This window comes from Streptomyces sp. PsTaAH-124 (genome assembly GCF_000373685.1).
Lineage (GTDB): Bacteria > Actinomycetota > Actinomycetes > Streptomycetales > Streptomycetaceae > Streptomyces > Streptomyces andamanensis.
Genome location: NZ_KB892166.1, coordinates 1 through 112,972, shown reverse-complemented (window position 1 = coordinate 112,972; position 112,972 = coordinate 1). Strand labels below are relative to the sequence as shown.

The following is a 112,972-nucleotide window of genomic DNA, read 5'->3' as shown; positions in this document are numbered from 1 at the left end:
CCCCCGTCGACGCCGCCCTGCGCGCCGCGGGCTGGCAGCCCGGACGCTGGGACATAAAGCAGGCGGAGTTCTGGGCCGACGCCCTGCGCGAGCACTCCTCCCCGGCGGGCCACCGGCACAGCGTCTTCCCGGCCGCCGTCGAGGCCTGGGCGGAGTTCGGCGGACTGCGCGTCGCCCCCGCCGGGCCCGGCCGCCAGATCGCCCCGGCCGCGCTCGACCTCGACCCGCTGCACGGCCTCCACCTGGCCCGCACCCTCGGCGACCTCGGCCGCGCCCTGGGCACCGACGTGTGCCCGCTCGGCACGGAGAGCGACACACAGGCGCTGCTCGCCATCGACGCCGAGGGCCGCGTCTACGCCCTGGACCACACCGGCGACTGGTACCTCGGCCCCGGCATCGACCAGGCCCTGACGGCACTGGTCTCCGGCCTGGCACCGGTACGCCTCACCACGGCCGCGGTCTGACCCGACCGGGCGCGGCCGCTCCCGCCGCGGGACCAGGGTCTCGGCACGCGTCCCGGGGCCGACGGCCCGCGGCACGGCTTCCGGGACGGCTCGCCCCGGCCCGCCGTGCCGGGGGCCGCCGCTGACTTCCCGGGCCTCAAATCCCCAGGCCCGTGCGCCCGAGACCGATGGCCGCCTCCGAGCCACCGACGGCAGCCCCGAGCCACGTACAGCCGTCCCCCGATCCCGGTCTCCCTGAACCGGCCCCGGCCCAGGCCCCAGCCCCGCCTACGCCGGGATGACCGCCGACACCCGGAATCCCCCCGCGTCCGTCGGCCCCGACACGAACACGCCGCCCAGGGCCACGACCCGCTCCTTCATACCGAGCAGGCCGTTCCCGCCGGACGGCAGCCCCGCCGCCGACGCGGTCGCGGGCTCGGGCGGCGGGCCGTTCTCCACCTGCATCGCGATCTCCGCGCCCCGGTGCGCCAGCCGCACCCGCGTCTTGGCGCCCGCCGCGTGCTTGTGGACGTTCGTCAGGGCCTCCTGCACCACCCGGTACGCGGTCTGCTCGACCTCCGCCCCGTACGGGCGCGCCTCGCCCTCGACCGACAGGTCCACCACCATGCCCGCGGCGGCCGACTGCCCGACCAGTTCCTCCAGCTCCGCGAGGCACGGCCCGTCGCCGCCCGGCTCACCGGCGGCGCGGGACGCCGCAGCGGCCGCCGCGACCCCCACCGCGACCAGCGGCAGGGCGGCCGGATCGCGCAGCGGAGCGGGGCGCTCGGGCACCTCGCCGCTGCGCAGCACACCCAGCATCTCGCGCAGCTCGGTCAGCGCCTGCCGGCCCATGTCGCCGACCAGCGCCGCGTTCCTGACGGCCTTCTCGGGATCCTTGCGGGCCACCGCCTGCAACGCGGCCGCGTGCACCACCATGAGGCTCACCCGGTGCGCGACGACGTCGTGCATCTCCCGGGCGATCCGGGTGCGCTCCTCGCCGCGCGCCCACTCCGCGCGTTCCTCCGCCCGCTCCGCGAGCAGCTGCAACTCCCGCTCCAGGCTGTCCGCGCGCTCGCGCAGCGACTCCATCAGCCGCCGCCGGGCGCCGACGTACAGGCCCAGCAGCAGCGGGGGCGCGGTGAGTCCGAGCGAGGTGGTGACCGCGGCGAAGGGGACGAACCAGTCGCCGATGGTGAAGTCGCCGCGTGCCATGTCCTGCCGCACCCGCACGAACGTCACGATCATCGTGCCGAGCAGCGACATCCCGGCCAGCGCCCCGATGATCCGCCGCGGCAGCTCGCACGTGGCGAGCGTGTAGAGGCCGACGATCCCCATGAGGAAGCCCATCTGGGCGGGCGTGACGGCGATCGCGACCAGCACGACGGCGATCGGCCACCGCCGCCTGACCAGCAGCACCGACCCGCACAACAGCCCGAAGAGCACCCCCGCGGCGAGCGGCACCCCGGCGTCCCGGGCGAACGGCACCCCCTCCGCCGCGCACTCCGCCGCCGAGGCCAGCGCCAGGCTGCCGTCGAACAGCGCACCGCGCCACCGCGCCCACCACCACGGCCCACTCACCGCCGCGGCGCGCTCTTCCCCCGTCGTGGTCATGTCTCCAGCCTACGGGCGCGCGACGGCGCTTTTCCGGCGAGTTTCGCGTACCCGGATCCGATCACGGCCCGTCATCGGCGCATCGCCGAATCAGTCGATTTCCCTCGAACTGGTGAACATCCCCTGTTCGAGCCCGGAGGCTCCCATTCCGGCCGGACGGTATGCCCATGGCACACGCACAGCACAAGTACGCCGACTTCGAGGGCCTGCGGGAGCGGGCGGTGGCGCTGCGGCGGGCAGGGCTCAGCCGACGGCAGATCCGCGACCGTCTGCACATCGACAACAACGACATCCTCAACCGGCTCCTGGACGGCGAACCGGCCCCCGACTGGACGAAACGCCCGAACGCCAAGGACGACCTGCGGGACAGGGCCCGAGAACTGCGCCTCCAGGGCTGGACGTACGACCGGATCCAGGTGGAGCTGGGGTGCTCCAAGAGCTCGATCTCGCTGTGGGTGCGGGATCTGCCGAGACCGGAGCGCAAGCGCAGCGGCGAGGAGGCGGCGGCCATCGCCCGGAGAGGCTGGGAGGCAACTCTGCGAAGCCGCGAAGAGGAACGCCGCCGCACGAAAGCGGCGGCCGGGGAGACAGTCGGCGACCTGTCCGACCGGGAAGTCTTCCTGGCAGGCGTCGTCCTTTACTGGGCCGAAGGCGCAAAGGACAAGTCATACAGCCGTCGCGAGAGGCTACAGTTCATCAACAGCGACCCGAACGTGATCCGGCTATTCCTCCGCTGGCTCGACCTGCTGGAGGTGGAGCGCGAACGCCTGACCCTACGCGTGAGCATCCACGAGAGTGCGAATGTCGAAGCGGCTGAGAAGTTCTGGGCTGATGTCACTGGCGTGGACGCCACATCGTTCAGCAGGGCAACGCTCAAGAAGCACCACCCCCGTACCGCACGCAAGAACACCGGCGAGGCCTACCGCGGCTGCCTGATGATCTACGTTCGGCAGAGCGCCGAGCTGTACCGTCGCATGGAGGGCGCCTGGTACGGCATAGTAGGAGGCGTCACTCGGCGACCTGACTAAGTGTCCGGTTTGGCCGACATGGTCCCCCGTGGTGTAATTGGCAGCACTGTGGCTTTTGGTGCCATCTGTCCGGGTTCGAGTCCTGGCGGGGGAGCATCCTCGGTTCGGGTCCTGGCTGCACAGCCAGGACCCGCTCTCGTCTCCCCCCTCAACCGCCCCGGTATCCTGCGGATGTCCACCCCACCCAAAAGCCGAAGGGCATCCCGTGAGCGCCATTCGCCCGGCAGCCGTCGTCGTTCTCGCAGCGGGTGAGGGCACCCGTATGAAGTCGGCCACACCGAAGGTCCTGCATGAGATCTGCGGCCGTTCCCTGGTCGGTCATGTGCTGGCCGCCGCACGGGAGTTGAAGCCCGAGAACCTGGTCGTCGTGGTCGGGCACGCGCGGGAGAAGGTGAGCGCGCACCTCGCCGAGGTGGACGCCGCGGCGCGGACCGCCGTGCAGGAGAAGCAGAAGGGCACCGGGCACGCGGTGCGGATGGGTCTCGACGAGCTGGGCGGTGCCGTCGAGGGCACCGTCATCGTGGTCTGCGGGGACACGCCGCTGCTGACCGGGGGGACCCTCGCCGCCCTGGCCGCCGCGCACACCGCCGACGGGAACGCGGTGACCGTGCTGACCGCCGAGGTCCCGGACGCCACCGGGTACGGCCGGATCGTGCGCGACGCCGACGGCGCGGTGACCGCGATCGTGGAGCACAAGGACGCCGACGCGGAGCAGCTCGCGATCCGGGAGATCAACTCCGGGGTGTTCGCGTTCGACGGGCAGCTGCTCGCCGAGGCGCTGGGCCAGGTGCGCACGGACAACAGCCAGGGCGAGGAGTACCTGACGGACGTGCTCGGGATCCTGCGCGGGGCCGGGCACCGGGTCGGTGCTTCGGTGGCCGGTGACCACCGGGAGATCGCGGGAATCAACAACCGGGTGCAGCTCGCCGAGGCGCGGCGGACCCTGAACGACCGGCTGCTGACGGCGGCCATGCTCGCCGGGGTGACCGTGGTGGACCCGGCGACGACGTGGGTCGATGTGACGGTGACGTTCGAGCAGGACGTGATCGTGCACCCGGGCACGCAGCTGCACGGCGCGACGCATCTGGCCGAGGGCGCGGAGGTCGGGCCCGGCACCCGGCTGACCGACACCCGGGTGGGCGCGGGGGCGCGGGTCGACAACACGGTGTCCGTGGGCGCGGTGGTGGGCCCGCAGGCGTCGGTGGGTCCGTACGCGTATCTGCGTCCGGGCACGCGCCTCGGGGTGAAGTCCAAGGTGGGCACGTACGTCGAGACGAAGAACGCGCGCATCGGCGAGGGCACGAAGGTGCCGCATCTGTCGTACGTGGGCGACGCGACGATCGGCGAGTACTCGAACATCGGCGCCGCGAGCGTGTTCGTGAACTACGACGGCCAGGACAAGCACCACACCACGATCGGGTCGCACTGCCGCACCGGTTCGGACAACATGTTTGTGGCGCCTGTCACGGTCGGGGACGGCGCCTACACCGCCGCCGGGTCGGTGATCACGCGTGATGTGCCGCCCGGTTCGCTGGCCGTGGCCCGCGGCCAGCAGCGGAATATCGAGGGCTGGGTGGCGCGCAAGCGCCCCGGGAGCACGGCCGCGAAGGCGGCCGAGGCGGCGTCACCGACGCCGGAGAGCGAAGACTGACCGGAAACAGGCGCGTCGAACACGGCGTACCGTGATAAGTGCACACCCGCACCCCACCAGCTGAGACGGCCTCTCGCGCACGGTTGACACGGTTGACGAGGTCTTCTCGACATCCAGCTGCGTACACCCTCTGAGGAGACAGTGCTGTGACCGGGATCAAGACGACCGGCGAGAAGAAGATGATGTTCTTCTCCGGCCGCGCCCACCCCGAGCTTGCCGAGGAAATCGCCCACGAGCTGGGTGTCGGGGTCGTCCCGACGAAGGCGTTCGATTTCGCCAACGGTGAGATCTACGTCCGCTACCAGGAGTCGGCCCGTGGCGCGGACTGCTTCCTGATCCAGAGCCACACCGCTCCGATCAACAAGTGGATCATGGAGCAGCTGATCATGATCGACGCGCTGAAGCGTGCGTCGGCCCGTTCGATCACGGTCATCGTGCCGTTCTACGGTTACGCGCGGCAGGACAAGAAGCACCGCGGCCGTGAACCGATCTCGGCGCGTCTGGTGGCGGACCTGATGAAGACGGCCGGTGCGGACCGGATCCTCACGGTCGACCTGCACACGGACCAGATCCAGGGCTTCTTCGACGGCCCGGTGGACCACCTGTTCGCGCTGCCGCTGCTGGCGGACTACGTGGGCGCCAAGGTGGACCGCGCCAAGCTGACCGTGGTCTCGCCGGACGCCGGCCGGGTGCGGGTGGCGGACCGCTGGTGCGACCGCCTCGGCGCGCCGCTGGCGATCGTGCACAAGCGCCGGGACAAGGACGTGGCGAACCAGGTCACGGTGCACGAGGTCGTCGGTGATGTGGAGGGCCGCATCTGCGTGCTGGTCGACGACATGATCGACACCGGCGGCACCATCTGCGCGGCGGCGGACGCGCTGTTCGCGCACGGCGCCGAGGATGTCATCGTGACGGCGACGCACGGTGTGCTGTCGGGTCCGGCGGCCGACCGGCTGAAGAACTCGAAGGTGAGCGAGTTCGTGTTCACGAACACGCTGCCGACGGCGAGCGAGCTGGAGCTGGACAAGATCACGGTGCTGTCGATCGCGCCGACCATCGCGAGCGCGGTGCGCGAGGTGTTCCAGGACGGTTCGGTGACGAGCCTCTTCGACGAGCAGTAACGATCATTCCGGCGCCCGGGCGGATCAGCGCGGACCGCCGGAGATCATCAGAGATCACCGGAGATCACCGGAGATCGTTTTGGGTTCGGCCTCCCTCGCCGAGTAGACTGCACCAGTTGCTCGGCGAGGGAGGCCGTAGCCGTTCTCGGACGGATACGGCGGTCCGTTATCGACGCGCTCTTCGTAGCAGGCCGTTCGTGTGGCCGGGTGACCACCATCCCCTAGTTCTACGAGGAGTGAAGAGCATGTCCGAGGTGAAGATCTCCGCCGAGACCCGCAGCGAGTTCGGCAAGGGTGCCGCCCGCCGCGTCCGCCGCGAGAACAAGGTCCCCGGCGTCCTGTACGGCCACGGCACCGACCCGCTGCACCTGACGCTCCCGGGCCACGAGCTGCTGCTCGCCCTGCGTACGCCGAACGTCCTGATCTCGCTGGACATCGACGGCAAGACCAACGAGCTGGCGATCCCGAAGGCCGTGCAGCGCGACCCGCTGAAGGGCTTCCTGGAGCACGTCGACCTGCTGCTGGTCAAGCGCGGCGAGAAGGTCAACGTCGAGATCCCCGTGCACACCGAGGGTGAGCTGGCCGCCGGCGGCAACCTGCTGGAGCACGTCCTGGCCGCGCTGCCGGTCGAGGCCGAGGCCACGCACATCCCCGAGCAGGTCACCGTGTCCGTCGAGGGCCTGGAGGCCGGTGCCTCCGTGCTCGCCAAGGACATCACCCTGCCCAGCGGTGTGACCCTGGCCGTCGAGGACGACGCGGTCGTCCTCCAGGTCCTGGCCGCGCAGGCCGAGGAGGCCGCCGAGGGCGGCGAGGGCGAGGGCGAAGAGGCCGCCGAGGCCTGATCCTCACCCCCCGCGCAGTTCGCCGGCCGCCGCTTCCCCCGTGGGGCGGCGGCCGACGCATACCAAGGAGAGATGGACGTGACCACCCCGGCGACTTCCGCGAGCGCGCCCTGGCTGATCGTGGGCCTCGGCAATCCCGGACCGGAGTACGCCATGAACCGGCACAACGTCGGCTTCATGACGGTGGATCTGCTGGCCGGCCGCATCGGGGGCCGGTTCAAGCGGGCGAGCAAGGCGCAGGCGCAGGTGGTCGAGGGCCGGATCGGCGCGCCCGGACCGGACAGTCGCCGTGTCGTGCTGGTGAAGCCGATGTCGTACATGAACCTGTCGGGCGGTCCGGTGAACGCCCTGCGGGACTTCTACAAGGTGCCGCTCGGCAACGTCGTGGCGGTCCACGACGAGCTGGACATCGACTACGGCACGCTGCGGCTGAAGCTGGGCGGCGGCGACAACGGGCACAACGGCCTGAAGTCGATGACGAAGGCGATGGGCGCCGACTACCACCGGGTGCGGTTCGGGATCGGGCGTCCGCCGGGCCGGATGCAGGTGGCCGACTATGTGCTGAAGGACTTCTCGTCCGCGGAGCGCAAGGAGCTGGACTACTTCGTGGACCGTACGGCGGACGCGGTGGAGTGCCTGCTGGCCGAGGGCCTGGAGCGGGCGCAAAGCGCGTACAACTCCTGACTTGTCCGGCCGCCGCACGCCCAGGAGTTGACCGGTCGTAGGGGCATGGCCAATGATCCCGGCCATGCCTGCCGCCGCCAGCGCCCCGAGTTCCCGTCAGGCCCGTGCCGCCCGCCAGGCCCGCCGGGCCTCCCACGCCGCGCTGCGGTTCGGGCGGGTGGCCGCGATGGGGACGGTCGCGGTGCTGATCCTGGTCGCCGGGGTGTGGGCGTCGTGGAGCACCGCGCCGTACGTGATGCTCACCAAGGGCCGCGAGCACGGGTCGGTCGAGGTGACGCGGTGCGGCGGCGACACGTGCAGTGGCCCGTACACGCCGGTCTCGGCGGGGTCGGCGGCGCGCGGCCGGGTGGAGATCGCGCACACGGTGGCGGTGCGCAAGGGGCGGACGTACAGCGTCGTGGTGAAGCCGGGCACGGACGAGGTGCTGCGGTCGGGCCCGGCCGGGATCCTGTACGCGTGGGCGCCGCTGGGCGGCGCGCTGCTGCTGGCCTCGGTGGTGGTGGCCGGCGGGCTGCGCCGGGTGCGGGCGGCCTGGGTGCTGGCGGGAGCGGGGATCGCGCTGCTGACGGCGGCGTTCGTCGCGTTGTGAGGCGTACGGCGGCGCCCCCGGTCCGTGGGAACCGGGGGCGCCGTCGTGTGTGTGCCGGTCAGCCGGTGTTGCGCAGGCCGGCCGCGACTCCGTTGACGGTCAGCAGCAGCGCCCGCGAGAGCAGCGGGTCGGCCTGCTGCTCCGCCGCCACCGCGTCGCGCTGCCGCTTGAGCAGGGCGACCTGGAGGTAGGAGATCGGGTCCAGATAGGCGTCGCGGATGGCGAAGGTCTGCTTCAGGACGGGTGCGGCGTCCAGGAGTTCGCTCTCGCCGGTGATGCGCAGCACCTCGGCGACGGTCAGCTCGTGCTCCGCCTGGATGGCCTCGAAGACGTGCTTGAGGTGGTCGGGGACGAGCGTGTCGACGTAGTGCCCGGCGATGCGCAGATCGGTCTTGGCGAGCGTCATCTCGACGTTGGAGATGAAGTTGCGGAAGAAGTGCCAGCGCTCGTGCATCTCCTCCAGCACGGTCTCGCCCTCCTGCCGTACGCCCGCCTCGCGCAGCGCCCTGAGGCCGGAGCCGACCCCGAACCAGCCGGGGACGATCTGCCGCGACTGGGTCCAGCCGAACACCCACGGGATGGCGCGCAGCCCGTCGAGTCCGGCGCCGGAGTCGGGGCGGCGCGAGGGCCGGGAGCCGATGTGCAGGTCGGCGAGCTGGTCGACCGGGGTGGAGGCGAAGAAGTACGCGGGCAGGTCGGGGTCCTCCACCAGCCTGCGGTAGGCGGCGTGGGCGGCGTCGGAGACGACGTCCATGGCCGCGTCCCAGCGGGCCAGCGCCTCGCCGGACTGGCGGGGCGCGGTGTGCAGGGCGGACGCCTGGAGGCTGGCGGCGACCGTCAGTTCCAGGTTCTCCCGGGCCAGGGAGGGGATGAGGTACTTGTCGGAGATGACCTCGCCCTGCTCGGTCACCTTGATCTCGCCCTCCAGGGTGCCCCAGGGCTGGGCGAGGATGGCGTCGTGGGTGGGGCCGCCGCCGCGGCCGACGGTGCCGCCGCGGCCGTGGAAGAGGCGCAGCCGCACGCCGTAGCGGTGGGCGACGTCGCGCAGCCGGCGCTGGGCGCGGTGGATCTCCCACTGGGAGGTGGTGATGCCGCCGAACTTGGAGGAGTCGGAGTAGCCGAGCATGACCTCCTGGACGTCCCCGCGCAGCGCGACCAGGCGCCGGTAGGACGGGTCGGAGAGCATGTCCTCCAGGATGGTGTCGGCGGCCTTCAGCTCGTCGGTGGTCTCCAGCAGCGGCACGATGCCGATCTTGGCCCAGCCGGCGTGCAGGTCGAGCAGTCCCGCCTCGCGGGCGAGGACGGCGGCGGCGAAGACGTCGTCGGCGCCCTGGCACATGGAGATGATGTACGACTCGACGACCTCGGGCCCGAAGACGTCCAGGGCCCGCTTGACCGTCTCGAACACGCCGAGCGTCTTCGCGCCCGCCTCGTCGACGGGGGCGGGCGTCGGGGCGAGCGGCCGGCGCGAGCGGAGTTCCTTGGCGAGCAGCTTGGTGCGGTACTCGCGGGGCATGTCGGCGTAGCGCCAGGACTCCTCGCCGAGCCGGTCGAAGAGCTGGCCGAGCGCGTGGTGGTGGGCGTCGGCGTGCTCGCGCACGTCCATGGTGGCGAGCTGGAGGCCGAAGGCGGCCAGGGTGCGGATGGTGCGGGCCAGGCGGCCGTCGGCGAACAGGCCGCCGCGGTGCTCGCGCAGCGAGTCCTGGATCAGCCGCAGGTCGGCGAGGAGCTGGGCGGTGCCCAGGTAGTCGTGGCCGGGCTGGTGCGGGGTGCCCTTGGCCAGGCGCTGCTTGGTGTTGACGAGCTTCTGCCGGATGCAGGTGGCCTTGAGCCGGTAGGGCTCCTCGGCGTTGAGCCGCTTGTAGCGGGGGCTGATCTCGGGCAGGTTCTCCAGGTCCGTTTCGAGGGAGCGCAGGAGTTCCTCGGTGGCGCCGCTGTAGCGGATGGAGTTGGACAGGAAGGCGCGCAGCTCGTCGATGGTGTCGAGGGCGTCGTTGATGCCGTGCTCGTGCTGGAGGATCAGCACGTCCCAGGTGACGGCCGGGGTGACGTTGGGGTTGCCGTCGCGGTCGCCGCCGATCCAGGTGCCGAAGCTCAGGGGCCGGGTCTCGTCGGGGAGTCTGACGCCGACGCGCTCCAGTTCGGCGGTCAGGTCCTCCAGGACGTCGCCGACGGCACCGGCGTGCAGCTCGTCCAGGTAGTAGATGGCGTTGCGGGCCTCGTCGGTGGGTTCGGGGCGGACGACGCGCAGTTCGTCGGTCTGCCAGACGAGGTCGATGTTCTCGGCGAGGCGGGTGTCCAGGCGGCGGCGGTCGGACTCGGCGACCGGGGTCTCCAGGAGGGCGCCGATGCGGCGGAGCTTGTTCAGGACGGAGCGGCGGGCCGCCTCGGTGGGGTGCGCGGTGAACACCGGGCGGACGTTGAGGTGCCGGACCGTCTGGCGCAGGTGCTCGGGGTCGGCGTCCTTGAGCTGGTCGGCGGTGCGGGCCAGCAGGCCGCCCTCGGCGGCGCGGCGGGCGCGCAGCTCGCGGCCGCGGTGGACCTGTTCGGTGACGTTGGCGAGGTGGAAGTAGGTGGAGAAGGCGCGGACCAGCTTGGCCGCGGTCTCCAGTTCGGTGCCGCGCAGCAGTTCGGCCGCTGCTTCGCCGTCCTCCCGGGTGAGGCGGCGCACCTTCTCCACCAGGTCCAGGAGTTCGGGACCTTCCTGCCTCACCAGGGTCTCCCCCAGGAGGTCACCCAGTCGGCGGATGTCGGCGCGCAGCTCGCTGCTGGTCGTCGTCTGGTCGTCGGCACTGCTCACAGGTGCGGCTCCTTGCAGTAATCCGGAGTACGTCGCGCCAGCGACTCGCTGGAAGGGCGGTGGTGGGCGACGGGTGGGCTCTTCTGAGAGGGGACCCGGACGGGTGCCGCGCGGCGGGTGCCGCATACGGGCCGGGCATCCGGGAAGGAATCTTCTTCAGCGGACCGCGCTGTCCGACCGGGCTTCAGTCTAGGTGCCGGGTGGGACGCGCAGGCCAGGGGCTCTTGCCGCGCGGCGACGCACTGCCATACTTACGTCGCCGTAGGTTACGGAACCGTAGGGAGCTGCAAGGTTCCGGGGCCCGCCGCACCTGTCTGAACCCTCGACCCCACAGGGGACGCCCATGACCTCGAGCTCCTCCGACGTGATCGACGACGCCCCGGAGGCGGCCGTCGGCGCGCTGCCCTCCGCCACCCTGGGAGGCGAGCAGAAGCGTTCGATCGAGCAGATCACGCTGCTGCTCTTCATCACCGTCCCGTTCCTGGCGCTGCTCGCGGCGGTGCCGCTGGCCTGGGGGTGGGGGGTGAGCTGGCTGGACCTCGGTCTGCTGGTCTTCTTCTACTTCCTCGGCTGCCACGGCATCACGATCGGCTTCCACCGGCACTTCACGCACGGCTCCTTCAAGGCGAAGCGCCCGCTGAAGATCGCGCTGGCCGTCGCCGGGTCGATGGCGGTGGAGGGGCCGCTGGTGCGCTGGGTGGCCGACCACCGCAGGCACCACAAGTTCTCCGACCACGAGGGCGACCCGCACTCGCCGTGGCGGTACGGGGAGACGGTCCCGGCGCTGATGAAGGGCCTGTGGTGGGCTCATGTCGGCTGGATGTTCGACGAGGAGCAGACCCCGCAGGAGAAGTACGCGCCGGATCTGGTCAAGGACCCGGCGCTGCGGGCGGTCTCGCGCCAGTTCGTGCTGTGGACGCTCACCTCGCTGCTGCTGCCGCCGCTGATCGGCGGTCTGGTGACGATGTCCTGGTGGGGCGCGTTCACCGCGTTCTTCTGGGGTTCACTCGTGCGGGTGGCGCTGCTGCACCACGTGACCTGGTCGATCAACTCCATCTGCCACGCGGTCGGCAAGCGCCCGTTCAAGTCGCGCGACCGCTCGGGCAACGTGTGGTGGCTGGCGATCCTGTCCTGCGGCGAGTCCTGGCACAACCTGCACCACGCCGACCCGACCTCCGCCCGGCACGGCGTGGAGCGCGGGCAGCTCGACTCCTCGGCGCGGATCATCCGCTGGTTCGAGAAGCTGGGCTGGGCGTACGACGTGCGCTGGCCGTCACGCTCGCGTATCGATTCGCGGCGCAACCCGGAGGAAGGCGGCTCCCGGCGCCGGAAGGAAACCGCCGAGGCTGCATGATTGACGCCGTGGCGACCGACTCCAGCACCCCCAGCAACGACAAGCCGCGACGTGCGCGTCGCACCCGGATGACCGGTGCCGAGCGCCGCCAGCAGTTGCTGGAGATCGGTCGCACCCTGTTCGCGGCGAAGGGCTTCGAGGGCACGTCGGTGGAGGAGATCGCGGCGAAGGCCGGGGTGTCCAAGCCGGTGGTGTACGAGCACTTCGGCGGCAAGGAGGGGCTGTACGCGGTGGTCGTGGACCGCGAGATGCGGCGGCTGCTGGACATGGTGACCGGCTCGCTGACGGCCGGCCACCCGCGGGAGCTGTGCGAGCAGGCGGCCTTCGCCCTCCTGGACTACATCGAGGAGTACACGGACGGCTTCCGCATCCTCGTCCGCGACTCGCCCATCCCCCAGTCCACGGGCACCTTCGCCTCCCTGATCTCCGACATCGCCACCCAGGTGGAGGACATCCTGGGCCGCGAGTTCAAGTCCCGCGGCTTCGACTCGAAGCTGGCCCCGCTGTACGCCCAGGCGCTGGTCGGCATGGTCGCCCTGACCGGCCAGTGGTGGCTGGACGTGCGCCGCCCCAAGAAGGCGGAGGTCGCCGCCCACCTGGTGAACCTGGCCTGGCACGGCCTGGACGGCCTGGAGCCCAAGCCGCGGCTGATAGGGCACCGCAAGAGCTGAGATCACTCCGCCGAGTGACATCAATGGCTCACAAGACTAATCTTGTGGCACGATTCGCCCATGACTCAGATTGCGATCAGCGCAGCCCGCTCCCAGCTCGGCGATCTGGTGCGCCGGGCCGCCCACAGCCGCGAGACCATCGCCCTGACGGACCACGGGCATGTGGCGGCGCTCCTGGTGTCCCCGCAGGTGATAGAGGATTTCGAGGACGCCCTGGCTGTCGCGGACTACCAGTTGCGCAAGGCCTCGGGCACGCTGGAGCAGGGCATCCCCCACGAAGAGGTCGGACGCATCCTCGGGCTGCGCCCGTGACCTACCGCATCATCTGGGAACCCGCCGCCACCGACCAGGCAGTCCGTTTCCTGAAGGACGATCCCGTCGGCCTCGCCGCCGTGTACGAGGCTGTCGATGCGCTCGCCGAGTCTCCACGACCAGCCGGTTCCACGGCCTACGGCGTCAACATCCGACGCCTGCGCGTGGGCGACTACCGCGTCCTCTACATCATCGAGGACGAGACGATCCACCTTCTGGTCACGAACCTCGGGCGGACGGCCTGACCGGCTCCAGGAACTCCAGCCGGTTGCCCACCGGGTCCTCGGAGTAGAGGCGGCGGTGGCCCGGGAGGGTGTCGTCCCAGGTGACCGGGGCGCCGTGGGCGGTCAGGCGGGCGGCGCAGGCGTCGAGGTCCGTGACCCGCAGGCCGGGGTGGGCCTTGCGCGCGGGCCGGAAGTCCGCCTCGACGCCCAGATGGAGCTGGACGGCCCCCGCCCGGAACCAGCAGCCGCCGCGCGCGGCCAGGACCGGCGGCTTGGGGATCTCGGTCATGCCGAGGACACCGCCGTAGTACGCCCGCAGCGCGGGCTCGGACCCCGGTGGGGCGGCGAGCTGGACGTGGTCGATCTCGGCGAGCACCGCTCAGCCCTCCTTGACGGCCACGGCGAAGACGCGCCGGAAGGGGAACGGGGTGCCGTGCGGCCCGGCCGGGTACGCCTCGCGCAGCGCGGCCCGGTACTCGGCGAGGAACGCCTCGCGGGCCTCCGGGTCGTCGGCGAGCGCGGTGAGCACGGGCCGCAGCCCGGTGCCCTTCACCCAGTCCAGCACCGGGTCCTCGCCGGGCAGCAGATGCAGGTACGTCGTCTCCCACACGTCCGCCGCGCAGCCGAGGCCGCTCAGCCGCTCCAGATACGCGCCGGGCGTGTCCACGGCGTCGTCGTGGCGCAGGGCGTCGCCGAGCCGGCCGCGCCAGCGGGCGGAGTGGGCGAGGGCGCGCATCAGCCGGTGGCTGGGGGCGGAGAAGTTGCCGGGGACCTGGAAGGCGAAGGTGCCGCCGGGCCGGAGCGCCGCGATCCAGTCGGCGAACCGGGCGGTGTGCCCCGGCACCCACTGGAGGGTGGCGTTGCTGACGATCAGGTCGCAGGGCTCGCCGGGCGTCCAGGTGCGGGCGTCGGCGGGGACGAAGTCGAGCAGGCCGCCGCCTGGGGTGGGGCCCGCGTGCTCCACGGTGGCCCGGTCCAGCATCTCGGGCGAGTTGTCGTACCCCGTGATGCGGGCGGTGGGCCAGCGGCCGGCGAGCAGCACGGTGACGTTGCCGGGGCCGCAGCCGAGGTCGGCGATGCGGGGCGGGTCCGACGGCAGTTCGGGGATCCGGGCGAGCAGGTCGGTGAAGGGGCGGGCGCGGTGCCCGGCGTGGCGCAGGTACTGGGCGGGGTCCCAGGTGGGGCTGTGGCTGTCCTGGGTGCGGTCGGGCGCGGGCATGGCGGCCTCCTTGAGGCTCTCGTCCTGGTCCTCGGTCCTGGCGTTCCCCGGTGTTCCCGGGCGGCACCACATTTTCTCTTGATGCCAAGATAGTTGATATCAAGAGACTTCACATCGACACAACCACTACACTGATCGCATGGAGGACGAGGTCGATCGGCTGGTCGCAGCGTGGCGCCGGGAGCGCCCGGACCTCGACGTGGAACCGCTCGAGGTGCTCAGCCGGGTGAGCCGGCTGGCCCGGCATCTGGACCGGGCCCGGCGGCTGGCCTTCTCCGAGCACAGCCTGGAGCCCTGGGAGTTCGACGTGCTGACCGCGCTGCGCCGCGCGGGCGCGCCGTACCAGCTCTCGCCCGGACAGCTGCTGACACAGACCCTGGTCACCTCGGGCACCATGACGAACCGTATCGACCGGCTGGCCAAGAAGGGCCTGGTCGAGCGGCTGCCCGACCCCAGCGACCGGCGGGGCGTGCTGGTCCGGCTCACGGAGGACGGCCGGGACCGCGCCGACCAGTCGCTGTCCGGCCTGCTGGACCAGGAGCGGGCCATCCTCGGTGAGCTGTCCGCCGCGCAGCGCGGCGAACTGGCCGCTCTGCTACGCCAGTTGACCGCCCCGTTCGACAACATCCCCGGCTAGCTCCCGGCGGGCGGGGCTCAGCTCCGCCGGCCCCACGCCGGCCCTGCGGGCGAGGGCGACCGCGGCCAGGGTGGAGTGCACACCGAGCTTGCCCAGGACGTTCTGCATATGCGTGCGCACGGTGTGCGGGGAGAGGAACAGCCGCTCGGCGACCGCCTTGCGCCCGAGCCCGGCGACCATGCAGCGCAGCACCTCCCGCTCGCGCGGGGTCAGCGACTCCACCAGCCGTTCGCTCTCGGTGCGGTGCTTGCGGGCGGCGGTCAGCTCGCGCAGGACGCCGGTCAGCAGCGCTGGCGGCAGATGCGTCTCGTCGCGCAGCACCCCGCGGATGACGGTGAGCAGCCGGGACAGCGAGCAGTCCTTGGCGACCCAGCCGCAGGCGCCCGCCTGGAGGGCCAGCGCGGCCCGGCGCGGATCGTCCTTCTCGGCGAGGACCACGGTCCGTACGCCGGACTGGGCGGCGCGCACCCCGGCCACCAGGGAGATGCCGTCCACCAGGCCGTCCGCGTTGGCCTCCTGGACGGGGACGGCGGCCCGGCCGCCGGGCACCTTGCCGCCCAGGTCCGCGTCGACGAGCAGCACGTCGTAGCGGCGGCCCTCGGCGGCGGCCCGCTCCAGACAGCGCAGGGCCGCCGGTCCGGACCCGGCCGCCGACACGTCGACGTCCGGCTCGGCGGCCAGGGCCGCGGCCAGGGACTCGGCGAAGATACGGTGGTCGTCGACGACCAGGACGCGTACACGAACCACTGGAACCCCCTTCCCCACGCTCCTGGAGAGCAGGGGATCTCCGTCATCGAGGACGACGGCCGGCCGTGTCCGGGGGCGGCCGCGCGGGCACGACGCCCGGGGCCGCGGGATCCGCACGGCCGCCGCCATGCGGAAGTGCTACCCCCACGCCGGGCGTCGTACCCGGCTGTCTCGCCCCCTGATCGGCGCCGGCCCCCACCGGTACCGCTTCTCAGCGTACGGACGGAGGCCGGGAGGGGAAGCCAATTCGCAGAACTGACCGGCGGGCGCGTCTAGGGTGTGCCGCATGTTTCGTATTGAGGCAGAAGTAGACAAAGAGCGCCGCGATCTGCTCCGCTCCCGCCTCCGCGACGCGAACACGGCCGCCTCGTCCATGCTGGCCGCCCTGCGCACCTCCCCCGGCGCCCACGAACTCCCGCTGCACCTGTGGGCCATGGACGAGTCCGGCGCCCTGGCCGGCGGTCTGGTCGGGCACACCTGGGCGACCTGGCTGCACATCACCTATCTGTGGGTCGACGACCGCCACCGCGGCGCGGGCCTCGGTTCCCACCTGCTGCGCCGCGCCGAACGCATCGCCCGCGACCAGCGCGACTGCTGCGCCGCCCGCCTGGAGACCTGGGACTTCCAGGCCCCCGGCTTCTACCGCCGCCACGGCTACAAGGTGATCTGCGCCCTGCCCGACTATCCGCCGGGCATCACGGAGTACACGCTGGTGAAACCGCTGAGCTGAGCGGGCGGCCCCGTGGTGCGGGCGTCACGCGTGCGCCACCGCCTCCCCCACCGCCCGGTGCACCGCTCGGGCCAGGCGGGCGCCCCAGAGCGAGCGGGGCCCGGCGAAGGGGTGCGGGGAATCGGCGGGGGCGGGCAGACGGGCGGCCACGCAGACGGCGTCGGTGGGGGTGCCGGTGCAGGCGTGACCGGCCTCCAGGAGGGCCTGGACCTTGGCCTCGGTGGCGGTGGTGGCCGCGTTGACCAGGGCGGCGTCGGTCAGCGCGGCGGGGACGGCGACGACGATGTTGATCGTGCCCGGCTGGGCGGGGACGGCGGCGGCCTGTGCCGGGGCAGCGGCCCAGCCGCGGACGCTGATGCCCGCGGTGACGACCGCCTGCGCCCCGCCGTCCTCGGCGCGGGCGTGCCGGGTGACGTCGGCCGCCGTCATCAGGCCGACGCCCGCCCCCCTCAGCCCGGCCCCGGCCGCCAGCTCGGCCAGGTGGCGTTCCGGGTCGGTGCGCCGGTAGCCGTGGGCCACCTGGGCGTTGAGGACCCAGTCGCGCTCGCCGATGCCGCCGCCGAGCACCGCGCTGCTGATCATCCGCCACCCCGGGCCCGCCCGCCACACCAGCGCGTGCAGCCGCTCGCCGTCCTCGGTGCGGGCCAGCAGGCGCGCCGAGCGCAGCGCGGTGGGCGGGGCGGGCACGGGCGGGGCGGTGGACACCGGCGGGACTCCTCGGGACGGGGACCGGCCGATCTTAGGGCCTCTCGTCCGGATCGTGCCGGGCGCGCGTGCCCGCCCCGGACGAAAGTCCCTGGTGCCCTCCGAGTCAGAGCAGCCGTCGCGCCCCCGCCGACGGCACCGCCTCGAAGACGCGCGGCGCGGTGAATCCGGCCTCGGCGAAGGCCGCCTCGACGGCCTCGGTGAGCGCGGCCACGCCGCCCTCCTCGGCGAGGACGATCGCGGAGCCGCCGAAGCCGCCGCCGGTCATCCGGGCACCCAGCGCGCCCGCGGCGAGGGCCGTGTCGACGACCAGGTCCAGCTCCGGGCAGGAGATGCGGAAGTCGTCGCGCAGGGAGGCGTGGCCCTCGGTCAGGACCGGACCGATCGCGCGCGCCCCGGCGGACGACGACAGGAGCGAGATGACGCGCTCCACCCGGGCGTCCTCGGTCACCACATGGCGGACCAGGCGGCGGATCTCCTCCTCGTCGCCGAGCTGTGCGAGCGCCGCGTCCAGGCCCTCGTGGGGCACGTCCCGCAGCGCGTCGACGCCGAGCAGGGCCGCGCCCTTCTCGCAGCCGGCCCGGCGCTTGCCGTACTCGCCGTCGCTGTGGGCGTGCTGGACGCGGGTGTCGACGACCAGCAGGCGCAGCCCCTCGCGGGCCAGGTCGAAGGGGATCTGGCGCTGGGACAGGTCGCGGGTGTCGAGGAAGAGGGCGTGGCCCTCCTCGCAGCAGGCCGACGCCGTCTGGTCCATGATGCCGGTGGGCGCGCCGACGTAGACGTTCTCCGCGCGCTGGCAAAGGCGGGCCAGCTGCCAGCCCTTCAGGCCCAGCGCGTACAGGTCGTTCAGGGCGAGGGCGACGACCACCTCCAGGGCGGCCGAGGAGGACAGGCCCGCGCCGGAGGGCACCGTCGACGTCAGGTGCACATCGGCGCCGGACACCGGGTGACCGGCCTCGCGCAGCGCCCAGACGACGCCCGCCGGGTATGCCGTCCAGCCGTCGTCGGTGCCGGGCGCCAGATCGGCGACGCGCAGTTCGACGGGGCCGCCGGGCACGTCCGCCGAGTGCAGCCGCAGCACGCCGTCGTCGCGGCGGGCGACGGCGGCGAGCGTGACGTGCGGCAGGGCGAACGGCATCACGAAGCCGTCGTTGTAGTCGGTGTGCTCACCGATGAGGTTGACGCGGCCGGGGGCCGCCCACACTCCCTCGGGCGCGGTGCCGTACAGCTCGGCGAACCCGTCCCGGACCTGCTGTGCCCCCACTACTGCTCCCTTGCGATGTGCTGCGCGAAGCGCCAGGCGTCCGCGACGATGCCCGCGAGGTCCGCGCGGGACGGGTTCCAGCCGAGCCGGTCGCGGGCGGCGTCGGCCGAGGCGACGAGCACCGCCGGGTCACCGGCCCGGCGCGGGGCCACGGCCTCGGGGATCGGGTGGCCGGTGACCCGGCGGACGGTCTCGACGACCTCGCGGACGGAGAAGCCGTTGCCGTTGCCCAGGTTGCAGATCAGGTGCTCGCCCGCGGTGGCGGCGTCCAGCGCGAGCAGATGGGCCTCGGCCAGGTCGGCGACGTGGATGTAGTCGCGTACGCAGGTGCCGTCCGGGGTCGGGTAGTCGTCGCCGAAGACGCTGATCGCCTCGCGGCGGCCCTGGGCGACCTGGAGGACCAGCGGGATGAGGTGCGACTCGGGCGCGTGGCGCTCGCCGTAGGCGCCGTAGGCACCGGCCACGTTGAAGTAGCGCAGGGAGACCGCGCCCAGGCCGTGCGCCGCCGCCTCGCCGGTGATCATGTGGTCGACGGCGAGCTTGGAGGCGCCGTAGGGGTTGGTGGGCTTCGTCGGGGCGGTCTCGACGATCGGGGTGCGCTCCGGCTCGCCGTAGGTCGCGGCGGTCGAGGAGAAGACCAGCTTCCGCACCCCGGCCTCGCGCATCGCGGCGAGCAGCGCCATGGTGCCGCCGACGTTGTTGTCCCAGTACTTCTCCGGCTTCACCACCGACTCGCCGACCTGCGAGAACGCCGCGAAGTGCAGCACCGCGTCGAAGGAGGGGTCGAGCCACTTGGCGGCGTCGCGGATGTCGCCCTCGACGAAGGCGGCTCCGGCGGGCACGCCCGCGCGAAAGCCCGTCGAGAGGTTGTCGAGGACGACGACCTCGTGGCCGGCCTCCAGCAGATGCTGGGCGACCACGCTTCCGACGTAACCCGCACCACCCGTGACCAGGTACTTCCCGCTCATCAACTCGCTACCTCTCGCAATCGCTGGGCCGCGCGCTCCGGGGGCACGTCGTTGATGAAGACGTTCATGCCGGACTCGGAGCCCGCGAGGAACTTCAGCTTGCCGGAAGTACGGCGGATAGTGAAAAGCTCCAGGTGCAGGGCGAAGTCCTCGCGGACCACGCCGTCGAACTCCTCCAGCGCGCCGAACGGCGCCTGGTGCCAGGCCGCGATGTACGGCGTCGGCTGTCCGCCTCCGGTGCCTTCCCCGCTGTCCCCACCGTCGAAGATCCGGTCGAAGCGCCGCAGGAGTTCCAGATAGACCTGGGGAAACTCGGTGCGCGCGGCCTCGTCCAGGCCGAGCAGGTCGGGGACGCGGCGCTTGGGGTAGAGGTGCACCTCGTAGGGCCAGTGCGCGGCGTACGGCACGAAGGCCGCCCAGTGCGCGGTCTCCAGGACGACGCGCTCACCGGCCAGTTCGCGGGCGAGGACCGCGTCGAAGAGGTTCTCCCCGCCGGTGGCGTCCTTGTGGGCGGCCAGCGAGCGCAGCATCAGCGCGGTGCGCGGGGTGGTGAACGGGTAGGCGTAGATCTGGCCGTGGGGGTGACCGAGCGTCACACCGATCTCGGCGCCGCGGTTCTCGAAGCAGAAGACCTGCTCGACGGAGGGCAGATGGGACAGCTCCGAGGTGCGGTCGGTCCAGGCGTCCAGGACCAGCCGGGCCTGCTCCTCGTTCAGCGCGGCGAAGGAGGCGTCGTGGTCGGAGGTGAAGCAGACGACCTCGCAGCGGCCCGAGTCGCCCGCCAGCGACGGGAAGCGGTTCTCGAAGACGGCCACGTCGTAGGAGGAGTCGGGGATCTCGGTGAGCCGCTCGCCCCGCGTCGGGCACAGCGGGCACTCGTCGGCCGGCGGATGGTAGGTGCGGCCCTGGCGGTGGGAGGCCACGGCGACCGCGTCGCCGAGCAGCGGGTCCCGGCGGATCTCCGAGGTGGTGACGGTCGGCTCCAGCGGGCGCCGGTCGACGGCGTCGCGCACGGTGTCGTCCCGCAGGTCGTAGTAGATCAGCTCACGACCGTCGGCCAGCCGGGTCGAGGTCTTCTTCACTGGCGGACTCCCTGTTCGTCCGAGCCCCGGGCCGCACCCGGCACTCGGTCACCCACCCAACATAATCAAACATAACACATCACAACCAACCATTGGAGGCTACCGGCGGCACCCCGGGATGCGCCATGGAACGCACATCACAATCAAACAAAGACAACCAACAAAAGTGTTCAATTCCTGAACGCGAAGGCGTAGGTTCCCCGCTGGATCCGTTCGCGCAACGAAGCGAGTTCACATGCAGACCCCCACATCCCCCACCGGCGCGTCCGTGTACCTGGCGGCCGAGCTGCGGCTGCCGACCAACGCGCTCGACTACACGATCCTCGGCATCTACTTCGTCGTCGTCCTCGGCATCGGCCTGGCCGCCCGCCGCTCGGTGAGGACCAGCCTCGACTTCTTCCTCTCCGGACGCTCACTGCCCGCCTGGATCACCGGCCTCGCGTTCATCTCCGCCAACCTGGCCGCCACCGAGATCCTCGGCATGGCCGCCAACAGCGCCCAGTACGGCGCCTACACCGTGCACTGGTACTGGATCGGCGCCATCCCGGCCATGGTCTTCCTCGGCCTGGTGATGATGCCCTTCTACTACGGCTCCAAGGTGCGCTCGGTCCCCGAGTTCCTGCTGCTGCGCTTCGACCGCGGCGCGCACCTGCTGAGTTCGATCCTGTTCGCCTTCGCGGCCATCCTGATCGCCGGGGTGAACCTCTACGCCCTCGCGATCGTCGTCGAGGCGCTGCTCGGCTGGCCGCAGTGGGTGGCGATCGTGGTCGCCGGCTTCTTCGTGCTGGCGTACATCACCCTCGGCGGACTGTCCTCCGCGATCTACAACGAGGTGCTCCAGTTCTTCGTGATCCTGGCGGCCCTCATCCCGCTGGTGGTGCTCAGCCTGAAGAAGGTCGGCGGCTGGGACGGCCTGACCCACAAGCTGCACGCCACCCACGGGGAGAACTTCACCACCGCCTGGGGCGGCACCGGCATCGGCCACGCCAACCCGCTCGGCGCCAACTGGCTGACCATCGTGCTCGGCCTCGGCTTCGTCCTCTCCTTCGGCTACTGGACGACCAACTTCGCCGAGGTGCAGCGCGCCCTGTCCGCGAAGAACCTCTCCGCGGCCCAGCGCACCCCGCTGATCGCCGCGTTCCCGAAGATCTTCATCGTCTTCCTGGTGATGATCCCGGGCCTGGTCGCCGCCGCGCTGGTCCCGAACATCGGCAGCTCCGCCTCCGGGCTCCAGTACAACGACGCGATCCCCTATCTGATGCAGGAACTGCTGCCCAACGGCGTCCTCGGCATCGCGGTCACCGGCCTGCTCGCCGCCTTCATGGCGGGCATGGCGGCCAACGTGTCGTCCTTCAACACCGTGTTCACCACCGACATCTGGGCCAAGTACGTCGTCAAGGACCGCGAGGACTCCTACTACGTGCGGTTCGGGCGGCTCATCACCGCCGTCGGTGTGCTCGCCTCGGTCGGCACCGCGTTCCTCGCCTCGTCGTTCTCGAACATCATGAGCTACCTCCAGACGCTGTTCTCCTTCTTCAACGTGCCGATGTTCGTCGTCTTCATCGTCGGCATGTTCTGGAAGCGCGCGTCGATGAAGTCCGGCTTCTGGGGTCTGCTCGCCGGTACCACGGCCGCGATGGTCAACTACTTCGTCGTCTACAAGAAGGGGATCATCGACATCCCCTCCGACCAGGGCGCCAACTTCGTCTCGGCCATCGCCGGGTTCGTCGCCGGCGCGGTGGTCATGGTCGCCGTCACGCTGTTCACGAAGCCCAAGCCGGAGGCGGCGCTCCAGGGGCTCGTCTACGGCACCAGGTCGCCCGGCATGAGCGAGGCGGCCGCCCCCGGCGACGAGGCCTGGTACCGGAGGCCCGCCCTGCTCGGCTGGGGCGCCGTCGTCCTCGCCGCCGCCTGCTACATCCCGTTCTCGTTCTGACCGCGGGAGGATGGAGAAACCATGTCACAGCCCCAGAACCCCGGCCGCAACGAGCACTCCGGCCCGCACACCGGCTACTCCGAGCACGACGTGCAGCGCGAGGTGACCGAGCTGGAGGGCAGGTCCGCGACCGCCGCGCGCATCTTCGACCTGCGGCGGATCATCGGCGGTCTGTTCGTCCTCTACGGCGTCATCGTCACGATCGCCGGCCTCACCGACTCGCAGGCCGCCATCGACAAGGCGCAGGGCGTCAACATCAACCTGTGGACCGGGATCGGGATGCTGGTCCTCGGGGTGTTCTTCCTGGTCTGGCTGAAGCTGCGGCCGGTGGCGGCGCCCGAGGACCCGGACGCCACCGGCACCGGGTGACGCCCTGAGGTCAGGTGCGGCCCGCGCGGTCCAGCAGACCCGTGCGGGCCGCCAGGGCGGCCGCCTCCAGGCGGGAGCCGACGCCCAGCTTCATCAGCACGCGCTGCACATGGGTGCGGGCGGTGCTCGGGGCGATGCCCATGCCGGCCGCGATCAGCCGGGTGTCCTCGCCCTCGGCGACCCGCACCAGCACCTCCACCTCGCGGGGCGTGAGGACCGCCAGCAGCCGCTGCCCCTCGTCGTCCGGCTGGGCGGCCGGGTTCAGCAGATCGGCGAAGGCGCCCTGGAGCAGTTGCGGCGCCACCGCCGCCTCACCGGCGCGCGCCTTGGTGATCGCCCGCTCGACGCCCTCTATCCGCTCGTCGTGCCGGACATAGCCGGAGGCACCGGCGGCGAAGGCCGCCGCGATGCCCCGGGGCGAGGGAACGGGGCCCAGCACGACCACCGCCACCTGCGGGCGCTCCTGCTTGATCCGCACGACGGGGTCGAACGCACCCGGCTCGGCCGGTGTCGCCGTACCCAGCAGGCACACCTCCGGGGCACGGCTGATGACCAGCTCCGCCGCGCCCGCCGCGGGCGCCGCCGCGGCCAGCACCCGGTGTCCCCGCAGCTTCAGCGCCGAGGCCAGCGCCTCGGCGAGCAGTCGGTGGTCGTCGACCACCATGAGCCGCGCTCCCATCGGCACCCCCCAGTTCCCCCCGGAAGCTACACGCTCGCCCCGTACCGCGCTGCCCCTACCGGCGAGAAGTGCCCCGGATCGCCGAAAACACCCGGCGCGCGGAAGCGCCCCCGGAGCGCGGCCCGGTACGCGCACGGCCCCGCCCCCCGGACCACCGGGGGGCGGGGCCGTGCGGGCGGCGCCGGTCAGCCGGACGTGCCGAAGACGAGCGCCAGGTACTCCTTGCCGTAGGCCGACGAACGCGGCTTGTGGGCGTAGACCGCCGACATGTAGAGGCGGCCCCGGCCGTAGAGGATCTCCGCGTAGTCCGGGGACATGGCGGTCTCTGCGGACCGCACGTCCCGGTCGGCCGGGTTCTCCAGCAGGACGGTCTCCTTGAAGCTGTTGCCGTCGATGCTCACCACCTGGCCGCCCTTGTCGTAGGGCGGGCGCTTGTAGGCGAGCAGGGCGCCGCCGTCCATGCGCAGCGGGTAGATCTGGTAGCCGTCGCCCGCGTCCGCGCGCTGGCCGGTCTGGCGCCCGGTGGCCAGGTCGAACGCGACGATCTCGTTGGTCTGGCCGTGGTCGCCGCTGCCCGCGTGCTGCTCGGTCCCCAGGTAGAGCCGGTCGTTGCCGACCACCATGCCCGAGCAGTACTCGATCCGGCTGATCGCGTCGCAGCGGCCGCCGTACTGGTCGCCGGGCGCGGTGATGTGCGAGCGCAGCTTGCCGGTGGCGCCGTCGAGGGCGAAGAAGTCCGAGATGCCGTGGTCGCCGCCGAGGTCGGCCGCGACGACGAGCGGGTCGGTGGAGACGATGCCCGCGTACTCGATGCCCTGCGCCAGCTTGTAGTCCGAGAGGACCTTGCCCGAGGTGGGGTCGATGCTCTGGATGTGCAGCTGGCGCTGGCCGTAGGTGCCGCACTTGCGCACCGCGACCAGCTTGTCGCCGCCGCCGTAACCGGCGTCGTAGCAGGTGTCGTCCGGCTTGGGGGACCACAGCGGCTTGCCGTCGGCGACGGTGAAGGCGGCGCCGCCGTTGGTGCTGCCGACGGCGACGGTGGTGCCGCCGATGGTCACGTTGCTGAGGTTGACCGGCTGGTCACCGGACTTGACCTCGTGGGTCCACAGCTTCTTCCCGGCCGTGAGGTCGATCACCGCGAGCTGGCTGCAACCGTGCGAGGGCTTGGCCTTGGTCGGCATGGCCGGCTCGTACAGGATCGCCGTCCTGCCGTCCGCCGTGATGTGGCGGGTGGTCTGGCAGACCGGTCCCGGCAGCTTCAGCGTCCACAGCTTGGTGCCCTTGGCCGGGTCGTAGCCGGTGATGTCGCCGAACCCGGACTTGGCGTACACCTTGTCGGTGAGCCAGGAGCCGGTGGTGGCGGCCGTGTCGGTGACGACCGGCATCGGCACCTGGTAGAGGACCTTGGCCGCGGTGTCGGCGGGGGCCTTCTCCTTGCCGCCGGCCGAGGTGCCGCCGGTGCCGGTGCCGGACTTGCCGCCCGCGTCGCCGCCGGTGGTGCCGCCGCTGGACGCGGTGTCCTGCTTGCCGTCGCCGTCACCGGACTTGGCGTACCAGACGCCGCCGCCGACGATCAGCGCGATGGCGGCGACGGCCGCCACGACGATCAGCAGCTGCTTGTTCTTCCCGCCGCCGCCCGCGCCGCCGCCCGGCACCGCGGTCTGCGGCTGCGTCGCGGCGGGCGGCTGTCCGGGGTACCCGTAGCCGGGCTGGGTGGGCTGCCCGGGAGCGGGCTGCCCCGGCTGGCCGTACCCGTAGCCGGGCTGCGGTGCGCCGTACGTGTTCGGGGCGGGCGTCGGGGCCGGGTAGCCGTAGCCCGCCGGGGGCTGGGGCTGCTGCGGCGGGGGCGTCTGCGGGTAGCCGTAGCCGGGCGCGGGCTGCGGCGGACCGGCGGGCGGGGGCGTCTGCGGGGCGCCGAAACCGGGCGCGGTGGGCGGGGGCGGCTGCGGAGCGCCGAAGCCGGGCTGCTCGGGCTGCTGGTCCTGGGGCTGCCCGCCGGGGGGCGGGCCGAACCCGCCCTGGTGCGGCGGCTGCTGGGGCGGCGGGGGCGGCGGCTGGGTCATGGGCGGATGCACCTCTGGACGACGGGGGACGACGGGGACAAGGAGGACGGCACCGGAACGGCCCCCGGCACACGGGCGGCGTGCCGGGGGGTGGGGCGCCTGTCTACTTGGCGAAGGCGAGCATCAGCTTCTCCTTGGCCTTGTCGCTGCCGTTCAGGCGGGTGGTGGAGAGGTAGAACCGGCCGTCGACCCAGTCGATGTCACGGGAGAAGAAGCCGTTCTCGATCTCCGCGGTGCCCTGGGGGTTCTGGAGCAGCGTGGCCGGGGTGTGGGTCGTGCCCGCGGTCGGCAGGGACACGACCCGGCCGCCCTGGTCGTAGGACGGCTCGACGTACGCGACGAGCTGTCCGTTCTCCGCCCTGACCGGCAGCATCGTGGTGTCCGAGGGGGACTTGACGCGCCACTTCTCCTTGCCGGTGGAGAGGTTGACCGCGACGATCTCATTGGGCCCGGTGGTCGCCTTGGTGGGCAGGTAGAGGGTGTCGGCGTCGGCCGCCACACCCTGGCAGCCCTGGAGGTCGCGGTTGAGGATGGCCCAGCCGCACTCGGGCGCGAAGGTCCCCTTGACGTCGGCCTGCGAGCGCACCGAACCGTCGTTGTTCAGGGTCGAGAGGTTCCAGTGCTTCTTGTCCTCGTCGGTCGAGTACAGGACGAGCGGATCGACGGAGTAGGTCCGCTGGACCGTCCAGCCCTTGGGGATCTTCCGCGTCCACCTGGCCCTGCCGGTGGCCGGGTCGAGCTCCTGCACCTCGTCGTGGGCGTTGGCGCCGCCCGCCCCGCAGGAGGCGACCGAGACCAGCTTCGGGCCGCCCGCGAACGCGGTCGGGAAGCACGCCTCGCCGTACCGCTTCTTCTCGTACATCTTGGCGCCGGTGTCCACGTTGTACGCGACGCCCGACTGCGAGCGGCCGACCATCAGCGTCTTGCCGGTGACGGACAGCTCGATGGTGAGCGCGCTGTCGAACAGGGCGCCGTCGCCGATCTGCGCCTTCCAGCCCAGCTTGCCGGTGTTCAGGTCGAGCTGCTGGAGCTGGTTGCACTTGGCACGGTCGCTGCTGCCGCTCATGTACGCGATGACGGCCTTGTCGTCGGCCGTCTTCTGCTCGGTCACCGCGCAGATCTTCTGCGGGAAGGTGACCGGGGCCCAGGTGGGGTTGCCGTCGCCGACGTTGTACGCGAAGACCTGCTTGTACGCCGCCTTCACCGCCGCCTTGCCGGTGATCCACATGCCGGGGGCCTCGGCGCCGCCGTTGGGGGCGTCCGGGGCCTCCTTGTACCAGAGCACCCGGGCCTCGCCCGCCTTGCGGCCGGCGTTGAGGTCGTTCGCGTCCTTGCCGCCGCCGGCGCCCTCGCCGTCGCCCGGGTTGACCGGGGCGTCGGACGCGGGGGCGGCCGAGCCCGACGCCTTGGCGTCACCGCTCTTGTCCGCGACCGGCTTCTTGCCGCCGTCACCGTCTCCGCCGCCGGTGACGGCCCACACGGTGCCGCCGACCACGAGCAGCGCGGCCACCGCGGCACCGATGATCACCGCGGGCCTGCCCTTGAAGGGGTTGCGGGAGCCACCGCCGGGCGGCGGGGTGCCGGGCCCTCCGGGGAACTGCGGCGGCGGATAGCCGTACCCGGGCTGCTGCCCGTACGGACCCGGCTGCTGCGGCGGGCCGTACGGTCCGGCCGCGGGACCGCCGGGCACGGTGGGCGCGTTGTGGGGGCCGGGCTGGGCGCCGTAGGGACCCGGCCGGCCGTACGGGCCGGGCTGCTGCGGGTAGCCGTACCCCGGCTGCGGCTGCGGGTAGCCGTAGCCGGGCGCGGGCTGCGGGGGGCCGGACGGTGGCTGCGGGGGACCGGAGGGCGGCGGGGTCTTCGACAGCTGCGGCGCGCCCGGGGGCGGCTGCGGCGGCTGGGACGGAGGCGGGGGTGTGGCCTGCCGCGGATCGCCCGCGGGGCCGGACCCGCCGCTCTGCGGTGGTTGCGGCTGCGAAGCGCCGTCCTGTGGCGGCGGTGCTCCGAAGCCGCCCTGCGGCGGCTGACTGGGCGGCTGAGTCATCAGCGCGTTCCCCCCTCGTTCACTGATTTTTAGCCACGCCCTGAGATCCGTGGTGGACGCAGAGTCGTACGCGGACGTGTCCGGACAGGGTCCGGACGGCCCTTTCTATCACTGGCCGCCGACACCCCACCGTGCCGTACCCGTCCCTGTTCCCAAGGGAGAACCGGCCTGTGATGGCCTCGTTACGCGCCCGTGCGCGCCTTCACGCGCCGTTCACACGGCGCGCGTGCGCCGTCACACCCGCTATGCGTCCTCGGCGAGTTCGAGCCAGCGCAGTTCCAGTTCCTCGCGCTCCCCCACCAGATCGCGCAGCTCGGCGTCGAGTTCGGCCACCTTCGCGAAGTCGGTGGCGTGCTCGGCGATCCGGGCGTGCAGGGTGCTCTCCTTCTCGGAGACGCGGTCCAACTGCCGCTCGATCTTCTGGAGTTCCTTCTTCGCCGCGCGCAGTTCGGCGGCGCTCCGCTCGGGTGCGGCGGACCCGGCCGCCGGGGCCGGGGCGGACGCGGCGGCGGCCTGCTGCTCCATGCGGTGGCGGCGCTCCAGGTACTCGTCGATGCCGCGCGGCAGCATCCGCAGCGTGCCGTCACCCAGCAGCGCCTGCACCGTGTCGGTGGTGCGCTCGACGAAGAACCGGTCGTGGGAGATGACGATCATCGAGCCGGGCCAGCCGTCGAGCAGGTCCTCCAGCTGGGTCAGGGTCTCGATGTCGAGGTCGTTGGTGGGCTCGTCGAGGAAGAGGACGTTGGGCTCGTCCATGAGCAGGCGCAGCAGTTGCAGCCGCCGCCGCTCACCGCCGGACAGGTCGCCGACCGGCGTCCACTGCTTCTCCTTGCCGAAGCCGAACGTCTCGCACAGCTGTCCGGCGGTCATCTCCCGGCCCTTGCCGAGGTCGACGCGCTCACGGACCTGCTGCACGGCCTCCAGCACCCGCAAGGACGGGTCGAGTTCGGCGACCTCCTGGGAGAGGTAGGCCAGCTTGACGGTCCGGCCGACGGCGATCCGGCCGCCCGCGGGCTGCGCCTCACCCTCGGTGCGCGCCGCCTGCTCCATGGCCCGCAGCAGGGAGGTCTTGCCCGCGCCGTTGACGCCGACCAGGCCGATGCGGTCGCCGGGGCCGAGCTGCCAGGTGACGTGTTCGAGGAGCACCTTGGGCCCGGCCTGGATGGTCACGTCCTCCAGGTCGAAGACGGACTTGCCCAGCCGGGACGACGCGAACTTCATCAGCTCGCTGCTGTCGCGCGGCGGCGGCACGTCCTTGATCAGCTCGTTGGCGGCCTCCACCCGGAAGCGCGGCTTGGACGTACGGGCGGGGGCGCCGCGGCGCAGCCAGGCCAGCTCCTTGCGGACCAGGTTCTGCCGCTTGGTCTCCTCGGTGGCGGCGATGCGCTCGCGCTCGGCGCGCGCGAAGACGTAGTCGGAGTAGCCGCCCTCGTACTCGTAGACGGTGCCGCGCTGCACGTCCCACATGCGGGTGCAGACCTGGTCGAGGAACCAGCGGTCGTGGGTGACGCACACCAGCGCGGAGCGGCGCTCGCGCAGATGGGCGGCGAGCCAGGCGATGCCCTCGACGTCGAGGTGGTTGGTGGGCTCGTCCAGGACGAGCAGGTCCTGCTCCTCGATGAGCAGCTTGGCCAGCGCGATCCGGCGGCGCTCACCGCCGGAGAGCGGGGCGATCACGGTGTCCAGACCCTTGGGGAAGCCCGGCAGGTCGAGCCCGCCGAACAGCCCGGTCAGCACATCGCGGATCTTCGCGTTGCCCGCCCACTCGTGGTCGGCGAGGTCCCCGATGACCTCGTGCCGCACGGTCGCCTCCGGGTCCAGCGAGTCGTGCTGCGTGAGCACGCCGAGCCGCAGCCCGCCCGCGTGCGTGACCCGCCCGGAGTCGGCCTCCTCCGCCTTGGCCAGCATCCTGATCAGCGTCGTCTTGCCGTCCCCGTTGCGCCCGACGACCCCGATCCGGTCCCCTTCGGACACGCCGAGCGACACCCCGTCGAGCAGCGCACGCGTTCCGTACACCTTGCTGACGTTCTCGACATTGACCAGATTGACGGCCATTTCACTCCTGCCCGGGGGGATGGATCGACTGTCAAGCGTAGGGCCTGCGGAACGGGGGCCGGAGCGTGGGAGTGTCCTCACTCTTCGTGATGACCTGACCGGGAACGGACGGCTACGGTGGTGACGCAGACAGCAGGATCCCGCTCATGGGAGGAACTATGACTGCCGAGCCTGTGCAGCAGTACGGCCACTGGCCGCTGCCACCGCTGGACGGCTACACCGTGGACGACCTGTTCACTCTGCACGGACTCCCGCCGCACACCGAGTTGCTCGACGGGAGCCTGATCTTCGTGAGTCCGCAGCGGGAGTTCCACACCGTCGTCATCGACCTGCTGGTGACCGGGCTGCGCCGTACCGCCCCGGAGGATCTGCGGGTCCGGCGTGAGATGACCGTGGTACTGGACGATCGAAACGCGCCCGAACCCGACGTCAGCGTGCTCCGCGCCGCAGGAGCGGGAACCGACAGGACGCGGTACAAGGCCGAGGACGTGGTCCTCGCTGTCGAAGTCGTCTCCCCGGAGTCCGAGTCCCGCGACCGCACGACCAAGCCTTACAAGTACGCGTCAGCGGGAATCCCCAACTACTGGCGCGTCGAACGAGGCGGCAGCGGAGGAGGCCCGGTCGTCCATGTCTACGAGATCGACCCCCTCACCAGGTCGTACGTGCACATGGGGATGCACCGGGACCAGATCAAAGTCACCGTGCCCTATGACATCGAGATCGACCTGACAGCCTTCGACCGGATCTGAGCCCCCTCACACCAGCACGGCTCCCGCCGCCGGGGACCGCGTGACCCGGGCGGCGCGGCAGGTGTCCGAGGCGAGGAGGGCGTCGGCGACGCGGGCGGCGGTCTGCTCGTCGGGGACCAGGAAGGCCGTCGTGGGGCCCGAGCCGGAGACCAGGCCGGCCAGGGCCCCGGCGGCGCGGCCGGCGGCCAGGGTGGCGGCGAGGGACGGGCGCAGGGAGAGGGCGGCGGGCTGGAGGTCGTTGGCCAGGGTGGCGGCGAGGGCGTGCGGGTCGCCCTTGGCGAGGGCGGCCAGGAGGGCGTCGGAGGCGACCGGTTCCGGGATCCGCACGCCTTCGTTGAGGCGGTCGAACTCGCCGTAGACCGCCGGGGTGGACAGCCCGCCGTCGGCGACGGCGAAGACCCAGTGGAAGGTGCCGCCCACCTCCAGCGCCGTCAGCCGCTCCCCGCGCCCGGTGCCCAGCGCGGCGCCGCCGACCAGGCTGAAGGGCACGTCGCTGCCGAGTTCGGCGCAGATGTCGAGCAGTTCGTCGCGGGAGGCGCCGGTCCCCCACAGCACGTCGCAGGCCAGCAGGGCGCCCGCGCCGTCCGCGCTGCCGCCCGCCATGCCGCCGGCCACCGGGATGTCCTTGGCGATGTGCAGATGGACGCCGGGGTCGCGGCCGTACCGCTCGGCGAGCTTCTCGGCGGCGCGGGCGGCCAGGTTCGTACGGTCCAGCGGGACCTGGCCGGCGTCCGGGCCCGCGCAGGTCACGCGCAGCTCGTCGGCCTCGGTGGCGGTGACCTCGTCGTACAGGCCGACGGCCAGGAAGACGTTCGCCAGGTCGTGGAAGCCGTCGGGGCGGGCCGCGCCCACCGCGAGCTGGACGTTGACCTTGGCGGGGACGCGGACGGTGACGCTCACTGGTTTCCGGGCTCCTTGTGTTCCGCGGGCCGTCGCTCGGGGCGCCGCCCGTACTGCCGGACGGTTCGTTACTCGGGCTGCCGCTCGGGACGCGGCGCCCGCGGCCCGTGCTCCGCGATGCGCGCGAACTCCGCCACGGTCAGCGACTCGCCGCGCGCCTGCGGCGACACCCCGGCCGCCACCAGCGCCGCCTCCGCCGCCGCGGCGGACCCGGCCCACCCGGCGAGCGCTGCCCGCAAGGTCTTGCGGCGCTGTGCGAAGGCCGCGTCGACGACGGCGAACACCTCCCGCCTGGTCGCGGTGGTCTTCGGCAGCTCGGCACGGCGGACCAGGGACACCAGGCCGCTGTCGACGTTCGGCGCGGGCCAGAAGACATTGCGGCCGATGGCACCGGCCCGCTTGACCTCGGCGTACCAGTTCGCCTTGACGGACGGCACCCCGTACACCTTCGAGCCGGGGGCGGCGGCGAGCCGGTCGGCGACCTCGGCCTGCACCATGACGAGGGTGCGCTCGATGCTCGGGAAGGTCTCCAGCATGTGCAGCAGCACGGGCACGGCGACGTTGTACGGCAGGTTCGCCACCAGCGCGGTCGGGGCGGGCCCCGGCAGCTCGGTGACGTGCATCGCGTCGGAGTGCACCAGCGCGAACCGGCCGGCGCGCTCGGGCAGCCGGGCGGCGACGGTCGCGGGCAGCGCGGCGGCCAGCACGTCGTCGATCTCGACGGCGGTGACCCGGTCGGCGGCCTCCAGCAGCCCCAGCGTGAGCGAGCCGAGCCCCGGCCCGACCTCGACGACCACGTCCTCGGAGGTGACGTCGGCGGTGCGGACGATACGGCGGACCGTGTTCGCGTCGATCACGAAGTTCTGGCCGCGCTGCTTGGTGGGGCGGACACCGAGGGCCGCCGCCAGCTCGCGGATGTCGGCGGGGCCCAGCAGGGCGTCGGGGAGGGGGCTGCTCACCGCACCAGGGTACGGGGCGCGGCCACCTGCTCCGTCTGCCGCCGCCCGCACCCGGGGCCTTCGGGCGACGCGGCCGGTCGCCTAGGGCCTGTCGTCAAATTGCCGTCGTCCGCCCGGAGGGCGGGCCTCGCGGCGTCAGGTGCGTGCTCTGGGGGTCCCCCCTGCTCGAAGAGCTCGGGGGAGTGCCGGGTCCTGACCCGCGTACTGGACGTACTCGGGTCCGGGCCCGGTGCGGCGAGTGGGGGTCCCCCCTGCTCGAAGAGCTTGGGGGAGCGTGCATGGCGTCGCGGGGCAGGCGGGAATTTGACGACAGGACCTAAGGCCGCAGCCGGTCCCCGCACTGCGGCCAGGGGGCGGCGCCGCGCTGCACGTAGAGCTTCTTGGCGCGGTACGTCTGCTCCTCGGCCGGGGCGTCCTGGGGACGGCCGTCGCCGCCGAGGCTGTGCCAGGTGTCCTGGTCGAACTGGTACAGGCCGCCGTACGTGCCGGACGGGTCCTCCGCGTCCGGGCGGCCGCCCGACTCGCACTGCGCGAGCCCCTGCCAGTCCAGCCCGTCGGCGCCGCGCACCGTCGGCGGATGCGGCCGTGTGCCGACCTTCACGAGCTGCGTGCGCGGGGCGCGCACCACCTCCGACCCCATCTGCCGCGGCCGCTGGCGTACGCCGTTGACGCTGCGCAGGGAGTACGTGACCCGGCGCACCCCGGGCCGCCCGGCGCGCTCCACGACCTCGGTGCCGCGGAAGAGCCCGGGGTCGGCGACCCGGCGCACGACGAACGGGATCTGCTCCTCGCGCACCTCCCGTCCGCCGGTGATCCGCAGCACGGTGACCGTCTGCCCGTCGCGCGGGAAGCTGTCCTGCGGGACGGAGGTGGTGTCCTGGCCGCGCAGCGTGACCCCGGCCTCCTCGACCGCCTCCCGCACGGTCGCCGCGTTGGTGCGGACGGTGCGCGGGCGGCCGTCCGCCATGACCGTGACGGCGCGTTCGGTGCGGACGTCGAGCGTGAGCCCGGTGCGTCCGATGCGCTGGGAGCGTGCCGCCGACAGATACGCGCCCTCCGCGCGCACCCCCCACTCCCTGAGCGCTCCGCCGACCGTGCGCGCGGTCGTCCACGCCGCGTGCCGCTGCCCGTCCAGCGTGAGCCGTACCGGGCGCCCGTACCGCACCTCGACGGCGTCACCGCTGCCGAGTGCCGTACCGGGGGCCGGGGCCACGCTGTCGTGCGCGCCGACCCGCAGGCCCTCCTCGGCGAGGAGTTCCGTCACGTCGTCGGCGAAGGTGTGCAGATTGCGCGGGCTGCCGTCGACGTCGAGCTCGACCGCCTTGTCGTGGGCGACGAACGCGGTGGTGCCCCCGGCCAGGAACGCGACCACCAGCGCCTGCGGCAGGAGCCTGCGCAGCCCTCCGGTCTCCGGCAGCCGCGCGGGCCGCGGCGCGCGCCGCCGCGCCCGTCGGCGCCCGCCGGTGCCGCCCTGCACAACGGGTGCGGCCGGACCGGTCACCTGCCGGGGCAGCACCGGCCGCACGGCGGACCGCCGGGCCCCGGACCGCTCGGCGGCGACTTCGTAGGCGGGCCGGTAGGTGTCCTGGTAGGGAGGCGGGGGCGGGGTCTCCGGGGCCTCCCGGGTCTCCGGGGTCTCCTCGGGCAGAACGGCCGTCCCGTACGTCCCTGACGCTCCGTGTCCGTATGGCGCGTATGTCTCGTAGGGCGCGTAGGGCGCGTACGTCGTCCCGTACGTCTCCTCGTACCGCGCGTACGCCTCGTACGTCTCGTACGGCGATCTGCTCACACCGACACACTCCTGGAGGCCGAGGTCCGGGCCCGGGGCGGCCGGGCCCCGGTACCTGATCGGGCCCACAGAACCTAGCGGAGCACCCGTCACTCTCCAAAGCGACGCGACTACGCACAGTGCACAGCGGGTACCGGTGCGCGCCGGTGCGCGCCCGCGGCGTCAGTAGCCGAAGGCGCGGGCGGTGTTGGCGGCGAGCGCCGTGGCCAGCGTGTCCTCGTCGGTGCCGCGCACGGCGGCCATCGCACGCACCGTCACCGGCACCAGATAGGGCGCGTTGGGCCGGCCGCGGTAGGGCGCCGGGGTGAGGAAGGGCGCGTCGGTCTCCACCAGGACCAGCTCCTGCGGGGCGACGGCGAGGGCGTCCCGGAGGTTCTGGGCGTTCTTGAAGGTGACGTTGCCCGCGAAGGACATGAAGTAGCCCGCGCGGGCGCACACCTCGGCCATCTCCGCGTCGCCCGAGTAGCAGTGGAACACCGTCCGCTCGGGGGCGCCCTCCTCCTTGAGGACGCGCAGCACATCGGCGTGGGCGTCCCGGTCGTGGATGACGAGCGCCTTGCCGTGCCGCTTGGCGATCTCGATGTGGGCGCGGAAGGACCGCTCCTGCGCGGCGACGCCCGCCGGGCCGGTGCGGAAGAAGTCGAGGCCGGTCTCGCCCACGCCCTTGACCTGGGGCAGCGCCGCCAGCCGGTCGATCTCGGCGAGCGCCTCGTCGAGGGCGGCGTCCCCGCCCGGCCGCCGCGCGCCCTGCCGGGACCAGCCGTCCGGGTCGCCGTGGACGATCCGGGGCGCCTCGTTGGGATGGAGGGCGACCGCCGCGTGGACGTTCGCGTGCGCCGCGGCCGTCTCGGCGGCCCAGCGCGAGCCGTTCACGTCGCAGCCGACCTGGACGACCGTGGTCACCCCCACCGAGGCGGCCTTGGCCAGCCCCTCCTCGACCGTGCCGGACTGCATGTCGAGGTGGGTGTGGGAGTCGGCGACCGGTATCCGCAGCGGCTCGGGGAGCGGGGGCGCGGCGTTCTTGTCGGCATTGCCGCGGTGGGCTTCGCCGGTGTCACCGCCATGGGCTTTGGAGGACATGCCCCGATCCTACGAAAGGGGCGTGCCGTCGCGGATCCGGCAGCGTGCGCCCCTCCCGGGCGCCGGTGCCGTCAGCCGGCCTTGCGGTGGAACGGGTGCAGCAGATCGGACAGGTGCCAGTGGTGCTCGTGACCGGCCGCGTGCCCCTGGCCGTCCCCGTCCGGCTTCCGGTCCGCCGCCTCCTCCCCGGGCGCGGACTCGGCCACGGACTCGGCCTGCTGCTGACGGTGGTGGTGCTCACGCTCGTGCAGATGGCTCTGCGCGGACGAGACCCGCCCGGCGCCCATGATGCGCACGACGTGCCCGTCGCAGTTCTTGCAGGTGGGCCTCGTCAGCGGCGACGGCACGACCCGGCCTTCCGCCACATACAGCACGAACTCGCCGCCGTCGGCGTCCGTGTGGTGCTCTATCTCGTACGACTGTTCCCAGCCGTGCCCGCAGCGCATGCAGGCGAAGGAGTACGACTCGTTGACGACGGCGGTGGCCGTACCGCGGTGGCCGGTCTGTCCTGCGATCTCGCTCATGCCAGCTCCTCGTGTCCGCTGGACGATGGGACGGTGCGTCCCTCCCTCCAGTTGACGCCTCCACCAGCGTGAACGCACCGGGCCTGTCGAGTGTTGGATCCGATTTGGGGGTTGCTTGCCCAAGGCTCCCCTGAACGGCCGGTCTCGCTTTGCATTCCCGAAACGCCGCTTTACTCCCACATGGGGCGCGCGCTCATGGGAGATACGCCCTGCTCAGAGGGGGTGTGAGCAAGATCTCTCAGCACCGCTGCCGTCAAGACGCGTCCACACGCTTCACCCGGCGCAACCGAACCGCGCGCACCGCGCCGCCGCCCCACAGGCCCCTTCGGCCCCGCCTTTCCCTGCGGGTGTCCCTTCGGGGACCTCAGCCGGAGTGCTTGGCCGCCACCACCGCGTCGAACACCTCGCGCTTGGGCAGCCCGGCCTCGGCGGCGACCGCCGCGATGGCCTCCTTGCGCCGCTCGCCCGCCTCCTCGCGGACCCGCACCCGCCGCACCAGCTCCTCGGCGCCGAGCTCCGCAGGACCGGTCTCGGGCGCGCCCTCGACCACGACGGTGATCTCGCCGCGCACCCCGCCGTTCTCCACCGCCCAGGCGGCCAGCTCGCCGAGCCCGCCGCGCCTGACCTCCTCGTAGGTCTTGGTCAGCTCCCGGCAGACGGCGGCCCGCCGGTCGGCGCCGAACTCCTCGGCCATCGCCGCGAGGGTGTCCTCGATGCGGTGCGTGGACTCGAAGAAGACGAGGGTGCGCCGCTCGGCGGCGACCTCCCGCAGCCGTGAGCGCCGCTCGCCCGCCTTGCGGGGCAGGAACCCCTCGAAGCAGAACCGGTCCACCGGCAGCCCGGACAGCGCCAGCGCGGTGAGCACCGCGGACGGTCCGGGCACCGCGGTGACCCGGACGTCCCGCTCGACGGCCGCCGCGACCAGCCGGTAGCCCGGGTCGGACACGGAGGGCATGCCCGCGTCCGTCACCAGCAGCACCCGCGCCCCGCCGGTCAGCTCCTCGACCAGCTCCGGGGTGCGGGCGGACTCGTTGCCCTCGAAGTACGACACGACACGCCCGCGCGGGGTCACGCCGAGCGCCTGGGCGAGGCGGCGCATCCGCCGGGTGTCCTCGGCGGCGATCACATCCGCCTCGGCCAGCTCCGCGGCGAGCCGGGGCGGCGCGTCCTGGACGTCGCCGATGGGGGTGCCGGCCAACACAAGGGTTCCTGTCACGCCCCCATCCTCTCAAGCACGGCGACCGCCCCTCGCCCGCCCGCCGGAGGCCCCTCCCCGGGGCACCGCGTACGCCCGGCGGAGCCCATGCACGGGACTCGCACAGCGCGGTTCCCTACGATGGCGCGGTGACCAGTACCGCGTCCTCCACGGACCCCCGGCAGGACCTGGCCCCGGACGACCGGCGCCCCGAGTGGCAGCGGCGGCTGCGCCGCTTCGGCCGCACGGGGGAGCCGACGGGGCCCGCAGCCGACGTGCGCGAGCGCCTGGTGCCGCCGTTCGCCCGGCCCGGCGCACGGCTGTGGTCGGCCCTCGGCGTCCCGCTCGCCACCGGCGCGCGCCTGGCCCGCTGGTCGGAGTGGGGCGGCCCGCTGCTGGTCACGCTGTTCGCCGGGGTGCTGCGGTTCTGGAACCTGGGCAGCCCGAAGGCGGTGATATTCGACGAGACGTACTACGCCAAGGACGCCTGGGCGCTCGTCCACCGCGGCTTCGAGGTCAACTGGGACAAGAACGCCAACGACCTGATCCTCGGCAGCGGCGGCCATGTCCCCGTGCCCGCCGACGCGGCGTACGTCGTGCATCCGCCGGTCGGCAAGTACGTGATCGGGCTGGGCGAGCTGATGTTCGGGTTCAACCCGTTCGGCTGGCGCTTCATGACCGCGCTGCTGGGCACGCTCTCGGTGCTGCTGCTGTGCCGGATCGGCCGCAGGCTGTTCCGTTCCACCTTCCTCGGCTGCCTGGCGGGCACGCTGATGGCGGTGGACGGACTGCACTTCGTGATGAGCCGCACCTCGCTGCTCGACGGGGTGCTGATGTTCTTCGTGCTCGCCGCCTTCGGCTGCCTGCTGGCCGACCGGGACCGGGCCCGCGCGAGACTGGCCGCCGCGCTGCCGGTCGGCGCGGACGGCCGCGCCCGGCCCGACGCGGACGTCGCGGACACCCTCCGCCTCGGCGCGCGCCCCTGGCGCTGGCTGGCGGGCCTGATGCTGGGCCTGGCCATCGGCACCAAGTGGAACGGCCTGTACGTCATGGCCGCGTTCTGCGTGATGACCGTGCTGTGGGACGTCGCCGCCCGCCGCACGGCCGGGGCCCGCAGCCCCTACCGCGCCGTCCTCCGCCTGGACCTGGGCTGGGCCTTCCTCTCCACGGTGCCGGTCGCGGTCGTCACCTACATCTGGTCGTGGGCGGGCTGGATCTTCTCCCCCACCGACGGCACCGGCGGCTACTTCCGCAACTGGGCGGCCACCGACGGCCGCGGCAGCTCCTGGTCCTGGCTCTTCCCGGACTGGTGGCGCAGCCTGTGGCACTACGAGCACGAGGTCTACAAGTTCCACGTCGGCCTGTCCTCGCCGCACACCTACCAGTCCAACCCGTGGAGCTGGCTCGTCGACGGCCGCCCGGTCTCCTACTTCTACGAGTCCCCCTCCCCCGGCACCGCCGGCTGCCCGGCCGACGCCGGCGACAAGTGCGCCCGCGAGGTCCTCGCCCTCGGCACCCCGATGCTGTGGTGGGCGGCCTGCGCCGCGCTCGTGTACGTCCTGTGGCGCTGGTTCTTCCGCCGCGACTGGCGCGCGGGCGCGATCGCCTGCGGCGTCGCCGCGGGCTACCTCCCCTGGTTCCTCTACCAGGAACGCACCATCTTCTTCTTCTACGCCGTCGTCTTCGTCCCCTTCCTCTGCCTCGCCGTCACCTACCTCGTCGGCGCCCTCCTCGGCCCCCCCACCGCCACCGACACCCGCCGCGTGGCCGGCGCCACCGGCGCGGGAGTCCTCGTCCTCCTCATCGCCTGGAACTTCATCTACTTCTGGCCCCTGTACACGGGCACGGCGATCCCGATCGACGACTGGCGGGCGCGGATGTGGCTGGATACGTGGGTGTAGCTGGGCGGACACATCACGGGGGTTGCGACGGCCGGCCGCGCCCTCGTGGTCACTGTTGGCCATCAGCGGCCGCTGCCGGACCCCGGCAGGGACAGCAGCGGTACGCTGCCGGAGCCAGCCTCTGGATCACCTGCATACGCCGTGCGAGGCTGCCGGTGGGGGGATGACGACATGAGGCACATACCGTTCTTCCGCTGGGTTCTGACGGCCGGTCTCATGCTCTTCGCGTGTTCGGCGTGGCTGTACGCGACCGGGTCGGATCCGGAGCTGCCCGCGACGCGTCAGATCGACTTGGCGGTGGTCGATGAGAAGGCTGACGGCACCTGCCGGGTCCAGTGGAGCGACCCGTATGAGAAGAAGACGCGGGAGGGGCCGTACCACTGCGACGCCGGCCGGAGCGACATTCTCAAGGCACCGAACTTCCAGGACAGCCGGGGCTACGGCTGGGAGTCCGGGTTCATGTTCACGGAAGGGCCGAACCGGGGGGACCTGGACGATTTGAAAGCCTCCTCGGAGGAGGACTTCACCACCTCGGACACCCTCCTGCTGCTGGGATTGCTGCTCATCCTGATCGGGATGGTCGGCGGCAACCTCCGCGCCCTCCCCCGGGTCCTCGGCGTGGAGGCCCGGCTCGTGCGTCGCGCGACCCGGCTCGCCGAGGCTGCCGGGTGGGCGGCCGAGGACTACGCGCGGGCCGTGGACGCGGTGCGGGATGCCGAGCGCCACGGGTCGCTCGACGCGGCACCTGACCCCGAACTGGTCCGCTCCCTCTGGGTTCTGCGGGAGGCCGGGCCGCAGGCACGCAGGGCGGCGGCGGACGCCCGGGACCTCGCGAACCGGCTGCGCCCGCTGCTCGGGGAGGCGGCCCCCGCCGCCGGGCTGCGGAACAGGCTCCAGGCCGGACCGGCCGCCCGCGCCGACGCCGAGGCGGCGGTCACCGCGCTGCGCCGACTGGTGGCCGACGCCGAACGGCACGGTCTGTGGGAGCGGTTCGCGCAGACATCGGTCGACCTGCTCCGGGGGCAGGACGCCGACCGGGCCGCCATCGCAGCCGGGACGGACTTCGAGCGGGACCCGGACGCCTACCGGCGGCTCTTGGAGGGCCTCACGCCCACGGCGGCGGCCCTGCCGGCGCCTCGCCGACGCCGCCGTCGGCGATACTGACCGCCCCACCCGGAACTGGCCCCGTACGGACGGCACTCGTATCACATCCAGCCCCCGCCGCCGAGGCAGCCGCCTCCCGGCTCGCGACGCTCAGTCACTGCTGCACGAACCCTGAGCCAGACCCCATCGGGAATCCGGCCTCGCCCTCGAAGACGACCCATGCTCCACGGGCCCCCGCGAGTCCTCCGCGCAGGGCCAGGTCTCCTTCGCCCAGCCGACCACGGCTTCGTCGTCCCGCTCCATCGCCTGTCGGGCCGGGACCTGGCAGGACCAGCCGTTGCTGACCAGCAGCTCGCGCACCCCCTGGATGGTGCAGGCCGGGTGGAAGCGCCAGCCGATCACGGTCTTGATCCGGCACCGGGCCCACCGCTGGTCGTCCCGGCCGTGCGCGGCCGGCCCCTTGGCCGGCTCCGCCTCCAGTTGCGCGAACTGCTTCTCGCTCACCCTCGGCAACGATGCCGGCCCCTGTGACCGCAGAGCATTCCGAGTTGGTGACCAACGCGATCCTCTACGGGCGGTCGGACGAGGAGTGGCTCGTACGGGTGAAGTGGTTCAAGGAGAAGACCTCGCCGCGGGTGGAGGTGCACAGCCCGGGGTTCCCGGCGAGCGTGCGCCTTCGCCGGCCCGCCACGGACCGATGACGTGACGGGCGCATCACCCATTGCCCGGGGAATCTAACGCGCCGACCGGACAGAGAGACCACTCCAGCGGGCCCCCTCCCCATGTACCCCCATACCTGGATCTGCCCGGAACAGCTGATCTCTCTTCGGACACCATCCGGCAACAGGCGCCGCCGTAGGCTTCGGTTCCGCATAGAGTTCGAGGCACGCATCGCCTTTGAACGCGTTCAAGAAAGCCCGCGCGGGCGAAGGCGCCATGGGAGGGACGGGGAGGAGCGCGGTGATGCGCAAGGGGACCAAGGCCGCCGTGGTGGGCGGGGTCTGCGTGGTGCTGGTGGGCGGGGCGGTGTACGGGGGGTACACGATCGTCTCGGCGCTGGAGGGGGACGCGACCGCGAGCGGGCCGGCGCCCGCGCGGACGGGGCCGCCGACGCGGGACGAGGTGAAGGACACCACGTCGAAGTTCTTCGCGGCCTGGGAGAAGGGCGACGCGACGAAGGCCGCCTCGTACACCAACTTCCCTCAGGACGCACAGCAGTTGCTGTCCTCCTACGGGCGCGAGGCGCACATCACGGATGTGCAGATCGCGCCCGGGGCCGCCATCGGCACCACCGTGCCCTTCTCGGTCAAGGCCACCGTCTCCTACGGCGGGAAGACCGCACCGCTCGCCTACAGCAGCAAGCTGTCCGTGGTGCGCGGCGAGACCAGCCACCGGGCGCTCGTCGACTGGCAACCGGTCCTCGTGCACCCGCAGTTGAAGAAGGGCGACACACTCGTCACCGGTGACTCCACCGCGCCGCCCATCGAGGCCGTCGACCGGCATGGCAACGTTCTCACGAAGGACAAGTACCCCTCCCTGGGCCCGATCCTGGACGCACTGCGGTCGAAGTACGGCGACAAGGCGGGCGGTTCCCCGTCCGTCGAGCTGAGCATCCACCACGCCGACACCAACGCGGCCGAGACCCCGCTCATCACCCTCGCCAAGGGCAAGCCGGGCAAGCTGCGCACGACGCTCAGCGCGAGCGCCCAGGCGGCGGCCGAGAAGGCGGTGGACAAGTTCGCCGAGTCCTCCGTCGTGGCCGTCCAGGCGTCCACCGGTGAGGTGCTGGCGGTCGCCAACCACCGCGCGGACGGCTTCAACGCGGCGTTCCTGGGCCAGTTGGCGCCGGGGTCCACCATGAAGATCGTCACCGCCGCCGCCCTCATCGACAACGGCCTCACCAAGGCGAGCGGCCCCGCGCCCTGTCTGCCGGACGTGCTGTGGGAGGGCCAGACCTTCCACAATCTCAAGAACATGCAGCCCGACGAGCACGCCACCCTCTCGGACAGCTTCGCCCGCTCCTGCAACACCGCCTTCATCAAGTTCACCCCCAAGCTGAAGTCCGACTCCCTCACCCGGGAGGCCCAGGACCGCTTCGGGCTCGGCCAGGACAACTGGAAGACCGGCATCCCGTCCTTCGACGGCTCGGTGCCGGCCGTCGACGGCCCGGACCGGGCGGCCAACCTGATCGGCCAGGGCCGGGTGCAGATGAGCCCGCTGAACATGGCCTCGGTGACGGCCACCGCGATCACGGGCGGCTTCCACCAGCCCGTCCTGGTCTCCGCCGGTCTCGACGACCGCGAACTGGCCACGGCCAAGGGCCTTCCCGCGAGCACCGTCACCCAGCTGCGGCAGATGATGAACCGCACCGCCACCAGCGGCACCGGCGCCGCCGCGATGGCCGGGCTGAGCGGCAGCATCGGCGCGAAGACCGGCTCCGCCGAGGTCGACGGGCAGGCCAAGTCCAACAGCTGGTTCACCGGGTACCGCAACGACGTCGCGGCGGCGGCCATGACGCAGGAGGGCGGCCACGGCGGCGACGCGGCCGGTCCGATCGTCGCGGCGGTGCTGCGCGCGGCGGGCTGAGGCACCTCCGCCGCCCGGTCCGCCCTTCCCGGAAGGGCCGCCGCGCACCTCCACTGCCCCGTCCGGCGTGCGCCCCGACGCCGTATGTCGCAGGTTGGCTACGGACGGTCCGAGTCGGCCACCGCGACGGACCCGGACCCTAGGGTGGTCCGGGCGTGTCTCAGTACGGCAGTACGGCAGTACGGCAGTACTGCCGTCGCACGGCAGCACGACACCACGGGGACGACAGGACGACGACGGCGGCCACGGCAGCGCGGGCGGCGCGGCGGGGCCCGGCAGCGCGGAGGACGGAAGCCAGTGGGCAGGAGAAGGCGCGTCGCCGAGCGGCGCAGAACGCGGCCCGCGGTGGTCGGCGGTGTGGTCGCCGTGGTCGTGGGCGGCGCGGCGGTCGGCGCCTACACGCTCTCCGGCGGCGGCGCCGAGGCCGAGGGCCGCACCACGTCGGCGGCCGGCGCCCACAAGAAGGTGCGGACCGGGCCCGTGACGGCGCTGGAGGTCCAGACCACGGCCGGGCGGTTCCTCACCTCCTGGCAGCAGGGCCGGGCTACCGAGGCGGCCGCCTCGACCACCGACTCCGCCGCGGCCTCGGCGCTGCTCGCCGGATACGCCAAGGACGCCCGCCTCAAGGACGTCACCCTGACCCAGGGCACCCCGCGCGGCGGCACGGTGCCGTTCTCCGTGAAGGCGACGGTCTCCTACCAGGGCGTGAGCAAGCCGCTGGCGTACGACAGCGCGCTGACCGTGGTGCGCCGGGCGGCGGACGGCATACCCGTCGTCGACTGGCACGCGGCCGTCGTGCACCCGGACCTGAAGGACGGCGACACCCTCGTCACCGGGGCGTCCGGCACCCCGCCGGTCAAAGCCCTGGACCGGGACGGCGGCGCGCTCACCACGGCCGCGTACCCGTCGCTGGGCTCGGTCCTGGACGGGCTGCGGGAGAAGTTCGGGAAGACGGCGGGCGGCCGGGCGGGCGTCGAGCTGCGCGTGGTGCGCGGCGCCGCGTCGAAGAAGGGCAAGCTGGCGGACAAGACCCTCGTCGAACTGAGCAAGGGCACCCCGGGCACGGTGCGCACCACCCTGAGCCCGGCGCTCCAGTCGGCCGCCGAGCAGCAGGTCGCCGGGCGGGCCCGCGCCTCGGTCGTGGTGCTGCGCCCGTCCACCGGCGAGATACTCGCGGTGGCCAACAGCGGCCACGGCTTCGACACCGCCCTCCAGGGCTCCCTGGCGCCCGGCTCCACGATGAAGGTGATCACCGCCTCGCTGCTGCTCGACAAGAAGCTGGCGGCCGTGGACAAGGAGCACCCGTGCCCCAAGACGTTCAGCTACGGCGGCTGGACGTTCCACAACGACGACGACTTCGAGATCAAGGGCGGCACCTTCAAGGCGAGTTTCGCCCGCTCCTGCAACACGGCCTTCATCAGCCAGGCGGGCAAGCTGAAGGACGACGACCTGACCCGGCAGGCCCAAGAGGTGTTCGGGCTGGCGCGGGACGACTGGTCGATCGGGGTGCCGTCCTTCGACGGCGCGGTGCCGGTGCAGTCGGCCGCGCAGAAGGCCGCCTCGCTCATCGGCCAGGGCGGGGTCCGGATGAACCCGCTCAACATGGCGTCGGTGGCCGCGACCGTCCGGGCGGGCACCTTCCACCAGCCCTACCTGGTCTCCCCGGACACCGGCAAGCGCAAGCGGGCCACGGCCTCGCGCACGCTCTCCGCGTCCACCCTGTCCCAGCTGCGGGAGCTGATGCGGTACACGGCCGCCTCCGGCACCGCCGCCCAGGCGATGGCCGGACTCGGCCCCGACTACGGCGCGAAGACGGGGTCGGCGGAGGTCGACGGGCAGGAGAAGCCGAACGGCTGGTTCACCGCCTACCGCGGCGACCTCGCGGCGGCCGGTGTGGTCCAGGCGGGCGGCCACGGCGGCGACACGGCGGGCCCGATCGTCGCCGCCCTGCTGAAGAAGGGCGGCTGAGCCGTGAGGAACGGCGGCTGAGCCCCGCCGGGATCCAGGCAGGCGGGGTCAGTGGTGCGCCATCTCCGTCGCCGCGGCGGCGGCATACGTACGCCGCAGAAATCTGAGCAGCGTCTTCGTCTCGAACTGCACCACCGAGACGCCCCGCGGCGAGTGGAACTCCACCACGGCCTGCACCCGGCCGCACGGCCACACCCGCACCTCGCCGGTGCCGGTCGGGGCCCGCAGGCCCTGTTCGAGCAGCGACCGGGAGAACGTCCGCTCGGGCAGGCCGGGCAGAGCCATCCGGACCGCGCCCGGGTCGTCCTGGGGGTCGTAGCGCAGGACGACCGGGACACCGCAGTGCTCGTCCTGATGGTCGTCCTCGGTGACGACACGGGCTCGCGCGTACTGTTCGACTGCGGTCATCGGACGGCCCCTCACACTAGGTGACCTCGACGCGAGGCGGACACCAGCGAGACGTTTACTCGCTTCTGCACTCCTCTTTACCAATGTCCCACATCTGCGGTTTCATGCCCCCGCGTCCCGATCCGCTTCCCCCGCCGGCCCCGATCCGTCCCGCAGTCGCCGCAGATGCATACCACCTCGCTCTTGCAAGAGGTTCGCAACACGCCACTATCATCGAACGGTGCATGTGCCTGACGGATTCATCAACGCTCCCACGTCCGCTGTCACCGGAGTCATCGCCGCCGGTGCCGTAGCGGTGAGCCTGCGCGGCGCGCGCCGGGAACTCGACGAGCGGACCGCACCGCTCGCCGGCCTGGTCGCCGCGTTCATCTTCGCGGTGCAGATGCTCAACTTCCCGGTCGCCGCAGGAACCAGCGGCCACCTCCTGGGCGGGGCGCTGGCCGCGATACTCGTGGGCCCCTACACCGGGGTCCTGTGCGTCTGCGTGGTCCTGCTCATGCAGGGCATCCTCTTCGCCGACGGCGGCCTGACCGCGCTCGGCGTCAACATCACCGACATGGCGATCGTCACCACGGTCGTCGCCTACGCGGTCTTCCGCGGCCTGGTGAAGGTGCTGCCGCGCCGCCGCCGCTCGGTCACGGTCGCCTCCTTCGTCGCCGCGCTGCTCTCCGTCCCGGCCGCCTCCGTCGCCTTCACGCTGATCTACGCGGTCGGCGGCACCACCGACGTGGCCATCGGCAAGGTCGCCACCGCCATGATCGGCGTGCATGTCCTCATCGGCATCGGCGAGGCCGCGATCACCGCGCTCACGGTGGGCGCCGTCATCGCCGTACGCCCCGACCTGGTGTACGGCGCGCGCGGTCTGGAGCAGCGGCTGAAGCTGCGGGTCGGCGGCGAACTGGTCGACGCCCCCGCCGCCGGACCGGCCCCCGTCCCGGCCGCCGCCGCCACCGCGCGGCCGCACCGCAAGCTGTGGATCACCGGCCTGGTGACCTCGCTGGTGCTGGCCGGTTTCGTCAGCTTCTACGCCTCCGCCAGCCCCGACGGCCTGGAGAAGGTCGCCCACGACAAGGGCATCGACCAGAAGGAGGAGGCGCACGCCTCCGCCGACTCCCCGCTCGCCGACTACGGCGTGAAGGACATCTCCGACGCCCGGCTCTCCGGCGGTCTCGCCGGGGTGATCGGCGTCGGCGTGACCATCGCCGTGGGCAGCGGTGTCTTCTGGGTCGTGCGCAGGCGCCGTACGGCCGGATCCGAGACACCGCCCTCCCAGGCAGCGGCCTGACGTGGGAGCGGGCCACGCGCACCGGCTCTACCGGCACGGGCACTCCCCCGTGCACGGGCTGCCGCCGCACACCAAGCTCGCCGCGGTCTTCGCGTTCGTGGTGGTCGTGGTGTCCACCCCGCGCGAGGCGGTGTGGGCGTTCGTGCTGTACGCGGTGCTGCTGGCCGGCACCGCCGCCGTGGCCCGCGTGCCCGCCGGGTTCCTGCTCAAGCGGCTGCTGATCGAGATCCCGTTCGTGGCGTTCGCGGTGCTGATGCCGTTCGTCGCCGAGGGCGAGCGGGTGCACGTCCTCGGGCTCTCGCTGAGCGTGAACGGCCTGTGGGGCGCGTGGAACGTGCTGGCCAAGGGCACCCTCGGCGTCGCCGCCTCGGTCCTGCTGGCGAGCACCACCGAACTGCGCGAACTGCTGCTGGGCCTGCAACGCCTGAAGCTCCCGCCGCTGCTGGTGCAGATCGCCTCCTTCATGATCCGCTACGGCGATGTGATCACCGACGAGATGCGGCGCATGCGCATCGCCCGCGAGTCGCGCGGCTTCGAGGCGAGCGGCGTCCGGCACTGGGGCGTGCTCGCCAAGTCGGCCGGCGCGCTGTTCATCCGCTCCTACGAGCGCGGCGAGCGCGTCCACCTGGCGATGGTGAGCCGCGGCTACGCCGGTTCGATGCCGGTCATCGACGAGGCGACCGCCTCCCGGGCCCAGTGGTCGTACGCGCTGGCCCTCCCCGGTGCGGCGCTCGCCATCTGTCTGCTGGGATGGACCCTGTGACTACGCCTTCGACGCCGCCCTCCCTGGAGGTCTCCGGCCTCGCCTTCGCCTATCCGGACGGCCACCAGGCCCTGTTCGGCGTGGACTTCGCCGTCGCCCGCGGGGAGCGGGTGGCGCTGCTCGGTCCGAACGGCGCCGGGAAGACCACGCTGGTGCTGCATCTCAACGGCATCCTGAGCGGCGGCGCGGGCACGGTGACGGTGGCCGGGCTGCCGGTCGGCAAGCGGCACATGGCCGAGATCCGGCAGAAGGTCGGGATCGTCTTCCAGGACCCGGACGACCAGTTGTTCATGCCGACCGTGCGCGAGGACGTCGCGTTCGGTCCGGCGGCGGCCGGGCTGAAGGGGCCCGAGCTGGAGCAGCGGGTGCGCACCGCCCTGGAGCGGGTCGGCATGGCGGAGTTCGCCGACCGGCCCCCGCACCACCTCTCCTTCGGCCAGCGCCGCCGGGTCGCGGTGGCCACCGTGCTCGCCATGGAGCCGGAGATCCTGGTCCTGGACGAACCGTCCTCCAACCTGGACCCGGCCTCCCGCCGCGAACTGGCCGACATCCTGCGCGCGTTGGACGTGACCGTCCTCATGGTCACGCACGACCTCCCGTACGCGCTGGAGCTGTGCCCGCGCGCGCTGATCCTCAGCGACGGCGTGATCGCGGCCGACGGACCGACCGGGGATCTCCTGTCCGACGAGGACCTGATGCGCGCCCACCGGCTGGAACTGCCCTTCGGCTTCGACCCGCGCGCGGCCTCGGCCCCCAGGGGCTGAGGCCACCCCCGAGGAATCGCAGGCACCGCCTCTGTGTTGCACTCACTGTCGCAGGCTGCGGACGGATACGAGTGACGAGTGGCAGGAGTACGGGTGTGGACGTGGACGTGAGCGGTGCGGTGGCCGAGGGCTTCGGACCGGTCGGGGACGCGTTCGCCGAGAACTTCGCCGTACGCGGTGAGCGGGGCGCGGCCCTCGCGGTGTACCGGGACGGGCACAAGGTCGTCGACCTGTGGGCCGGGAGCCGGGACGTCGACGGGGACCCGCGGGACGCGCCCTGGGAGCAGGGCACCGCACAGATAGTGCGCTCCGCGACCAAGGGCGTCGCCGCCGCGGCCCTCCTGCTCCTCCACCAGCGCGGCGAACTCGACCTCGACGCACCGGTGGGCGCCTACTGGCCCGAGTACAAGGCGGCGGGCAAGGACCGGACCACGGTGGGGCAGGCGCTCGCCCACCGCGCGGGCGTCCCGGTCCTGGACCGGCCGCTCACCCCCGCCGAGGCCGCCGACCCGGACCTGGGCGCCCAGGCGGTCGCCGCGCAGGCCCCGGTGTGGGAGCCGGGCAGCGGCCACGGCTACCACGCGCAGACGTACAGCTGGCTGACCGGCGAGCTGGTGCGGCGGGTGACGGGCGAGCCGATCGGCGCCTGGATCGCCCGGGAGATCGCCGCTCCGGTGGGCGCCGACCTGTGGGTCGGGCTGCCCGCCGCCGAGGCCGGGCGCGCGGGCCGGGTCGGACCGGTCACGGCACCCGAGTCCCCGGGCGGGCTGCGGCTGCGGCCCAAGCGCGCGGTCGCCGACGCCTACGCGGACCCCGGCTCGCTGACCCGGCGCGCCTTCGGCGCGATCACCCCGCTGCCCGACGAGAACGACGCCGCCTACCGCGCGGCGGCCCTGCCCGCGTCCAACGGCATCGCCACCGCCGACGGCCTGGCCCGCTTCTACGCCGCGCTGATCGGCGAGGTGGACGGCGGCCGGCGGCTGTTCGAGCCCGGCACGCTGGAGCTGGCCCGCGCCGAGCGCTCCGCGGGCCCTGACCGGGTGCTGGTGGTGGGCACCCGGTTCGGCCTCGGGTACATGCTGCACGGCGGCGCGTCCCCGCTGCTCGGCCCCGGTTCCTTCGGTCACCCGGGCCGCGGCGGCGCCCTCGGCTTCGCCGACCCGGAGACCGGCACCGCCTTCGGCTACGTCACCAACGGCTTCCGCAGCAGCGTGACGGCGGACCCGCGCGCGCAGGCGCTCGTCCGGGCGGTCCGGACGGCACTGGCGCGACCGGCCTGACGCGACCGGCCGGACGCGCCCCGCCCGACGCGACCCTTCAGACGTGTCAGACGTGGATCGGCTGGGAGGTGCGGCCCGAGGCGCTGTCGATCTCCTCGTGCGCCTTCGTGAGCAGCTCCATGGCGAGTTCGTTGAGGGCGCGCGCCCCGGCGATCTCCTCGCCGACCCGCGGCTGGTCGGAGTCGGTACGGTGCCTGCTGGCCCGCCCATGGCCCCGGACCTCGCTGCCGTCGGGCAACCGCACCATCGCCGCCGCCCGCGTGTGCTGGCCGTCCTCCCGGAACTCCAGCTCCACATGCCATCCCACGGCTGTCTTCATCATGACCATCACCTCCGGGAACACCTCCTTCCAGGGTGCTCCCTCCCGGGGCGGTACGCAGCACCAGCCGCCCGGCGGGCGGCTAACCCGCGTGCAGCATCAGGCCGATGCCCACGACCAGCAGGCCCGCCGCCGCGATCCGGGGTGCGCCGAAGCGCTCCTTGAAGAAGACGGCGCCGATGGCCGCGCCGACCAGGATGGAGGACTCGCGCAGCGCGGAGACGGGGGCGAGGTCGGCGCGGGTCTGCGCCCACAGGACCATGCCGTACGCCGTCACGGACAGCGCGGCGCCGAGCAGGCCGAGGGCGGCGTGGGGGCGCAGCAGGGCCGCGGTGCGGCCGCGCCAGCGGGCGAGGGCGTACACCGGGACGGCCACGCCCTCGATGACCATGAGCCAGGCGATGTAGCCGAGGGACGTCCCGGAGGCGCGGACGCCCAGGCCGTCCACGACCGTGTACGCGGCGATGGACAGGCCGGTCGCGAGCGCGGCGCCGACCGCCGTCCAGTTCGGGCGGCGTCCGCGCAGCCCCCACAGCGCGACCCCGGTCAGCCCCGCGCAGGACAGCGCGATGCCGCCGGTCACCCAGAGGTCCGGGACCTCGTGGGCGAAGACGGCGGCCAGGACCGTGACGACGAGCGGTGCCGTGCCCCGGGCGATCGGGTAGGTCTGCCCGAAGTCACCGAGCCGGAAGGACGTCATCAGCAGCACGTAGTAGACGACGTGCAGCACCGCCGATATGCCGAGGTACGGCCACGCGCCCGCCGCCGGGAAGGCCGCGAACGGCGCCAGCGCCACGCCGATCAGCACCCCGCCGCCGGAGATCAGGGTGAACCCGACGAGCTTGTCGGGGATGCGGTGCGCGAGGGCGTTCCAGCAGGCGTGGGTGACGGCGGCCAGCAGGACGGCCGCGGTGACCAGCGGCGTCACGAAGCGCGCTCGCGCACGTCCACGAGGACGGCCCCGGCCCGCTCGACCAGCTCCTTCGGGGCCATCGGGAAGACGGTGTGCGGGGTGCCCGCGGCGGCCCAGACCGTGTCGTGCTCCAGCAGCGAGCGGTCGGCCAGCACCCGGGTCCGCGTCCGATGTCCGAAGGGCGGCACCCCGCCGATGGCGTACCCGGTGGTCTCCCGTACGACGTCGGCCTTGGCGCGGGTGACCTTCTGGGCGCCCAGTTCCGCGCGGACGCGTTCCACGTCCACGCGGGAGGCGCCGTCCATGAGGACGAGCACCGGCACGCCGTCCGCCGCGAAGATCAGCGACTTGCAGATCTGGCTCAGTTCGCAGCCGACCGCCGCCGCGGCCTCGGCGGCGGTGCGGGTGGCCTCGGGGAAGTGCCGCACCCGCCCGGCCAGCTCGTCGAGCCCCAGCTCACGCAGGGCCGCGACGAATCGCGGGTGGACGTCGAAGGCGCCGTTCGTCATCGTCATGCCCGGCACGCTAGCGGTGCCCGCCCGCTCCCCGCGAAGTCATTCCCCGACGTACGCCACGAACTCCGCCCAGGAAGCGGGCGCGACCGCGAGGCGCGACGTCTCCGGGCGCTTGGAGTCACGTACGTGGACCGTGGCGGGGGTGGTGGCGACCTCGACGCAGTCGCCGGGCTCGCCGCTGCTGCTGTAGCTGCTCTTGAACCAGTGGAGTTGCAGCGTGCTCATAGTCTCCCCAGCGCTTGCTCGATGAAGGCTTGCGACTCCCTCGGGGTGAGAGCCTGCGCCCTGATCATGCTATAGCGCAATTCCAGGATGCGAAGATCCTTGGGATGTTCTACCGGACGCCCGTTGAAGGCGCCGTCAGAGCGCCCGATCGCAGTGCCGTCAGCGAACTTGAGGACTTCGATCAGGCCCTGGGTTCCCGCGTGGTCCTCCCGATTGGTCGGCATCACTTGAAGCGTGACGTGACGCAACCGGGTCAGCTCCAGGAGGTGTTCGAGCTGCCGCTTCAGCATTGCAGCCCCGCCGTAGGGGCGTTCCAGCGTCACCTGCTCCTGGATGAACGCAAGCGTAGGGGCGGGATCCCGCTCGAAGACGCCCTTACGCGCGGCGCGGGCAGCGGTCTCCCGCTCTATGACACTCTCGGGCAGCGCGGGCTGAGTCATCTCGAACAGGGTCCGCGCGTACTCCGGTGTCTGGAGCAGGCCATGGATGTTGTGGTTGCTGTAAAGCAGCATCTCCACGGCCTTGTCCTCCAGCTCCTTCAGCCGACGTACCTTCTTCGGATACCGCGCCTTCCGCATGTCCTCCATGAACGCCCGCAGATGCCCCTGCGCCCGCAGTACCTGGTCCGCGCGGTCCAGGAACTCCGGGCGGGGGATCCGCGTCCCGTGTTCCATCTTGCGGATCATGTCCTCGCCGTAGCCGGTGATCTCCGCCAGGTCCGCCGGGCGCATGCCCGCCGACTCGCGGCACACCTTGAGCAGCCGCCCCACCGCCTGGACCACCGGCTCGATCTCGTCGCCGGGTTCGACGTCCCAACCCGCCTCGTCCACACCTTCGTTCACGTCCCACCTCCGGTCGCAGCCCTACCCGTACAACGCCGGGGACGGCCCGGACAGCACGGGACAGACCCCGGACAGAACGAAGAGGGCGCGGCCCCCGCAGGAAGCCGCGCCCTCGTCCACGTATCCGGTCAGGCCAGGGCCGGTTCCCGGTCGGTGTCCGGGTCGCGGCGGGCGTCGTGGGCACGCAGGCCCTCGCCCTCGACGTCCACGTTGGGCAGGGCGCGGTCCAGCCACTTCGGCAGCCACCAGGCGCGGCGGCCGAGGAGGGCGAGGACCGCAGGGACGATGGCCATGCGGACGACGAACGCGTCGAAGAAGACCGCGACGGCCAGGCCGAAGCCGATCATCTTGATCATCGACTCGCTGGAGCCGATGAACCCGGAGAAGACGGCGATCATGATGACCGCGGCGGCCGTGACGACGCGCGCGCCGTGCCGGAAGCCGGTCACCACGGCCTGCCGGGGCTGCTCGCCGTGGACGTACGCCTCCCGCATCCGGGTCACGAGGAAGACCTCGTAGTCCATGGCGAGGCCGAAGACGACGCCCACCATGAAGATCGGCATCATCGACATGACCGGGCCGGTCTCCTCCACGCCCATCAGGCCGGACAGCCAGCCCCACTGGAAGACCGCGACGACCGCGCCGAGCGCCGCCATCACCGACAGCAGGAAGCCGAGCGCCGCCTTCAGCGGGACCAGGACGGAGCGGAACACCACGATCAGCAGCAGGAAGGCGAGGCCGACGACCAGCGCCAGATACGGGAACAGGGCGTCGTTCAGCTTCTGCGAGACGTCGATGTTCATCGCCGTGGAGCCGGTGACCAGTACCTCGGCGTCCGTTGTGGCCTTGATGCCGCTGCCCGCGTCGCGGATGGCGTGCACCAGGTCCTCGGTGGTGGAGGAGGACGGCTTGGAGTTCGGGACGACGGTGATCGTCGCGGTGTCGCCGGCCTTGTTGGGCTGGGCCGGGGTCACCGTCACGACGTCCTTGAGACCCTTGATGCTGTCGGTCACCTCGGTGAAGGCGGCCTTGGCGTCACCGCTCTTCTTGGCGTCCACGACGACCATCAGCGGGCCGTTGAAGCCGGGCCCGAAGCCCTCGGAGAGGAGGTCGTAGGCGCGGCGCTGGGTGGTGGACACCGGCTGGGAGCCGTCGTCCGGGAGGCCCAGTTCGAGGGAGGTGGCGGGCACCGCGGCCACGCCCAGGCCGACCACGCCGAGCAGCAGCACGGCGACGGGACGGCGCACCACGAACCGCGCCCAGCGGGTGCCCATGTTGTCGCGGGCCGGCTGCTGCGCCTTCTGCGCGGCCTGCGCCTTCTTCGCGGCCCGGCCGCCGCCCAGCAGCCTGCTCTTCTCGCCGGTCGGCTTGATCCTGCGGCCGGCGTAGCCGAGCAGTGCGGGGATCATGGTGAGCGCGATCAGGACGGCGACGACGACCGTGCCGGCCGCGGCGATGCCCATCTTCGTCAGCATCGGGATGTTGACGACGGAGAGGCCGACCAGGGCGATGACGACGGTGAGTCCGGCGAAGACCACGGCGGAGCCCGCGGTGCCGGTGGCCCGGCCCGCCGCCTCCTCGCGGCTGTGGCCCTCGGCGAGTTCCGTGCGGTAGCGGGAGACGATGAACAGGGCGTAGTCGATGCCGACCGCGAGGCCGATCATCGAGGCGAGGATCGAGGTGGTGCTGCCCAGGTCGAGGGCGCTGGCGAGCGCGGTGACCGTGGAGACGCCGATGCCGACACCGATGATCGCGGTCAGCAGCGGCAGTCCGGCCGCCAGCAGCGAGCCGAAGGTGATGACGAGCACGACGGCGGCGATGGCGATGCCGATGACCTCGGTGGCCCCGGTCTCGGGCGCGGCGCTGAGCGCGTCACCGCCGATCTCCACGGTCAGCCCGGCGTCCCGCGCGTGCTGCGCGGCGTCCTTGAGCGCGGTGCGCGAGGAGTCCTCCAGCTCCATGCCGGAGACCTTGTACTTCACCGAGGTGTAGGCGACGGTGCCGTCCTTGCTGACGGCGTTGCCGGTGTAGGGGTCGGCGGCGGAGACGACCTCGGAGCCGTCCGACAGCTCCTTGACGGTCTTCTCGACGGTCGCCTTGTTCCCGGCGTCGGTCATCTTCCCGTTGCCGGGCGCCTTGAACACCACGCGGGCGGTGGCCCCGTCGGCGCTCGCCCCGGGGAAGCGCTGCTCCAGCAGGTCGAAGGCCTTCTGCGCCTCGGTGCCGGGGATCGAGAAGGACGTGTTGCCCGCGGGGGGCGCGGAGGCGGCGCCGACACCGGCGAGGGTCAGCAGCGCCACCCATATCAGCGCGACGAAGTGCCGTCGCCTGAAGGCGAGGCGTCCAAGTTTGTACAGGAACGTGGCCACGTGGGCGTACTCCCGGTCAGGTCGTTGGGTGGATCAGGGCAGGGGTCATCAGCCCGACGACGTGAGCGGTGACGTCAGAAGGTGGGCTTGCTGGGGAGGAGGAGAGCTACTGAGGTGCCTGGGGAGGGCGGTTCAGGAGGTGGTGGGCACGCCGAGGGCGGGGAGCACCACGGCGTCGATGTACGACCGCAGGAAGTCCTGGGTCGGCGGCTGGTCCTCGATCAGCGCCCGGACGACGAAGCCGCCGGCCAGCATGTGCACCACGAAGTCCAGCGCCGGGCAGTCCGGACGGATCTCGCCCCGGTCGACGGCCCGCTGGAGCAGCCGCTTGAACTCGGCCATCTCCGGTTCGATCAACTGCTCCCGGAAGGCCTGTCTGAGGTCCGGGTTGGAGTGCATCGCCATGGCCAGGCCCCGCATCAGCGCGGAGTTCTGCTCCATGGTGCAGTCGTCCTCACGGCTCGTCAGCGCGTGCAGGTCGCCGCGGAGCGTGCCGGTGTCGGTGCCCTCCAGCTTCCCGGGCTTGCCGTGCCGCACGGCCCGCACGACCAGTTCGGCCTTGCCGCCCCACTGGCGGTAGAGCGTGGCCTTGCTGGAGCGCGTACGGGCGGCCACGGCGTCCATGGTGAGGGCGTCGTAACCGACCTCGCGGAGCAGGTCGAGGACGGCCGCGTACAGCTCGGCCTCGCGCTCGGGCGTGATCCGGCTCCGGCGCACCGCCGTCATCTCGGTCATCCCGTCCGCCTTCCCGCCGCACACGACACGGATTCGTACGACACGAATGTAGCGCACCCACCTATCGAAACGAAACAGTTTCGTACGTGGGTTGGGTCACTTCTGTCGGATCCCCGTAAAGGAGCCCCCTGAAAGAGCCCCCTGAGTGCTCCCCCTGGAGAAGCCCCTGCGCGCTCCGGAGTGCTCTCGCCGCGGTGCTCCGGTTGCCCCGCCCGGCACCCCGGCGAAGCATGGAGGAGGTGAGCTATCTGCGTATGCCGCACCTCAGCGGCGACCTGCTGTGCTTCGTGGCCGAGGACGACCTGTGGCTGGCGCCGCTGGACGGTGCGGAACGGGCCTGGCGGCTCACCGTGGACCGCACCAAGACCGGCCATCCCCGCTTCTCCCCCGACGGCCGCCACCTCGCCTGCACCAGCTGGCGCAGCCTGGCACCCGAGATCCATCTGGTCCCGGTGGACGGCGGGCCCGCCCGGCAGCTGACCTACTGGGGCAGCTCCGACACCCAGGTGTGCGGCTGGACACCGCCCGAGGAGGACGGGCACAGCGAGATCCTCGCCGTCACCTCGCACGGCGAGCCGTTCTCCTACTTCACCTCGGCCTACAAGGTCGCCACCGACGGCTCCCCCGGCCGCAAACTGCCCTGGGGACCGGTCGCCGACATCCAGGCCGCCGAGACCGGCGGCGAGCGCAGGACCCTGCTGCTGACCGGCACCCCGCCCCACGAACCCGCCTCCTGGAAGCGCTACCGCGGCGGGGCCACCGGCCGCCTCTGGCTGCACGGACAGCGGCTGCTGCCCGATCTGAACGGCCATCTGGCCTGCCCGATGTTCGTCGGCGACCGGATCGCCTTCCTCTCCGACCACGAGGGCGTCGGCAACCTCTACTCCTGCGCCCACGACGGCTCCGACCTGCGCCGCCACACCGACCACGACGCCTTCTACGCCCGGCACGCCGCCGGGGACGGGCGGCGCGTGGTGTACCAGTGCGCGGGCGACCTGTGGATCGTGGACGACCTCTCCCCCGACTCGGTGCCGCGCCGCCTGGACGTACGGCTCAGCGGGCCGCGCGCGGGACGCCGCCGCCACCCCGTCCCGGCCGCCCAGAACCTGGACGGCCTCTCCGTGGACGAGACCGGCCGGGCCAGCGCGGTCGTCGTCCGCGGCTCCCTGTACTGGCTCACCCACCGCGACGGCCCCGCGCGCACCCTCACCGACACGCCCGGCGTCCGCGTCCGGCTCCCGGAGATGCTCGGCTCCGGCGGCCGGATCGCCTACGTCACCGACGCGGGCGGCGAGGACGCCGTGGAGATCGCCCAGCTGCCGCGCGCCACCGGGCCCCGGCCGCCGCGCCGGATCGCCCAGGGCGAGCTGGGCCGGGTGCTGGAGATGGCCGCCGACCCCGAGGGCGAACGGCTCGCGCTGGCCGCGCACGACGGACGGCTGCTGCTGCTCGACGTGACGGAGGAAGTCGGCGCAGACGGCGCAGACGGCGCAGGCGGTGAGAGCGGAGCGGGCGGCACCGGGACCGCCGACAGCGGGGCCGAGGCGCAGGGCGGCGGGGAGAACGGCGCGCGGGACCAGGCGGCCCCGGCCCCCCGCGGCACCGTCACCGAACTCGTCCGCTCCGTGAACGGCCCCGTGCGCGACCTCGCGTTCTCCCCGGACGGCGCCTGGCTGACCTGGTCGCAGCCGGGGATCGGCCGGACCCTGCGCCAGATCAGGCTGGCCCGCATCAAGGACGGCCTGGTCATCGACGTCACCGACGGCCGCTTCGAGGACGAGAACCCCGTCTTCACCCGGGACGGCCGCTATCTGGCCTTCCTGTCCTGGCGCGGCTTCGACCCGGTCTACGACGTGCACACCGGCGACCTGTCCTTCCCGCTCGGCTGCAAGCCCTACCTGGTCCCGCTGTCCTCCGCGACGCCCTCCCCCTTCGCGCTGAACCCGGAGGGGCGCCCGGCGGCGGGCGGCCTGGACCCGGTGGAGGACGAGGAGAACGGCGAGCCCGGCGCGGTCACCGTCGAGGTGGAGGGCCTGGAGAGCCGGGTGACGCCGTTCCCGGTCATCGCCTCCAAGTACTCGGCGCTCGCCCCGGTCGCGGGCGGCGGCCTGGTCTGGCAGCGCTGGCCGATCTCCGGCGCGCTCGGGGAGACGTTCGCCAACCCGGACGACACGACCGGCAGGCCCACCCTGGAGTACTTCCACATCAGCAAGGCGAAGAAGTCCGAACTCGTCGCCCACCTCGACTGGTTCGCGGTCAGCGGCGACGGCACCCGGCTGGTCGTGGTCGACGAGAACGAGCTGCGCGCGGTGCCCGCCACCGAGCCCGGCGACAGCGACACCACGACCTGGATCGACCTGCGCCGCATCCTGCACGTCGTCGACCCGGGCGCCGAGTGGCGCCAGGCGTACGAGGAGGCCGGGCGGCTGATCCGGGCGTACTTCTGGGAGCCGCGGATGTGCGGCATCGACTGGGACGGGGTGCTCGCCCAGTACCGGCCGCTGGTCGAACGGGTCGCCTCCCCCGACGAGTTCGCCGATCTGCTGCGCGAGGTGCTGGGCGAGCTGGGCACCTCCCACGCCTATGTCGCCGCCGCCCGCCGCAACGAGGGCCCCGCGCACTACCAGCGCTGGCAGGGCCTGCTCGGCGCCGACCTGGTGCCGCGCGAGGAGGGCTGGACGGTCCGCCGGATCCTGCCCGGCGACTCCTCCGACTCGCGCGCCCGCTCGCCGCTGGCCGGCACCGGCATCCGCGCGGGCGCCGTGCTGACCCATGTCGACGGACGGCCGGTCGACCCGGTGACGGGCCCCTGGCCGCTGCTGGCCGGGTCCGGCGGTACGACGGTGGAGCTGACGTTCTCGCCCGCGGGCGGCCAGGGACCGGCCCGCCGGGTGGCGATCGTCCCGCTGGTCGACGACCGGCCGCTGCGCTACCAGGACTGGGTCGCCAAACGCCGGGCGGTCACCCGCGAGTTGAGCGACGGCAGGTGCGGCTATCTGCACATCCCCGACCTGGGCGGCTCCGGCTGGGCGCAGTTCAACCGGGACGTACGCATGGAGATGTCCCGACCCGCGCTCATCGTGGACGTACGCGGCAACGCGGGCGGCAACATCAGCGAACTGGTCATCGAGAAGCTGACCCGGACCATCCTGGGCTGGGACCTGACCCGCGACGCCCAGCCGGTCTCGTACACCTCCAACGCGCCGCGCGGCCCGATCGTGGCCCTCGCGGACGAGGCGACCAGCTCGGACGGCGACATGATCACGGCCGCGATCAGGCTGCTGGAGCTGGGTCCGGTGGTCGGCCAGCGCACCTGGGGCGGCGTGGTCGGCATGACCGGGCGGCACCGGCTCGGCGACGGCACGGTGATCACGGTGCCGATGAACGCGGCCTGGTTCGACGCGTACGGCTGGTCCGTGGAGAACCACGGCGTCGAGCCCGACATCGAGGCGCTGCGCACCCCGCTGGACTGGGCCGAGGGGCGGCACGTCGAGATGGACCGGGCCATCGAACTGGCCCTGGAACTCCTGGCGTCGCACCCGGCCGCGACCCCGCCCGGCTACGGCGGCGTGCCCGACCTCGCCCGTCCGAAGCTGCCGCCGCGGCCGGACTGAGGGCCCGGCGGCCGCATGGGGTGCCCCGGCGGACGGGACACCCCACGGATCAGCAACGGTCCACGCAGCGCGGCGAGTTACCGGTCGTAGTCCTCGTTGAGGCGGTCGTGGGCCTCGTCGTGCGTGTCCTCGATGCCCTGGCGGGCGCGGTCACGCTGCTGGTCGCCGCGCTGCCCGGCACGCTGGCCGGCCTTCTCGCGGCCCTCCTGGGCGCGCTCCTTGCCCTGCTGCTGCCACTGCTTTCCCTGCTCCTGGGACTTGTCCTTCATACCCATGCTGTGTCACTCCCGTGTGGGTGAATGCGGTCCCCAAGTGGGTGAGGGGACCGGCCTCGACCAGATTCACACGGGCGGTGACCCTGTGCATGTCGATCAGTGACGGTCGGTAGCCGACACCGTCCGGTGCTGTTCGTCGGCGGCGCCGCCCGCTCCGACGAGCCCGGTGCGCATGCCCGTCAGCCGGTCCGCGAACCGCCGCATCTCCCGCTGCCCCACCGTCCCGATGACGCCCGGCAGATACCCGCGCGTCCCCTGCATCCCGCGCAGCCACCACTGCCCGTAGACATGACTGGAGCGCCGCTCGATGCCGTCCACGATCCGGTCCACGGCCGGGCCCAGCGGATACGTCTTGTTGGCCGGCCACGGCAGCCGCTGCCTCAACTCCCGCATGACGTCGTCCTGATCGGCCCCGCGCACCATGTCCGTGTCGGTCCACGACAGATACGCCACGCCCACCCGCACGCCCCGGTGGCCGACTTCGGCGCGCAGACTGTGCGCGTACGCCTCCACACCGGACTTGGAGGCGCAGTACGCCGTCATCATCGGCGCCGGGGTCATCGCGGCGAGCGAGGCGACCTGGAGGAGGTAGCCCCGGCTCTCGGTCAGCGCGGGCAGGAACGCCCGGCCGGTGACCGCCGAGCCGATGAGGTTGACCTCGATCACCCGCCGCCAGGACTGGGGGTCGGAGTCGGCGAACGGACCGCCGGTCGCCACACCGGCGTTGGCGACGACGATGTCCACCCGGCCGAACCGCTCCTTCACCTCGGCCGCCACCCGGGCCATCGCCTCGTGGTCGGTGACGTCGGCGTGCCAGTGGCCGCTCTCGCCGTGCAGCCGCTCGGCGACCTGCTTGAGCGCGTCCGGCTCCAGGCCCACCAGCGCCACCCGCGCGCCGCGCGCGGAGAGTTTGCGGGCGAGCAGCTCGCCGACGCCCCGCGCGGCGCCCGTGACGACCGCTACCTGTCCCTCCAGCGGGAACCTGCTCATGCGCCCTCTCCGATCCGTGCGGTGTCGTTGTCGTTTCCGGTGCCGCGTGCGCGTATGTGCCCGGCGACGAGGTCCCGTATCTTCCCGGTGACCTGGTCCGGTGCCTCCATGGGGGTCATGTGGCCGCGCGCGGGCAGTTCGGTCAGGCCCACGCACTGCGGCAGCGCCGCCGCCAGCGACCGGGCGTGCACCGGCGGCGTGAGCCGGTCGGCGGTGCCCACGAGCACCGCGGCGGGCACCCGCACCTGCCGTGCGCCCGCGTCGAGTTGGAGCGAGTCCAGCACCCGCGACCAGGCGTGGCGCACCCGGCGCGGGCAGGCGTGCACGATCCGGGCGCACGCCTCGACCGCGTGCGGCGCCGAACGCGGGCCCATCGTGGCGTACTTGAGGATCCGCAGGGCGAGCGGCGTGACCGGTCCGAGCGGGGCCCGGGAGCCGAGGATCCGCCGGGTCAGCCCGGTGCGCAGACGGCCGGCCCGCAGCAGCGGCACGACGGTGGCCTCCTCGACCAGCCGCGAACTGCCCGTGCTGCACAGCAGGACGGCCGCCGCGTGCTCCCGGAAGCCGGGCCGCCCGGCCGCGGCCAGCACCGTCATCCCGCCCATGGAGTGGCCCGCGACCACCGCCCGCTCGCCGGGGGCGAGGGTCGCGGCGAGCACGGCCTCCAGGTCGTCGGCGAGCGCCTCGGTGCTGCACACCTCGTGCGCGGGGCTGCGGCCGTGGCCGCGCTGGTCGTAGGCGATCACCCGGTGGTCGGCGGCGAGTTCGCGGATCTGCGCGGCCCAGAAGGCGGTGGAGCAGGTCCAGCCGTGCGCGAGGACGACCGCGGGCGCCCCTTCGGGCCCGTGCACCTCGACGTGCAGCCGGGCGCCGCCGGTGGAGGCGACGGTGAGTTCGCGGGCGGGGACGGGCGGGGCGTACGGGCTGTCGGTGACGCGGGTCGGCCGGCTCATGCCTGCACCTCTGCGGGCCGGGACGCGGCGGGCGCGGGCGCGGGGGCCCCGGTCGCGCCGGTCCCGGGGGTCCTGGACGCCTTGGGGGCCCGTACGACCTCGTACTCGGCGAGGTCCACGCGCCGGGTGGCGCGGCGGAACTCGGTGGTGGTGCCGGGCCAGACGGTGGTGTTGCGGCCGGCCGCGTCCAGGTACCAGCTGGTGCAGCCGCCGGTGTTCCACACGGTGCGCTTCATGCGCTCCTGCACCTTGCGGTTCCAGTCGTTCACCGCGCTCTGCCGGGCGTCGAGGGCGGTCCCGGCGCCGAGGACGTCCAACTGGCGCAGATAGTCGGCCATGTAGTTCAGCTGGGACTCGATCATGAGGATCATCGAGGAGTTGCCGAGGCCGGTGTTGGGGCCGATGACCGTCATGCAGTTCGGGAACCCGGCCGCGGTGGCGCCGCGCAGCGCGGCCATGCCGTTCTTCCAGGTCTCCGCCAGGGTGCGGCCGTCCGCGCCGACGACCCGCTCGGCGATCGGCATGTCCGTGACGTGGAAGCCGGTGCCGAAGATGATCGCGTCGACCTCGGTCTCGGTGCCGTCCGCGGCGACCACGGTCGAGCCGCGGATCTCGCTGAGCCCGCTGGCCACCACGTCCACGTTGTCCCGGGCGAGCGCCGGGTAGTAGGCGCTGGAGAGCAGGATCCGCTTGCAGCCGATGCGGTAGTCGGGGGTGAGCTTGGCGCGCAGCGCCGGGTCCTTGACGGCGCGGGCCATGTTGCGCTTGGCGATCTTCTCGACGAAGCCGAGTTCGTCGGGCCGCTTGGTGAACGCCTGCACCTGGAGTTCGCGGATGCCCCACAGCAGTCCGCGGCGCAGCTGGGTGGTGGCGGGCACCGCGCGGTGCAGGGAGCGCTCCAGGCCGCTGATGGCACGGTCGACGCGGGGCATCACCCACGGCGGGGTGCGCTGGAAGAGCGTGAGACGGGCGACCTGGGGCTGGATGGACGGCACGATCTGGATGGCGGAGGCGCCGGTGCCGACCATGGCGACCCGCTTGCCCGCGAGGTCGTAGTCGTGGTCCCAGCGGGCGGAGTGGAAGACCTTGCCGGGGAAGGTGTCCAGGCCCTTGACGGCCGGGATCTTCGGGTCGGACAGCGGTCCGGTCGCGGAGACCACGACGTCCGCGCTGAGGTTGCCGCCGCTGGTCTCGATCTCCCAGCACAGCCGCTCGGCGTTCCAGGCCGCCTTCTTCACCTCGGAGCCGAAGCGCAGGTGCGGACGGAGCCCGAAGGTGTCGGCGACATGCTCCAGATAGGAGCGGATGTGCTGCTGGCCGGAGAAGGTGCGCGGCCACTCCGGGTTGGGCGCGAAGGAGAAGGAGTAGAGGTGGGAGGGCACGTCGCAGGCGCACCCGGGATAGCTGTTGTCCCGCCAGGTGCCGCCGACGCTGTCCGCGCGCTCCAGCACGACGAAGTCGGTGATCCCCTCCCGGCGCAGGCGTACCGCGGCGCCCAGCCCGCCGAACCCGGACCCGATCACCGCCACCCGTACGTGCTCGTCCTCGTGCTCGGCCATTGAGCGCCCCTCCATGCCTCGCGTGACCCGCGTGCGTGCCGCGGGCCCAGCCTCCAGCGACTCTGCCAGTGAACACTGGCGCAATGGGGAGCGTAGAGGAGCGGCGTACCGATCGGTAGGGGTCGGGGCCGGGAAAGTTACCGGCGGTACAACATAGGCTGCCGGTGTGGCTGAGGACGCTGGACGACCGGACGGGCAGGGCGGCGGCCCGCGCGAGTACCGCATGGAGGAACTGGCGCGGCTGGCCGGCATCACCGTGCGCACCCTGCGCTTCTACCGCGAACGCAAACTGATACCCCCGCCCCGCCGCGAGGGCCGTATCGCCTGGTACGACGACCATCACCTGGCCCGGCTGCGCACCATCACGGCCCTGCTGGAACGCGGCCACACGCTCAGCGGCATCGCCGAGCTGGCCGAGGCGTTCGACCACGGCCGCGACGTCGGCGACCTGCTCGGCGTGGGCGAGCCCACCGAGGAGACCCCGGTCCGCCTCACCCCCGAGGAACTCGCCGACCACTTCGCGGGCGAGGTCACCGCGGAGAACCTGGCCGCCGCCATGGACCTCGGCTACCTCGGCACCGACGGCGACGAGATCGTCCACGTCAGCCGCCGGCTGCTCGACGTCTCCGCCGCCCTGGTCCGCGAGGGCATCCCGCTGGCCGCGGTCCTGGCCGCCGGCCACCGCGTCCGCGCCCACGCCGAGGCCCTCGCCGACCTCTTCACCGACCTCATCACCCACCACGGCCCCGAGAAGGACCTCCACCGCCTGCGCCCCCTGGCGAAGAGCGTGGTGGACGCGGAACTGTCGATGGCCCTGGACCGGCGGCTGAACAAGGGGGCGTGAGGGAGCCGGGACCCTCCGGGGCGCGGAGATCGCGGTCGGCAGGGCCCTACAGGTCGTAGACGACCGTCACGGGCGCGTGGTCCGACCAGCGCTCGGCGTGGGTGGCGGCGCGCTCCACGAACCCCTTGACCGCCCGGCCGGCGAGCTTCGGGGTGGCCAGGTGGTAGTCGATGCGCCAACCTGCGTCGTTGTCGAAGGCCCGCCCCCGGTACGACCACCAGCTGTACGGTCCCTCGACGTCCGGGTGCAGCGCGCGGACGACGTCGGCATAGCCGCCGTCCGCCGGGTCCAGGACCCGGCTCAGCCATTCCCGCTCCTCGGGCAGGAAGCCGGAGTTCTTCTGGTTGGCGCGCCAGTTCTTCAGGTCGGCCTGCTGGTGGGCGATGTTCCAGTCGCCGCAGACCAGGACCTCGCGTCCGTCGGCGGCGGCCCGCTCGCGCAGCTCCTTGAGGTGGGCGAGGAACTCACCCATGAACCGGATCTTCTCGTCCTGCCGCTCGGTGCCGACCTCGCCGGAGGGCAGGTAGAGGGAGGCGACCGTCACACCCGGCAGGTCGGCCTCGACGTAGCGCCCGCTGTCGTCGAATTCCGCCGAGCCGAAGCCGACACGGACGGCGTCCGGCTCGCGGCGGGTGTAGAGGGAGACGCCCGCGCGGCCCTTGGCTGCGGCGGGGGCGTGCACGGCGTGCCAGCCGTCGGGCGTGCGCACCTGCTCGGGCAGCTGCTGCGGCTCGGCGCGCACCTCCTGGAGGCAGAGCACGTCGGCGCCGGTCAGCGCGAGCCACTCCACGAAGCCCTTCTTCGCGGCGGCACGCAGTCCATTGACGTTGGCGGAGGTCACAGTGAGCACTCGGGCACTTTACCGGCACACTGGACGGGGTCCCGTAAGAGACCCGAGGCACCCTCTCCCGTTACCCACTGCATCGATATACGGTATCTAACATGTTCATTCGTCCTGTCGCCTTCGACCACCCCGACGCCGTCAAGCTGAACGACGAGGTCCAGGCCGAGTACCACGTGCGCTACGGCGACGGCGGCGACGCCACCCACCTGGACCCGGCCGACTTCCGGCCGCCGCACGGCGTCTACCTGATCGCCTACGACGAGGACGGCACCCCCGTCGCCACCGGCGGCTGGCGCAGCCAGGACAAGAACGCCGAGGGCAACGAGGACGGCGACGCCGAGCTGAAGCGCATGTTCGTGATCGAGTCGATGCGCGGCCGGGGCCTGGCCCGCCGCATCCTCGCCGCACTGGAGGAGGACGCCCGCGCGGCCGGCCGCGTCCGCATGGTCCTGGAGACCGGAGACCAGCAGCCCGAGGCCATCGCCCTGTACGCCTCCAGCGGCTACGAACCCTGCGCCAAGTTCGGCTACTACCGGGAGTACGAGTCGAGCCTCTGCTACGCCAAGCCGCTGCGGTGACGGCGGGCGGCCGGGCGGGCGCCGGGAACGGAACCCCGCCCTGTCAGTGGCGCCGTAGATGATCTGCCCCATGACACATGGTTCCCGAGACGCCCGGCGCCGCGGCGCGGGGGCCGCGGCGCCCCCCGCCTGGGGAGTCCAGTACACGCTGAGCCTGCCGGACGAGGACGCCGCCCGCGCCGCCGCGGCTGAGCTGTCCGGGACCGGGCACCGTCTGACGGCGGTGCGCGTCCATGATCACTTCAGGTTCGATCCGTCGAGCTTCTGGCACGGCCGGCCGTCGATGGACCCCGGCCTGGAGGGGTGGTGGCAGGTCTTCTCGCTGGCCGTCCACAGCGGGTACGAGCGCCTGGCGCTCGAACCGTTCCTCCGGAGCGAGCGGATCCGGGTGGCCCAGGTCGCCCGTGCCCACGGCGGATTCCAGCAGGGGTACAGCGAGGGGCATGCCACGACTCTCGAAAGGGGCTTCGTACGGGACGGCCTGGTCCATGAGCGGGCCGGTGCCGATGTCGCCCTTCCGAGTCCGCTGCCCGAGGACCCCGCGCGTCCCCCGGCCGGACCGCCGTGGAAGAACAGCGGAACCGGTGAGCCCGCGACGCTGGTCCGGGCCGCGGTGGCGGTCGCCGAACGCATGTACGGCAGCGCGGAGGGCGCGCCCGACGCCGTGGGGTGGCTGCTCGACGAGGAGTTCGCGTTCGGCGATCCCTATGAGACGGCGGACGAGTTCCTCGGCGAACTCGCGGACGCCGTGGCGCACCAAGGCACCTGCGGGGCCGCCACGGTCGAGGCGGTCCCGTTCCTCATGGAACTGGTCCGCGACGACGGCGTCGCGCCCGGCAGCCGGTTGATTCTGCTCGGCGACCTGCTGCGGCTCGCCGCTTCGGGGCCGGCGACCGCGGTCTCCCTGGCCGACCGCTTCACCGCGCTCGGGGACGCCCCGCAGGAGTCTGCGGCTGAGCACCTGACCCGGCGGGCCATCGGCAGCGATCTGCCGGGGCTGCTGTCCCGCTGGGATGCCGGACCCGATGCCGTCCGCTTCGCCCTCACCGCCCTCGCGGCGCTCTGCGGCGCTCGTGACCAGCGCGTACTCTCAGGTCTCGCCGTTCTTCCGGCGCCGCCGGGCAGCTCCCGCGCGGATGTCGTGTCGTTGATGGCGGCCCTGCTCGGCGACGACCGAGAAGGACTGGCATCCGCGCTGGACCGCCTGAGCTCCTGGCTGCCGCCCGTCGCAGAGAAGGGAGCCAGCCCGAACGTGGATCGCCGGACCCTGGGACTGGCCGTCCTCCCGGACCTCGTCCTCGAAGACCTGGCGCATGCGTCTGACCGGGCGGGACGGAGCTGTTGAGGACCGCTTCCCAGCTGACCGGAGATCCTTCCCGCACTTGGACGCGCCGCGGGCGATGTCAGTGGCGGGCAGTTGAATGAGGCCATGACTGTCCACACGCTGGTGGCCCTGCTGCCCGATCCCGATGTTCTGCGTGTCCGCTGTCGGGCACTGGCACTGCTCGATGCCATCCTCGACGCGAGCGCTCCCACCCACTCGTTCGTCTCCGACTGGCGCGAAGACGTCGATCTGGCCTTCATGGACAACGGTTCTGGTGACCAGTACGCCGTCGTGTTCGATCCGGCCGGGGTGTTCCTCTACGGGTTCGATCACGAGAGTGATGCCACACCATGGCGAGAGCGGCCCCGCGCGCACTGGCCTGGCCTCCTCGACGGTCTGCCCTCGTCGCTCGCGCACTATCCGGCGGCACCGGAGTTCCAGTTCGACGGGTTCTTCGACGCGACGGTGTGCGTGTGGCGCGAGAAGGATGCTGAGGCGTGGCAGTGCGGTCCGGTCACGTACGACGACGAGTCGGACGGGAGCGACTGGCTGTTCGGCCTTCTCACCGACGGCAGCACGGACGCCTACGTCAGCTTCGCCGAGGACTGTTTCGAGCGGACCATCGACCGTGACGCCGTGACGGCAGTCCTGGCTCGGACGCCGCTGACCCGTCGGACGGTCGCCTCGTTGTCCTCCACGGCCGACTTCGCGACAGTGGCCGCGCAGGCTCGCGCGCTGGGCTATGCCGTCCAGGACCGGCCCGCGCTCTGACCCCGTGGAGAGGGTTCTCTGTCCTAAGCGCCACGGCCGGCGTCCGGCCGTTCGCCGTTGTTCCACAGGACGGGCAGGGCGCCGACGGACCCGAACCGGATCCGCGGGTCGCTGCTCTGGACCAGGCAGATCAGACGGCGGCGAAGTTCGGCTGCCTGGCGGGCACGGACGGCGATGATGTCCAGGACGACCTGTGCCGCCCTGGGGCAGGTCGTCGCGAACCGGTCGTAGCGGGAGACGACGAGGACCAGTCCGGCGCCCTCGGGAGCATCGTCGTAGCCGCCGTAGCAGGCCACGTCGCCGAGGCAGTCGTTGAACGCGTCCAGGTTGTGCCCGTAGTAATCGGGGAAGTCCAGGGCCGCGGCCATGGCACGGTGCATGTCCCGCTCCGTGTTCCACTGGCCGGCGTCCAGGCGGATCACGCGGAAGCCGCGGCTTTCGAGACGTTCGGTCGCCTGGGTGAGGAGACGGAAGAGCTCCTCGACGGAAGTTGAGCCGTGCACGCCAACGGTTCCCTGCTGGTCGATCAGCATCGCCGCGGCCGACCCGCCATCCCGGGTCCGGAGATCTGCACGACCACCTGGGGCCTTCGCACCACGAGCGGGGATCACACGCGCCCACCGACGGCGCCAGAACGTCAGACGCGCCGAACCCACCCCCGAAACCCAGGCCGACGACCGCCGGACACCCACCCCCGGCATCGGCCTCGTTCGGACGCACTCCGAACAAATACCGGAAACGCCGAGATCCCGTCCGATCGATCAGATCGGACGGGATCTCGTGATGCGTGGACCTGAGGGGATTTGAACCCCTGGCCCCCTCGATGCGAACGAGGTGCGCTACCGGACTGCGCCACAGGCCCTTGCAACGAGTGAAACTCTAGCATCCTCATCCGGCTGGTTGGAAATCCGTTCCCGGCCTGGTCAGCGGGCGGGGTGCCGGGGGGCTTCTGAGGCGGTGTCACCGGGGCCGGGCGGCTACTCGTTGGCCGCGCGCGGCCGGTCGCCGTCCTCGTACTGGTCGAAGAGCGGGGTGCGCCCGCGCTCGCGGGAGCGGCGGGCCGAGGCGGCGCGGCGGGCGTCGCTGCGGCCGTCGGCGGCCGGGCGGTCCTCCGCGCCCGCCGCGGCGTCCGGGGCGGGCGCCTGCGGCTCCTCGGCGGCGGGGGCCGCCTCCTGCTCGGGCAGGGCCGCGGAGGAGCGCGCCGAGCTCCAGGTGTCCGGGGCGCCGAGGTCGACGTCCGAGGTGGCGCGCGGGGCGACCGGCGCGGTCACGTACGTCGGCAGCGGCACGGGCACCGGCTCCCAGCTCTCGCCCCGGCCGGGGCGCCGCCTGCGCTCGCGCTGCTGCTGGTCGAGCCACTCGGCGTGGTCGGTCTGCTCGACCAGGGCGCGCCGGTCGGCGGCGAGCGCGGAGAGGCCGGGATCGGTCTCCGGTTCGGGGCCCGCGTCGGGTTCCTCGGTGTCCGCCTCCGTGTCCGGGCCCAGGGCGGCGCGGCGGCGCGGCTGGCGCCGGTTCTCCCGCAGCCGCTGCGCGGCGGCCTCGGCAAGGCGGCGGTCCATCTGGTAGGCGAAGCGGTTGCGCTCCTGGGTGCGCAGATAGGCGATGTACGCGCTGAGCAGCACGGCGGGCGCGGCCGGTGCCCACAGGAAGGCGAGCCCGCCGACCGCGGCGACGACGGCGCCCACGGTGAAGGCGAGGAAGAGGACGACCGTGGTGCGGCGGCGGCGCGCGAGCACCCGCGTACGCCGGGCGCGGGCCGCGGCGGCTTCCGCGCCGGGGGCACGCCGGGCCGCCGGGATCCGGGTACGGGCCGGCACGTCGTCGGCACCGGCCGGCTGCGGCACCGGAGCGGAGTCCGGCGCGCTCGCGGGCGCGGGCACCTCCGCGCGCTCGCGCGGCGGCTGCGGCCGGTTCCGGGCCGCGTGCCGCTCCCGTACCGGCTCGCGCGGCTGGTCGCGTTCCGCCGCTCGCCGCTGGTCCCGTTCCGGTGTGCGGCCCGGGGGCACGGCGAAGGCCCGGACGTCCACCGGGTCGGTGACGGCGTCCGGATCGGCGGCGCTGGGCTCCCCCTCCTCGGTGGAGCGCGCCCTGAGGTCCCTGGCGTAACGGCGCTCCATGCCCGCCCGTCCGGACAGCAGCCGGATGGCGGTGCTGAAGCGTTCCGTCGGACGGGCCTCGTTCAGCTCGTCCTGCCTACGGAGCCACATCGGCACCAAGTAGGCGGCCCAGGCCCCGACAATGACTGCGTAGATGAGGCCGCTGCTGCTCACGTCTCACACCGTAGAGGGGTTTGCATCTGGCCATCGGCCAATTGAGCCGGTGTGTCGCACGATCTGGCTGATATTTCGAACTTTTTTTGCGACCGATGCGATCAGCAGACCGTCAAAGTGGGGAAATTCCCCGCACGAGTGTGATCGCACACCGGCCGAATTCGAACACTTATTCAATTTCCGGGGCTCGTTCCGCCACCGGGCGTGTTGCCCGAGGCGCGCGCGGCGCGGGTGCGGCGCCAGCGGCTCAGCAGTCCGTCCGGCACCTCCTCGGCGGTCAGCGCGAAGACCAGGTGGTCCCGCCAGGCCCCGTCGATGTGGAGATATCGGGGCCGCAGCCCCTCCTCGCGGAATCCGAGTTTCTCCACGACCCGGCGGCTCGGGCCGTTCTCCGGGCGAATGCAGACCTCCAGGCGGTGCAGCCCGACCGCGCGGAAACAGTGGTCCACGACCAGCGCCACGGCCGTGGGCATGACCCCGCGGCCCGCCACCGCCTCGTCCACCCAGTAGCCGACGTGCCCCGAGCACATCGAGCCCCAGGTGATCCCGGCCACCGTCAACTGCCCGACCAGGCGCCCCTCGTGCTCGATGACGAACGGCAGCATCCGGCCCGCCCTGGCCTCCGCGCGCAGATGCCGCACCATCTGCCGGTAGGTCGGCCGGTGGGTGAGGGGGCCGCCGGGCGCGGGCGGCGGGATCGTCGCCTCCCAGGGCCGGAGCCAGTTCCGGTTGCGCCGGTTGACCTCGCGCCAGGCCCGCTGGTCGCGCAGCCTTATCGGCCGCAGGACGACATCGCCCTCGGCGAGCACCACGGGCCAGGCGGGGCCGTTCAGCTCGCACCCCCGTCCTCGGCGGCGGGCCGGGGATGGTCGCCGCCGCGCACCTGGTCGACCGCGTGCGTCAACAGCGGCTCCAGCACCGCCAGTCCGTCCTTCACCCCGCCGGTGGAGCCCGGCAGGTTGACGATCAGGGTCCGTCCGGCGACCCCGGCCAGCCCGCGGGACAGCGCGGCGGTCGGCACCTTCCGGCGGCCGAAGGCCCGGATCGCCTCGGCGATGCCCGGCACCTCGCGGTCGATCACCCGGCGGGTCGCCTCCGGGGTGCGGTCGGTGGGCGAGATGCCGGTGCCGCCGGTGGTGACCACGACGTCGTACCCGGCCTCGACGGCGGCGCTCAGCACGGCCCGGACCGGGTCGCCGTCCGGGACGACGCGCGGCCCGTCGACGGCGAAGCCGAGACGGCCGAGGGCCGCGGCGATCAGGGGCCCGCCCCGGTCCTCGTAGACCCCGGCGGCGGCCCGGTTGGAGGCGGTGACCACCAGCGCCCGGTACGGCGCGGCGGGCGCACCGCCGGACGGTGTGCCGCCGGGCGGCGTGTCGAGTGTCATGCCCGGCTCCAGTCGCCCGACTTGCCGCCCGTCTTCTCCTCGACCCGGACGTCCGTGATGACCGCCCCCTTGTCCACCGCCTTGACCATGTCGACCACGGTGAGCGCGGCGACACAGACCGCGGTGAGCGCCTCCATCTCCACGCCCGTGCGGTCCGTCGTCCTCACGGTCGCCGTGATCTCCACGGCGTCGTCCGCGACCGACAGGTCCAGTTCCACACCCGACACCGACAGCGGGTGGCACAGCGGGATGAGGTCCGGGGTGCGCTTGGCACCCATGATCCCGGCGATCCGCGCGGTGGCCAGGGCGTCGCCCTTGGGGACGCCCTCGCCGCGCAGCAGCTCGATCACGCGGGGCGCGACACGGACGCGTCCGCTGGCGCGGGCGGTGCGCGCGGTCACGTCCTTGCCGGACACGTCGACCATCCGGGCGGCGCCCGCCTCGTCGAGGTGCGTGAGGCGGCCTTCGGGTCCCTCGGGGCGAGGCGCCGCGGCGCGGGGGTCGTGCGGGGGTCGGTCCTGCGTGCTCATGCTCGTGTGGCGCTCCCGGTCCGGGCCCGGCGCGGTGCGGCGCGCGGGCCTGTTGTGCGCGACACGCTACCGCCAATCCGGGCCGGTCAGCCGAGCAGGACCACCTCGACCTCGGTGCCGGACTCGACGGACTCGGCGTCCTCGGGGACGACGATGAGGGAGTCGGCCTGCGCGAGGGCCGCGACCAGATGCGATCCGGAGCCGCCGACCGGCCGCACCTCGCCGTCCCGGTACGTCCCGCGCAGGAACTGCCTGCGGCCCCGCGGCGAGGTGAGCGCCTTGTCGCAGACCAGCTTCGCGCGCGTGGTGGGCCGGTGGACGTCCGGCAGGCCCATCAGGGTGCGGATCGCGGGGCGCACGAACAGTTCGAAGGAGACGTAGGAGGAGACCGGGTTGCCGGGCAGCGCGAGCAGCGGGATGTGGTCGGGGCCCACGGTGCCGAACCCCTGGGGCTTGCCGGGCTGCATGGCGAGCTTGCGGAACTCCACCCCGCCGCCCGGCTCGTCCTCGTCCCCGACGTGCGACAGCGCCTCCTTGACGACGTCGTACGCGCCGACGCTGACCCCGCCGGTGGTGACCAGCAGGTCGGCGCGGACGAGCTGGTCCTCGATGGTGGAGCGCAGGGTGTCGGCGTCGTCGGCGACGGCGCCCACCCGGTAGCCGATGGCGCCGGCGTCGCGGGCCGCCGCGGTCAGGGCGAAGCTGTTGGAGTCGTGGATCTGGCCGCCCGCCAGCTGCTCGCCGGGCTGGACCAGTTCGCTGCCGGTGGACAGCACCACCACGCGCGGGCGCGGGCGCACGCGTACCGTCCCGCGGCCGATCGCGGCGAGCAGCCCGAGCTGCGGCGGCCCGAGGACCGTGCCGGCCTTCAGGGCGAGGTCGCCTGCCTGGACGTCGCTGCCGCTTGCGCGCACGTGCGCGCGTGCCTCGGCGGGACGGTGGACGCGCACCTGCCCGGTGGCGCCCTCCGGGGCGAGGCTGCGGGCCCGCATCCCGCTCACCGGGCCCTCGCCGAGCCCGCCGTCGGTCCACTCCACCGGGACGACGGTCTCGGCACCGGGCGGCAGCGGGGCGCCGGTCATGATCCGGGCGGCCTGCCCCGGTCCGACCCGGACCGGGTCGGCCGCGCCCGCGGCGACGTCCCCGACGACCTCCAAGGACGCCGGGAACTCCTCGCTGGCGCCGGCGACGTCGGCGACCCGCACCGCGTACCCGTCCATGGAGCTGTTGTCGAACGGCGGCAGGGACAGGGGCACCATGACGTCCTCGACGAGGACGCATCCCTGGGCGTCGAGCAGTTGCAGCTCGATGGGTTCGAGCGGGCGGACGGTGGTGAGGACGTCCTCCAGGTGCTCGTCCACCGACCACAGGCGGTCCGGGTCTGCGGTGTGGTGCGCTGCACTGCTCAACGTCGTCACATCTCCTCGGCTACGTACCGCTGAAGCCAGGTCCGGAAGCCGGGACCCAGGTCCTCACGTTCGCACGCGAGTCTGACAATGGCACGGAGGTAGTCGCCGCGGTCGCCGGTGTCATAGCGGCGGCCCTTGAAGACGACGCCGTGCACCGGGCCGCCGACGGTCTCGGTCTCCGCCAGGCGCTGGAGGGCGTCGGTGAGCTGGATCTCGCCGCCGCGGCCGGGCTCGGTCCTGCGCAGTATCTCGAAGATGTGCGGGTCGAGGACGTAGCGGCCGATGATGGCGTAGTTCGAGGGGGCGTCGGCCGGTTCCGGCTTCTCGACCAGGCCGGTGACCCGGACGACGTCGCTGTCCGCGGTGGCCTCCACGGCCGCGCAGCCGTAGAGGTGGATCTGCTCGGGCTCGACCTCCATGAGGGCGACGACGCTGCCGCCGTAGCGCCCCTGCACCTCGATCATCTGCTGGAGCAGCGGGTCGCGCGGGTCGATCAGGTCGTCACCGAGCAGGACGGCGAACGGCTCCTCCCCCACGTGCGGGGCCGCGCAGAGCACCGCGTGCCCCAGTCCCTTCGGGTCGCCCTGGCGGACGTAGTGGATCATCGCCAGGTCGCTGGACTCCCGCACCTTGGCGAGCCGTTCGGCGTCGGCCTTCTTCTCCAGGGCCGATTCCAGCTCGTAGTTGCGGTCGAAGTGGTCCTCCAGCGGGCGCTTGTTGCGGCCCGTCACCATGAGGACGTCGTCGAGGCCGGCGGAGACGGCCTCCTCGACCACGTACTGGATCGCGGGCTTGTCCACGACCGGCAGCATCTCCTTGGGAGTGGCCTTGGTGGCCGGCAGGAACCGGGTGCCGAGACCTGCTGCGGGAATGACAGCCTTGCTGATCCTGGGGTGCGCGTGACTCATGGCGGAAACCTTAGCCGCTGCGTTTGCGGGGGCTCCGCGCCTCCGGTTCATTGGCTCACATATGAGCACATTTACTCTTCGAGCACTCGGCGAACACTCATCGGTCACTCATCGACGAAGGGCACGGAAGCGACCTTGAGCCACATCGGACGGACCGCGGCACCCGGCAAACGGGCCCTGCGGCAGGAACTCCTCGCGGCGCGCGACCGGCTGACCGCGGACGACGTGCGCGAGGCGGGCGAGGCACTGGCCCGGCGCGCGCTGGAGCTGCCCGAGCTGGCCGAGGCGCGCACGGTGGCCGCGTACGTCTCCGTGGGCACCGAGCCGGGCACCCTGGCGCTGCTCGACGCGCTGCGCGCGCGGGGGGTGCGCGTGCTGCTGCCCGCGCTGCTGCCGGACAACGACCTGGACTGGGGCGCGTACGCCGGAGAGGGGTCCCTCGCGCGCGTGCGCCACGGCGGCCGGATGGCGCTGTTCGAGCCGGCCGGGCAGCGGCTCGGCCCGGACGCCGTGGCCGCGGCCGACGTGGTCCTGCTGCCCGGTCTGGCGGCCGACGGGCGCGGGATGCGGCTGGGCCGCGGCGGCGGCTCCTACGACCGGGTCCTCGCCCGGCTGAAGCGGGCGAAGGCGCGGCCCGCGCTCGTGGTGCTGCTCTACGACCGCGAGGTCGTCGGACACGTCCCGGCCGAGCCGCACGACCGGCCGGTGCAGGCGGTGGTGACCCCCTCGGGGGTCCGGCGCCTCGCCTGAGCGCCGAGGCGGGTCCCTGGTGCGGCGAAGGCCCTCCACGCGCGCGTGGAGGGCCTTCGCGGTGGCCGGGGTGCCCCGGTCAGCGGCTCACGGCTTGAGCACCAGGGTGTCGCTCGTGCTCTTGTCGACCGCGCCGGCCGAGTACGACCAGGGCAGCAGCTCGCCCTTGGCCCACTTGTCCGTCTGGTCGGTGTAGTGGGCGCTGAAGGCGTGCCCGGAGGCACCGGTGAGGTTGATCCACTTGGACTTGTCGAGGTCGGCGAGGTTGACCACCATCCGCATGGACGGCACCCACACGACGCCGTAGCCGCCCGCGGCGTTCCACCCGGAGGCGTTGACCGCGGCCTCGCCGCCACTGAGCTTCCAGGGACCCCGGTTGAGGATGTACTTCAGGAAGCCGGGCCCCTCGGTGCCCAGGGTCTGGTTCTTCAGGAACAGGCGGTGCAGCCGGCCCCAGTTCCAGGTGTCGATGTCCTTGCCGAGCTTGGAGGTCAGCTCCCAGCGGGCGTCGATCAGGGCGCGCGCGAAGAGCTGGTCGCGGTTCTCGGCCTTGGGGCGGGTACCGGAGGCCGGCACCTTCCACCAGTCGCTGTCCGGCTGCTTCACCAGGTTGCGCACCACCTCGAACCAGCGGTCGCCGCCGTCCGGCTGCGCCTGGTCGGCCGCGCGCTCGCCGCACTCGCGCACCTTGGTGGTCTCGTCCACCGGACCGGTGTTGCCGGTCGGCTCCACCCACAGGCACTGGCCCTCGACCCGCAGTTCCTTGGGCAGCTTGTTGCCGAAGGCGAGCTTGAGGATGTTGCGCCACACCGCGTTGAAGTACGCCGCCGCCGCCGAGTCGGCGTCCTGGGTGTAGTCCCAGCCCTCCAGCAGCTTCTGCGCCTGCCGGACGTCCTTGTCGCCGAGGTCGATCTTCAGCAGCATCGGCACCAGCAGCTTGGCGATCTCGCTGCTGTTGTCCATCTGCATCTGGCGCATGTCGTCGGTGGAGATCTTGCCGCCGCCGTCGATCTTCGACTGGATCAGATCGGCGATCCGCTGGCTGCGGGTGCCGTAGCCCCAGTCCGTGGTGAGCCGGTACGGGTACGCGGCCGGGTCCACCACGGCCTGGTTGGCGGTGACGATGTAGCCGCGCTTCGGGTTGTACTCGTAGGGCAGCTGGCCCTGCTTGAGGTAGCCCTTCCAGTCGTACTTCGAGTCCCAGCCCGGCGCCGGGACCGAGCCGTCGTCGCTCTTGGCGCGCTTGGGGATGCGGCCGGGCAGGGTGTAGCCGATGTTGCCGCGGGTGTCGGCGTAGACCAGGTTCTGCGAGGGCACGTCGAACTTCGCCGCGGCCGCGCGGAAGCCGCTCCAGTCCTTGGCCTGGTCGATGGCGAAGACGGCGTCCATGGTGGTGCCCGCCTGGAGCGCGGTCCACTTCAGGGCGATCGCGTAGCCGTCGCCGCGGTCCGGGGCCGCGGTGTCGACCTGGGCCTTCTTGCCGACCTGGACCAGTTCGTCGTCGCGGTCGGACAGCAGCGGCCCGTTCTCCGTCTCACGGACGACGATCTTCTTGGACGTCCCGCCCGCGACCTTGATGGTCTCCTGCCGGATCCGGAAGGGCACCGTCTTGTCGTCGCGCAGATAGCCGTCGCCGCTGAGCTTCTCCAGGTACAGGTCGGTGACGTCGACACCGGAGTTGGTCATGCCCCAGGCGATGTCCTGGTTGTGGCCGATGACCACACCGGGCATGCCCGCGAAGGTGTAGCCGGTGACGTCGTAGGGGCACTTGTTGGACACGGCCCGGCAGTGCAGACCCATCTGGTACCAGACGGACGGCAGCGAGGCGCCCAGGTGCGGGTCGTTGGCGAGCAGCGGCTTGCCGGTGATGGTGTACTTCCCGGCGACCACCCAGGAGTTGGAGCCGATGCCGTCGCCGTTCACCCCGACCGCGGCGGGCAGGTTCTGCATCACGCTGCGCAGGCCCGAGAGCTGGCTCTGCACGCCCGAGCCGTCCGAGTCCGAGGTGCCGGTACCGGTGCCTGTGCCGGTGTCGGTGGTGCCCGAGGCGGGCACTCCGGAGCCGCCGTCCGGCAGGCCCGTGCCGTCGGAGCCGGGGTCGGCGCCGGAACCGCCGGGCGAGCCGGTACCGCTCGCCCCGCCGTCGAACGCGCCCTCGGACTCGTCGTACCGGCCCTGGGTGACGATCGGCTTGTTCCGGCTGTACGGGTAGTCCGGGTACAGGTCCTTGATCTGCTTGGGGCCGAGGCGGCTGGTCATCAGGGCACGGTCGATCTCGTCCTGCATGTTGCCGCGCAGGTCCCAGGCCATCGCCTTCAGCCAGGCGACCGAGTCGACCGGCGTCCACCGGGCGGGCTTGTAGTCGTTGGTGAAGCCCAGCGCCGCGTACTCCAGGGAGATCTCAGCGCCGTCGCGGCCGTCCAGATAGGCGTTGACGCCCTGGGAGTACGCCTGGAGGTACTTCTTGGTGGCGGGCGAGAGCTTCTTGTCGTACTCCTGCTGCGCGACCCGGTCCCAGCCCAGCGTGCGCAGGAACTCGTCGTTGTCGACCTGCCCCTTGCCGAACATCTCCGACAGCCGGCCGGAGGTCATGTGCCGGCGCACGTCCATCTCGTAGAACCGGTCCTGCGCCTGGACGAAGCCCTGCGCCATGAACAGGTCCTCCGGGGAGGAGGCGTAGATCTGCGGGATGCCGTAGCCGTCCCGCTTCACGTCCACGGGCCCGGACAGGCCCTGGAGCGTGGTCGAGCCCTTGGTCTGCGGGAAGGAGGCGCGGACGGTGCTGACGGACCAGTAGGCCCCGTAGGCGATGCCTCCGATGATGGCCAGCACCAGGACAAGCACGATCAGTCGGGCTTTTCGCCCCTTTTTCCTGCCGGACTTGCCGGGCTTGTCACCCGTTGTGGCGGTGGTGTTGGGGGGCATCGCTGTCCTTGCTGTCCTAACGCGAGCGGCAGGCGGTACTGGAGTGCTGGAGCAACCATAGGCGCAGGGCCCGGTGCCCCTTGACGCGGAGTCGCATCCCGGCGGGCACGAGCGTTCGATCACCGTCGTGAAGGCGTCAAGAACGCGTCAAGAGTTAGGTAAGGTAACGAAGTAACTGGTGCAGCCGGAGAACGGCGAAGCCGGAGAATGCCGAGAACTCGGGGAAGGAACCGCCACTGACTGTCCACCACCTCAACCAGCTTCTGCTCGCCTGCTCCCTCGTCCTGCTCGTCGCGGTCGCGGCGGTGCGGATCTCCTCGCGCAGCGGGCTCCCCAGCCTGCTCGTGTACCTGGGGATCGGCATCGTCATGGGTGCGGACGGTCTCGGCCACATCCACTTCAGCAACGCCGAGATGACCCAGGTCATCGGCTACGCGGCCCTCGTGGTGATCCTCGCCGAGGGCGGGCTCGGTACGAAGTGGAAGGAGATCCGGCCGGTTCTGCCGTCCGCCTCCGTGCTGGCGCTGCTCGGGGTCGCGGTCAGTGTCGGCGTCACGGCGGCCGGCGCCCACTACCTGACCGGCCTGGAATGGCGCCAGGCCCTCATCGTCGGCGCGGTGGTCTCCTCGACCGACGCGGCGGCCGTCTTCTCCGTGCTGCGCCGCATCCCCCTGCCCGCGCGCGTGACGGGCACGCTGGAGGCCGAGTCCGGCTTCAACGACGCCCCGGTGGTCATCCTGGTCGTCGCCTTCTCCACGGCGGGCCCGGTGGAGCACTGGTACGTGCTGCTGGGCGAGATAGCGCTGGAACTGGCCATCGGCGCGGCCATCGGACTCGCGGTGGGCTGGCTCGGCTCCTGGGGCCTCAAGCACGTCGCCCTGCCCGCCTCCGGCCTCTACCCCATCGCCGTGATGGCGATCGCGGTCACCGCCTACGCCGCCGGAGCGCTGGCCCACGGCAGCGGCTTCCTGGCCGTCTACCTGGCGTCCATGATCCTCGGCAACGCCAAGCTGCCGCACTGGCCCGCCACCCGCGGCTTCGCCGAGGGGCTCGGCTGGATCGCCCAGATCGGCATGTTCGTCCTGCTCGGCCTGCTGGTCACCCCGCACGAACTGGTCGACGACTTCGTGCCCGCCCTGCTGATCGGCCTGGTCCTGACCATGGTCGCGCGGCCGCTGAGCGTGCTGGTCAGCCTGCTGCCCTTCCGGGTGCCCTGGCCCGAACAGGCCCTGATGTCCTGGGCCGGGCTGCGCGGCGCCGTCCCCATCATCCTGGCCACCATCCCCATGGTGAACGGCGTCGACGCCAGCGGGCGCATCTTCAACATCGTCTTCGTGCTCGTCGTCGTCTACACCCTGGTGCAAGGCCCGACGCTGCCCTGGCTGGCCCGCAAGCTCCGGCTGGGCGGCGGGGAGGAGGCCGCCGACCTCGGCATCGAGTCGGCGCCCCTGGAGCGGCTGCGCGGCCATCTGCTGTCCGTCGCCATCCCGGAGGGGTCGCGGATGCACGGCGTGGAGGTGGCCGAGCTGCGGCTGCCCGCCGGATCCGCGGTCACCCTGGTCGTCCGCGACGGAAAATCGTTTGTCCCGCTGCCCACGACCGTCCTCAGGCGCGGCGACGAGCTCCTCGTCGTCGCCACCGATCCGGTCCGCGAGGCCGCGGAACGCCGCCTGCGCGCGGTCGGCCGGGGCGGCAAGCTGGCGAGCTGGCTGGGCGCCAACGGGGCGGGGGCGAGCGGGCCGGGGTGACTCCTCCTCCCGCCCGGCGCGTCCGGGGGCTGCCCGTCCGGGGGCTGCGCCCGCGTCCGGGGGCTGCCCGTACGGGAGCTGCGCCGTACGGGGGCTGCGCCGCGCGGGACCGGGGGTTTCGAAGGTGGGGGCGAGCCGCCCATGGTGCTCGCTTTCACAGGGGCGGGGCCCCCGCGTCCCTGTAGGATGAAGGCGCACCCTGATCGAACCAACTCTGCCTGACGCAGAGCTGGCGCGACCGTATGGCGGTCGGGACGCCCCCTCATCTCTGCGGGCGCCGGCATCTACCGCAGTCCGCGCAAGAGGACAGCTCTCGGCGCGCCCGTACCCGAGGGCCCGCGCCACCAGGCGGCAGAAAGGCACGGGCCGTGGGATCCGCGGTCACCACCACCGACCCCGCGAAGACCTCGCCGGCATCCTCCCGCCCCGGATACGGGCAACTGCTGCGCACCCGCGGCGCCTGGACGTTCCTGCTCCCCGGATTCGCGGCACGCCAGCCGTTCGCGATGCTCACCATCTCCATCGTGCTGCTGGTGCAGCACACCACCGGCTCCTACGGTGCCGCGGGCGCCACCGCGGCCGTCACCGGCGTCTCCATGGCCGTGTTCGCGCCCTACAGCGGACGGCTCGCCGACCGCTACGGACAGCGCGCCGTCCTGCTGCCCGGCGTCCTGGTGCACGCCGCGGCCGGGCTCACCCTGACGGCGCTCGCGCTGGCGCACGCCCCGCTGTGGGTGCTCTTCGTCGCGGCCGTGCCGACCGGCGCCTCGGTGCCCCAGGTCGGCCCCATGGTGCGCGCCCGCTGGGGCGTCACCCTCAAGGGCTCCCCGCTGATGACCACCGCGGCGGCCTTCGAGTCGGTCACCGACGAGCTCACCTTCGTCTTCGGCCCGCTGCTCGCCACCGCCCTGTGCACGGCCGTCACCCCGGCGGCCGGTCTGCTCACGGAGTCCGCGCTGACCCTGGTCGGCGGACTGCTCTTCGCCGCGCAGAAGCGCACCCAGCCGTCCGTCTCCGGCGGCGGGCACGCGCGCGTGGAGCACGTCCCGGCCCTGCGCGTCCCCGGTGTGCGCGTACTGATCGTGACCTTCCTGGGCATCGGCTCCGTCTTCGGCGGTATGCAGGTCTCGCTGGCCGCGTTCACCGAGTCGATCGGCGAGCCCGGCCTGAACGGCGTCCTGTACGGGACGTTCGCCGCCGGCAACATGCTCTCCGGCATCGTCTGCGGCGCCATCGCCTGGAAGGTCGCCCCGCAGCGCCGCCTGGTCATCGGCTACGCCGCGCTGGCGGTGACCGCCTCCGCGCTGTGGACCGCGCACTCGGTGCTGCTGCTCGCCGCGCTCGGCCTACTGGTCGGCATGTGCATCGCGCCCGCGCTGATCACCGGCTACACGCTGGTGGAGGGCCTGGTCCCGGCGGGCGCCCGGACCGAGGCGTTCACCTGGCTGACCGGCGCGGTCGCACTCGGCCAGGCCGCCGCCGTCACCGTGGCCGGACAGCTGGAGGACCACCTGTGGGGCGGCGCCGGCTTCCTGGTCCCGATGGCCGGTACCGTGCTCGCGCTGCTGACCCTGCTCACCCTGCGGTCGCGGCTCGCCACCCGGTCCGACAGCCGCACGGTGGCACGTGGCGTCGGTCACCGCGCACCTGTCGCAGTGGACTGATCCCGGGGAATACGTCACTATGGACCGTCGTTAGCACTCATCGAGTGAGAGTGCCAGGAGGAAGACAGTGCCCACCTATCAGTACCAGTGCACCGAGTGCGGCGAGGGCCTCGAGGCGGTGCAGAAGTTCACCGACGACGCGCTCACCGAGTGCCCCAACTGCAGTGGCCGCCTGAAGAAGGTGTTCTCCGCGGTCGGCATTGTCTTCAAGGGATCCGGCTTCTACCGCAACGACAGCCGCGGCTCCTCGTCGAGCAGCAGCCCGGCGTCGTCGTCGAAGTCGGCGGGCGGCTCCTCGACGGCGTCGTCCGATGCGGGTTCTTCCTCGTCGACGTCGTCGTCCGGTTCCGGCTCGTCATCCTCGGCGTCGTCGTCCTCGTCCACGAGCTCGGCCGGCAGCTCCGCCGCCTGACATCACGTTCACCAGGACCCCGCCGTCGCACGGCAGCGGGGTCCTCGGCCTGCCCGCGCGGCGGGTGCGCGGGCTGTGCGGGCGGCTAGGGTGCGGTGCATGGCGAACGCAGAGATCGGTGTCATCGGCGGGTCCGGCTTCTACTCGTTCCTGGACGACGTGACCGAGGTCCAGGTCGACACGCCGTACGGGTCACCCAGCGACTCCCTCTTCCTCGGGGAGGTCGCCGGCCGCCGGGTCGCCTTCCTGCCCCGGCACGGCCGCGGCCACCACCTCCCGCCGCACCGCATCAACTACCGCGCCAACCTGTGGGCGCTGCGCTCCGTGGGGGTGCGCCAGGTGCTCGGGCCGTGCGCGGTCGGCGGTCTGCGCCCGGAGTACGGGCCGGGAACCCTGCTGGTGCCGGACCAGTTCGTGGACCGGACGAAGTCCCGGGAGCAGACCTACTTCGACGGACTGCCGCTGCCCGACGGCACGGTGCCGGGCGTGGTGCACGTCTCCCTGGCCGACCCCTACTGCCCCACCGGGCGGGCCGCCGCGCTGAAGGCCGCGCACGGGCGCGACTGGGCCGCCGTGGACGGCGGCACCCTCGTCGTGGTGCAGGGGCCGCGCTTCTCCACCCGTGCCGAATCCCTGTGGCACCAGGCGCAGGGCTGGTCCGTCGTGGGCATGACCGGTCACCCCGAGGCGGCACTCGCCCGTGAGCTGGAGCTCTGCTACACCTCACTGACCCTGGTCACCGATCTCGACGCGGGCGCGGAGAGCGGCGAGGGCGTCTCCCACGAGGAGGTGCTGCGGGTGTTCGCCGCCAATGTGGAGCGACTGCGCGGGGTACTGTTCGACGCGGTGGCCGCCCTGCCCGCCACCGCGGAGCGGAACTGCCTGTGCACGGGGGCGCTGGGCGGGATGGATCCGGGCTTCGCGCTGCCGTAGGCGGAGAGGGCCGGGGGTGCTGCTCGGGCGGGCGGCTGCTGCTCGGACGGGGTGCGGGCTGCTGCCGGGGACGACCGATCGGGCTGGGCCAGGCTGGACGGCTGGGGACGCACGGTCGACGGAAGTTCTCCTTCGGGTGACGGGGTTGTCCACAACCCGCCAGTAGCCCACGGGCGCCGGCGGCGTCCGGCGCGAAGCCGCATCGTGGCATCGCAAGCCGGTCCCGCACCGGTCCCCGAGCACAGGTGGTGGCTCCCATGTCCCTGTCGTCCCCGCGTCCGCCCGCAGGCCCCGCATCCCCCTGCGCCCCCGGCACCGGCACCGGCACCGGCCCGTTCTCTCCGTACCCGCCCGGACCGCGCACGCCGGGCCCGGTCCCGGGCGTGGACACCCCGGCGCCCTGCGAGGTGCCGCACTTCGCGCCCGTCCGGGTCCGGGGCGGGCAGTACGGGCTGCGCCGGCTGCTGCGGCACCGCAGGCGCGCCGTGGCGGCCGGGCTCGCGGTCACGGCCGCCGCGCTGGTCACGGCGGGCCCACGGCTGGCAGCGGACACCCCGCGCGGCGCTCCCGCCCGCGGACAGCCGCAGGGGACGGCCGCGGGCCTCTCCCACGCCCCGGTCGTCCGGCCCGCTGTCCGGACGATGGCCGTCCCCGTGCGCATCTCCGACGCCGCGACGGTCAGGCTGCTGCGCCCCGGCGACCGGGTGGACGTGTTCGCCGTGGCGGACCCGGCGGCGGGCGGCCGGACCCGGGTGATCGCGCGCGGGGCGCGCGTGAGAAATGTCCCGCAGCCGGTCGGCGCCGACCCCGGCGCGAGCGCGCACATCGGTTCGACCACGAACACCGACGAGGGCCGTTCCGCGCTGGCAGGCGGGCCGAGCGGCGGGGAGGACGCCCTGGTCACGCTGGCTGTGCCGCCCTCCACGGCGGCCCGGCTCGCCGGGGCGAGCGCGTCGGCCCGATTGGCGGTGACCCCGTGGTGAGGCTTAGGTTGCTGAGCTGTTTGTTCTACAACCTGTATGCCCGAGGAGTGTCCCGAGGTGAGTACGAAGAAGGACCCGAGCGTCTGGCAGGGCTTCAAAGCCTTCCTGATGCGCGGGAACGTCGTCGATCTGGCGGTCGCGGTGGTCGTCGGCGCCGCCTTCAGCAATATCGTCAACTCAGTGGTGAAGGGCGTGATCAACCCGGTCGTCGGGGCGATCGGCACCAAGAACCTCGACCACTACAGCTCGTGCCTCAGCTCCAGCTGCAAGAGCGACGACGGCATCCAGATCATGTGGGGCTCGGTCCTGGGCGCCACGCTCCAGTTCCTGATCACCGCGGCGGTGGTCTACTTCCTCATGGTCCTGCCCATGGCCAAGTTCCTGGCCCGCCAGAAGAAGGGCAAGGAGGGCGAGGAGGAGGCTCCCGAGATCATCGAGAGCACGGAGCTCCAGGTGCTCAAGCAGATCCGCGACGAGCTGGTCTCGCAGCGCGGCGGCGACCACGACCGGATCAGCCGGGTCTGACGCCCGGCCCGTCTCGCCTGTCGCACCCGTCCCGTCCGTCCCGCCCGCGTCGTCCGGGTGCAGAGCCGGGGCCGGCGCCGCTCCTGCGGAGCGTGCCGGGCCCGGCCGGGCGGGGCAGCCGGAGCAGGGAGCTGCGGGGCGGTCAGATGTGGTGCGGCGGCTTCTCGTCGAGGAAGCGCCTGAGGTCGGCGGCGGAGTCGCCGTCCGGGCGGTCGCCCCAGCCCCGGTCGGTGTCGTCCGTGGACTGCTGGCTCAGCGGGTCGTCGAAGATCAGCGCGGCCTTCGGGTCACGCGGCTCGGGGGCGCTACTCATGCCTCCAGGGTACGGTCCCCGGCAGGGGCGCCCGTCACGGGATTTTCCGGCCGCTTTCTGCTGTGCTGGGAGCCATGACGTCCAGTTCCGCTTCCGCTCCGGGATCCGGCCCCGCGGAGCCCTCCCGCATCCCCCGGCCGCTGCGCCCGCTGACCGCGCGCGGCCGCCACGAGGCACATCGGGTGTCCTCCCCGCTCGAACTCTTCATCGACCTGTGCTTCGTCGTGGCGATCGCGCAGGCGGGCGCGGAGCTGGTCCACGCGGTGGCGGAGGGCCACGCGGGGCAGGGCATCCTGAACTACGCGATGGCGTTCTTCGCCATCTGGTGGGCCTGGATGAACTTCTCCTGGTTCGCCTCGGCGTACGACAACGACGACGTGCTCTACCGGCTCGTCACCCTGGTGCAGGTCGCCGGTGTGCTGGTGCTGGCGGCGGGCATCTCGCGGGCCTTCGCCGAGCACGACTTCTTCCTGGTCTGGCTCGGTTACGTGATCATGCGGGTGGCGATGGCCACCCAGTGGCTGCGCGCGGCGCACAGCGCCGGGGGCGCGGAGCGGCGCATGGCGCTGAGGTACGCGGCCGGCGTGCTGCTGTGCCAGGTCGGCTGGCTGGGCCTGGTCCTGCTGCCGGAGCCGGACCGGCCGTGGGTGTTCCTGGTGATGGTCGTCGCGGAGCTGGCGGTCCCGGTGTACGCGGAGCGGGCCTACGCGACCTCCTGGCATCCGCACCACATCGCCGAACGGTACGGGCTGTTCACCATCATCGTGCTGGGCGAGACGGTCGCGGCGGCCACGGTCGCGGTGAAGTCGGCCGCCGACGAGAACTTCGCGCTGGGCGAGCTGCTGCCGATCGCGGCGGGCGGTCTCCTGATCGTCTTCTCCGCCTGGTGGATCTACTTCGTGGTGCCGATCCACGGCCATCTGCGTTCCAACCGCGAGTCGTTCCTGTGGGGATACGGGCACTACGTGATCCTCGCCTCGGCGGCGGCGATCGGCGCGGGTCTCGAGGTGGCGGTGGAGCAGGCCGTCGGCAAGAGCCACCTGTCCACCCTGGCGGCGTCGGCCGCCGTGACCCTGCCGACCGCGCTGTACCTGATCACGGTCTGGGCGCTGCACGCCCGGCACTTCAAGGTGGGCATCGCCCAGCAGCTCGTCCTGCCGACGGCCGCCCTGCTGGTGATCTGCTGCACCTTCCTGGGCGAGTGGGCGGTGTTCGCCGCGGGCGTCGTCTCGGCACTCGCGGTGGCGACCGGAGTCACCCTGACCGCGCGGATGTACGCCGGGAGCGGCGCGGGTGGAGAGAGCGGGGCGGCGCGCCCGGAGGCGTGAGGGGGTGGTCCCCGGGGACGGGCCGGGCGGCGGGGAGAGACTGGCTGCCATGACAGTTGACGCGTTGACGGATGTCGCCGGGGTGCGGGTGGGGCATGCGACCCGCACCGGGGGCGGGTGGCTCACCGGTACGACGGTGGTGCTGGCGCCGGAGGGCGGTGCCGTGGCCGCCGTGGACGTGCGGGGCGGCGGGCCCGGCACCAAGGAGACCGACGCGCTCGATCCGCGCAACCTGGTGCGGACGGTGGAGGCGGTGGTCCTGACCGGCGGCAGCGCGTACGGGCTCGACGCCGCCTCCGGGGTGATGGCCTGGCTGGAGGAGCGCGGGCGCGGGGTGCGGGTCGGCCCCGATCCGGCACACGTCGTGCCGGTGGTGCCCGCGGCCTGTGTCTTCGACCTGGGCCGGGGCGGCGACTTCCGGGCCCGGCCGGACGCGGCCACCGGGCGGGCCGCGGTGGAGGCCGCCGCCGCGAGCGGACCGGGGGCGGCCGTGCCCCAGGGTTGCGTGGGCGCGGGAACGGGGGCGACCGTGGGTCCGCTCAAGGGCGGGGTCGGCACGGCGAGCACGGTGCTCGCCTCAGGCGTCACGGTGGCGGCGCTCGTGGTGGCCAACGCGGCCGGATCGGTGGTGGATCCGGAGACGGGGGTGCTGTACGGGGAGTTGTTCCAGGGGCGGGCCGTGTACCCCGAGGCGCGGGTGCACGAGGACGCGCGCCGCCGGATCGCTCGGGCCGCCGCGCGCAACGCGCCGCCGCCGCTGAACACCACGCTCGCGGTGGTCGCGACCGACGCGGAGCTGTCCAAGGCCCAGGCGCAGAAGCTCGCGGGCACGGCGCACGACGGCATCGCGCGGGCCGTCCGGCCGGTGCATCTGCTCAACGACGGCGACACGGTGTTCGCTCTGGCCACCGGCTCCCGGCCGCTGGAGGCCGGTCCGGGTACCGGTGGGCCGCTCGCCCTGAACGAGGTGCTGGCGGCCGGTGCGGACACCGTGACCCGCGCGATCGTCAACGCCGTCCGCGCCGCCGGACCGGTCGACGGACCGGGGGGAACATGGCCGGCCTACCGGGAGTTGTACGGACAGCGGTGAACAGGAGGGGAGCCGGGGGGACCTGAGGTGCCGACGGGTCTTGTGTACCGACGGGTTTTCGATTGTCGCGGTTCTGTCACGTGACGGCGTTTCGGCCGACCTGCGGGAACCTCGCGAGGGCTCCGCCGACTCTCTCTCCACACACGCAGCCAATCACCCACTTCACACGACCTGGAGCAGCCCGTGACAACGCCGGACATAGCAGCGCGGCGCATACTGGGGGCCTGTGCCGCCCTGATGGTCGGCACCCTCACCCTCACCGGATGCGGCGGCGACGCCAAGGCCAACGACGACGGCAAGGGCGGCGGCGGCAAGGACACCGTCAAGACGTCCACGGCCAAGATCACGATCTCGGCGAAGGACGGGGCCACCGGCGCGTCGATCAACGCGACCGGGGTGAAGGTCAGCGACGGAAAGCTGACCGACGTGAAGATGACCGTCGCGGGTTCGGGCAAGGAGGTGCCGGGTTCGATCTCGGCGGACGGCGCCGCCTGGAAGCCGAAGGAGCAGCTGGACCGCGGCACCAAGTACCAGCTCTCGGCCACGGCCAAGGACTCCGCCGGCCGGGTCGCCGCCGCCAACTCCATCTTCACGACCGTCACCACGTCGAACAGCTTCATCGGCACATACACGCCGGACAACGGCACGACGGTGGGCGTCGGCATGCCGGTGTCGTTCACCTTCGACAAGGCGATCACCGACAAGAAGACGGTGCAGTCGCACATCACGGTGACCTCCAGCAGCGGTCAGCAGGTCGTCGGCCACTGGTTCGGCGCCCAGCGGCTCGACTTCCGCCCCGAGGAGTACTGGAAGGCCGGCTCCAAGGTCACGATGAACATCGACCTGGACGGCGTGCAGGGCGCGAACGGCGTCTTCGGCGTGCAGAAGAAGAGCGTGAGCTTCACGGTCGGGCGTTCGCAGGTCTCCACGGTGGACGTCAACACGCAGACCATGACGGTGGTCCGGGACGGGCAGACCGTCAAGTCGATCCCGGTCTCCACGGGCAGCCCGGAGCACACGACGTACAACGGGCAGATGGTGATCTCGGAGAAGTTCACCCAGACCCGGATGAACAGCCAGACCGTCGGTCTGGGCGGGGAGTACGACATCCCGGACGTCCCGCACGCGATGCGGCTGACGACGTCCGGCACCTTCCTGCACGGCAACTACTGGTACAACCCGGGCAATCCGCCCTTCGGTCAGTCCGGCACCAGCCACGGCTGCGTGGGCATGAAGGACGTGCGGGGCGCGCAGGGCGACACCCCGGCCAAGTGGTTCTACGACAGCTCGCTCGTCGGTGACGTCGTGATCGTGAAGCACTCCCCCGACAAGACGGTCGCCCCGGACAACGGCCTCAACGGCTGGAACATGTCGTGGAGCGAGTGGACCGCGGGCAGCGCCGGCTGACCACTCCTGCGCCACAAGGGGCCGCTGAGCAGCGGATTCTGACGGTACGGCCGGGCCGCGCGGGAACTTCTCGTGCGGCCCGGCCGTTTTTCCGGCGTACGTTTTCTCGGTTCCCGGACATGATGTCCCACCGAGGGGCTACGGTATGCACCCACCAGGTGACATGCAGCAACGCCGGGAGAAACCTTGAGCGTTCCGTACGAGACGACCGCGTACGAACCACACCCGTCGCCCGAGTCTCCGGAGGAGCACCTCGCGCGACTCCTCGGCCGTGCGCTGAACTCCTTCGAGTTGCCGGACGAGACGATACGCCGGCTGGACTGCGCGCTGGCGTACGACGGCTCGCTGCACTCCGCGCACCACAGCGCGGGACTGCACCGCGAGACGTACCGGCACACCTGGCTGCTGGCCGACGGCTCGGCCCTCACGCTCTGGGAGCTGGTGCACAACACCGCCCCGGGCGGCGAGGCGCACCACGAGGTGTATCTCGACGAGGAGGAGCTGGGCACGGCCACCGGGCGGCTCCCCTTACCGCCCGACGCACCGGAGTTCGAACTGCCGGTGCTCATGCCGTTCTCCGCGCTCTCCCCGCTCTCCGCACCGTCCACGGCCCCCGAGCCCCGGCACGCGTACGCCCCCGGCGACGCCGCCGACCACGCGCGCCGACTGCTGCGCCGCGCGGAGAACGCGGACCGGCCCGGCGCCGAGACCGCCTCCCGGCTGGAGACGGCGGCCGGGCACCAGATCACCCAGGCCTTCGGCCGCCCCTGCCGCGCGGGCCGCGCCGGGCTGGGTTTCTCCCTCTACGAGCACGCGTTCCTGCTGCGCGACGGCGCGGAGGTCTCCCTCTGGGAGGTGGAGCACACGGCGACACCGGACGGCCGGCACATGTGCGAGGTGTACGCCACGGAGGACGCGGCCCGGGACGCGATGGAGCGTCGGGCGGCGCAGCTCTCCTGAACGGGACACCGGCCCCGCCGGGCACCGACCCCGGGTACCTGGCTCCGCACGCCGTGCCGCGGGAGGCCCCCGGTCAGCGGCCGTCGCCGAGGCGGCGCACCAGACCGGCGAAGGCGTCTCGCTCCGCCGGGGACAGCTCCACGTACTCCCGGTGCGGGCCGGAGCCGGAGCCGGGCTGGGACGGCAGCGCGCGCAGCATGGGCGCCTGCGGCCTGCGGCGGATCTCGAACCGGAGGCCGAAGCGGTATCCGGCGAGGCCGACGGCGCAGGCGAGGATCAGCACGGCGGGCAGGACCACGCCGAACCAGACCAGGAACGGGACATGCTCAGGCATACCGTCAAGTGAACACCACGGTCCGGGGCATGAGCCCCGGACCGTGACGTATCTCGCAGGTGACGTGAACTACTCACCACGCCCCAAAGGTTCAAAAAGGGCAGGCGGGCAGGCGAGCGGGGGCGGGAGGGAACGGGGGCGGTGCGACGGTTCTCAGGCCGCCGTCACCGGCTGTCCGGGCCGCGCCGACGCCCCCTGCGCGCCGCCCTCGCCACCCGGTGCGGCTCCGCGCAGCGTCTTGAGCGCGACCACCAGCGCCGTCGTCGCGCAGACACCGGCCGCGACGGCGATCAGGTAGAGGAACGGGTTGCCGATCAGCGGGACCACGAAGATGCCGCCGTGCGGGGCCCGCAGCGTGGCGCCGAAGGCCATCGACAGGGCGCCGGTGAGCGCGCCGCCGACCATCGAGGCGGGGATGACGCGCAGCGGGTCGGCCGCCGCGAACGGGATGGCGCCCTCGGAGATGAACGAGGCGCCCAGCACCCAGGCGGCCTTGCCGTTCTCGCGCTCGGTGCGGGTGAAGAGCCGGCCGCGCACGGTGGTGGCCAGCGCCATCGACAGCGGCGGCACCATGCCCGCCGCCATCACCGCGGCCATGATCTTCATCGCGGAGTCGCCCGGGTCGGAGACCGCGATTCCGGCGGTGGCGAAGGTGTAGGCGACCTTGTTGACCGGGCCGCCGAGGTCGAAGCACATCATCAGGCCCAGCAGCGCGCCGAGCAGGACGGCGTTGGTACCGGTCAGCTCGTTGAGCCAGTCGGTCATGCCCTTCTGCGCGGAGGCGATGGGCTTGCCGATGACCACGAACATCAGGAACCCGACGACGGCCGAGGAGATCAGCGGGATCACCACCACCGGCATGATGCCGCGCAGCGCCGCCGGGATGCGCACCCGCTGGATCGCCAGCACCACACCGCCGGAGAGCAGACCGGCCGCGAGACCGCCCAGGAATCCGGCGTTGATGGTGAGGGCGATCGAGCCGCCGACGAAGCCGGGGACGAGTCCGGGCCGGTCGGCCATGCCGTAGGCGATGTATCCGGCCAGCACCGGCACGAGGAAGCCGAAGGCCACGCCGCCGATCTGGAACAGCAGCGCCGCCCAGCTGCCGGACTGGGTCCACACGAAGTGGTCCATGACCGAGGGCGCCTTGTTGATCTTGTAGCCGCCGATCGCGAAGCCGAGCGCGATCAGCAGACCGCCGGCCGCGACGAACGGGACCATGTAACTGACGCCGGACATGAGCCACTTGCGCAGCCTGGTGCCATAGCCCTCGCCCGCCGCGCCGGTCCGCTCGACCGGTGTGCCGCCGGGGGCCGCCGGGGCGGTCGCCTCGCCGCGCGCGGCCCTGTCGCGCGCCTCGGCGATCAGTTCGGCGGGCCGGTTGATGCCCGCCTTGACGCCGACGTCGACGGTGGGCTTGCCCGCGAAGCGGTCCTTGTCGCGTACGGGGACGTCGTGGGCGAAGATCACCGCGTCCGCCGCCGCGACGACCGCCGGGTCGAGCCGGGTGAACCCGGCCGAGCCCTGTGTCTCCACGACCAGCTCGACGCCCGCCTCGCGGCCCGCGCTCTCCAGCGACTCGGCGGCCATGTAGGTGTGCGCGATACCGGTGGGACAGGAGGTGACGGCGACGATCCGGAACGGCGCGGGGACCGATGCGGACGCCGGGGCCTCTGAGGCGGCGGTGCCCTCCGGTTCCTGGTCGGCCTGACCGGCCTGACCGGCCTGCGCGTCCTGGTCGGTCTGTGCGGCCTGGTCGGTCTGTGCGGCCTGGTCGGCCTGCGCGTCCGCCTCCGCGGGTGTCCGGTCGCCGCGGATCAGCGCCGCCGCCGTCGCCGCGTCGCCCGCCGACCGCAGCGCGGCCGTGAACTCGGCGTTCGTCAACTGCCGGGCCAGCGAGGACAGGATGGTCAGATGGGCGTCGTCGGCACCCGCCGGAGCGGCGATCAGGAAGATCAGATCGGCGGGGCCGTCCGGGGCGCCGAAGTCGATCCCGGCCACGCTGCGCCCGAAGGCGAGCGTGGGCTCGGTGACGTGGGCGCTGCGGCAGTGCGGGATGCCGATACCGCCGTCGAGGCCGGTCGGCATCTGCGCCTCGCGGGCGGCGACGTCGGCGAGGAAGCCCTCCAGGTCGGTCACCCGGCCCCGGGCCGCCATCCGTTCGGCGAGGGCGCGCGCCGCCGCCTCCTTGGTGTCGGCGGACAGGTCGAGGTCGACCAGGTCCGCGGTGATCAGATCACTCATCGCGGGCTCCTTCGCACGCGTACCGCCCGAGCGGCGGAACGGACGGGGGCGGGGGTGGTGGGGACGGGCACGGGGGCGGGCACGAGGACAGGGGCGCGGCCGGGGACAGGGCGGGGGAACAGGGCGAGGGTCATGGGACCGGCTCCGCGAGGGGGCGGTCCACCGGGATCTCGGTGGTGACCGCGACCGCCGCCGGGTCCAGGTCGTGCGGGCCGGGCATCACGCTGCCGGGCAGCCGGACGGCTGCCGCGCCGTGTGCGACGGCCGAGGCCAGGGCCCGCCCTCCGGTGCCGCCCGCGAGGAGGAAACCGGCCAGCGAGGAGTCTCCGGCGCCGACGTTGCTGCGTACGGAGTCGACGCGCGCGGCGCCGAACCAGACGCCCGCGCCGTCCACGAGGAGTTGCCCGTCGGCGCCCAGACTCGCCAGGACGGCGCGCGCGCCGAGGCCGCGCAGCTCCTGGGCCGCCCGCACCGCGTCGCCCACGGTGGCCAGCGGGCGCCCGGTGGCCTGCGCCAGCTCCTCGGCGTTGGGCTTGACGACGTCCGGACCCGCCCGGAGCGCGGCGAGCAGCGCGGGCCCCGAGGTGTCCAGGGCGATACGGACACCAGCGGTGTGCGCCCGCGCGACCAGATCGGCGTACCAGGACGGGGCGAGGCCGCGCGGCAGGCTGCCGCAGCAGGCGATCCAGTCGGCACCGCGCGAGCGGCGCCGCACGGCCTCCAGCAGCGCTTCCTGCTCGGCCGCGGTCAGTTCCGGGCCCGGGGCGTTGATCTTCGTCAGGACACCGTCCGCCTCGGCGAGGGCGATGTTGGAGCGGGTGGCCCCGGCGACGGGGACCGGGGCGACCTCGATGCCCTGCGCGTCGAGCAGATCGGCGACGAGTGCGCCCGGGGCGCCGCCCAGGGGCAGTACGGCGACCGTGCGCCGTCCGGCGGCGGCGACGGCGCGCGAGACGTTCACGCCCTTGCCGCCCGGGTCCACCCGCTCACCGGTGGCCCGGACGACCTCGCCGCGGTCGAGGGAGGGGACCTCGTAGGTGCGGTCGAGGGACGGGTTGGGGGTGACGGTGACGATCATGCGCGTACCACTTCCGTGCCGCCGCGCTCGATGGCGGCGGCGTCCTCCGGGCTGAGCCCGCTGTCCGTGATCAGCAGGTCCACCTCGCCCAGGCCGCCGAAACGGGCGAAGTGCTCCTGGCCGTGTTTGGCGGAGTCGGCGAGCAGCACCACCCGGCGGGCGGCGGCGATCGCCGCGCGCTTGACCGCCGCCTCGGCGAGGTCGGGGGTGGTCAGACCGTGCTCGACGGAGAAGCCGTTGGCGGCGACGAACAGCACGTCGGCGCGGATCTCGCCGTAGGCCCGCAGCGCCCAGGCGTCCACGGCGGCGCGTGTGCGGTGCCGTACGCGGCCGCCGACGAGGTGGAGCTGGAGGCCGGGGTGGTCGGCGAGGCGGGCGGCGATGGGCAGCGAGTGGGTGACGACGGTGAGGTCCGTCTCCGGGGGCAGGGCGGCGGCCAGGCGGGCCACCGTCGTACCGGCGTCGAGGATCAGCGTGCCCTCGGCGGGAAGTTCGGCGAGGGCCGCCCTGGCGATGCGGTCCTTCTCGTCGGCGGCGGTGGACTCGCGCTCGGTCAGGTCGGGTTCGAGGTCGAGGCGGCCGGCCGGGAGGGCGCCGCCGTGCACCCGGCGCAGCAGTCCGGCCCGGTCGAGGGTCTTCAGGTCGCGGCGGATGGTCTCCGCGGTCACCTGGAACTCCTCGGCGAGCGACACGACGTCCACCCGGCCGCCGTCCCGGGCGAGCCGGAGGATCTCCTGCTGCCGCTCCGCTGCGTACATGTCCGTCTGCCTCCGGCTTGATGCCCGAACCTGTGGTTTCAGGGGGGAGGCTACGCCGGGAAGACCGGGAAGTAAACAGGTGCGGAACCATACGGGCACGATCGGGCATCCGCCGTGGGTGCACCGGCCGGGCACGGCGAGGGCCCGGTACCGCCCTCGGTACCGGGCCCCGGACCCGCGTCCTCCCGCTCGTCCGGCGGTCGCTCAGCCGACGAGCTCCGGCTCCCGCGCCTCGGCGGCGGGCGCCCCCTCGGCCGCGCCCTCCGTGTGCTGGGCCGGCCGCTTGGGCAGGGCCGCCATCAGGACGAAGATGACGGCCAGCACCCCGGCCACCCACAGCAGCGCGTGCTGGAAGGCGTCGACGAAGGCCGGACCCACCTGGGCGGGCGTCAGCCGGTCGCCGATCACCCCGAAGAAGACGACCGAGACCAGACCGAGCCCCAGCGCGTTGCCCATCTGCTGCACGGTGTTGATCAGCCCGGACGCCGACCCGGCGTGCTCGCGCGGCACCTCCGAGAGCACCGCGTCCGTCAGCGGCGCGACGATCAGCCCCATGCCCACACCCATGACGACGAGCGGGAGCGCCATCTGCCAGGAGGTGATGCGCAGGCCGTACCGGTCGGACTCGGCGACGTAGAGCAGGACACCGGCCACCATGAGCAGGGCGCCCGCCTGGAGCACCTTGCGGCCGAAGCGCGGCACCAGCTTCTGCACGGACATCCCGGCCGCCACCGACACCGCCACGGAGAACGGCACCCCGGTCAGTCCGGCGCGCAGTGGGCTCCAGCCCAGGCCGATCTGCATGTACAGCGTCCAGACCAGGAAGAACACGCCCAGCGCGACACCGAAGACGGTCTGCACCACGATGCCCGCGGCGAAGCTCTTCACCCGGAACAGCGACAGTTCGACCAGCGGGGAGCCGTCCCGCGCCGCCTTGCGCCGCTCGTAGGCCACGAGCACCGCGAAGACCACCAGCGCACCCGCCATCGACAGATACCCCCACAGCGGCCAGCCCAGCTCGCGGCCCCGGGTCAGCGGGTAGAGCAGCATCAGGAGACCGAGGGTGACCAGAGCGACGCCGACCAGGTCCAGCTTGAGCGCGCGCGGGGCCTTGGACTCGGAGATGAAGCGGCTGCCCAGCAGCAGGGCCACCACACCGACCGGGAGGTTGATCAGGAAGATCGGCCGCCATGCGAGACCGAACAGGTTCCACTCCGTCAGCAGCGCGCCCAGCAGCGGACCGGAGACCGCGCCCAGGCCGACGATCGCGCCGAACAGGCCGAAGACCTTGCCGCGTTCACGGGCCGGGAAGGTGGCGTGCACGATCGACAGGACCTGCGGGACCATCAGCGCCGCCATGGCGCCCTGGAGGATGCGCGAGGCGACCAGCATCTCCGGGTTCACCGCGAAGCCGCACAGGGCGGAGGCCAGGGTGAAGCCGCCGATGCCGACGAGGAACAGCCGCTTGCGGCCGTGGATGTCGCCGAGCCGCCCCCCGGTGATCAGCCCGGCCGCGAAGGCCAGGGCGTAACCGGCGGTGATCCACTGGATCTGGCTGAAGGAGGCACCGGCGTCCTCCTGGATCGAGGGTATGGCGATGTTGACGATCGTGACGTCCACCAGGTCCATGAAGGCCGCGGTCATCACGATCGCCAGCGCGAACCAGCGGCGGCGGTCGGCCACCGGTACTGAGCTGCTGACGGGGGTTTCGCTGGAGGTCATACCGACAGGCTAGAGAGGCTGTAGGACAGATCATGTCCTAGTGGTGCGGCATCCTCGGAGTATGACGACGGACACTCCGGCCCGGCTCCTCCAGCTCCTGTCCCTGCTCCAGACGCCCCGCGAGTGGCCCGGCGGCGAGCTGGCCGACCGGCTCGGGGTGTCCCGGCGCACCGTCCGGCGGGACATCGACCGGCTGCGCGAGCTGGGCTACCCGGTGCAGGCGACGATGGGCTCCGACGGCGGCTACCGGCTGGTCGCGGGCAAGGCCATGCCCCCGCTCGTGCTCGACGACGAGGAGGCCGTGGCCATCGCGGTCGGGCTGCGCGCGGGAGCCGGGCACGCGATCGAGGGCGTGGACGAGGCGTCCGTACGGGCGCTGGCGAAGCTGGAGCAGGTGCTGCCCGCCCGGCTGCGTCGGCGCGTCTCCACCCTCCAGGCCGCCACGACGCCGCTGACCAGCGGGGACGGCGCCCTGGTCGCCCCCGAGACGCTGACCGTGATGGCGTCGGCGGTGGCGGGCCGCGAGCGGCTGCGCTTCGCCTACCGGGCCGGGGACGGCACCGCCACCCGGCGGCTGACCGAGCCCTACCGGCTGGTGTCCACCGGACGGCGCTGGTACCTCGTCGCCTACGACCTGGACCGGGCGGACTGGCGGACGTTCCGGGTCGACCGGGTGAGCGAGCCCTTCCCCACCGGCGCCCGCTACGAACCGCGCGAGCTGCCCACGGGGAGTGCCGCGGAGTACCTGCGCCTCTCCATGCAGCGGCGGCAGGAGACATATGTGTTCACGGTCGCCTTCCACGAGCCCGTCGAGTCGGTCGCCGCGCGGCTGCCCTCCTGGCTCGGCCCGCTCGAACCCCTGCCGGACGGCGGCTGCCTGCTGCGCGCCGAGACCGGCGACCGGATGGAGTGGGTCGCGGTGCGGCTGGCGATGCTGGGCTGCGAGTTCACGGTGCGGGAGCCGAGGGAACTCGTGGCGTGCGTACGGGAGTTGGGGACGCGCATGACGCGCGCGGCGGCCGGGGCAGGGGCAGGGGCAGGATCCGTGTCCGGGCCCGGTGCGGACGGGAGCCGGGAGGCGCCGGTACCGCACCCCTAGGCGACTACGGGTGCGGAGCTACGGGGTGTGCGGGGCTACGGGGTGTCCCAGGCGAAGTCGCGGAGGGCGGCGAGGTTGCGCAGGGCCAGCGCGGCGGGCCCCTGCGGACCGGTGGCCGGTGCGTCTCCCGTCGCCCAGGCTTCCACGGCGACGCGGACGGCGGCGCTCGCCACGGCCGCGGAGAAGCGGAGGTCCGGCGCGATGGCGGAGGGGGCGGCCTCGCACTCGGTTCCGGTTGCGGTTTCGGCCTCAGTGCCGGTTCCAGTTTCGGTTCCGGACTCGAAGGAGTCGGCCCGGCCCCCTGCCGAAGCCGGTCCAGCCGATGCCGCCCACGCCGCCGTCCGCGCCGCGAGCACCCCGGCCAGTTCCCGTTCCGACTCCTGGCAGACCTCCGCCCAGACCTTGCGGACCGCCGGGCTGGTGCCGGCCAGGCGGATGAGGGTGCGCGCCCACTGCCAGGAGATCGCCGAGACGCCCGAGCCGCCGGGGACGAAGGTGTGCCGCACGGCGTGGGCGAGGGCCTCCGGGACGGAGAGGGCGGCCGGGGCCGTGCGGACCGCTTCCCGCCACCGCTCGGCGCCCGCCGCGTAGCAGGGCGCGACGGCCTCCTCCTTGGTGGCGAAGTACCGGTAGAAGGTGCGCGGGGCGACGCCCGCCGCCTGGGCGATGTCCTCGGCGCGGGTGGCGCGCAGCCCCCGTGTCACGAAGAGGCGCGCCGCCGACAGCGCGATCTCCATCCGGGTGGCGGCCTTGCGGCGCTCGGTCAGGGAAGGGGTCTTGGGGTCGGCGGGGGCGGGGCTCATCACCTCGGCAGGTTATGCCGGTGTGGCAGAATCTGCCATCTGGCGGGCCACCCCGGGGTTCAGGTCCGGGGTGCCCCGCCGCTTCGGCGCGCTCGGGCGGCCGCCCGCAGCCGAGACGTACCAGCGCCCCGGGAACCCTGACCGGACGGACCAAACGGACCGGATGGACCGGATGGACCGGATGGACCGGACGGACCAGATGGACCGGGTGGACCGGGTACAAGTGGAGCCGGACTCCGACGCCCGGGGGAAGGCGCCGAAGCCCGGCTCTGGGAAGGTCCCGGCGCCGGGGGGAGTGCGTCGGGACGTGGCTCTGGTGTGGTCGTGCGCCCGGCCGCTCGGGCCCGGAAGGGTTGTTCCCGTCGCGCCGCCGGTTGAAGCGATGCTCCACGGCCATGTTCGCGCGGTCTTTCACCACCGGGCGTGCGCGTCACCACCGGGCGTGCGCCATCGGCGCTGCCCGAGGGTGTGCGCGCCCCGCGGGAACAGCCGCCCCGCGGGGACCTCGCGGCACCTCTCCGAGACGTCACGCCGCCGCGTCGAACCCGGTGTCCCGGGCCAGCTTCTTCAGCTCCAGCAGGGCGTGCTTCTCGATCTGGCGGATGCGCTCGCGCGTCAGACCGTGCTCCTTGCCGACCTCGGTCAGCGTGCGCTCGCGGCCGTCCTCGATGCCGTACCGCATCTTGATGATGGACGCCGTGCGCTGGTCGAGGCGGCCGATCAGGTCGTCCAGCTCCTCGCTGCGCAGCAGGGTCAGGACAGACTGCTCGGGCGAGACCGCGGAGGTGTCCTCCAGCAGGTCGCCGAACTGGGTCTCGCCCTCGTCGTCCACCGCCATGTTCAGCGAGACCGGGTCGCGGGCCCAGTCCAGGACGTCCACGACGCGCTCCGGGTTCGAACCCAGCTCGGCGGCGATCTCCGCGGGCTCCGGGTCGCGGCCGTGCTCACGGTTGAACTCGCGCTGCACCCGGCGGATCCGGCCCAGCTCCTCCACCAGGTGGACGGGGAGCCGGATCGTGCGGGACTGGTCCGCTATCGAGCGCGTGATCGCCTGGCGGATCCACCAGGTGGCGTACGTCGAGAACTTGAAGCCCTTGCGGTAGTCGAACTTCTCCACCGCGCGCACCAGGCCCGCGTTGCCCTCCTGGATCAGGTCCAGCAGGGGCAGGCCGCTGCGCGGGTAGCGGCGGGCCACCGCGACGACCAGGCGCAGGTTGGAGCGGATGAAGACGTCCTTGGCCCGCTCGCCCTCGTCGACGAGGGCCTGGAGCTCCTCGCGGCTCGCGTCCGCCGGCGTCTCCTCGTACCCGTCGAGGATCTGCCGTGCGAACACACCGGCCTCGATGACCTGGGACAGCTCGACCTCCTTGGCGGCGTCGAGCAGCGGTGTGCGCGCGATCTCGTCGAGATACATGCCGACCAGGTCACGGTCGGCGATCTCGCCGCCACGGGCGCGGACACCGCGTGCCGCGTGGGCCGTCTCTCCCCCAGAGCCGAAAGCCTGGGAGGTACCCCCATGGGCGGACTGTCGACGGGCGACGGCACGGGTTGCCATGCGTGCTCCCTTGCGATGGTGTGTCAGCGGGTGGTCCACAGGACGCTCGGCACTCTCTTCGGGACTCTCCTCGGGTGCCCCGCATCCGATGGGAACAACGACTTGAAACCGGACAGAATTCCCAACCCGCCCCCCGATTTTTCTGATCATGCAGTACCCTGTGCCGCCACGACGCCCCATGCGCCCTGGGTCACGTCACGGAGTCGCAGGTCAGAGTGGGAGCGGAAGCCCTTTCCAGGCCCTCGCGGACCCGGACTCACCACCCTGCACATGAGACGCCCGTCACACGGATGCCGCAGTTCTCACAGCGGGAGAGCGCCACCCTCCCTCGCTGCCCCCACTCTCATGGACGGGTACCGGGGCCGGAAGGTTGCCGCAAAACCGGACTCTCAGGTGATTCCCGGCCCCCGTGGACCCGGCCCCGGGCCTGTCTCCGGCCGGTTCCGGACTTACGCACGGCCCGTTCCGGACCCACGCGCGGCCTTGCCCGACCCACGCACGGCCCTGCCCGGCCCACGCACGGCCCGTACCGGCGTTCCGTGCGGCGCCCCGCCCCCGCCTTCCCGGTCCCTAGCCGAACTGAACCGACCGCTTCGCCATTCCCATCCAGAAGCCGTCGATCACCGACCGCTGCGCGTCCAGCTCGCCGGCCGCCTCCGCCGCGCCCATGGTCACGAACAGCGGGGCGAAGTGCTCGGTGCGCGGGTGGGCGTACCGGCCGGCCGGGGCCTTGTCGAGGAAGTCCAGCAGCCCGTCCCAGTCGCGGGCCTCCAGGGCGCGGCGCCCCCAGTCGTCGAACTCGGAGGACCAGCTCGGCACCCCGCCGCCGGTGTGGCGCAGGGCGGCGAGGTTGTGGGTGAAGAAGCCGGAGCCGACGATCAGCACGCCCTCGTCGCGCAGCGGCGCCAGCCTGCGGCCGATGTCCATGAGGCGGACCGGGTCGAGCGTCGGCATGGAGACCTGGAGGACGGGGATGTCGGCGGCGGGGAACATCTCGACGAGCGGGACGTAGGCGCCGTGGTCCAGGCCCCGGTCGGGGACGTCCTGCACGGGCGTGCCGGGGCCGCGGAGCAGCTTCCTGACCTGGTCGGCGAGGCCGGGGGCGCCGGGGGCCGCGTACGTCACGTCGTAGTAGTGCCCGGGGAAGCCCCAGAAGTCGTACACCAGGGGGACGGTCTCCACGGCGCCGAGGGCGAGCGGGGCCTCCTCCCAGTGCGCGGAGACGACGAGGATCGCGCGGGGCCGGGGCAGTCCGGCGGACCAGGCGGCGAGCTGGCCGGGCCAGACGGGGTCGTCGGCGAGCGGCGGGGCGCCGTGGCTGAGGTAGAGGGCGGGCATGCGCTCAGGGGCTGTGGTCATGGCGGCTACTCCTGCTGGGACCGCGCTCGGACTGCGGCGGGCAGAGCAAGCACGGGGACCGAAACTTGAACTTTAAAGCTCAAGGACCACTGTACGGTGCATTTGTTTAATCTTCAATGAGCGCCCTCGTAGAGTGGATACATGAACACGGCTCCCGTTTCCGCGCCCGGCCCCGCTCAGGCCCCCGCCGCCCAGCCTCCCGCCGCCCCGGTCTCCCCAGGTCAGGCCCCCGCCACCCCGTCCCCCGCCGCCGACGCCCACCGCTGGCTCACCCCGGACGAGCAGCGCGTCTGGCGTGCCTACCTCCACGCCACCACCCTCCTGGAGGACCACCTCGACCGGCAGCTCCAGCGCGACGCGGGCATGCCGCACGTCTACTACGCCCTCCTCGTCCAGCTCGCCGAGGCCCCGCGCCGCCGGCTGCGCATGACCGAGCTGGCCATGAACGCCAAGATCACCCGTTCCCGCCTCTCGCACGCCGTGGCCCGCCTGGAGAAGAACGGCTGGGTCCGCCGCGAGGACTGCCCCTCCGACAAGCGCGGCCAGTTCGCGGTGCTCACCGAGGACGGCCAGGAGGTGCTGCGTCGCACCGCCCCCGGCCATGTGGCCGCCGTACGACAGGCCCTGTTCGAACGGCTCAGCCCCGAACAGCAGCAGTCCCTCGGCGAGATCATGCAGATCGTCGCCGAGGGACTGCAACCGGACGAGGCGGGCGCGGACCTGCCCTGGCTCCGCTGAGGAGCCGGGGCGGGGACCGGGCCGAGTGGTCGTCAGTGGGCGATGACCGGCACCGCCACCTCCTGCTCGGCGCCCTCACCGGAGGCGGAGCCCGAACCGGTGACCAGGGTGCTGCCCGGCCGCCCCGCGTTGACGAAGGTCAGCGCGATCACGGCGGCCAGCACCAGGATGCCGACGGCGAACCAGATGGCGCTGGTGTACCCGTGCACCAGGCCCTGCACCTGCACCAGCTGCTGCTGCGGCCGGGCGCCGCCGGCCGCGCCGATGTGGTCCTTGATGTACGACGCGGTCGCCGAGGAGGCGATCGTGTTCAGCAGGGCCGTGCCGATGGCGCCGCCCACCTGCTGCGAGGTGTTGACCATCGCGGAGGCGACACCGGCGTCCCGCGGCTCGACGCCCTGGGCGGACAGGGACATGGCCGGCATGAACGCCGTACCCATGCCGAGGCCGAGCAGCAGCATCGCGGGGAGCAGCAGGGCCGGGTAGGAGGTGTCGGTCTTCAGCTGGGTCAGCAGCAGCATGCCGACGGAGGCGACCAGGAAGCCGGGGCCCATCAGCAGCCGGGCCGGGACCCGGGTCATCAGCCGGGCGCCGATCTGGGTGGAGCCGGTGATCATGCCCGCGATCATCGGGAGGAAGGCGAAGCCGGTCTTGACGGGCGAGTAGCCCTTCACGATCTGGAGGTAGTAGGTCAGGAAGAGGAACAGGCCGAACATGCCGATGATCGCCAGGCCCAGCGAGAGGTAGACACCGCCGCGGTTGCGCTCGGTGACCACGCGCAGCGGCAGCAGCGGGGCCCGTACCTTGGACTCGACCAGCACGAAGGCGACCAGCAGCACCGCGGAGCCCACGAACATGCCGATGGTCAGCGCGTCGCTCCAGCCCGCGGACTCGGCGCGGGTGAAGCCGTACACCAGCGCGACCAGGCCGAGGGTGGACAGGACAACGCCGGGGATGTCGAGCGGCGAGCGGTTGCGGGCGCCGGCCGGCTCACGGATGACGAAGTACGCACCGGCCGCGGCGACCACGGCGAACGGGATGTTCACGAAGAACGTCCAGCGCCAGTCCAGGTACTCGGTGAGGAAACCGCCCAGGATCAGACCCACGGCACCGCCACCGCCGGCGATGGCGCCGTAGATGCCGAACGCCTTGGCGCGCTCCTTGGCGTCGGTGAACATCACCGCGAGCAGGGAGAGCGCGGCGGGCGCGAGCAGCGCGCCGAAGGCGCCCTGGAGCGCGCGGGAGCCGAACAGCAGCGCGCCGCTGGTGGCCGCGCCGCCCAGCGCGGAGGCCGCGGCGAAGCCGGTCAGACCGATCACGAAGGCGCGCTTGCGACCCCAGAGGTCCGCGATACGGCCGCCGAAGAGCAGGAGTCCGCCGAAGGCCAGGGCGTAGGCCGTGACGACCCACTGCCGGTTGCCGTCGGAGATCCCCAGGTCCTGCTGGGCGGAGGGAAGGGCGATGTTCACGATGGTCGCGTCGAGCACGACCATCAGCTGGGCGAGCGCTATGAAGACGAGCGCCTTCCAGCGGTTGGCGTCACCGGACTGGTGCGGGACGCCGGGAGCCTTGAGGGCTGTTTCGGACATGGGGGTACCCACTTCGGGACTTCGTGACGGAAAAAGGGTGTCGAAAGGGGCGGCGGCGGCCCGTGCTGCCGTGCCGGAGCGTCGTAGGCGAACGAGAAGGTCGTGAACGGGGAGAACGAAAAGTCGTGAGCGAGGAGCGTGCGTGAGGAGTCGTGCGTGAGCGGGGAGCCGGGAAAGGAGACCGGAGTTCGGCGCTGAACTCATCGGTGCGGGCGGGCCGGCGCCTGCCGGACCGGGGCCCGTCTCACGGGTCCGCGCGTGGCGGGGAGCTGTCTGTCAGGTCGGTCAGGCCTGGCGGAGATCCTCCATGGTCATGGCCGCGCCCGGCAGGTCGGAACGGGCCGGGGCCCGCAGTCCGTCCAGGAACAGCTGAAGATGGCGGTGGACGAAGCGGTCGTGGAGGACACAGCCGGTACCGGCCGGGGGGCGGCTGAGCTGCGCGGCGGCGATCATCAGATCGCCCACGCCCACATCGGCGCGCAACTGCCCGGCCGCCTTGGCGCGGTCCATGATCTCCTCGACGAGGTGTTCGACCCGGTGACGGGCGGCCTCCAGGTCGGGGTGATGCTGGTCGAAGGTGCTGGAGACCATCGGACACAGCGCGCTGATCCGCTCGTCGGCGGCGGCGTGCACGAAGCGCGACAGCGCCTCGAAGGCGTCGCCGGTCTCCGCGAGCGCCTGCTCGGCCGCCTCCGCCGTACGGTCCATCACGGAGCAGACGACCTCGCGGACGAGAGCGTCGCGGTCCGGGAAGTTGCGGTACAGGGTGGCGTTGCCGACGCCGGCCCGGCGCGCGATCTCGTCGAGCGGCACCTCGGGGCCGTACTCGACGAACATCTCGCGGGCGGCGGTGACGATCCGCTCCCGGTTGCGCAGGGCGTCGGCGCGCGGCCTGGTCACCTTGCGCGCTTCGGGGGTGGCGGTCGCGGCCGGCACGGCGTCTCCTCTGGTCGGTAGGTCTGGCGGACCTGGTCGGTAGGTCTGGGCGGACGATCCGGGGATGGAGTCCCCGTTTCGCTCGGACACAGGGCTAAACGGGGAAGAGGTCCCCGGTTATTTCCCGTCCCGGAAGAGATATCCCGTGACCTGGGTCACATCCAACTGGCCCTGCCCGTTCCCACGACCGGGCCGCGCGTCCCACGACCGGACCGCTCCAACGCGCGCCCGCCGCCCCGGCGACACAGGGTGAGCGAAAGGGTGCAGCCGGAGACGAGACCGGTGACCGCCTGGCGCGGACCGGTGCGGACCGGTGCCGCGCGGCGCGAGACCGTCGGCTGCCTGGAGCGAAGGGTCCACGCATGCAGCCGCAGCCGCCCCGCCGCCGGACAGACCGGACGCCGCACCCGACACACCGGCCGCACGGGACGGACCACGCCGACACCGCGCTCCCCGCAGGCACCACGGCCCCCGCAGCCCCCGGCACACCCCCGGAATCCCCCGGCCCGGCCCCCGCGTCCCCCGCCACGACGACCGCCACCACCTCCGCCGCACCCGCCGCACCCGCCGCCGACCCGAGCTCCATACCCACCCCCGCCCCCACCCCCATACGGATACGGACCCGCATACGCGCCCGGATACGCACGCGCACCCGCCGCACGGCCGCCTTCGCCTCCGTGACCGCGCTGACCCTCGCAGTCAGCACGGCGGGGGCCGCGCACCTCACCTCGGGCGCCGCGGCCTCGGGCGCCGGGGCGAACTCCCTGTCCCGCTCGCCCGCGCTCGCCCCCTGCATGATCAGCGGCGCCCGCTCCGTGCAGATGACCGAGGGCGTCCCCACCTCGACGGGCTACGCCCGCTCCACCGGCACCGTGCACGCCCTCACCCTGATGATCGACTTCTCGGACGCCCCCGGCGAGGGCACCGCGCTCGACCGCTTCCACGAGTTCTTCCCGCAGACCCAGGAGTGGTTCCGCACCGCCTCCTACGGGCGCCTCGACTACCGCCCCGAGACCCCGATCACCCACTGGCTGCGCATGCCCAAGCCGTTCAAGGAGTACGGGATAGAACGCGGCGCCCCCTTCGACCCGGGCTACCGCGACCTCGTCCAGGACATCGCGGCGGCGGCCGACTCCCAGGTGGACTTCCGCCGGTACGACCTGCTGAACGTGCTGATGACCCCGAACGCGGGCCCGTCCGCCCTGGACACGGTCCTGTCCGTCACCTTCGCGGGCAACCCCGACGCCCCGACGGCCGACGGCGTCCCGCTCGCGAACGCCTCGTTCGTCTACTCCCGCCAGGACGACGGCTCCGGCTCCTACGACCGCACCGGCTACCGCGTCCTGCCGCACGAGAACGGCCATGTCTTCGGCCTGCCCGACCTCTACACCCAGGAGGGCGGCGGCGCGGTCGGCCACTGGGACATCATGAGCGAGGACTGGGGCGCCGACAACGACCTGCTCGGCTGGCACAAGTGGAAGCTGGGCTGGCTCGACGCCGACCAGGTGAACTGCGCGAGCAGGCGCGGCTCGGCCGAGTACACCCTGACCCCGCTGGAGCGCGCCGGCGGCCCCAAGCTGATCTTCGTCCCGCTCGACGGCAGCACCGGCTACGCCCTCGAACTGCGCACCCGCGAGGGCAACGACGAGGCGGTGTGCCGGCCCGGCGTCCTCATCTACAAGGTGAACGCCGACGTGGACACCGGAAGCGGCCCCATCACCGTCTACGACGCCCACCGCGACTCCGGCGGGTGCAGCCGCAGTCCGAACGTGCAGGCGGAGCTCTCCGACGCCCCCTTCGCCCCCGGCGAGACCTTCAAGGACCCACGGTCCAAGATCCGCATCGATGTCGCGGCGGCGGACCTGGAGGGCAACTACCGGGTCCGGGTGACCCGGCAGTAGCCGGGACCGCCGCCCCGCCCGGCCCGGACTACCGTAGGGCGCAGACCTGCCACCACCACCGACGTCCCGTACGGGAGAACCGACCGATGTGCGCGACGCCCGCGACCTCCCCGACGCCCCCGGCGGCGCCCGCGCACCCGATGACGTCCGCCCGTGCGCCGGGGTCCGGCACCGCGGCGGGCGCCCCGGACCGGCCGCACGGACCGCCCCCGGAGGCCGTCGCCCCGCTGATGCGGGGAGTGGCCGTGCTGCGGGCGCTGACGGAGGCCGGCGGCACCCTGAGCCCGAGCGCCCTGGAACGCGCCACGGGCCTCGCCCGTGCCACCGTGGACCGCGTCACCGCGACCCTGGCCCGGATGGGGTACGTACGCCTCACCGGCCGGGACACCGTCCTCGCCCCCCGTCTGATGGAGCTGGGCAACGCCTGTCTGGCCGCCCTGCGCCTGCCCGACCTCCTCGGCGCGCGGGCGGACGCCCTCGCCGACGCGCTGGACGAGTCGGTGTCGCTGGCGGTCCGCGACCAGGACGGCATCCGCTTCATCCACCAGGCGACGCGGCGCCGCGCCATGTCCCTGAGCTTCCGCATCGGCGACCTGCTCCCGGCCGAACGCACCGCGCCCGGACCGCTGTTCGCCACCGAGTGGACGGCCGGGGACTGGCACCGCTGGCACGGACGCCGGGCGGCCGACCCGGAGAACCGCTCCTTCCCGGCGATCCCGCCGCACCCGCCGGGACCGGACGCGCCCCGCTCCGGCTTCGAGGAGCGCACGACGCGGGCGGCCCGGGAGGGCTGGGCGGCGGACGACCAGTTGATCGAACCGGGCCTGGTGGCCGTGTCGGTACCGGTGCGGGACCCGGTCACCGGCACGATCGCCTGTGCGGCGAGCGTGGTGAGCCACACCAGCCGCCACTCCGCCGAGCACCTGCGCGCCACGCTCCTGCCCCGGCTGCGCGAGACGGTCGCGGCGATGGAGGAGGATCTGCGCGCGGCCTCGGCGCGGGCGCGGGCGCGGACACCCGGTGCGGCACCGGCACCGGCTGCGGCTGCGGCTGCGGCTGCGGCACGCCCGGACGCGGCGCCCCCGGAGCTGGCGGCCTGGACGGCGGCGTCGAAACAGGAGCTGGGCCGGGGGTTCATCGAGTCCCTGGCGCGCGGGCTGACGGTCCTGACGGCGTTCGGCGAGGACCGTCCGGCGCTGACCCTCACGGAGGTGGCGCAGGCGACGGGCCTGGCCAGGGCCACGGCACGCAGGGCCCTGATCACCCACGAGCACCTGGGCCTGGTCGCGCCCGGCCCCGGCCGCACCTTCACTCTCACGCCCCGCGTGCTCTCCCTCGGCTTCCCGCCCCTGTCCCACACCACGCTCCCCCGGATCGCCCAGCCGCATCTGGAGGACCTGGCGGCCGAGGTCCGCGAGTCGACGGCGCTGGCGGTGCTCGCCCCCGGCGGCGAGGAGATCCAGTACGCGGCCCGCGCGAGCACGCACCACATCATGAGCGTCGACCTCCCCGTGGGCACCCGCCTCCCGGCCCGCGCCACCGCGCTGGGCCGCGCCCTGACCGGCCCGGGACCGGCCGGTTACGCGCTCGCCGACGAGGAACCGGAAGCGGGTCTGCGCGCCGTCGCCGTCCCCGTCCACGACCGGGCCGGCCGCCCCGTGGCCGCCGTGGACATCGCCCTGCACGCCGCCCGCCGCACCCGCGAGGAGTGCGTCTCCGCTCTCCTGCCCGCCCTGCGCCGCACCGCCGCCCGCATCGAGGCCGACCTCCGCACGGCCACCCGCTTCACCCGCGTGCCCCTCACCTGACCAGGACCTCACCTGACCGGGCCGTCACCTGACCAGGCTGTCCGGCGCGGCACCGGGCCCGGTCCCGGTCCCGGAAGGTCGCCGGGCATGGAGGAGCCCCGGCCGGTCGGGAGCGACCAGCCGGGGCGGCAGGGCACGGCGAGCGGACTCCCGCCGCCTCGTCAGCCGGGGATCGACGTCGTCAGGTACCACTGCTGGTACGGATTGTCAGGACCGTACTGGTTCAGGTACGCCTTCCCCTTGGCGTCCGAGTCCAGCGCGTTGCCTCCCGGGCTGATGAGGCGGAGCTTGCCGGAGACGAACACCTCGTCCCAGAGGTCGTTGGCGTCGATGTCGCACGGCCGCGTCTCCAGGACGAGGGAGAAGGGCGTCGTCGGCTTCAGGCACCGGGCCGAGCTCGTGTTCTTGAGCTGGATCTTCCCGTTGACGACGTGGTACTCCCAGCGCTGGCTCGCCGCGGTGGTCGAACAGGACGAGGTGTAGACGCCACCGGTGCCGTTGGCGTCGAGGCAGCGCCCGGTCTGGGCGTTCTGGAGCCGCCAGACACCGCCGCCGGGGCCGCCGGCCGCGTGGGCGGTCGCGGCCGTGCCGGTCAGCAGGAGCGCGGCCGCTCCTGCGGTGGCGGCGACGCCGCCGAGAGCCTTCCGGATGTTCATGGCTTTCTCTCCTCGGTGAGCGGGTGACGCTGGGTGCGACGACCGGGACGGATGTCCTGTCCGGCCCGCGCGGTGTCCGACGGTGCTGATCCGCTGTGCCTCACGCGGTCGCGGCGGTGGGGCGCCACTGCTGGTAGGGGTTGTCCGAGCCGTACCCCTTGGCGTAGGCGCTGCCCTTGGCGTTCGAGTCCAGGGCCTTGTTGCTGTAGGGGTCGACGAACCGGTACGTGCCGTCGACCACCAATTCCCACCAGAGCGCGCCGTTGGCGCAGGTCGGATCGGTTTCGAGCTGCTTGTCCTCCGCCTTGAGGGGATTCACCCAGAGGCATCGGCGAGTGGCGACATTGCGGAGCAGGACCTTGCCGTCCAGGACCGCCCGCTGCCACTTCTGGTACGGGTTGTCCGCGCCGCAGGACTTGGTGTACACGTTTCCCTTTGCATCGGAGTCGAGGCAGAGTCCGGTGTTTGCGTTCCGGTACTGCCAGACATCACCGGCGGCATGGGCGGCCGGGGCCGTACCCATGGTGAGCAGAAGACTGGCCCCCGCAGTGACCAAAGCGCCCGCGAACTTCGCGTGAATACGCATGCGACCTCTTCCTCGGATGAATGGAAACGTTGAATACACTGAATAGATTGACCCCGCGCACTAACGTTTCACTAATGCTCCACAGGGTGAACAAAAGGCGCTTCCGGGGCAGAGAAAAAGGCCCCTGCGACACCCTGTGTCCGAATTCAGGACGCTGACTCGGAATTACCCGTCCGATCGGGCCGGATCGCTGGCCCTCCTCAGATCCAGCCGCGCTCCCGGGCGCGCAGCGCGGCCTGGAAGCGGTTGTCGGCGTCGAGCCTCGCCATGAGCCGGGCCACGTACTTGCGGTAGGTCCGCAGCGCCATGTTGAGCTGGCGGGCCCCGGTCTCGTCCTTGTCGACGAGGTACAGGGTCTGGAGTATCTGCCGCTCGACCTCGGTGAGGGAGGGCAGGGCCTCCTCGGGAAGCTCCTGCGACGCCGCCCACATCCGCTCGAAGAGCGAGACCACAGTGCTCACCAGACCGGGCTCCCGCGTCAGGAGCGCCCCACGGGCCGTGTTCTGGGGGTCGATCGGAGTGAGGGCGACCGCCCGGTCACAGATGATCATGCGCTCGATGGGGTGCGGGGAGATCCGGATCTCCGCGCCACGGGCCACGAGTTCCCGCAGGTACACGAGGGTCGTCTCGTCCTGGAGGCAGGCCGACGCCATCAGCGTCCGCATCCGCACTCCCCGGCGCAGGATCCTCAGGTCGATCGGGCGGGAGATCTCGATCGACTCCGGGGTGAGCACCCCGACCGGGTTGGTCGTCAGGTTCTCCGTACGCGCGAAGAAGGTCACCTCGTCGATGGCGCTCCGTACGGCCTCCAGACCCTCGATCTGCTGGACCGCCGGACCGTCCGGCCCGGACGCGTCCGCGGAGGCGCCCGTCGTGCTGAGGTGCTCGACCACCCCGGCGCTGCGGACGGACTCCTGGAGCTCGTCCTGGAACTGGCCCACCTGATGCTCGATCAGCCTCTCGACCGTCCGCTTCGGCGAGAGCGGCCGCAGACCGCCGGCCGGGGTACGCACCGCGATGCCCAGCTCCAGCACCCGCGTGACCACGGCCGGGTCGTGGCCGCCGGTGTCCTCGCGGTCTCTCAGGAGCGCCCGGTAGAGCTGCTCCTCCGGCTCGGAAACCCCCAGCAAGCCGAGGGTGTTGGGGGTGTTGTCCGGCTTCATCGCCACCACCGCCCGGCGGCGTTCCGGCCCGCGTACGAGGGCCGCGCGGCCGTGTGCCGGGCCGCCCGCGGGGGCCGTGCACCGGCGGGTCCCGGCGGCGGGGGTGTGCAGGAAAGTGCACGGGAACGGGGTCGTTTGCTGCACGCCCGAGGCCCGTCCAAGGCCCCTCCCGGCGGGCAACATTCTCGGTGTGAGGGCGGCCCGCCGGAACGAGAACGGCGGGCCGGACCGAGCGAGACGAACCCGCCCAGCGACATCGCCCGCCCAGGAGGAAACCCGTGAACCGCATCGCGGCCCGCATCGCGTCCGGCACCATCACCGCACTCCTGGTCGTGGGCGGTGCCGGAGTCGCCCAGGCCCACAGCACCGGCGCGGACGACGCCAGGCCGCAGGCGAGCGCCACGCAGACCGCGGTGCCCGAGCACCAGGAGGCCACCCCCGTGTCCCCGCTGACCAACGACTGGGGATGACCGGACCGAGGTGACGGCGACCGCTCCGACCGGGGCGGCCCGCGCCCCCCGGACCGGCCGGCGCCTGCGGCCCGTACCCCCCGGCAGTACCTCCCACGCTTCTCGTTCCACCCCTCCACCCCTCATACGCCGGGCATCCCCATGCCCGAAACCACCCCGAAGGAGCACACCATGACGAAGAACCTCAAGCGCGCCGCCCTCACCGTCGTCGGCGCCGTCGCCGCCTCGGCCCTGCTGCTGCCCGCCACGGCCCAGGCCGCCACGCCGACCGCCGCCCCGGCCCGGATCGCCGGCCAGGTGAGCACCATGGACTCCGGCTGGAAGGTCGACATCTTCGTCGACGCCATGGGCTACATCGGCCCGATCATCGGGAACGTCCTGAACGACATCCGCATGGAGAAGGAGCGCCCCGCCTTCGTCCACCGGCAGCTGGACGACACGATGAACGCGTACTCGGGCTACAACGTGATGGTCATCAACGACAAGCTCGACTACTCCCTGGACCTGCACGGAGTGGTCGCCAACGCCCGCGTCACCCAGGGCAGCGCCACCTACCGCGTGCTCGCCTTCCAGTCGGGCACGGTCGTCAACCGCGGCGACGGCGGCTGGAGCAACTGGGGCTTCGGCGGCTGGTTCACCCGCAACGGCGGCACGGTGGTCTTCACCAGCTGAGTCCGACCGCACCGTCCGACCTCCTGTATCCCACTCGGGCTTCGCCACTCACGCAGATGGGCCGGTCTCCTCACGGAAACCGGCCCATGCCGCGTCCATCCCAGGGCCGCAGGGCCCACGATCCGCAGGAGACACGACCGTGGAGAACCAGGTCCGACTCACCGGGCCGCCCGAGGCCGCCCCCGAACTGGCGTGCCTGCGCGTCATCGCCCAGCTCCCGCCCCGCTGGTCCGTCCAGATCCTGGAGTGCGGAACCGGATACGCCGTCCTCGGCCTGCGCGCGAACGCCTCGGCCGAGGAGGTCACCGCGGAGATCGACGAGGCGATCACCGCGCTTCCCCTGCGGGGCTGGAAGCGGAGCTGACCTGCGGCGGCGGCATCAGCTGAACTGGACGGTCACCGTCTGGTCGTTCCAACTGCCGAGCTGCGGCTCCCAGCCCACCAGCAGCCTGTCCCCGTTCCGGTTCCGCAGCCCCATCTGGCAGTCGGCCGTCATGTTCTGCACGGAAGAGATGGTCCAGCGGTACTTCTCGGGCAGCGGGAACTGGTAGTCGGGGATGTCTTCCTTGTCGCTGTTGCAGGATTCCCCGCGGAACTCGATGCGCGACCCGGAGTAATTGTTGTCCACGTAGGCGATTCCGAGGGTCTTCGTGCCGTGCCCCATGGTGAGCAGGTCGTACCCGGGTGCCGTCGCCGCACTGGCCGGCGCGGCGACACCGACCGACAGCGTGACAGCGGCGAGAACGCCCAGAACCTTCTTGTCCATCATGCAGAACCACCCTCGCGTAACCGAGCTCGACTGACGGCGAAAGCTATCCGGTCGACTCGCCCGCCAGACAGCCCACTCCCCTCGGAATGGCTTGTTCCGCCCAGCCCCCGATCAATCATGACCGAATTCCGTACCACGCCAATAAAACGTTAGCGAGACGTTAGCAACACCGGTCAAAATGAAGGCTTTCGCTCAATTCAATTTCCGGCCCGAAATTCAGGACCGCCACGGCCGTGCACCTGCCGCGGGCCCCTGCCCGACCGGCACCCCCGAAGCCCACGGCCCGGCCACACACGACGGACGCCCCCCTCAGCATCAACAGGGGCGACCTCCCCGACGCCGATCCGCTAGGCTGTCACCGGTCACTCGGCCACGCCTTCGTAGCTCAGGGGATAGAGCACCGCTCTCCTAAAGCGGGTGTCGCAGGTTCGAATCCTGCCGGGGGCACATGACGAAGGGCCAGTTCAGGGGCTTGATCGCCTCGAACTGGCCCTTCGCTGTGATCACGGCCGTGCCACACGCGTGCCACAAGGTCCGCTAGGAATCCACATCACCCCGCACCTTCCGGATCATCGAGCCGAGCCCGTCAGCGATCTCACGGTCACGGCCGTTGACCATGTGCTGGTAGATCAGGGCAGCACGGGGTGTGCTGTGGCCCATCCTGGTCATCAGCTCCCGCAGGCTGGCGCCGGACGCGGCGAGGGTGTTGCCCGTATGCCGGAGATCGTGGAAATGCACGTTCGCTGTGACACCGGCCTTCTTCCTGGCGCCGATCCAGTCGTCCCGGAAGTTGCTCCGCCGAAGCCGACCCCCCTGGGGGCCGAGGAAGACGTGCCCATCCCGGCCACGCCCTGCGTAGGCGTCGAGGTGGCGCTTCACGTCCGGCAGGAGTTCGGTCGGGAACGCCACCGGTCGGACACCCGCGGACGACTTCGGCGCCTTGTCGAGGAGTTCCCCGGTCTGCAACTCCGCTTGTGACCGCCGGACCATGAGCGCCGCAGCGTCCGTATCTACGTCTCGCCGGCGCAGCGATGCCAACTCCCCGAAGCGCAGCCCCGAGAACGCAGCCAGCAGGACGAGAAGCCGGTAACGGGGGTCGATCGCATCGGCCACAGCGAGCACCTCGGCCACGCTAAGGACGGGGCGTTCGGGCACGTCGTACCGGTCGGCGCCCTTGATCCGGCACGGGTTGCGCCGGATCAGTTCGTCATCCACGGCCGTGTTCAGGATGGCCCGCATGATCTGATACGCCTTGACCACGGTCGGCTCACCGGTCTGAGTCAGGCACGCCGTACGCCAGGCCCGCACCTGAGCCGTTGTGATCGAGGACAGCGGACGTTCCCCGAAGGTCGGCAACAGATGCAGCCGGATCACCGACTCATTCCGCTCACGCGAACGCGCCGCAAGCTTGCGATCTTTGAGCCACGCAGTCGCGTATTCACCGAAGCGGACCTTGCCCGCATCCGGGTCGGACCACTGCCCCCGCGTGATATCCGCTTCGATGTGCGTCAGCGCGACCTCAGCATCGGTCTTGGTCGCGTAGGTCTCCTCAGCGCTACGAAGCTGACCTGTGTTCGGATCACGGTATCGAGCCTGCCAGCGGCCGGACGCGAGTTGCCGGACAGATCCGAAGCGACGCCGCCGACCCCGGTTGTTCGCCATCAGGCAGCCCTCCGCAGCAGACCGGGCCGGACGCTCACCGGCTGCACCGTGTGCTCAGCGATGTAGGCGGACACGGCACTCTCGGGGATGCGGACGTACCGCCCGACCTTGACGAAGGTGATCCGACGTTCCTCGATCAGGCGCCGGGGAAAGCGGACGCCCGTCCCGAGCGCCTCGGCCACTTCCTGGACGCTGAGAAGTCGATCCATGCTCACCACTCCCCCTCGATCTCGCCATCCAGCGGTAGCTCTGTCAGTGCTTCGCGTGCGGTTTCTCTGTTCGTACGGATTTCCTTCGCGATGGTTGCGGCGAGCCAGGATTCGCCGGGGGTGTGGCCTTGTCCGGCGTAGGTCCAGTGGGCGAGGACGAGGGTGGAGCCGTCCGGGTCGTCGGGGTCTTCGGGGAGTCCGCGTTCGTGGCGTTCCTGGCGGGCGCGGTAGTCGGCGCGTACCTGGCGGCGTTCGCTGAGGGTGGTGGAGTAGGCGCGGGACTTGGTCATGAAGTGGCCGCGGAAGCCGAGCATGTGGGCCCAGCGCCACAGCAGCCGGTCGGGGTAGGCGTCGTCCAGGGNGTGGCANGCNTCGATCAGGCGGCGGGTGTGCGGGGGCAGTGGCAGGCGGTCGAGTTCGGCCAGCTCCCCGATCCGGCGGTCCACTGTCTCGGTGGCTTCGGCGGCTTTGGTGGCGTATTTGGCGACGTAGGAGGCGACCGCCGTGTCGGTCAGTTCGACACCCTGCAGGCTGCCGATCGGCTGCACGTCCACCTGGGAGCCCCA

At 72.5% G+C, this 112,972-nt stretch carries 105 protein-coding genes, 3 tRNA genes and 2 pseudogenes (1 of these 110 cut by a window edge); 50 read left to right on the top strand and 60 right to left on the bottom strand.

The window, feature by feature from the left end:
* Positions 1-464, top strand: partial view of an SUKH-3 domain-containing protein gene (locus B086_RS0113380; RefSeq protein ID WP_018566921.1) — the 3' portion only. Its footprint begins 115 nt before the window's first position; 464 of the gene's 579 nt are visible here — the last part of the coding sequence; its start codon lies off the left edge, out of view; its stop codon occupies positions 462-464.
* Between the two features lie 267 nt (positions 465-731).
* Here B086_RS0113380 and B086_RS0113375 read toward each other — a convergent pair whose 3' ends face one another.
* Positions 732-2,054 carry a sensor histidine kinase gene (locus B086_RS0113375; protein WP_018566920.1) on the bottom strand — a complete coding sequence of 441 codons (1,323 nt, stop codon included), beginning with the start codon at positions 2,052-2,054 and terminating at the stop codon, positions 732-734.
* A 167-nt stretch (positions 2,055-2,221) separates the two neighbouring features.
* Between B086_RS0113375 and B086_RS0113370 the strand changes: the two genes are divergently transcribed.
* From B086_RS0113370 to B086_RS0113340, 7 genes are all read left to right on the top strand, one after another.
* Positions 2,222-3,082 (top strand): hypothetical protein, encoded by an 861-nt coding sequence (locus tag B086_RS0113370; protein WP_026252384.1) that lies wholly within the window; start codon positions 2,222-2,224, stop codon positions 3,080-3,082.
* A gap of 22 nt (positions 3,083-3,104) precedes the next feature.
* Positions 3,105-3,176, top strand: a tRNA-Gln gene (locus B086_RS0113365).
* A gap of 111 nt (positions 3,177-3,287) precedes the next feature.
* Positions 3,288-4,733: a bifunctional UDP-N-acetylglucosamine diphosphorylase/glucosamine-1-phosphate N-acetyltransferase GlmU gene (gene glmU / locus B086_RS0113360; protein ID WP_078531078.1), complete on the top strand. Its 1,446-nt coding sequence runs from the start codon at positions 3,288-3,290 to the stop codon at positions 4,731-4,733.
* Between the two features lie 146 nt (positions 4,734-4,879).
* Positions 4,880-5,854: a ribose-phosphate diphosphokinase gene (locus B086_RS0113355; protein WP_018566917.1), complete on the top strand. Its 975-nt coding sequence runs from the start codon at positions 4,880-4,882 to the stop codon at positions 5,852-5,854.
* A gap of 245 nt (positions 5,855-6,099) precedes the next feature.
* Complete coding sequence (locus B086_RS0113350; RefSeq protein WP_018566916.1) at positions 6,100-6,696, top strand: 50S ribosomal protein L25/general stress protein Ctc; 597 nt, start codon at positions 6,100-6,102, stop codon at positions 6,694-6,696.
* A gap of 72 nt (positions 6,697-6,768) precedes the next feature.
* Positions 6,769-7,380, top strand: coding sequence for an aminoacyl-tRNA hydrolase (gene pth, locus B086_RS0113345; protein ID WP_018566915.1), 612 nt, complete (start codon positions 6,769-6,771; stop codon positions 7,378-7,380).
* A 52-nt stretch (positions 7,381-7,432) separates the two neighbouring features.
* On the top strand, positions 7,433-7,969 hold the full coding sequence (locus tag B086_RS0113340; RefSeq protein ID WP_018566914.1) for a hypothetical protein: 537 nt from the start codon (positions 7,433-7,435) through the stop codon (positions 7,967-7,969).
* Positions 7,970-8,027: 58 nt separating this feature from the next.
* Here the strand turns inward: B086_RS0113340 and ppc are convergent, their stop codons facing one another.
* Positions 8,028-10,769 carry a phosphoenolpyruvate carboxylase gene (ppc, locus tag B086_RS0113335; RefSeq protein WP_018566913.1) on the bottom strand — a complete coding sequence of 914 codons (2,742 nt, stop codon included), beginning with the start codon at positions 10,767-10,769 and terminating at the stop codon, positions 8,028-8,030.
* Between the two features lie 343 nt (positions 10,770-11,112).
* Between ppc and B086_RS0113330 the strand changes: the two genes are divergently transcribed.
* Genes B086_RS0113330 through B086_RS0113315 form a run of 4 tightly spaced genes read left to right on the top strand, consistent with a single transcriptional unit; the run spans position 11,113 to position 13,351 of the window.
* Positions 11,113-12,123 (top strand): acyl-CoA desaturase, encoded by a 1,011-nt coding sequence (locus B086_RS0113330; protein WP_018566912.1) that lies wholly within the window; start codon positions 11,113-11,115, stop codon positions 12,121-12,123.
* Positions 12,120-12,794, top strand: coding sequence for a TetR/AcrR family transcriptional regulator (locus tag B086_RS0113325; RefSeq protein WP_018566911.1), 675 nt, complete (start codon positions 12,120-12,122; stop codon positions 12,792-12,794). Before B086_RS0113330 ends, B086_RS0113325 begins: the two co-directional genes overlap by 4 nt.
* Before the next feature lie 60 nt (positions 12,795-12,854).
* On the top strand, positions 12,855-13,106 hold the full coding sequence (locus tag B086_RS0113320; protein WP_018566910.1) for a type II toxin-antitoxin system Phd/YefM family antitoxin: 252 nt from the start codon (positions 12,855-12,857) through the stop codon (positions 13,104-13,106).
* Positions 13,103-13,351, top strand: coding sequence for a type II toxin-antitoxin system RelE family toxin (locus B086_RS0113315; protein WP_018566909.1), 249 nt, complete (start codon positions 13,103-13,105; stop codon positions 13,349-13,351). Before B086_RS0113320 ends, B086_RS0113315 begins: the two co-directional genes overlap by 4 nt.
* Here B086_RS0113315 and B086_RS0113310 read toward each other — a convergent pair.
* Together B086_RS0113310 and B086_RS0113305 are read right to left on the bottom strand one after the other, a co-directional pair.
* Positions 13,326-13,706 carry a VOC family protein gene (locus B086_RS0113310; RefSeq protein WP_018566908.1) on the bottom strand — a complete coding sequence of 127 codons (381 nt, stop codon included), beginning with the start codon at positions 13,704-13,706 and terminating at the stop codon, positions 13,326-13,328. The genes B086_RS0113315 and B086_RS0113310 overlap by 26 nt on opposite strands.
* Before the next feature lie 3 nt (positions 13,707-13,709).
* Positions 13,710-14,549: a trans-aconitate 2-methyltransferase gene (locus tag B086_RS0113305; protein WP_018566907.1), complete on the bottom strand. Its 840-nt coding sequence runs from the start codon at positions 14,547-14,549 to the stop codon at positions 13,710-13,712.
* A gap of 139 nt (positions 14,550-14,688) precedes the next feature.
* On the opposite strand from B086_RS0113305, the gene tamR reads away from it, so the two are divergent.
* Positions 14,689-15,186: a MarR family transcriptional regulator TamR gene (gene tamR, locus B086_RS0113300; RefSeq protein WP_018566906.1), complete on the top strand. Its 498-nt coding sequence runs from the start codon at positions 14,689-14,691 to the stop codon at positions 15,184-15,186.
* On the opposite strand, the gene B086_RS0113295 is transcribed toward tamR, so the two are convergent.
* Positions 15,145-15,933, bottom strand: coding sequence for a response regulator transcription factor (locus B086_RS0113295; RefSeq protein ID WP_018566905.1), 789 nt, complete (start codon positions 15,931-15,933; stop codon positions 15,145-15,147). The two genes, tamR and B086_RS0113295, sit on opposite strands and share 42 nt — an antisense overlap.
* A gap of 286 nt (positions 15,934-16,219) precedes the next feature.
* On the opposite strand from B086_RS0113295, the gene B086_RS0113290 reads away from it, so the two are divergent.
* Entirely contained in the window at positions 16,220-16,663 is a 444-nt protein-coding gene (locus B086_RS0113290) for a GNAT family N-acetyltransferase (RefSeq protein WP_026252383.1), read from the top strand.
* A 24-nt stretch (positions 16,664-16,687) separates the two neighbouring features.
* Here the strand turns inward: B086_RS0113290 and B086_RS0113285 are convergent, their stop codons facing one another.
* The 4 genes from B086_RS0113285 to galT form a co-directional block, all read right to left on the bottom strand.
* The gene (locus B086_RS0113285; protein ID WP_018566903.1) at positions 16,688-17,368 is read right to left on the bottom strand and encodes an adenosylcobinamide amidohydrolase; all 681 of its coding nucleotides are present in this window, start codon (positions 17,366-17,368) and stop codon (positions 16,688-16,690) included.
* A 106-nt stretch (positions 17,369-17,474) separates the two neighbouring features.
* Positions 17,475-18,632 carry a galactokinase gene (galK, locus tag B086_RS0113280; protein ID WP_018566902.1) on the bottom strand — a complete coding sequence of 386 codons (1,158 nt, stop codon included), beginning with the start codon at positions 18,630-18,632 and terminating at the stop codon, positions 17,475-17,477.
* Positions 18,632-19,600, bottom strand: coding sequence for a UDP-glucose 4-epimerase GalE (gene galE, locus B086_RS0113275; protein ID WP_018566901.1), 969 nt, complete (start codon positions 19,598-19,600; stop codon positions 18,632-18,634). Before galE ends, galK begins: the two co-directional genes overlap by 1 nt.
* Positions 19,600-20,682 carry a galactose-1-phosphate uridylyltransferase gene (gene galT / locus B086_RS0113270; protein WP_018566900.1) on the bottom strand — a complete coding sequence of 361 codons (1,083 nt, stop codon included), beginning with the start codon at positions 20,680-20,682 and terminating at the stop codon, positions 19,600-19,602. The genes galE and galT overlap by 1 nt, the downstream gene beginning before the upstream one ends.
* Before the next feature lie 235 nt (positions 20,683-20,917).
* Here galT and B086_RS0113265 point away from each other — a divergent pair, with 235 nt between their 5' ends.
* A complete protein-coding gene (locus B086_RS0113265; RefSeq protein WP_018566899.1) occupies positions 20,918-22,618 on the top strand; it encodes a sodium:solute symporter family protein in 1,701 nt (566 codons plus the stop codon).
* A 21-nt stretch (positions 22,619-22,639) separates the two neighbouring features.
* Positions 22,640-22,987: a hypothetical protein gene (locus B086_RS0113260; RefSeq protein WP_018566898.1), complete on the top strand. Its 348-nt coding sequence runs from the start codon at positions 22,640-22,642 to the stop codon at positions 22,985-22,987.
* A 10-nt stretch (positions 22,988-22,997) separates the two neighbouring features.
* On the opposite strand, the gene B086_RS0113255 is transcribed toward B086_RS0113260, so the two are convergent.
* The 4 genes from B086_RS0113255 to B086_RS0113240 form a co-directional block, all read right to left on the bottom strand.
* Entirely contained in the window at positions 22,998-23,666 is a 669-nt protein-coding gene (locus B086_RS0113255; RefSeq protein ID WP_018566897.1) for a helix-turn-helix transcriptional regulator, read from the bottom strand.
* 185 nt (positions 23,667-23,851) lie between these two features.
* Positions 23,852-25,729, bottom strand: coding sequence for a PQQ-binding-like beta-propeller repeat protein (locus B086_RS0113250; protein ID WP_018566896.1), 1,878 nt, complete (start codon positions 25,727-25,729; stop codon positions 23,852-23,854).
* A 103-nt stretch (positions 25,730-25,832) separates the two neighbouring features.
* Positions 25,833-27,773 (bottom strand): PQQ-binding-like beta-propeller repeat protein, encoded by a 1,941-nt coding sequence (locus tag B086_RS0113245; protein WP_018566895.1) that lies wholly within the window; start codon positions 27,771-27,773, stop codon positions 25,833-25,835.
* 243 nt (positions 27,774-28,016) lie between these two features.
* Positions 28,017-29,828 carry an ABC-F family ATP-binding cassette domain-containing protein gene (locus B086_RS0113240; RefSeq protein ID WP_018566894.1) on the bottom strand — a complete coding sequence of 604 codons (1,812 nt, stop codon included), beginning with the start codon at positions 29,826-29,828 and terminating at the stop codon, positions 28,017-28,019.
* A 158-nt stretch (positions 29,829-29,986) separates the two neighbouring features.
* Between B086_RS0113240 and B086_RS0113235 the strand changes: the two genes are divergently transcribed.
* Positions 29,987-30,577, top strand: a complete 591-nt coding sequence (locus B086_RS0113235) for a Uma2 family endonuclease (RefSeq protein WP_037873432.1) — start codon at positions 29,987-29,989, stop codon at positions 30,575-30,577.
* A 6-nt stretch (positions 30,578-30,583) separates the two neighbouring features.
* Here B086_RS0113235 and B086_RS0113230 read toward each other — a convergent pair whose 3' ends face one another.
* The 6 genes from B086_RS0113230 to rsmI form a co-directional block, all read right to left on the bottom strand.
* Positions 30,584-31,477: a 4-(cytidine 5'-diphospho)-2-C-methyl-D-erythritol kinase gene (locus B086_RS0113230; protein WP_018566892.1), complete on the bottom strand. Its 894-nt coding sequence runs from the start codon at positions 31,475-31,477 to the stop codon at positions 30,584-30,586.
* Between the two features lie 68 nt (positions 31,478-31,545).
* A complete protein-coding gene (rsmA, locus tag B086_RS0113225) occupies positions 31,546-32,436 on the bottom strand; it encodes a 16S rRNA (adenine(1518)-N(6)/adenine(1519)-N(6))-dimethyltransferase RsmA (protein ID WP_018566891.1) in 891 nt (296 codons plus the stop codon).
* A gap of 316 nt (positions 32,437-32,752) precedes the next feature.
* Positions 32,753-34,225 (bottom strand): resuscitation-promoting factor, encoded by a 1,473-nt coding sequence (locus B086_RS0113220; RefSeq protein ID WP_018566890.1) that lies wholly within the window; start codon positions 34,223-34,225, stop codon positions 32,753-32,755.
* Between the two features lie 162 nt (positions 34,226-34,387).
* Positions 34,388-35,305: a TatD family hydrolase gene (locus B086_RS0113215; RefSeq protein ID WP_018566889.1), complete on the bottom strand. Its 918-nt coding sequence runs from the start codon at positions 35,303-35,305 to the stop codon at positions 34,388-34,390.
* Positions 35,306-35,376: 71 nt separating this feature from the next.
* Positions 35,377-35,829 (bottom strand): hypothetical protein, encoded by a 453-nt coding sequence (locus B086_RS0113210; protein ID WP_018566888.1) that lies wholly within the window; start codon positions 35,827-35,829, stop codon positions 35,377-35,379.
* Positions 35,830-36,193: 364 nt separating this feature from the next.
* Positions 36,194-37,045 carry a 16S rRNA (cytidine(1402)-2'-O)-methyltransferase gene (rsmI, locus tag B086_RS0113205; protein WP_026252382.1) on the bottom strand — a complete coding sequence of 284 codons (852 nt, stop codon included), beginning with the start codon at positions 37,043-37,045 and terminating at the stop codon, positions 36,194-36,196.
* Positions 37,046-37,173: 128 nt separating this feature from the next.
* Here rsmI and B086_RS0113200 point away from each other — a divergent pair, with 128 nt between their 5' ends.
* Together B086_RS0113200 and B086_RS39970 are read left to right on the top strand one after the other, a co-directional pair.
* On the top strand, positions 37,174-38,925 hold the full coding sequence (locus tag B086_RS0113200) for a dolichyl-phosphate-mannose--protein mannosyltransferase (protein WP_018566886.1): 1,752 nt from the start codon (positions 37,174-37,176) through the stop codon (positions 38,923-38,925).
* A 171-nt stretch (positions 38,926-39,096) separates the two neighbouring features.
* Positions 39,097-40,089: a hypothetical protein gene (locus tag B086_RS39970; protein WP_051115829.1), complete on the top strand. Its 993-nt coding sequence runs from the start codon at positions 39,097-39,099 to the stop codon at positions 40,087-40,089.
* Positions 40,090-40,213: 124 nt separating this feature from the next.
* Here the strand turns inward: B086_RS39970 and B086_RS39965 are convergent.
* Positions 40,214-40,569: pseudogene (locus B086_RS39965) on the bottom strand (helix-turn-helix domain-containing protein); the annotation flags it as partial.
* A gap of 2 nt (positions 40,570-40,571) precedes the next feature.
* Between B086_RS39965 and B086_RS39960 the strand changes: the two are divergent.
* The 3 genes and pseudogenes from B086_RS39960 to B086_RS0113175 form a co-directional block, all read left to right on the top strand.
* Positions 40,572-40,715 (top strand): annotated as a pseudogene (locus B086_RS39960) (ATP-binding protein); the annotation flags it as partial.
* A 277-nt stretch (positions 40,716-40,992) separates the two neighbouring features.
* A complete protein-coding gene (locus tag B086_RS0113180) occupies positions 40,993-42,615 on the top strand; it encodes a penicillin-binding transpeptidase domain-containing protein (RefSeq protein WP_018566883.1) in 1,623 nt (540 codons plus the stop codon).
* Between the two features lie 297 nt (positions 42,616-42,912).
* Complete coding sequence (locus tag B086_RS0113175) at positions 42,913-44,583, top strand: penicillin-binding transpeptidase domain-containing protein (protein WP_026252381.1); 1,671 nt, start codon at positions 42,913-42,915, stop codon at positions 44,581-44,583.
* Positions 44,584-44,631: 48 nt separating this feature from the next.
* Here B086_RS0113175 and B086_RS0113170 read toward each other — a convergent pair whose 3' ends face one another.
* On the bottom strand, positions 44,632-44,991 hold the full coding sequence (locus B086_RS0113170) for an SsgA family sporulation/cell division regulator (protein WP_018566881.1): 360 nt from the start codon (positions 44,989-44,991) through the stop codon (positions 44,632-44,634).
* A 220-nt stretch (positions 44,992-45,211) separates the two neighbouring features.
* Here B086_RS0113170 and B086_RS0113165 point away from each other — a divergent pair, with 220 nt between their 5' ends.
* From B086_RS0113165 to B086_RS0113150, 4 genes are all read left to right on the top strand, one after another.
* Positions 45,212-46,276, top strand: coding sequence for an energy-coupling factor ABC transporter permease (locus B086_RS0113165; RefSeq protein WP_086024210.1), 1,065 nt, complete (start codon positions 45,212-45,214; stop codon positions 46,274-46,276).
* Position 46,277: 1 nt separating this feature from the next.
* Complete coding sequence (cbiQ, locus tag B086_RS0113160) at positions 46,278-47,039, top strand: cobalt ECF transporter T component CbiQ (RefSeq protein WP_018566879.1); 762 nt, start codon at positions 46,278-46,280, stop codon at positions 47,037-47,039.
* The gene (locus B086_RS0113155) at positions 47,027-47,803 is read left to right on the top strand and encodes an energy-coupling factor ABC transporter ATP-binding protein (protein WP_026252379.1); all 777 of its coding nucleotides are present in this window, start codon (positions 47,027-47,029) and stop codon (positions 47,801-47,803) included. Before cbiQ ends, B086_RS0113155 begins: the two co-directional genes overlap by 13 nt.
* Positions 47,804-47,904: 101 nt before the next feature.
* On the top strand, positions 47,905-49,083 hold the full coding sequence (locus B086_RS0113150; protein WP_026252378.1) for a serine hydrolase domain-containing protein: 1,179 nt from the start codon (positions 47,905-47,907) through the stop codon (positions 49,081-49,083).
* A 46-nt stretch (positions 49,084-49,129) separates the two neighbouring features.
* Here B086_RS0113150 and B086_RS0113145 read toward each other — a convergent pair whose 3' ends face one another.
* The 7 genes from B086_RS0113145 to B086_RS0113115 form a co-directional block, all read right to left on the bottom strand.
* Positions 49,130-49,405, bottom strand: coding sequence for a DUF1876 domain-containing protein (locus B086_RS0113145; RefSeq protein ID WP_026252377.1), 276 nt, complete (start codon positions 49,403-49,405; stop codon positions 49,130-49,132).
* A gap of 79 nt (positions 49,406-49,484) precedes the next feature.
* Positions 49,485-50,330 (bottom strand): DMT family transporter, encoded by an 846-nt coding sequence (locus B086_RS0113140; RefSeq protein WP_018566875.1) that lies wholly within the window; start codon positions 50,328-50,330, stop codon positions 49,485-49,487.
* Positions 50,327-50,830 (bottom strand): YbaK/EbsC family protein, encoded by a 504-nt coding sequence (locus B086_RS0113135; protein WP_018566874.1) that lies wholly within the window; start codon positions 50,828-50,830, stop codon positions 50,327-50,329. The genes B086_RS0113140 and B086_RS0113135 overlap by 4 nt, the downstream gene beginning before the upstream one ends.
* 39 nt (positions 50,831-50,869) lie before the next feature.
* The gene (locus B086_RS0113130) at positions 50,870-51,055 is read right to left on the bottom strand and encodes a DUF397 domain-containing protein (protein WP_018566873.1); all 186 of its coding nucleotides are present in this window, start codon (positions 51,053-51,055) and stop codon (positions 50,870-50,872) included.
* Complete coding sequence (locus B086_RS0113125) at positions 51,052-51,897, bottom strand: helix-turn-helix domain-containing protein (protein WP_026252376.1); 846 nt, start codon at positions 51,895-51,897, stop codon at positions 51,052-51,054. Before B086_RS0113125 ends, B086_RS0113130 begins: the two co-directional genes overlap by 4 nt.
* Before the next feature lie 128 nt (positions 51,898-52,025).
* Positions 52,026-54,266: an MMPL family transporter gene (locus tag B086_RS0113120; protein WP_018566871.1), complete on the bottom strand. Its 2,241-nt coding sequence runs from the start codon at positions 54,264-54,266 to the stop codon at positions 52,026-52,028.
* Between the two features lie 132 nt (positions 54,267-54,398).
* Complete coding sequence (locus B086_RS0113115; RefSeq protein WP_018566870.1) at positions 54,399-55,001, bottom strand: TetR/AcrR family transcriptional regulator; 603 nt, start codon at positions 54,999-55,001, stop codon at positions 54,399-54,401.
* 239 nt (positions 55,002-55,240) lie between these two features.
* On the opposite strand from B086_RS0113115, the gene B086_RS0113110 reads away from it, so the two are divergent.
* Complete coding sequence (locus B086_RS0113110) at positions 55,241-58,615, top strand: S41 family peptidase (RefSeq protein WP_026252375.1); 3,375 nt, start codon at positions 55,241-55,243, stop codon at positions 58,613-58,615.
* Positions 58,616-58,692: 77 nt separating this feature from the next.
* Here the strand turns inward: B086_RS0113110 and B086_RS0113105 are convergent, their stop codons facing one another.
* From B086_RS0113105 to B086_RS0113090, 4 genes are all read right to left on the bottom strand, one after another.
* Positions 58,693-58,890, bottom strand: coding sequence for a hypothetical protein (locus B086_RS0113105; RefSeq protein ID WP_026252374.1), 198 nt, complete (start codon positions 58,888-58,890; stop codon positions 58,693-58,695).
* Between the two features lie 96 nt (positions 58,891-58,986).
* A complete protein-coding gene (locus tag B086_RS0113100) occupies positions 58,987-59,880 on the bottom strand; it encodes an SDR family oxidoreductase (protein ID WP_018566867.1) in 894 nt (297 codons plus the stop codon).
* Complete coding sequence (locus B086_RS0113095) at positions 59,877-60,833, bottom strand: alpha/beta fold hydrolase (protein WP_018566866.1); 957 nt, start codon at positions 60,831-60,833, stop codon at positions 59,877-59,879. Before B086_RS0113095 ends, B086_RS0113100 begins: the two co-directional genes overlap by 4 nt.
* Complete coding sequence (locus B086_RS0113090; RefSeq protein WP_018566865.1) at positions 60,830-62,392, bottom strand: flavin-containing monooxygenase; 1,563 nt, start codon at positions 62,390-62,392, stop codon at positions 60,830-60,832. The genes B086_RS0113095 and B086_RS0113090 overlap by 4 nt, the downstream gene beginning before the upstream one ends.
* Positions 62,393-62,615: 223 nt before the next feature.
* On the opposite strand from B086_RS0113090, the gene B086_RS0113085 reads away from it, so the two are divergent.
* Positions 62,616-63,236: a MerR family transcriptional regulator gene (locus B086_RS0113085; RefSeq protein WP_018566864.1), complete on the top strand. Its 621-nt coding sequence runs from the start codon at positions 62,616-62,618 to the stop codon at positions 63,234-63,236.
* A 46-nt stretch (positions 63,237-63,282) separates the two neighbouring features.
* Here B086_RS0113085 and B086_RS0113080 read toward each other — a convergent pair whose 3' ends face one another.
* The gene (locus B086_RS0113080) at positions 63,283-64,086 is read right to left on the bottom strand and encodes an exodeoxyribonuclease III (RefSeq protein ID WP_018566863.1); all 804 of its coding nucleotides are present in this window, start codon (positions 64,084-64,086) and stop codon (positions 63,283-63,285) included.
* Positions 64,087-64,178: 92 nt separating this feature from the next.
* On the opposite strand from B086_RS0113080, the gene B086_RS0113075 reads away from it, so the two are divergent.
* From B086_RS0113075 to B086_RS0113065, 3 genes are all read left to right on the top strand, one after another.
* Positions 64,179-64,658, top strand: a complete 480-nt coding sequence (locus B086_RS0113075) for a GNAT family N-acetyltransferase (protein ID WP_018566862.1) — start codon at positions 64,179-64,181, stop codon at positions 64,656-64,658.
* Between the two features lie 70 nt (positions 64,659-64,728).
* Entirely contained in the window at positions 64,729-66,003 is a 1,275-nt protein-coding gene (locus B086_RS0113070) for a hypothetical protein (RefSeq protein WP_106436075.1), read from the top strand.
* Between the two features lie 84 nt (positions 66,004-66,087).
* Complete coding sequence (locus tag B086_RS0113065; RefSeq protein WP_018566860.1) at positions 66,088-66,753, top strand: hypothetical protein; 666 nt, start codon at positions 66,088-66,090, stop codon at positions 66,751-66,753.
* Between the two features lie 23 nt (positions 66,754-66,776).
* Here the strand turns inward: B086_RS0113065 and B086_RS0113060 are convergent, their stop codons facing one another.
* From B086_RS0113060 to galU, 8 genes are all read right to left on the bottom strand, one after another.
* A complete protein-coding gene (locus B086_RS0113060; protein ID WP_234021263.1) occupies positions 66,777-67,256 on the bottom strand; it encodes a barstar family protein in 480 nt (159 codons plus the stop codon).
* A gap of 285 nt (positions 67,257-67,541) precedes the next feature.
* Positions 67,542-67,615, bottom strand: a tRNA-Ala gene (locus B086_RS0113055).
* A 115-nt stretch (positions 67,616-67,730) separates the two neighbouring features.
* Positions 67,731-69,023 carry a gephyrin-like molybdotransferase receptor GlpR gene (gene glpR / locus B086_RS0113050; RefSeq protein ID WP_018566858.1) on the bottom strand — a complete coding sequence of 431 codons (1,293 nt, stop codon included), beginning with the start codon at positions 69,021-69,023 and terminating at the stop codon, positions 67,731-67,733.
* Positions 69,024-69,196: 173 nt separating this feature from the next.
* Entirely contained in the window at positions 69,197-69,832 is a 636-nt protein-coding gene (locus tag B086_RS39955; protein ID WP_106967344.1) for a GNAT family N-acetyltransferase, read from the bottom strand.
* 20 nt (positions 69,833-69,852) lie between these two features.
* Positions 69,853-70,410, bottom strand: a complete 558-nt coding sequence (locus B086_RS0113040) for a MogA/MoaB family molybdenum cofactor biosynthesis protein (RefSeq protein WP_018566856.1) — start codon at positions 70,408-70,410, stop codon at positions 69,853-69,855.
* The gene (gene moaC, locus B086_RS0113035) at positions 70,407-70,940 is read right to left on the bottom strand and encodes a cyclic pyranopterin monophosphate synthase MoaC (protein WP_018566855.1); all 534 of its coding nucleotides are present in this window, start codon (positions 70,938-70,940) and stop codon (positions 70,407-70,409) included. Before moaC ends, B086_RS0113040 begins: the two co-directional genes overlap by 4 nt.
* A gap of 86 nt (positions 70,941-71,026) precedes the next feature.
* Positions 71,027-72,349, bottom strand: a complete 1,323-nt coding sequence (glp, locus tag B086_RS0113030) for a gephyrin-like molybdotransferase Glp (protein WP_026252372.1) — start codon at positions 72,347-72,349, stop codon at positions 71,027-71,029.
* Between the two features lie 5 nt (positions 72,350-72,354).
* Positions 72,355-73,257, bottom strand: coding sequence for a UTP--glucose-1-phosphate uridylyltransferase GalU (gene galU / locus B086_RS0113025; protein ID WP_026252371.1), 903 nt, complete (start codon positions 73,255-73,257; stop codon positions 72,355-72,357).
* Positions 73,258-73,392: 135 nt separating this feature from the next.
* Between galU and B086_RS0113020 the strand changes: the two genes are divergently transcribed.
* Complete coding sequence (locus B086_RS0113020; protein ID WP_018566852.1) at positions 73,393-74,007, top strand: 5-formyltetrahydrofolate cyclo-ligase; 615 nt, start codon at positions 73,393-73,395, stop codon at positions 74,005-74,007.
* A gap of 87 nt (positions 74,008-74,094) precedes the next feature.
* On the opposite strand, the gene B086_RS0113015 is transcribed toward B086_RS0113020, so the two are convergent.
* The gene (locus tag B086_RS0113015) at positions 74,095-76,932 is read right to left on the bottom strand and encodes a penicillin acylase family protein (RefSeq protein WP_026252370.1); all 2,838 of its coding nucleotides are present in this window, start codon (positions 76,930-76,932) and stop codon (positions 74,095-74,097) included.
* 236 nt (positions 76,933-77,168) lie between these two features.
* On the opposite strand from B086_RS0113015, the gene B086_RS0113005 reads away from it, so the two are divergent.
* The 6 genes from B086_RS0113005 to mscL all read left to right on the top strand — a co-directional run bounded on the left by B086_RS0113005 (position 77,169) and on the right by mscL (position 83,197).
* A complete protein-coding gene (locus B086_RS0113005; protein WP_078531077.1) occupies positions 77,169-78,680 on the top strand; it encodes a potassium/proton antiporter in 1,512 nt (503 codons plus the stop codon).
* A gap of 368 nt (positions 78,681-79,048) precedes the next feature.
* Positions 79,049-80,344 carry an MFS transporter gene (locus tag B086_RS0113000; protein ID WP_018566848.1) on the top strand — a complete coding sequence of 432 codons (1,296 nt, stop codon included), beginning with the start codon at positions 79,049-79,051 and terminating at the stop codon, positions 80,342-80,344.
* 67 nt (positions 80,345-80,411) lie between these two features.
* The gene (locus tag B086_RS42795) at positions 80,412-80,756 is read left to right on the top strand and encodes an FmdB family zinc ribbon protein (protein WP_078531076.1); all 345 of its coding nucleotides are present in this window, start codon (positions 80,412-80,414) and stop codon (positions 80,754-80,756) included.
* A gap of 99 nt (positions 80,757-80,855) precedes the next feature.
* Positions 80,856-81,689 (top strand): S-methyl-5'-thioadenosine phosphorylase, encoded by an 834-nt coding sequence (locus tag B086_RS0112990; RefSeq protein WP_018566846.1) that lies wholly within the window; start codon positions 80,856-80,858, stop codon positions 81,687-81,689.
* 383 nt (positions 81,690-82,072) lie between these two features.
* Positions 82,073-82,672 carry an RcpC/CpaB family pilus assembly protein gene (locus tag B086_RS39945; RefSeq protein WP_051115830.1) on the top strand — a complete coding sequence of 200 codons (600 nt, stop codon included), beginning with the start codon at positions 82,073-82,075 and terminating at the stop codon, positions 82,670-82,672.
* Between the two features lie 57 nt (positions 82,673-82,729).
* The gene (gene mscL, locus B086_RS0112980; protein WP_018566844.1) at positions 82,730-83,197 is read left to right on the top strand and encodes a large conductance mechanosensitive channel protein MscL; all 468 of its coding nucleotides are present in this window, start codon (positions 82,730-82,732) and stop codon (positions 83,195-83,197) included.
* Between the two features lie 142 nt (positions 83,198-83,339).
* Here the strand turns inward: mscL and B086_RS44980 are convergent, their stop codons facing one another.
* Positions 83,340-83,510, bottom strand: a complete 171-nt coding sequence (locus B086_RS44980) for a hypothetical protein (protein ID WP_018566843.1) — start codon at positions 83,508-83,510, stop codon at positions 83,340-83,342.
* A gap of 74 nt (positions 83,511-83,584) precedes the next feature.
* Here B086_RS44980 and B086_RS0112970 point away from each other — a divergent pair, with 74 nt between their 5' ends.
* The 4 genes from B086_RS0112970 to B086_RS0112955 all read left to right on the top strand — a co-directional run bounded on the left by B086_RS0112970 (position 83,585) and on the right by B086_RS0112955 (position 88,295).
* Positions 83,585-84,838 carry a low temperature requirement protein A gene (locus tag B086_RS0112970; RefSeq protein WP_037873424.1) on the top strand — a complete coding sequence of 418 codons (1,254 nt, stop codon included), beginning with the start codon at positions 83,585-83,587 and terminating at the stop codon, positions 84,836-84,838.
* Positions 84,839-84,887: 49 nt separating this feature from the next.
* The gene (locus B086_RS0112965; protein WP_026252368.1) at positions 84,888-85,928 is read left to right on the top strand and encodes a P1 family peptidase; all 1,041 of its coding nucleotides are present in this window, start codon (positions 84,888-84,890) and stop codon (positions 85,926-85,928) included.
* 183 nt (positions 85,929-86,111) lie between these two features.
* Positions 86,112-87,335 carry a L,D-transpeptidase gene (locus B086_RS0112960; RefSeq protein WP_026252367.1) on the top strand — a complete coding sequence of 408 codons (1,224 nt, stop codon included), beginning with the start codon at positions 86,112-86,114 and terminating at the stop codon, positions 87,333-87,335.
* 186 nt (positions 87,336-87,521) lie between these two features.
* The gene (locus B086_RS0112955) at positions 87,522-88,295 is read left to right on the top strand and encodes a DUF6227 family protein (RefSeq protein WP_018566839.1); all 774 of its coding nucleotides are present in this window, start codon (positions 87,522-87,524) and stop codon (positions 88,293-88,295) included.
* A 73-nt stretch (positions 88,296-88,368) separates the two neighbouring features.
* Here B086_RS0112955 and B086_RS0112950 read toward each other — a convergent pair whose 3' ends face one another.
* The 5 genes from B086_RS0112950 to B086_RS0112930 form a co-directional block, all read right to left on the bottom strand.
* The gene (locus tag B086_RS0112950) at positions 88,369-88,629 is read right to left on the bottom strand and encodes a hypothetical protein (protein WP_018566838.1); all 261 of its coding nucleotides are present in this window, start codon (positions 88,627-88,629) and stop codon (positions 88,369-88,371) included.
* A 153-nt stretch (positions 88,630-88,782) separates the two neighbouring features.
* The gene (locus B086_RS0112945) at positions 88,783-90,873 is read right to left on the bottom strand and encodes a PTS fructose transporter subunit IIABC (RefSeq protein ID WP_018566837.1); all 2,091 of its coding nucleotides are present in this window, start codon (positions 90,871-90,873) and stop codon (positions 88,783-88,785) included.
* Positions 90,874-91,003: 130 nt separating this feature from the next.
* Positions 91,004-91,951 (bottom strand): 1-phosphofructokinase, encoded by a 948-nt coding sequence (gene pfkB, locus B086_RS0112940; RefSeq protein WP_018566836.1) that lies wholly within the window; start codon positions 91,949-91,951, stop codon positions 91,004-91,006.
* A complete protein-coding gene (locus B086_RS0112935) occupies positions 91,948-92,709 on the bottom strand; it encodes a DeoR/GlpR family DNA-binding transcription regulator (RefSeq protein ID WP_018566835.1) in 762 nt (253 codons plus the stop codon). The genes pfkB and B086_RS0112935 overlap by 4 nt, the downstream gene beginning before the upstream one ends.
* A gap of 204 nt (positions 92,710-92,913) precedes the next feature.
* Complete coding sequence (locus B086_RS0112930) at positions 92,914-94,431, bottom strand: MFS transporter (protein ID WP_026252366.1); 1,518 nt, start codon at positions 94,429-94,431, stop codon at positions 92,914-92,916.
* Between the two features lie 61 nt (positions 94,432-94,492).
* On the opposite strand from B086_RS0112930, the gene B086_RS0112925 reads away from it, so the two are divergent.
* Complete coding sequence (locus tag B086_RS0112925; RefSeq protein ID WP_018566833.1) at positions 94,493-95,530, top strand: helix-turn-helix transcriptional regulator; 1,038 nt, start codon at positions 94,493-94,495, stop codon at positions 95,528-95,530.
* Positions 95,531-95,565: 35 nt separating this feature from the next.
* Here the strand turns inward: B086_RS0112925 and B086_RS0112920 are convergent, their stop codons facing one another.
* From B086_RS0112920 to B086_RS0112910, 3 genes are all read right to left on the bottom strand, one after another.
* Complete coding sequence (locus tag B086_RS0112920) at positions 95,566-96,333, bottom strand: TetR/AcrR family transcriptional regulator (RefSeq protein WP_018566832.1); 768 nt, start codon at positions 96,331-96,333, stop codon at positions 95,566-95,568.
* A 526-nt stretch (positions 96,334-96,859) separates the two neighbouring features.
* Positions 96,860-97,888 (bottom strand): sigma-70 family RNA polymerase sigma factor, encoded by a 1,029-nt coding sequence (locus tag B086_RS0112915; protein ID WP_026252365.1) that lies wholly within the window; start codon positions 97,886-97,888, stop codon positions 96,860-96,862.
* A gap of 570 nt (positions 97,889-98,458) precedes the next feature.
* Complete coding sequence (locus B086_RS0112910) at positions 98,459-99,247, bottom strand: dioxygenase (RefSeq protein WP_234029308.1); 789 nt, start codon at positions 99,245-99,247, stop codon at positions 98,459-98,461.
* 141 nt (positions 99,248-99,388) lie between these two features.
* Between B086_RS0112910 and B086_RS0112905 the strand changes: the two genes are divergently transcribed.
* A complete protein-coding gene (locus tag B086_RS0112905; protein WP_018566829.1) occupies positions 99,389-99,985 on the top strand; it encodes a MarR family winged helix-turn-helix transcriptional regulator in 597 nt (198 codons plus the stop codon).
* 32 nt (positions 99,986-100,017) lie between these two features.
* Here the strand turns inward: B086_RS0112905 and B086_RS0112900 are convergent, their stop codons facing one another.
* Together B086_RS0112900 and B086_RS0112895 are read right to left on the bottom strand one after the other, a co-directional pair.
* Positions 100,018-101,574, bottom strand: a complete 1,557-nt coding sequence (locus B086_RS0112900; protein WP_018566828.1) for an MFS transporter — start codon at positions 101,572-101,574, stop codon at positions 100,018-100,020.
* A gap of 285 nt (positions 101,575-101,859) precedes the next feature.
* Entirely contained in the window at positions 101,860-102,510 is a 651-nt protein-coding gene (locus B086_RS0112895; RefSeq protein ID WP_018566827.1) for a TetR/AcrR family transcriptional regulator, read from the bottom strand.
* A gap of 362 nt (positions 102,511-102,872) precedes the next feature.
* Here B086_RS0112895 and B086_RS0112890 point away from each other — a divergent pair, with 362 nt between their 5' ends.
* Entirely contained in the window at positions 102,873-104,411 is a 1,539-nt protein-coding gene (locus B086_RS0112890) for a M6 family metalloprotease domain-containing protein (protein ID WP_018566826.1), read from the top strand.
* A gap of 86 nt (positions 104,412-104,497) precedes the next feature.
* The gene (locus B086_RS0112885) at positions 104,498-106,219 is read left to right on the top strand and encodes an IclR family transcriptional regulator domain-containing protein (protein ID WP_018566825.1); all 1,722 of its coding nucleotides are present in this window, start codon (positions 104,498-104,500) and stop codon (positions 106,217-106,219) included.
* A 161-nt stretch (positions 106,220-106,380) separates the two neighbouring features.
* Here B086_RS0112885 and B086_RS0112880 read toward each other — a convergent pair whose 3' ends face one another.
* From B086_RS0112880 to B086_RS0112870, 3 genes are all read right to left on the bottom strand, one after another.
* Positions 106,381-106,875: an RICIN domain-containing protein gene (locus B086_RS0112880; RefSeq protein WP_018566824.1), complete on the bottom strand. Its 495-nt coding sequence runs from the start codon at positions 106,873-106,875 to the stop codon at positions 106,381-106,383.
* 100 nt (positions 106,876-106,975) lie between these two features.
* The gene (locus B086_RS0112875; RefSeq protein ID WP_078510092.1) at positions 106,976-107,461 is read right to left on the bottom strand and encodes an RICIN domain-containing protein; all 486 of its coding nucleotides are present in this window, start codon (positions 107,459-107,461) and stop codon (positions 106,976-106,978) included.
* 200 nt (positions 107,462-107,661) lie between these two features.
* On the bottom strand, positions 107,662-108,624 hold the full coding sequence (locus B086_RS0112870; protein WP_037873444.1) for a response regulator transcription factor: 963 nt from the start codon (positions 108,622-108,624) through the stop codon (positions 107,662-107,664).
* A 278-nt stretch (positions 108,625-108,902) separates the two neighbouring features.
* Between B086_RS0112870 and B086_RS43605 the strand changes: the two genes are divergently transcribed.
* The 3 genes from B086_RS43605 to B086_RS0112855 all read left to right on the top strand — a co-directional run bounded on the left by B086_RS43605 (position 108,903) and on the right by B086_RS0112855 (position 110,130).
* Entirely contained in the window at positions 108,903-109,094 is a 192-nt protein-coding gene (locus B086_RS43605) for a hypothetical protein (protein WP_018566821.1), read from the top strand.
* Between the two features lie 171 nt (positions 109,095-109,265).
* Positions 109,266-109,766, top strand: coding sequence for a hypothetical protein (locus B086_RS41945; RefSeq protein WP_018566820.1), 501 nt, complete (start codon positions 109,266-109,268; stop codon positions 109,764-109,766).
* A gap of 139 nt (positions 109,767-109,905) precedes the next feature.
* On the top strand, positions 109,906-110,130 hold the full coding sequence (locus B086_RS0112855; protein WP_018566819.1) for a hypothetical protein: 225 nt from the start codon (positions 109,906-109,908) through the stop codon (positions 110,128-110,130).
* A gap of 15 nt (positions 110,131-110,145) precedes the next feature.
* Here the strand turns inward: B086_RS0112855 and B086_RS0112850 are convergent, their stop codons facing one another.
* The gene (locus B086_RS0112850) at positions 110,146-110,535 is read right to left on the bottom strand and encodes a hypothetical protein (RefSeq protein ID WP_018566818.1); all 390 of its coding nucleotides are present in this window, start codon (positions 110,533-110,535) and stop codon (positions 110,146-110,148) included.
* 374 nt (positions 110,536-110,909) lie between these two features.
* Here B086_RS0112850 and B086_RS0112845 point away from each other — a divergent pair.
* Positions 110,910-110,982, top strand: a tRNA-Arg gene (locus B086_RS0112845).
* A 90-nt stretch (positions 110,983-111,072) separates the two neighbouring features.
* Here B086_RS0112845 and B086_RS0112840 read toward each other — a convergent pair.
* The 3 genes from B086_RS0112840 to B086_RS39935 form a co-directional block, all read right to left on the bottom strand.
* Positions 111,073-112,197, bottom strand: a complete 1,125-nt coding sequence (locus B086_RS0112840; RefSeq protein ID WP_018566816.1) for a tyrosine-type recombinase/integrase — start codon at positions 112,195-112,197, stop codon at positions 111,073-111,075.
* Entirely contained in the window at positions 112,197-112,406 is a 210-nt protein-coding gene (locus tag B086_RS0112835; RefSeq protein ID WP_037873422.1) for an excisionase family DNA-binding protein, read from the bottom strand. The genes B086_RS0112840 and B086_RS0112835 overlap by 1 nt, the downstream gene beginning before the upstream one ends.
* Positions 112,407-112,408: 2 nt before the next feature.
* Positions 112,409-112,972: replication initiator (locus B086_RS39935; protein WP_018566814.1), on the bottom strand; the 564-nt coding region annotated here is incomplete at its 5' end.

Bases quoted from the DNA above. Each gene is read 5' to 3' on its own strand.
- B086_RS0113375 (WP_018566920.1), bottom strand. From the start codon at position 2,054: ATGACCACGACGGGGGAAGAGCGCGCCGCGGCGGTGAGTGGGCCGTGG.
- B086_RS0113370 (WP_026252384.1), top strand. From the start codon at position 2,222: ATGGCACACGCACAGCACAAGTACGCCGACTTCGAGGGCCTGCGGGAG.
- B086_RS0113350 (WP_018566916.1), top strand. From the start codon at position 6,100: ATGTCCGAGGTGAAGATCTCCGCCGAGACCCGCAGCGAGTTCGGCAAG.
- pth (WP_018566915.1), top strand. From the start codon at position 6,769: ATGGACGTGACCACCCCGGCGACTTCCGCGAGCGCGCCCTGGCTGATC.
- B086_RS0113340 (WP_018566914.1), top strand. From the start codon at position 7,433: ATGATCCCGGCCATGCCTGCCGCCGCCAGCGCCCCGAGTTCCCGTCAG.
- B086_RS0113330 (WP_018566912.1), top strand. From the start codon at position 11,113: ATGACCTCGAGCTCCTCCGACGTGATCGACGACGCCCCGGAGGCGGCC.
- B086_RS0113325 (WP_018566911.1), top strand. From the start codon at position 12,120: ATGATTGACGCCGTGGCGACCGACTCCAGCACCCCCAGCAACGACAAG.
- B086_RS0113320 (WP_018566910.1), top strand. From the start codon at position 12,855: ATGACTCAGATTGCGATCAGCGCAGCCCGCTCCCAGCTCGGCGATCTG.
- B086_RS0113305 (WP_018566907.1), bottom strand. From the start codon at position 14,549: ATGCCCGCGCCCGACCGCACCCAGGACAGCCACAGCCCCACCTGGGAC.
- tamR (WP_018566906.1), top strand. From the start codon at position 14,689: ATGGAGGACGAGGTCGATCGGCTGGTCGCAGCGTGGCGCCGGGAGCGC.
- B086_RS0113290 (WP_026252383.1), top strand. From the start codon at position 16,220: ATGTTTCGTATTGAGGCAGAAGTAGACAAAGAGCGCCGCGATCTGCTC.
- galE (WP_018566901.1), bottom strand. From the start codon at position 19,600: ATGAGCGGGAAGTACCTGGTCACGGGTGGTGCGGGTTACGTCGGAAGC.
- B086_RS0113265 (WP_018566899.1), top strand. From the start codon at position 20,918: ATGCAGACCCCCACATCCCCCACCGGCGCGTCCGTGTACCTGGCGGCC.
- B086_RS0113260 (WP_018566898.1), top strand. From the start codon at position 22,640: ATGTCACAGCCCCAGAACCCCGGCCGCAACGAGCACTCCGGCCCGCAC.
- B086_RS0113255 (WP_018566897.1), bottom strand. From the start codon at position 23,666: ATGGGAGCGCGGCTCATGGTGGTCGACGACCACCGACTGCTCGCCGAG.
- B086_RS0113250 (WP_018566896.1), bottom strand. From the start codon at position 25,729: ATGACCCAGCCGCCGCCCCCGCCGCCCCAGCAGCCGCCGCACCAGGGC.
- B086_RS0113245 (WP_018566895.1), bottom strand. From the start codon at position 27,773: ATGACTCAGCCGCCCAGTCAGCCGCCGCAGGGCGGCTTCGGAGCACCG.
- B086_RS0113240 (WP_018566894.1), bottom strand. From the start codon at position 29,828: ATGGCCGTCAATCTGGTCAATGTCGAGAACGTCAGCAAGGTGTACGGA.
- B086_RS0113235 (WP_037873432.1), top strand. From the start codon at position 29,987: ATGACTGCCGAGCCTGTGCAGCAGTACGGCCACTGGCCGCTGCCACCG.
- B086_RS0113215 (WP_018566889.1), bottom strand. From the start codon at position 35,305: ATGTCCTCCAAAGCCCATGGCGGTGACACCGGCGAAGCCCACCGCGGC.
- B086_RS0113210 (WP_018566888.1), bottom strand. From the start codon at position 35,829: ATGAGCGAGATCGCAGGACAGACCGGCCACCGCGGTACGGCCACCGCC.
- B086_RS39970 (WP_051115829.1), top strand. From the start codon at position 39,097: ATGAGGCACATACCGTTCTTCCGCTGGGTTCTGACGGCCGGTCTCATG.
- B086_RS0113180 (WP_018566883.1), top strand. From the start codon at position 40,993: ATGCGCAAGGGGACCAAGGCCGCCGTGGTGGGCGGGGTCTGCGTGGTG.
- B086_RS0113170 (WP_018566881.1), bottom strand. From the start codon at position 44,991: ATGACCGCAGTCGAACAGTACGCGCGAGCCCGTGTCGTCACCGAGGAC.
- B086_RS0113155 (WP_026252379.1), top strand. From the start codon at position 47,027: ATGGACCCTGTGACTACGCCTTCGACGCCGCCCTCCCTGGAGGTCTCC.
- B086_RS0113145 (WP_026252377.1), bottom strand. From the start codon at position 49,405: ATGATGAAGACAGCCGTGGGATGGCATGTGGAGCTGGAGTTCCGGGAG.
- B086_RS0113135 (WP_018566874.1), bottom strand. From the start codon at position 50,830: ATGACGATGACGAACGGCGCCTTCGACGTCCACCCGCGATTCGTCGCG.
- B086_RS0113130 (WP_018566873.1), bottom strand. From the start codon at position 51,055: ATGAGCACGCTGCAACTCCACTGGTTCAAGAGCAGCTACAGCAGCAGC.
- B086_RS0113115 (WP_018566870.1), bottom strand. From the start codon at position 55,001: ATGACCGAGATGACGGCGGTGCGCCGGAGCCGGATCACGCCCGAGCGC.
- B086_RS0113105 (WP_026252374.1), bottom strand. From the start codon at position 58,890: ATGGGTATGAAGGACAAGTCCCAGGAGCAGGGAAAGCAGTGGCAGCAG.
- B086_RS0113100 (WP_018566867.1), bottom strand. From the start codon at position 59,880: ATGAGCAGGTTCCCGCTGGAGGGACAGGTAGCGGTCGTCACGGGCGCC.
- B086_RS0113095 (WP_018566866.1), bottom strand. From the start codon at position 60,833: ATGAGCCGGCCGACCCGCGTCACCGACAGCCCGTACGCCCCGCCCGTC.
- B086_RS0113090 (WP_018566865.1), bottom strand. From the start codon at position 62,392: ATGGCCGAGCACGAGGACGAGCACGTACGGGTGGCGGTGATCGGGTCC.
- B086_RS0113085 (WP_018566864.1), top strand. From the start codon at position 62,616: ATGGAGGAACTGGCGCGGCTGGCCGGCATCACCGTGCGCACCCTGCGC.
- B086_RS0113075 (WP_018566862.1), top strand. From the start codon at position 64,179: ATGTTCATTCGTCCTGTCGCCTTCGACCACCCCGACGCCGTCAAGCTG.
- B086_RS0113070 (WP_106436075.1), top strand. From the start codon at position 64,729: ATGACACATGGTTCCCGAGACGCCCGGCGCCGCGGCGCGGGGGCCGCG.
- B086_RS0113065 (WP_018566860.1), top strand. From the start codon at position 66,088: ATGACTGTCCACACGCTGGTGGCCCTGCTGCCCGATCCCGATGTTCTG.
- B086_RS0113040 (WP_018566856.1), bottom strand. From the start codon at position 70,410: ATGACACTCGACACGCCGCCCGGCGGCACACCGTCCGGCGGTGCGCCC.
- moaC (WP_018566855.1), bottom strand. From the start codon at position 70,940: ATGAGCACGCAGGACCGACCCCCGCACGACCCCCGCGCCGCGGCGCCT.
- galU (WP_026252371.1), bottom strand. From the start codon at position 73,257: ATGAGTCACGCGCACCCCAGGATCAGCAAGGCTGTCATTCCCGCAGCA.
- B086_RS0113015 (WP_026252370.1), bottom strand. From the start codon at position 76,932: ATGCCCCCCAACACCACCGCCACAACGGGTGACAAGCCCGGCAAGTCC.
- B086_RS0112990 (WP_018566846.1), top strand. From the start codon at position 80,856: ATGGCGAACGCAGAGATCGGTGTCATCGGCGGGTCCGGCTTCTACTCG.
- B086_RS44980 (WP_018566843.1), bottom strand. From the start codon at position 83,510: ATGAGTAGCGCCCCCGAGCCGCGTGACCCGAAGGCCGCGCTGATCTTC.
- B086_RS0112970 (WP_037873424.1), top strand. From the start codon at position 83,585: ATGACGTCCAGTTCCGCTTCCGCTCCGGGATCCGGCCCCGCGGAGCCC.
- B086_RS0112965 (WP_026252368.1), top strand. From the start codon at position 84,888: ATGACAGTTGACGCGTTGACGGATGTCGCCGGGGTGCGGGTGGGGCAT.
- B086_RS0112950 (WP_018566838.1), bottom strand. From the start codon at position 88,629: ATGCCTGAGCATGTCCCGTTCCTGGTCTGGTTCGGCGTGGTCCTGCCC.
- B086_RS0112945 (WP_018566837.1), bottom strand. From the start codon at position 90,873: ATGAGTGATCTGATCACCGCGGACCTGGTCGACCTCGACCTGTCCGCC.
- pfkB (WP_018566836.1), bottom strand. From the start codon at position 91,951: ATGATCGTCACCGTCACCCCCAACCCGTCCCTCGACCGCACCTACGAG.
- B086_RS0112935 (WP_018566835.1), bottom strand. From the start codon at position 92,709: ATGTACGCAGCGGAGCGGCAGCAGGAGATCCTCCGGCTCGCCCGGGAC.
- B086_RS0112930 (WP_026252366.1), bottom strand. From the start codon at position 94,431: ATGACCTCCAGCGAAACCCCCGTCAGCAGCTCAGTACCGGTGGCCGAC.
- B086_RS0112925 (WP_018566833.1), top strand. From the start codon at position 94,493: ATGACGACGGACACTCCGGCCCGGCTCCTCCAGCTCCTGTCCCTGCTC.
- B086_RS0112920 (WP_018566832.1), bottom strand. From the start codon at position 96,333: ATGAGCCCCGCCCCCGCCGACCCCAAGACCCCTTCCCTGACCGAGCGC.
- B086_RS0112915 (WP_026252365.1), bottom strand. From the start codon at position 97,888: ATGGCAACCCGTGCCGTCGCCCGTCGACAGTCCGCCCATGGGGGTACC.
- B086_RS0112910 (WP_234029308.1), bottom strand. From the start codon at position 99,247: ATGACCACAGCCCCTGAGCGCATGCCCGCCCTCTACCTCAGCCACGGC.
- B086_RS0112905 (WP_018566829.1), top strand. From the start codon at position 99,389: ATGAACACGGCTCCCGTTTCCGCGCCCGGCCCCGCTCAGGCCCCCGCC.
- B086_RS0112900 (WP_018566828.1), bottom strand. From the start codon at position 101,574: ATGTCCGAAACAGCCCTCAAGGCTCCCGGCGTCCCGCACCAGTCCGGT.
- B086_RS0112890 (WP_018566826.1), top strand. From the start codon at position 102,873: ATGCAGCCGCAGCCGCCCCGCCGCCGGACAGACCGGACGCCGCACCCG.
- B086_RS0112885 (WP_018566825.1), top strand. From the start codon at position 104,498: ATGTGCGCGACGCCCGCGACCTCCCCGACGCCCCCGGCGGCGCCCGCG.
- B086_RS0112880 (WP_018566824.1), bottom strand. From the start codon at position 106,875: ATGAACATCCGGAAGGCTCTCGGCGGCGTCGCCGCCACCGCAGGAGCG.
- B086_RS0112875 (WP_078510092.1), bottom strand. From the start codon at position 107,461: ATGCGTATTCACGCGAAGTTCGCGGGCGCTTTGGTCACTGCGGGGGCC.
- B086_RS0112870 (WP_037873444.1), bottom strand. From the start codon at position 108,624: ATGAAGCCGGACAACACCCCCAACACCCTCGGCTTGCTGGGGGTTTCC.
- B086_RS41945 (WP_018566820.1), top strand. From the start codon at position 109,266: ATGACGAAGAACCTCAAGCGCGCCGCCCTCACCGTCGTCGGCGCCGTC.
- B086_RS0112850 (WP_018566818.1), bottom strand. From the start codon at position 110,535: ATGATGGACAAGAAGGTTCTGGGCGTTCTCGCCGCTGTCACGCTGTCG.
- B086_RS0112840 (WP_018566816.1), bottom strand. From the start codon at position 112,197: ATGGCGAACAACCGGGGTCGGCGGCGTCGCTTCGGATCTGTCCGGCAA.
- B086_RS0112835 (WP_037873422.1), bottom strand. From the start codon at position 112,406: ATGGATCGACTTCTCAGCGTCCAGGAAGTGGCCGAGGCGCTCGGGACG.